89 protein-coding genes, 3 pseudogenes and 1 CRISPR repeat array (1 of these 93 running past the window's edge) are annotated in these 115,343 nt (G+C 61.6%); of the genes and pseudogenes, 35 read left to right on the top strand and 57 right to left on the bottom strand.

Features of this window, described 5'->3' with window-relative positions; translation table 11 throughout:
- Positions 1 to 25 carry the 5' portion of a hypothetical protein gene (locus V5B39_RS02900; protein WP_332341314.1) on the bottom strand. 866 nt of this gene lie to the left of the window's left edge, so only the first 25 of its 891 coding nucleotides appear in the window; the start codon lies at positions 23 to 25; the stop codon falls past the left edge of the window.
- Between the two features lie 580 nt (positions 26 to 605).
- Between V5B39_RS02900 and V5B39_RS02895 the strand changes: the two genes are divergently transcribed.
- Both V5B39_RS02895 and V5B39_RS02890 read left to right on the top strand, forming a co-directional pair.
- Positions 606 to 1,700: a PQQ-dependent sugar dehydrogenase gene (locus V5B39_RS02895; protein WP_332341312.1), complete on the top strand. Its 1,095-nt coding sequence runs from the start codon at positions 606 to 608 to the stop codon at positions 1,698 to 1,700.
- A 217-nt stretch (positions 1,701 to 1,917) separates the two neighbouring features.
- Complete coding sequence (locus tag V5B39_RS02890) at positions 1,918 to 2,880, top strand: histidine phosphatase family protein (protein ID WP_332341310.1); 963 nt, start codon at positions 1,918 to 1,920, stop codon at positions 2,878 to 2,880.
- Between the two features lie 9 nt (positions 2,881 to 2,889).
- Here V5B39_RS02890 and V5B39_RS02885 read toward each other — a convergent pair whose 3' ends face one another.
- Both V5B39_RS02885 and V5B39_RS02880 read right to left on the bottom strand, forming a co-directional pair.
- Positions 2,890 to 4,113 carry a M20 metallopeptidase family protein gene (locus V5B39_RS02885; protein WP_332341308.1) on the bottom strand — a complete coding sequence of 408 codons (1,224 nt, stop codon included), beginning with the start codon at positions 4,111 to 4,113 and terminating at the stop codon, positions 2,890 to 2,892.
- A 193-nt stretch (positions 4,114 to 4,306) separates the two neighbouring features.
- Complete coding sequence (locus V5B39_RS02880; protein ID WP_332341306.1) at positions 4,307 to 7,156, bottom strand: glycosyltransferase; 2,850 nt, start codon at positions 7,154 to 7,156, stop codon at positions 4,307 to 4,309.
- A 219-nt stretch (positions 7,157 to 7,375) separates the two neighbouring features.
- Here V5B39_RS02880 and V5B39_RS02875 point away from each other — a divergent pair, with 219 nt between their 5' ends.
- Positions 7,376 to 9,328: a methyltransferase domain-containing protein gene (locus tag V5B39_RS02875; protein ID WP_332341304.1), complete on the top strand. Its 1,953-nt coding sequence runs from the start codon at positions 7,376 to 7,378 to the stop codon at positions 9,326 to 9,328.
- On the top strand, positions 9,306 to 10,412 hold the full coding sequence (locus tag V5B39_RS02870; protein ID WP_332341302.1) for a glycosyltransferase family 2 protein: 1,107 nt from the start codon (positions 9,306 to 9,308) through the stop codon (positions 10,410 to 10,412). The genes V5B39_RS02875 and V5B39_RS02870 overlap by 23 nt, the downstream gene beginning before the upstream one ends.
- Here the strand turns inward: V5B39_RS02870 and V5B39_RS02865 are convergent.
- From V5B39_RS02865 to gltB, 9 genes are all read right to left on the bottom strand, one after another.
- Positions 10,381 to 11,475: an acyltransferase family protein gene (locus V5B39_RS02865; protein WP_332341301.1), complete on the bottom strand. Its 1,095-nt coding sequence runs from the start codon at positions 11,473 to 11,475 to the stop codon at positions 10,381 to 10,383. The genes V5B39_RS02870 and V5B39_RS02865 overlap by 32 nt on opposite strands.
- Positions 11,460 to 13,193: a PIG-L family deacetylase gene (locus V5B39_RS02860; protein WP_332341300.1), complete on the bottom strand. Its 1,734-nt coding sequence runs from the start codon at positions 13,191 to 13,193 to the stop codon at positions 11,460 to 11,462. The genes V5B39_RS02865 and V5B39_RS02860 overlap by 16 nt, the downstream gene beginning before the upstream one ends.
- A 4-nt stretch (positions 13,194 to 13,197) precedes the next feature.
- Entirely contained in the window at positions 13,198 to 14,166 is a 969-nt protein-coding gene (locus V5B39_RS02855) for a GNAT family N-acetyltransferase (RefSeq protein WP_332341299.1), read from the bottom strand.
- A gap of 20 nt (positions 14,167 to 14,186) precedes the next feature.
- Positions 14,187 to 15,401, bottom strand: a complete 1,215-nt coding sequence (locus tag V5B39_RS02850) for an ABC transporter ATP-binding protein (RefSeq protein WP_332341298.1) — start codon at positions 15,399 to 15,401, stop codon at positions 14,187 to 14,189.
- A 190-nt stretch (positions 15,402 to 15,591) separates the two neighbouring features.
- Positions 15,592 to 16,134, bottom strand: a complete 543-nt coding sequence (locus tag V5B39_RS02845) for a cyclic nucleotide-binding domain-containing protein (RefSeq protein ID WP_332341297.1) — start codon at positions 16,132 to 16,134, stop codon at positions 15,592 to 15,594.
- Positions 16,135 to 16,160: 26 nt separating this feature from the next.
- On the bottom strand, positions 16,161 to 17,990 hold the full coding sequence (glmS, locus tag V5B39_RS02840; protein ID WP_332341296.1) for a glutamine--fructose-6-phosphate transaminase (isomerizing): 1,830 nt from the start codon (positions 17,988 to 17,990) through the stop codon (positions 16,161 to 16,163).
- Between the two features lie 7 nt (positions 17,991 to 17,997).
- Complete coding sequence (gene glmU, locus V5B39_RS02835) at positions 17,998 to 19,350, bottom strand: bifunctional UDP-N-acetylglucosamine diphosphorylase/glucosamine-1-phosphate N-acetyltransferase GlmU (RefSeq protein ID WP_332341295.1); 1,353 nt, start codon at positions 19,348 to 19,350, stop codon at positions 17,998 to 18,000.
- A gap of 391 nt (positions 19,351 to 19,741) precedes the next feature.
- Complete coding sequence (locus V5B39_RS02830) at positions 19,742 to 21,184, bottom strand: glutamate synthase subunit beta (protein WP_332341294.1); 1,443 nt, start codon at positions 21,182 to 21,184, stop codon at positions 19,742 to 19,744.
- A 2-nt stretch (positions 21,185 to 21,186) separates the two neighbouring features.
- Positions 21,187 to 25,863 carry a glutamate synthase large subunit gene (gene gltB / locus V5B39_RS02825; RefSeq protein WP_332341293.1) on the bottom strand — a complete coding sequence of 1,559 codons (4,677 nt, stop codon included), beginning with the start codon at positions 25,861 to 25,863 and terminating at the stop codon, positions 21,187 to 21,189.
- A gap of 825 nt (positions 25,864 to 26,688) precedes the next feature.
- On the opposite strand from gltB, the gene V5B39_RS02820 reads away from it, so the two are divergent.
- The gene (locus V5B39_RS02820) at positions 26,689 to 26,997 is read left to right on the top strand and encodes a helix-turn-helix domain-containing protein (protein ID WP_332341292.1); all 309 of its coding nucleotides are present in this window, start codon (positions 26,689 to 26,691) and stop codon (positions 26,995 to 26,997) included.
- Between the two features lie 175 nt (positions 26,998 to 27,172).
- Here V5B39_RS02820 and recN read toward each other — a convergent pair whose 3' ends face one another.
- Positions 27,173 to 28,828, bottom strand: a complete 1,656-nt coding sequence (gene recN, locus V5B39_RS02815; protein WP_332341291.1) for a DNA repair protein RecN — start codon at positions 28,826 to 28,828, stop codon at positions 27,173 to 27,175.
- A 35-nt stretch (positions 28,829 to 28,863) separates the two neighbouring features.
- A complete protein-coding gene (locus V5B39_RS02810; protein ID WP_332341290.1) occupies positions 28,864 to 29,790 on the bottom strand; it encodes an NAD kinase in 927 nt (308 codons plus the stop codon).
- 74 nt (positions 29,791 to 29,864) lie between these two features.
- On the opposite strand from V5B39_RS02810, the gene hrcA reads away from it, so the two are divergent.
- Positions 29,865 to 30,893 (top strand): heat-inducible transcriptional repressor HrcA, encoded by a 1,029-nt coding sequence (gene hrcA, locus V5B39_RS02805; protein ID WP_332341288.1) that lies wholly within the window; start codon positions 29,865 to 29,867, stop codon positions 30,891 to 30,893.
- Positions 30,893 to 31,996: a ferrochelatase gene (gene hemH / locus V5B39_RS02800; RefSeq protein ID WP_332341287.1), complete on the top strand. Its 1,104-nt coding sequence runs from the start codon at positions 30,893 to 30,895 to the stop codon at positions 31,994 to 31,996. The genes hrcA and hemH overlap by 1 nt, the downstream gene beginning before the upstream one ends.
- Before the next feature lie 4 nt (positions 31,997 to 32,000).
- On the opposite strand, the gene aceB is transcribed toward hemH, so the two are convergent.
- Entirely contained in the window at positions 32,001 to 33,599 is a 1,599-nt protein-coding gene (aceB, locus tag V5B39_RS02795; RefSeq protein ID WP_332341286.1) for a malate synthase A, read from the bottom strand.
- A gap of 117 nt (positions 33,600 to 33,716) precedes the next feature.
- Between aceB and V5B39_RS02790 the strand changes: the two genes are divergently transcribed.
- Positions 33,717 to 34,622 carry a LysR family transcriptional regulator gene (locus tag V5B39_RS02790; RefSeq protein WP_332341285.1) on the top strand — a complete coding sequence of 302 codons (906 nt, stop codon included), beginning with the start codon at positions 33,717 to 33,719 and terminating at the stop codon, positions 34,620 to 34,622.
- A gap of 754 nt (positions 34,623 to 35,376) precedes the next feature.
- Here V5B39_RS02790 and V5B39_RS02785 read toward each other — a convergent pair.
- Positions 35,377 to 38,313, bottom strand: a complete 2,937-nt coding sequence (locus tag V5B39_RS02785; protein ID WP_332341284.1) for an HD domain-containing phosphohydrolase — start codon at positions 38,311 to 38,313, stop codon at positions 35,377 to 35,379.
- 134 nt (positions 38,314 to 38,447) lie between these two features.
- On the opposite strand from V5B39_RS02785, the gene V5B39_RS02780 reads away from it, so the two are divergent.
- On the top strand, positions 38,448 to 38,957 hold the full coding sequence (locus tag V5B39_RS02780) for an adenylyltransferase/cytidyltransferase family protein (protein ID WP_332341282.1): 510 nt from the start codon (positions 38,448 to 38,450) through the stop codon (positions 38,955 to 38,957).
- Between the two features lie 178 nt (positions 38,958 to 39,135).
- Here the strand turns inward: V5B39_RS02780 and V5B39_RS02775 are convergent, their stop codons facing one another.
- Positions 39,136 to 39,984 carry an HDOD domain-containing protein gene (locus V5B39_RS02775; RefSeq protein WP_332341280.1) on the bottom strand — a complete coding sequence of 283 codons (849 nt, stop codon included), beginning with the start codon at positions 39,982 to 39,984 and terminating at the stop codon, positions 39,136 to 39,138.
- 325 nt (positions 39,985 to 40,309) lie between these two features.
- On the opposite strand from V5B39_RS02775, the gene V5B39_RS02770 reads away from it, so the two are divergent.
- Positions 40,310 to 41,002, top strand: a complete 693-nt coding sequence (locus V5B39_RS02770) for an RluA family pseudouridine synthase (protein ID WP_332341278.1) — start codon at positions 40,310 to 40,312, stop codon at positions 41,000 to 41,002.
- Positions 41,003 to 41,042: 40 nt separating this feature from the next.
- Here the strand turns inward: V5B39_RS02770 and V5B39_RS02765 are convergent, their stop codons facing one another.
- Positions 41,043 to 43,013, bottom strand: coding sequence for a tetratricopeptide repeat protein (locus tag V5B39_RS02765; RefSeq protein ID WP_332341276.1), 1,971 nt, complete (start codon positions 43,011 to 43,013; stop codon positions 41,043 to 41,045).
- Between the two features lie 692 nt (positions 43,014 to 43,705).
- On the opposite strand from V5B39_RS02765, the gene V5B39_RS02760 reads away from it, so the two are divergent.
- From V5B39_RS02760 to V5B39_RS02750, 3 genes are read left to right on the top strand one after another with little or no spacing between them, the layout of a single operon-like run.
- Positions 43,706 to 44,353: a TMEM165/GDT1 family protein gene (locus tag V5B39_RS02760; RefSeq protein WP_332341274.1), complete on the top strand. Its 648-nt coding sequence runs from the start codon at positions 43,706 to 43,708 to the stop codon at positions 44,351 to 44,353.
- A gap of 14 nt (positions 44,354 to 44,367) precedes the next feature.
- Positions 44,368 to 46,791 carry a VIT domain-containing protein gene (locus tag V5B39_RS02755; RefSeq protein WP_332341272.1) on the top strand — a complete coding sequence of 808 codons (2,424 nt, stop codon included), beginning with the start codon at positions 44,368 to 44,370 and terminating at the stop codon, positions 46,789 to 46,791.
- The gene (locus V5B39_RS02750) at positions 46,788 to 48,131 is read left to right on the top strand and encodes an archaeosortase/exosortase family protein (protein ID WP_332341270.1); all 1,344 of its coding nucleotides are present in this window, start codon (positions 46,788 to 46,790) and stop codon (positions 48,129 to 48,131) included. Before V5B39_RS02755 ends, V5B39_RS02750 begins: the two co-directional genes overlap by 4 nt.
- Positions 48,132 to 48,218: 87 nt before the next feature.
- Here the strand turns inward: V5B39_RS02750 and V5B39_RS02745 are convergent, their stop codons facing one another.
- Positions 48,219 to 51,728, bottom strand: coding sequence for an ATP-binding protein (locus V5B39_RS02745; RefSeq protein WP_332341269.1), 3,510 nt, complete (start codon positions 51,726 to 51,728; stop codon positions 48,219 to 48,221).
- Positions 51,725 to 52,990: a metallophosphoesterase family protein gene (locus V5B39_RS02740; protein WP_332341267.1), complete on the bottom strand. Its 1,266-nt coding sequence runs from the start codon at positions 52,988 to 52,990 to the stop codon at positions 51,725 to 51,727. Before V5B39_RS02740 ends, V5B39_RS02745 begins: the two co-directional genes overlap by 4 nt.
- A gap of 966 nt (positions 52,991 to 53,956) precedes the next feature.
- Between V5B39_RS02740 and V5B39_RS02735 the strand changes: the two are divergent.
- Positions 53,957 to 54,109 (top strand): annotated as a pseudogene (locus tag V5B39_RS02735) (IS5/IS1182 family transposase); the annotation flags it as partial.
- Here V5B39_RS02735 and V5B39_RS02730 read toward each other — a convergent pair.
- On the bottom strand, positions 54,079 to 54,831 hold the full coding sequence (locus V5B39_RS02730) for a hypothetical protein (RefSeq protein ID WP_332341265.1): 753 nt from the start codon (positions 54,829 to 54,831) through the stop codon (positions 54,079 to 54,081). The pseudogene V5B39_RS02735 and the gene V5B39_RS02730 overlap by 31 nt on opposite strands.
- Before the next feature lie 65 nt (positions 54,832 to 54,896).
- Here V5B39_RS02730 and V5B39_RS02725 point away from each other — a divergent pair.
- Positions 54,897 to 55,740, top strand: a pseudogene (locus tag V5B39_RS02725) (IS3 family transposase); the annotation flags it as partial.
- A gap of 13 nt (positions 55,741 to 55,753) precedes the next feature.
- Here V5B39_RS02725 and V5B39_RS02720 read toward each other — a convergent pair.
- The 6 genes and pseudogenes from V5B39_RS02720 to V5B39_RS02695 form a co-directional block, all read right to left on the bottom strand.
- Positions 55,754 to 56,790 (bottom strand): annotated as a pseudogene (locus V5B39_RS02720) (IS630 family transposase).
- 31 nt (positions 56,791 to 56,821) lie between these two features.
- On the bottom strand, positions 56,822 to 57,220 hold the full coding sequence (locus V5B39_RS02715; RefSeq protein WP_332341403.1) for a toll/interleukin-1 receptor domain-containing protein: 399 nt from the start codon (positions 57,218 to 57,220) through the stop codon (positions 56,822 to 56,824).
- Positions 57,221 to 57,256: 36 nt separating this feature from the next.
- Positions 57,257 to 60,109, bottom strand: coding sequence for a valine--tRNA ligase (locus V5B39_RS02710; RefSeq protein WP_332341263.1), 2,853 nt, complete (start codon positions 60,107 to 60,109; stop codon positions 57,257 to 57,259).
- A gap of 69 nt (positions 60,110 to 60,178) precedes the next feature.
- Positions 60,179 to 60,661 (bottom strand): hypothetical protein, encoded by a 483-nt coding sequence (locus V5B39_RS02705; RefSeq protein ID WP_332341261.1) that lies wholly within the window; start codon positions 60,659 to 60,661, stop codon positions 60,179 to 60,181.
- Positions 60,661 to 61,086 carry a DNA polymerase III subunit chi gene (locus V5B39_RS02700; protein ID WP_332341260.1) on the bottom strand — a complete coding sequence of 142 codons (426 nt, stop codon included), beginning with the start codon at positions 61,084 to 61,086 and terminating at the stop codon, positions 60,661 to 60,663. The genes V5B39_RS02705 and V5B39_RS02700 overlap by 1 nt, the downstream gene beginning before the upstream one ends.
- Complete coding sequence (locus V5B39_RS02695; RefSeq protein WP_332341258.1) at positions 61,083 to 62,579, bottom strand: leucyl aminopeptidase; 1,497 nt, start codon at positions 62,577 to 62,579, stop codon at positions 61,083 to 61,085. Before V5B39_RS02695 ends, V5B39_RS02700 begins: the two co-directional genes overlap by 4 nt.
- A 74-nt stretch (positions 62,580 to 62,653) precedes the next feature.
- Between V5B39_RS02695 and lptF the strand changes: the two genes are divergently transcribed.
- Both lptF and lptG read left to right on the top strand, forming a co-directional pair.
- Positions 62,654 to 63,733 (top strand): LPS export ABC transporter permease LptF, encoded by a 1,080-nt coding sequence (gene lptF, locus V5B39_RS02690; protein ID WP_332341257.1) that lies wholly within the window; start codon positions 62,654 to 62,656, stop codon positions 63,731 to 63,733.
- The gene (gene lptG / locus V5B39_RS02685; protein WP_332341255.1) at positions 63,730 to 64,803 is read left to right on the top strand and encodes an LPS export ABC transporter permease LptG; all 1,074 of its coding nucleotides are present in this window, start codon (positions 63,730 to 63,732) and stop codon (positions 64,801 to 64,803) included. The genes lptF and lptG overlap by 4 nt, the downstream gene beginning before the upstream one ends.
- A gap of 278 nt (positions 64,804 to 65,081) precedes the next feature.
- Here lptG and V5B39_RS02680 read toward each other — a convergent pair whose 3' ends face one another.
- Genes V5B39_RS02680 through V5B39_RS02665 form a run of 4 tightly spaced genes read right to left on the bottom strand, consistent with a single transcriptional unit; the run spans position 65,082 to position 67,049 of the window.
- Positions 65,082 to 65,507, bottom strand: coding sequence for an RDD family protein (locus V5B39_RS02680; RefSeq protein ID WP_332341253.1), 426 nt, complete (start codon positions 65,505 to 65,507; stop codon positions 65,082 to 65,084).
- Complete coding sequence (locus V5B39_RS02675; protein ID WP_332341252.1) at positions 65,507 to 66,139, bottom strand: DUF3106 domain-containing protein; 633 nt, start codon at positions 66,137 to 66,139, stop codon at positions 65,507 to 65,509. Before V5B39_RS02675 ends, V5B39_RS02680 begins: the two co-directional genes overlap by 1 nt.
- Complete coding sequence (locus V5B39_RS02670; RefSeq protein WP_332341250.1) at positions 66,112 to 66,489, bottom strand: DUF3619 family protein; 378 nt, start codon at positions 66,487 to 66,489, stop codon at positions 66,112 to 66,114. The genes V5B39_RS02675 and V5B39_RS02670 overlap by 28 nt, the downstream gene beginning before the upstream one ends.
- The gene (locus V5B39_RS02665; protein ID WP_332341402.1) at positions 66,486 to 67,049 is read right to left on the bottom strand and encodes an RNA polymerase sigma factor; all 564 of its coding nucleotides are present in this window, start codon (positions 67,047 to 67,049) and stop codon (positions 66,486 to 66,488) included. The genes V5B39_RS02670 and V5B39_RS02665 overlap by 4 nt, the downstream gene beginning before the upstream one ends.
- Before the next feature lie 136 nt (positions 67,050 to 67,185).
- Between V5B39_RS02665 and ilvB the strand changes: the two genes are divergently transcribed.
- The 5 genes from ilvB to V5B39_RS02640 all read left to right on the top strand — a co-directional run bounded on the left by ilvB (position 67,186) and on the right by V5B39_RS02640 (position 72,949).
- Positions 67,186 to 68,898, top strand: coding sequence for a biosynthetic-type acetolactate synthase large subunit (gene ilvB, locus V5B39_RS02660; RefSeq protein ID WP_332341249.1), 1,713 nt, complete (start codon positions 67,186 to 67,188; stop codon positions 68,896 to 68,898).
- Positions 68,899 to 68,910: 12 nt separating this feature from the next.
- Positions 68,911 to 69,402 (top strand): acetolactate synthase small subunit, encoded by a 492-nt coding sequence (gene ilvN, locus V5B39_RS02655; protein ID WP_332341248.1) that lies wholly within the window; start codon positions 68,911 to 68,913, stop codon positions 69,400 to 69,402.
- A 32-nt stretch (positions 69,403 to 69,434) separates the two neighbouring features.
- Positions 69,435 to 70,451: a ketol-acid reductoisomerase gene (ilvC, locus tag V5B39_RS02650; protein ID WP_332341246.1), complete on the top strand. Its 1,017-nt coding sequence runs from the start codon at positions 69,435 to 69,437 to the stop codon at positions 70,449 to 70,451.
- Positions 70,452 to 70,534: 83 nt separating this feature from the next.
- Entirely contained in the window at positions 70,535 to 71,302 is a 768-nt protein-coding gene (pssA, locus tag V5B39_RS02645; protein ID WP_332341244.1) for a CDP-diacylglycerol--serine O-phosphatidyltransferase, read from the top strand.
- Between the two features lie 108 nt (positions 71,303 to 71,410).
- Positions 71,411 to 72,949, top strand: coding sequence for a 2-isopropylmalate synthase (locus V5B39_RS02640; RefSeq protein WP_332341242.1), 1,539 nt, complete (start codon positions 71,411 to 71,413; stop codon positions 72,947 to 72,949).
- A 30-nt stretch (positions 72,950 to 72,979) separates the two neighbouring features.
- Here V5B39_RS02640 and V5B39_RS02635 read toward each other — a convergent pair whose 3' ends face one another.
- Positions 72,980 to 73,324: a DUF2069 domain-containing protein gene (locus tag V5B39_RS02635; protein WP_332341240.1), complete on the bottom strand. Its 345-nt coding sequence runs from the start codon at positions 73,322 to 73,324 to the stop codon at positions 72,980 to 72,982.
- Positions 73,324 to 73,917 carry an NAD(P)H:quinone oxidoreductase gene (gene wrbA / locus V5B39_RS02630; protein ID WP_332341238.1) on the bottom strand — a complete coding sequence of 198 codons (594 nt, stop codon included), beginning with the start codon at positions 73,915 to 73,917 and terminating at the stop codon, positions 73,324 to 73,326. Before wrbA ends, V5B39_RS02635 begins: the two co-directional genes overlap by 1 nt.
- Before the next feature lie 22 nt (positions 73,918 to 73,939).
- On the opposite strand from wrbA, the gene V5B39_RS02625 reads away from it, so the two are divergent.
- Entirely contained in the window at positions 73,940 to 74,782 is an 843-nt protein-coding gene (locus V5B39_RS02625; protein WP_332341236.1) for a YihY family inner membrane protein, read from the top strand.
- Positions 74,783 to 74,889: 107 nt separating this feature from the next.
- Here V5B39_RS02625 and V5B39_RS02620 read toward each other — a convergent pair whose 3' ends face one another.
- Entirely contained in the window at positions 74,890 to 76,416 is a 1,527-nt protein-coding gene (locus V5B39_RS02620; RefSeq protein WP_332341234.1) for a hypothetical protein, read from the bottom strand.
- A gap of 309 nt (positions 76,417 to 76,725) precedes the next feature.
- On the opposite strand from V5B39_RS02620, the gene rpsP reads away from it, so the two are divergent.
- Genes rpsP through rplS form a run of 4 tightly spaced genes read left to right on the top strand, consistent with a single transcriptional unit; the run spans position 76,726 to position 78,728 of the window.
- Positions 76,726 to 76,980 (top strand): 30S ribosomal protein S16, encoded by a 255-nt coding sequence (gene rpsP / locus V5B39_RS02615; RefSeq protein WP_034945726.1) that lies wholly within the window; start codon positions 76,726 to 76,728, stop codon positions 76,978 to 76,980.
- 35 nt (positions 76,981 to 77,015) lie between these two features.
- On the top strand, positions 77,016 to 77,552 hold the full coding sequence (gene rimM, locus V5B39_RS02610; RefSeq protein ID WP_332341230.1) for a ribosome maturation factor RimM: 537 nt from the start codon (positions 77,016 to 77,018) through the stop codon (positions 77,550 to 77,552).
- Positions 77,553 to 77,572: 20 nt separating this feature from the next.
- Positions 77,573 to 78,385, top strand: coding sequence for a tRNA (guanosine(37)-N1)-methyltransferase TrmD (gene trmD / locus V5B39_RS02605; protein ID WP_434735645.1), 813 nt, complete (start codon positions 77,573 to 77,575; stop codon positions 78,383 to 78,385).
- Positions 78,363 to 78,728 carry a 50S ribosomal protein L19 gene (gene rplS / locus V5B39_RS02600; RefSeq protein WP_034918938.1) on the top strand — a complete coding sequence of 122 codons (366 nt, stop codon included), beginning with the start codon at positions 78,363 to 78,365 and terminating at the stop codon, positions 78,726 to 78,728. Before trmD ends, rplS begins: the two co-directional genes overlap by 23 nt.
- A gap of 192 nt (positions 78,729 to 78,920) precedes the next feature.
- Here the strand turns inward: rplS and folE2 are convergent, their stop codons facing one another.
- The 4 genes from folE2 to V5B39_RS02580 are packed head-to-tail and all read right to left on the bottom strand — an operon-like array spanning position 78,921 to position 82,906.
- On the bottom strand, positions 78,921 to 79,748 hold the full coding sequence (folE2, locus tag V5B39_RS02595; protein ID WP_332341222.1) for a GTP cyclohydrolase FolE2: 828 nt from the start codon (positions 79,746 to 79,748) through the stop codon (positions 78,921 to 78,923).
- Positions 79,745 to 81,655, bottom strand: a complete 1,911-nt coding sequence (gene dxs / locus V5B39_RS02590; protein ID WP_332341220.1) for a 1-deoxy-D-xylulose-5-phosphate synthase — start codon at positions 81,653 to 81,655, stop codon at positions 79,745 to 79,747. Before dxs ends, folE2 begins: the two co-directional genes overlap by 4 nt.
- A 43-nt stretch (positions 81,656 to 81,698) precedes the next feature.
- The gene (locus V5B39_RS02585; RefSeq protein WP_332341218.1) at positions 81,699 to 82,622 is read right to left on the bottom strand and encodes a polyprenyl synthetase family protein; all 924 of its coding nucleotides are present in this window, start codon (positions 82,620 to 82,622) and stop codon (positions 81,699 to 81,701) included.
- Positions 82,619 to 82,906 carry an exodeoxyribonuclease VII small subunit gene (locus tag V5B39_RS02580; protein WP_332341216.1) on the bottom strand — a complete coding sequence of 96 codons (288 nt, stop codon included), beginning with the start codon at positions 82,904 to 82,906 and terminating at the stop codon, positions 82,619 to 82,621. Before V5B39_RS02580 ends, V5B39_RS02585 begins: the two co-directional genes overlap by 4 nt.
- Before the next feature lie 152 nt (positions 82,907 to 83,058).
- On the opposite strand from V5B39_RS02580, the gene V5B39_RS02575 reads away from it, so the two are divergent.
- Together V5B39_RS02575 and V5B39_RS02570 are read left to right on the top strand one after the other, a co-directional pair.
- Positions 83,059 to 84,783, top strand: coding sequence for a proline--tRNA ligase (locus tag V5B39_RS02575; protein WP_332341214.1), 1,725 nt, complete (start codon positions 83,059 to 83,061; stop codon positions 84,781 to 84,783).
- A gap of 26 nt (positions 84,784 to 84,809) precedes the next feature.
- Positions 84,810 to 85,373 carry a lytic transglycosylase domain-containing protein gene (locus V5B39_RS02570; protein WP_332341401.1) on the top strand — a complete coding sequence of 188 codons (564 nt, stop codon included), beginning with the start codon at positions 84,810 to 84,812 and terminating at the stop codon, positions 85,371 to 85,373.
- 25 nt (positions 85,374 to 85,398) lie between these two features.
- Here V5B39_RS02570 and ffh read toward each other — a convergent pair whose 3' ends face one another.
- Entirely contained in the window at positions 85,399 to 86,754 is a 1,356-nt protein-coding gene (gene ffh, locus V5B39_RS02565; RefSeq protein ID WP_332341212.1) for a signal recognition particle protein, read from the bottom strand.
- A 30-nt stretch (positions 86,755 to 86,784) separates the two neighbouring features.
- Between ffh and V5B39_RS02560 the strand changes: the two genes are divergently transcribed.
- Positions 86,785 to 87,624, top strand: a complete 840-nt coding sequence (locus V5B39_RS02560; protein ID WP_332341211.1) for a cytochrome C assembly family protein — start codon at positions 86,785 to 86,787, stop codon at positions 87,622 to 87,624.
- 220 nt (positions 87,625 to 87,844) lie between these two features.
- On the opposite strand, the gene V5B39_RS02555 is transcribed toward V5B39_RS02560, so the two are convergent.
- Both V5B39_RS02555 and V5B39_RS02550 read right to left on the bottom strand, forming a co-directional pair.
- On the bottom strand, positions 87,845 to 88,291 hold the full coding sequence (locus V5B39_RS02555) for a glycine zipper 2TM domain-containing protein (RefSeq protein ID WP_332341210.1): 447 nt from the start codon (positions 88,289 to 88,291) through the stop codon (positions 87,845 to 87,847).
- Positions 88,292 to 88,445: 154 nt separating this feature from the next.
- A complete protein-coding gene (locus tag V5B39_RS02550; protein WP_332341208.1) occupies positions 88,446 to 89,888 on the bottom strand; it encodes an SPOR domain-containing protein in 1,443 nt (480 codons plus the stop codon).
- A 289-nt stretch (positions 89,889 to 90,177) separates the two neighbouring features.
- Between V5B39_RS02550 and V5B39_RS02545 the strand changes: the two genes are divergently transcribed.
- From V5B39_RS02545 to V5B39_RS02535, 3 genes are all read left to right on the top strand, one after another.
- Complete coding sequence (locus V5B39_RS02545) at positions 90,178 to 91,596, top strand: FkbM family methyltransferase (RefSeq protein WP_332341207.1); 1,419 nt, start codon at positions 90,178 to 90,180, stop codon at positions 91,594 to 91,596.
- Between the two features lie 142 nt (positions 91,597 to 91,738).
- Entirely contained in the window at positions 91,739 to 92,863 is a 1,125-nt protein-coding gene (gene gmd / locus V5B39_RS02540) for a GDP-mannose 4,6-dehydratase (protein ID WP_332341206.1), read from the top strand.
- 7 nt (positions 92,864 to 92,870) lie between these two features.
- Complete coding sequence (locus V5B39_RS02535; RefSeq protein ID WP_332341205.1) at positions 92,871 to 93,929, top strand: GDP-L-fucose synthase family protein; 1,059 nt, start codon at positions 92,871 to 92,873, stop codon at positions 93,927 to 93,929.
- A gap of 112 nt (positions 93,930 to 94,041) precedes the next feature.
- Here V5B39_RS02535 and V5B39_RS02530 read toward each other — a convergent pair whose 3' ends face one another.
- The 3 genes from V5B39_RS02530 to V5B39_RS02520 all read right to left on the bottom strand — a co-directional run bounded on the left by V5B39_RS02530 (position 94,042) and on the right by V5B39_RS02520 (position 98,578).
- Complete coding sequence (locus tag V5B39_RS02530; RefSeq protein WP_332341204.1) at positions 94,042 to 95,889, bottom strand: glutamine--tRNA ligase/YqeY domain fusion protein; 1,848 nt, start codon at positions 95,887 to 95,889, stop codon at positions 94,042 to 94,044.
- Between the two features lie 75 nt (positions 95,890 to 95,964).
- A complete protein-coding gene (locus tag V5B39_RS02525; RefSeq protein WP_332341203.1) occupies positions 95,965 to 96,471 on the bottom strand; it encodes a type II toxin-antitoxin system RatA family toxin in 507 nt (168 codons plus the stop codon).
- Positions 96,472 to 96,676: 205 nt separating this feature from the next.
- Positions 96,677 to 98,578: a sulfatase-like hydrolase/transferase gene (locus V5B39_RS02520; protein WP_434735644.1), complete on the bottom strand. Its 1,902-nt coding sequence runs from the start codon at positions 98,576 to 98,578 to the stop codon at positions 96,677 to 96,679.
- Between the two features lie 468 nt (positions 98,579 to 99,046).
- Between V5B39_RS02520 and V5B39_RS02515 the strand changes: the two genes are divergently transcribed.
- On the top strand, positions 99,047 to 100,036 hold the full coding sequence (locus tag V5B39_RS02515; RefSeq protein ID WP_332341202.1) for a cation diffusion facilitator family transporter: 990 nt from the start codon (positions 99,047 to 99,049) through the stop codon (positions 100,034 to 100,036).
- Entirely contained in the window at positions 100,033 to 100,485 is a 453-nt protein-coding gene (gene dtd, locus V5B39_RS02510; RefSeq protein WP_332341201.1) for a D-aminoacyl-tRNA deacylase, read from the top strand. Before V5B39_RS02515 ends, dtd begins: the two co-directional genes overlap by 4 nt.
- A gap of 123 nt (positions 100,486 to 100,608) precedes the next feature.
- On the opposite strand, the gene V5B39_RS02505 is transcribed toward dtd, so the two are convergent.
- The 13 genes from V5B39_RS02505 to V5B39_RS02445 all read right to left on the bottom strand — a co-directional run bounded on the left by V5B39_RS02505 (position 100,609) and on the right by V5B39_RS02445 (position 115,017).
- On the bottom strand, positions 100,609 to 100,905 hold the full coding sequence (locus tag V5B39_RS02505; protein WP_332341199.1) for a CRISPR-associated endonuclease Cas2: 297 nt from the start codon (positions 100,903 to 100,905) through the stop codon (positions 100,609 to 100,611).
- Complete coding sequence (cas1, locus tag V5B39_RS02500; protein WP_332341197.1) at positions 100,895 to 101,902, bottom strand: CRISPR-associated endonuclease Cas1; 1,008 nt, start codon at positions 101,900 to 101,902, stop codon at positions 100,895 to 100,897. Before cas1 ends, V5B39_RS02505 begins: the two co-directional genes overlap by 11 nt.
- A gap of 16 nt (positions 101,903 to 101,918) precedes the next feature.
- Entirely contained in the window at positions 101,919 to 102,206 is a 288-nt protein-coding gene (gene cas2 / locus V5B39_RS02495) for a CRISPR-associated endonuclease Cas2 (RefSeq protein WP_332341195.1), read from the bottom strand.
- Between the two features lie 150 nt (positions 102,207 to 102,356).
- A CRISPR array of direct repeats spans positions 102,357 to 102,970; the repeat unit is 36 nt; unit sequence GTCTCAATCCCTTTGATTTCAGGGCTGGTTACTGAC.
- A gap of 6 nt (positions 102,971 to 102,976) precedes the next feature.
- Positions 102,977 to 104,083: a CRISPR system precrRNA processing endoribonuclease RAMP protein Cas6 gene (gene cas6, locus V5B39_RS02490; protein WP_332341194.1), complete on the bottom strand. Its 1,107-nt coding sequence runs from the start codon at positions 104,081 to 104,083 to the stop codon at positions 102,977 to 102,979.
- 18 nt (positions 104,084 to 104,101) lie between these two features.
- Positions 104,102 to 105,274, bottom strand: a complete 1,173-nt coding sequence (csx2, locus tag V5B39_RS02485) for a TIGR02221 family CRISPR-associated protein (protein WP_332341192.1) — start codon at positions 105,272 to 105,274, stop codon at positions 104,102 to 104,104.
- Between the two features lie 76 nt (positions 105,275 to 105,350).
- Positions 105,351 to 106,514 carry a type III-B CRISPR module RAMP protein Cmr6 gene (gene cmr6, locus V5B39_RS02480; RefSeq protein WP_332341191.1) on the bottom strand — a complete coding sequence of 388 codons (1,164 nt, stop codon included), beginning with the start codon at positions 106,512 to 106,514 and terminating at the stop codon, positions 105,351 to 105,353.
- Positions 106,511 to 106,873: a type III-B CRISPR module-associated protein Cmr5 gene (cmr5, locus tag V5B39_RS02475; protein WP_332341189.1), complete on the bottom strand. Its 363-nt coding sequence runs from the start codon at positions 106,871 to 106,873 to the stop codon at positions 106,511 to 106,513. The genes cmr6 and cmr5 overlap by 4 nt, the downstream gene beginning before the upstream one ends.
- The gene (cmr4, locus tag V5B39_RS02470) at positions 106,870 to 107,787 is read right to left on the bottom strand and encodes a type III-B CRISPR module RAMP protein Cmr4 (RefSeq protein WP_332341188.1); all 918 of its coding nucleotides are present in this window, start codon (positions 107,785 to 107,787) and stop codon (positions 106,870 to 106,872) included. The genes cmr5 and cmr4 overlap by 4 nt, the downstream gene beginning before the upstream one ends.
- A gap of 69 nt (positions 107,788 to 107,856) precedes the next feature.
- Positions 107,857 to 109,023: a type III-B CRISPR module-associated Cmr3 family protein gene (locus V5B39_RS02465; RefSeq protein WP_332341187.1), complete on the bottom strand. Its 1,167-nt coding sequence runs from the start codon at positions 109,021 to 109,023 to the stop codon at positions 107,857 to 107,859.
- A complete protein-coding gene (gene cas10, locus V5B39_RS02460) occupies positions 109,020 to 111,926 on the bottom strand; it encodes a type III-B CRISPR-associated protein Cas10/Cmr2 (RefSeq protein WP_332341185.1) in 2,907 nt (968 codons plus the stop codon). The genes V5B39_RS02465 and cas10 overlap by 4 nt, the downstream gene beginning before the upstream one ends.
- Positions 111,923 to 113,035, bottom strand: a complete 1,113-nt coding sequence (locus tag V5B39_RS02455; protein ID WP_332341184.1) for an RAMP superfamily CRISPR-associated protein — start codon at positions 113,033 to 113,035, stop codon at positions 111,923 to 111,925. Before V5B39_RS02455 ends, cas10 begins: the two co-directional genes overlap by 4 nt.
- A gap of 183 nt (positions 113,036 to 113,218) precedes the next feature.
- Positions 113,219 to 114,370, bottom strand: a complete 1,152-nt coding sequence (gene csm6, locus V5B39_RS02450) for a CRISPR-associated ring nuclease Csm6 (RefSeq protein ID WP_332341181.1) — start codon at positions 114,368 to 114,370, stop codon at positions 113,219 to 113,221.
- Between the two features lie 350 nt (positions 114,371 to 114,720).
- The gene (locus tag V5B39_RS02445; protein ID WP_332341180.1) at positions 114,721 to 115,017 is read right to left on the bottom strand and encodes a PIN domain-containing protein; all 297 of its coding nucleotides are present in this window, start codon (positions 115,015 to 115,017) and stop codon (positions 114,721 to 114,723) included.
- Between the last annotated feature and the right edge of the window lie 326 nt (positions 115,018 to 115,343).

The following is a 115,343-nucleotide window of genomic DNA, read 5'->3' as shown; positions in this document are numbered from 1 at the left end:
CGGCTGCCGAAGAAGAAATTTCCATCGTGTGCCTCTCAAAGTAAGTGCTTGACTAAAGCAAATCTTGTGCCACCATGATGGTTCGAAATTCTTCATGCCACGGAAAAATGATTCTGATCGCTGTTTTCACTTCCTGACTTCGCCTTCATCGTCCGGTGCGAGTCAATCGTCAATCATGATGGGTTAATGTGCAAGTCGCGTATGCGACTCACGAACCCCCCTCCCCCTCGCGGGGGCGAAGGCGGGGTTTCGCGGAGCACTGCTCCGCGCCGCCGTAGCCGGCCCGCGATGTAGCGCGGGCCGTGGAACGAAGGCGGGGTTTCGCGGAGCGCTGCTCCGCGCCGCCGTAGCCGGCCTGCGATGCAGCGCGGGCCGTGGGAAGAGTTGGGGAAGAGGGAAACGGTCATGACTTTCATGATCGGGGGTGCCTGGAAAAGTCATGACCATTAGCCCGGAGCGTACACAAACCAATCGCCATGGCCACGGTTGCACGGTACGGCCGGTTGACCGAGAATCCCCGGAAGTCGCCTGCCGGCCTGCACGATGGATTTCCCGGCAGGCAAGGCGCCCGTGCCGACCCTTGCCCTGAAGAATTCGCTCCTGCCATGAGACCACTGTTCACCTCCATCCTGCTGGCATGGGCCAGCGTGGCCGCGGCCCTGCCGCTGGAAACCATCAGGCTGCCGCCGGGCTTTGCCATCGAACTCTGGGCGCGTGTCGACAATGCCCGCCAGATGGCGCTCGGCAGCGTCGATGCCAACGGCGGCATCCTCTATGTCGGCTCGATGCGCGCCGGCAAGGTGCATGCGGTGCGCTTCGATGCTGCCTATCGCGCTGGCATCGTGACGCGCATCGCCGAGGGCCTGCAATTGCCGACCGGCCTGGCCTGGAGGAAGGGCGCACTGTATGTCGCGGCGGTCAATCGCATCCTGCGCTACGACAATATCGACCGACGGCTCGACCAGCCGCCGGCGCCGGTGATCGTTACCGATTCCCTGCCGAAGGATACCCATCACGGCTGGAAGTTCATTGCCTTTGGGCCGGACGGAAAACTCTACGTTCCCGTCGGTGCGCCGTGCAACATTTGCGCGCCCGGCGATCCCTATGCCGTCATCCTGCGCATGAATGCCGACGGATCAAACCGTGAAGTCTTTGCCCGTGGCGTGCGCAATAGTGTCGGTTTCGACTGGAGTCCGGAGGACGGCGTCCTGTGGTTCACCGACAACGGCCGCGACTGGCTGGGCGACGACAGTCCGCCCGACGAACTCAATCGCGCCCCACGCCCGGTCATGCATTTTGGTTTTCCCTACTGTCACGGTGGCGAGCTGGCCGATCCGGAATTCGGCGCGCAACGCAGATGCAGCGAATTCGAGCCGCCAGCGCAAAAGCTCGGCCCCCACGTCGCCAGCCTCGGCATGCGCTTTTACACCGGCAGCATGTTTCCCGCCGAGTACAGCAAACAGATCTTCATTGCCGAACACGGCTCATGGAACCGTTCGAGCAAGATCGGTTATCGCATCAGTCTGGTGCGCGTACAGGCGGGCCGCGCCGTCGCCTACGAGACTTTCGCCAGTGGCTGGCTGCAGAATCAGTCGGCCTGGGGCCGCCCGGCCGACGTGCAAACCCTGCCCGACGGCTCCTTGCTGGTCGCTGACGATCATGCCGGTGCCATCTATCGCATCACCTGGCGCAAACCATGAAAGCGGCCGCCTCCGGCAAGCCCACTGCCGAGGTCAGACCGTCGATGCAACGGTCGCCTATGGATGGGATGCCAGTATGCCGGGACGCCGATTCAACACGCGCTGTTGATGGCGCGCCGGCGTGAACCATCGTTTATCATAGCGCTGTGAGGAGCGACTACGCCGGGATTCCGGGATTGTCCTCGTTGATGACCAACACTGAGGGGAGAGTTTCGCCATGAAGGGAAAGACATTGCTGGTATTGCGGCACGGTAAGTCGGACTGGAGCACCGGTCACGAGGATTTTCACCGCCCGCTGGTTGAACGAGGTCGTCTCGGCAGCCAGAAAATGGGGGCCTGGATCAAGCGCCAGAAACTGGTTCCGGACGCGGTGCTCAGTTCCACGGCCGAGCGCGCACGCGCCACGACGGCGGCGGCCTGCAAGGCGATGGGCCTACCGTTGAGCAAGGTACGCTGGGACGAGCGTCTCTATGCTGCGCCAGTTGAAGATCTGCTGGCGGCGCTGGCCGATTGCCCGAAGAGCGCCCACCGGGTGATGGTGGTCGGACACAATCCGGGGCTCGAAGAACTGATCGATTATCTGAACGAAGGCCAGATCGAGGTTCCGGACGATGGCAAGGTGCTGCCGACTTCGGCACTCGCCCAACTGGAAATGATCGAAGACTGGACCAAACTCGAGCCAGGCTGCGCCACTCTGGTCTCGGTCACTCGACCCGGACAGGTGCCGGATGATCTGGCCATCGACGACGAGCCGCAGGGTCCCGTTCCCGACTACTTCTTTACCCAGTCGGCAGTGCTTCCCTATCGTCGGATCGATGGCCAACTGGAAATCATGGTCATCGCCTCGCGCAAGGGCACGCGCTGGGTGATCCCCAAGGGCGTCAAGGAACCCGAGCTGTCCTTGCGTGATTCAGCCGGCAAGGAAGCCCTGGAGGAGGCCGGCGTGCGCGGTCGCCTTGACGAGGAGCCGATTGGTCATTACGACTACAAGAAATGGGGCGGTGTGTGCCATGTGGCGGTATTTCCGATGGAAGTCAGCGAAAGCGTTCCCGAAGACGAGTGGGAGGAGAGTCACCGCGAACGGCGCTGGCTGGAGGCCGGAAAAGCCAGGAGCATGGTCGACGAGCGGGCCTTGCGCAAGCTGATCGACAAACTGGCCAAACGGGTCGGCAAACGCTGAAACGAACGGTCATGACTTTTCCAGGCCCCTCCGATCATGAATGTCGGGATCGTCCGACCGCACTTGCGCAACCGACAAGTCTTCGGCAAGAGCGAGGCGCACGACGGCTTCGAAGTAACGCGCTCCGATCAGCAGGGCGGCTTCGTCGAAATCGAACTGCGGGCTGTGCAGCGGCACATTTGCTGCGTTCGGAGCCCGCGCTCCAAAGCGCACGAAGCAGCCGGGAACCTGGTTGAGGTAAAGCGAGAAGTCCTCTGCACCCATGCTCGGCAACTCGTAGGTCAACACCCGCTCTGCACCGACGATACGCGCTGCAGCACGACGGGCGAGTTCGGTTTCGCGCGACGAATTGATCACCGGCGGATACGGTTCCGACAGATCGAGTTCGATTCGGGTATGGTATGCCTCCCCCAAGGCGCGACACATTCGTTCCATCCCGGCAATCAATCGTAACCGGGTCCCGCTTTGCGTCGTACGGATCGTTCCTTCCAGCAGGGCTTCGTGTGCGATCACATTGCGGGCCGTGCCCGCTTGCAGCGTTCCGATGGTGACCACCGATGGATCGAGCGGGTTGGCTTCGCGCGACACGAGCGTCTGCAGCCCGCCAACCAGCGCGGCACTGGCGACCAATGCGTCGGTCGCCTCGTGCGGTCTGGCGCCGTGACCTCCGCGGCCGAACACACGGATCCGGAAGCTGTCGGCCTGGGCGCAAACCGGCCCCGGTACAGCCATGATCTGCCCAGTGGCGTAGAGATTGGTCAGGTGCCCCCCGAAGATCATGGCCACCCCGGCGAGCGCACCTGCATCGATCATCACCTGCGCGCCCAGCCCCCCTTCTTCGGCAGGCTGGAAGATCAGCACCACCTCGCCCTGCGGGGGCAAATCCTGCAACAGCGCCGCGGCGCCCAACACCATGGCCATGTGTCCGTCATGCCCACAGGCGTGCATCTTTCCCCTGTGGCGAGACGCAAACGGCAGGCCGGTCTGCTCGGCAATCGGCAACGCATCGAGTTCAGCGCGGAGCGCGACCCGTGCTCCATCTGCTCGCACTCCACGCAGTCGGGCGACGATGCCGCCACCCACCCCGCCATACTCGTACGGTATTCCCAGGCGCTGGAGTTCGGTGATCACAAAGCGGGCGGTCTTCCGTTCTTCATAGCCAATTTCCGGGCACTGGTGCAGCGAGCGACGCCAGCGCACCAACTGCCGCATGATGCGTTTGCTGTCCATCATGCGACATCGGTTGCGAGATCATTGAACCCCAACACGATTGCAGAAACCGATCTTCTGATACGGTTACGATTAGCCATGTCATCCTCCTGTCGAGATCCGTCCAAGCTTGGGCAATTCATATCCTACCCCGCTCTGTCGCGCATTGCCGCGCGAATTTGTGTTCGCTGACGCGACTTTCACATTCAGGACGGGATCAGGAGAGATCGGCAACGCGGGGCGGCCATGCCAGGCTGAAGGCATTGGCACCGAGGGTGAGATTCGGTGAATAAGCCGGGTCGGCGGCCAGTTCGTCTGCCCATCGGTGCTGCATGAATGCCACTTCCGAGGCCAGGCGTGCCTGTTGTTCGGGCGTTGTTTCCTGGCCACGGCGGGCCAACTCGTGATGGATCATTTCTGCATAAGGCGTCCAAACGTTCCGATAACCCGCCTGCCGAAGCCTCAGACAGAAGTCGACGTCATTGAACGCCAGCGCGAGCCTCTCGTCGAATCCGCCCACTTCCTCGAAAACGGATTTCCGTACGACCATACAGGCTGCGGCAACCGCACTCAGCGACTGATGCAAGGCCGCTCTGCCGAAATAACCGACATTTCCCCGCTCGAAGTTCAGAAAGGAATGGCCGGCCACGCCGCCCAGACCCAGGATGAACCCACCATCCTGCAACCGTTGATCGGCAGACCACAAGCGCGTACCGACAGCGCCAACACCATCCTGCACGGCGAAGGCAACCATCTCTTCCAGCCACTCCGGTGTGATGATTTCGATGCCGCTGTTCAGCAGGCACAGTACCTTGCCCCGCGCCTGCGCTGCCGCCCGGTTGTTGGAGCGTGAGAAGTTGAGTTCCCCGCCGTCCTGCAGCACCCGGAGGTCACTCTGGCTGAAGCGATCGAGCCATGGCAAGGGGTCCGCGTCTTCGCTGCCATGGTCAATGACAATGATTTCGTAAGGTGCGTAAGTAGTGAGCGCGCGGATCGAGTCGATGCACAGACGCAAAAGATTTGCCCGATCCTGCGTAGGGATCAGGATGCTGACCAGCGGGGCAGGTTCAGGCACCGGGAAGCGGACTCTGGTATGCAGGGGAATCTCTGGTGCGGGCATGACTTCGGCCGCAATTCCTCGTCGCTGCAAATGCTCGGTGAGCGCCCGCTGGGCCGCTGTCAGGGCATAGGGTTTCTCGCCAATGGAGCTTGCCGTGCTCCCCGCAACGATCCGCCAGTGGTAGAGCACCCGAGGAATATGGACAATCTGCTCCGGCCGCAGGCGCTCCATGACGCGCAAGGCCAGATCATAATCCTGGGAGCCTTCAAATCCCTCGCGGAAACCTCCGATCTCTTCGAGCAGAGAGCGCCGGTAACACCCCAGGTGAGAAAGCATGTTCTGCGCCAGAAACAGCTCATAATTGAAATCACTTTTGAAATACGGGCCGCAGCGTTGGCCATCGGATGAAAGCTTGTCTTCGTCCGTGTAGATCAAACCCGCTTCGGGGTGCTCGATAGAGCACTGGGCGACAAACCACAAGGCCAGCGGATGCAAGAGATCGTCGTGGTCCAGAAGGGCGACGAAATCACCACTCGCCAGGGCCAGCGCCGAGTTGCTGGCGGCGGAGATGTGGCCGTTGACCGTGCGAAAAACCACCTGGATACGAGAGTCGGTCGCAGCGTGACGTCCGAGCAGCGCCTTGACCGCCGGTGAATCCGAAGCATCGTCGGCGACGCACAGTTGCCAATGCGGATAAACCTGGCCCAGGACGCTGTTGATGGCCGCTTCGAGCAGCCCCGGATCAGAGTTGTAGGTGGGCATCACCACCGAAATGATCGGTGGCCGGTGCCAGGAATCAGCGATCTGCCGAAGCCGCGGATAGCACTCGAAAGCGGGTTCGAAGCGGCTGATCCAGGTGCTGTAGTCGCCGTCGGCCCTGATTTTTCCGTCAAGTTGTTGCTGCAGTCCCGGCCAGTCGCGTGTCTTCGCTGCTGCGCGCTTGAGGAATCGCCAGGCCCGCACCGGATTGCGCACAGCCTGGTTCAGCAACGGCAGGTAGGCGATCGCCTTGCTGACCCCGCGCAGCGGCCTGGTGACGCGCCAACTGCTGCTCCGCCAGATCGCCTCGATATGTTTTTGCCTTTCGTCGAGCACTTGGTCTTGTCTTCGGAGTTGCAGTTGCAGCGCCGAAATACGCTCTTCGAGCTGGATGATGACGCGTTGCTGCTCGGTGATGCGCACTTGTTGCCCACTCATGTGCTCTTGCTGTGCGGTGATGCGCTCTTGCTGCGCGCTAATGCGCGCTTGCAATTCAGGGTAGTTCCACACCTGGGCCATGATTCCCGCAATCTGCCCTTCGCTCCACAGGTGTCGCCACTTTTCATAGATACGGGCATAGGCGGGGCCGACAGAGGGCACCATCGCATGCACCCCTGAACTGGCATGTATGCGATAACAGGCGGAAACGCCGGGGACATGGACGAAGCGGGAGTGGCAGGCAATCTGGAGCCAGAAATCCCAGTCCTCGAACAGATCCAGGTTCTCGTCGAAACGGCAACCCAGATCGATGACTTGGCGCCTGAAAAGTACCGCATGCAATGGCATCAAGTTGCCCGCCAGCAAGCGCAGTTCGTCGAACGGCAGATCAATGGGGCCCCCCTTGGGTTGCCCATCCTCATCGATCGGCTGGACGCCGGTATAGGCTGCCAGCAAATCGGGCGCCTCCGTCAGCGCCGCCGCCAGCTTCTCCAGATGGTCGGGCAGGAGCCAGTCGTCATCGTCCAGGAAGAGCAGGTAAGCGCCGTTTGCCGCATCGAGCGCTGCGTTGGCGGCGCGACAGCGATGCCGGGGGCGGTCGCCTGGAATCAGATGCAGCGGATGTGGGCCATAGGCTGCTGGCATGTCCGGATGGTCGGGAACGGCCGCCACGACCAGAATCTCGATCCGGGAGTAACTTTGCTGGACAAGCGACGCCAACGCTTGCTGCAGCAGAGGGATCCGGTTGATGCTGCGTATCAGGATGGAAACCAGAGGGGGAAAGCATTCTGTTTCGAGCAGGGGAGTCATGTGCGACATACTGAGGTGACAGGCGCGAAGGCCCGTATCGGTGCATTTTAACCAGTCGTGCCCATTTCGAGCGGATTAATCGCAGCAAGAGGCGCGTTTCAAAGCGTGGCGCGAAGCGCATGAAGAAGCGCACGCCGCCCTCGCCATCGCTCTGGTGGAGGCAGTACAATCGGCCATTTGAAGGGATTCGGAAAGACGGCTGAAATGCAGAAGATGCCCATGATTGATCGGTCACTGGCCTTCGTGGTGTGCGCATCCGATGCGGAGCAGTTGCAGCGGCGTTTGCTGGTGTCCGAGTGCTTGCAGTCGCGGCGTTACCGGTTGGCGGTTTATTTCGACAGCCCTTCCGCTGCCAGAGCGTTCAACGAAGAGATGGACCACAGTACCGGTGAAGACTGGCTGGTCTGGGTGCATCAGGATGTCTTCCTGCCAGATGGCTGGGATCGTCAATTCCTGACAGCCCTTGCCCAGGCCGATTCGGTGATACCCAGGCTGGCCGTGGTAGGAGTCTATGGGATCGACCTGCAGGGCCGACGGGCCGGACATGTCCTCGACCGGGGCAGGCTGCTCAGGGAACCGCAACCATTGCCGTGCGAAGCATCGAGCCTGGACGAAGTCCTCGTGGCGGTACGGACGAGTAGTCGGTTAGTCCTCGATCCGGAACTGCGGTACCATTTTTATGCCACAGACTTGGTACTCGCTGCCCGGCAACGGGGCTGGGCAGCGGCTGTCGTCGATTCCTGTTGCGAACACTGGTCGGACACCCCGACCAGCGGATCGGTAGCAAGGACATTCGCCGAGGCGCTCATCGCCGACGCCCGTGTCTTCGAAACGAAGTGGCTTGAACATCTGCCGCTGGCCACCCCCTGTTTCAACATCCGCCAACCTGGCGATGTGGAGCGTTTTGTGCAGGCGCATTTTCCCGTGACAACGGATGCGACACAAGCCGCTCCCCCCCGCCCGAACGAAGCCGGAGTATTTCCTTCACAAGCGGATCGCAAGCCATTCATCAGGAGTAGGCCATTGTTCGAGGTCTTGCTGTTTGATGGCGGCACCCTGCGCCTGTCCGAGGAGTTCGCTCTGGGTCAGCGGGAACTACGGCGGCGGATTCGTGCTGATCGCTGGTGGCATGCAGGTCCCAGCCACCGACCGATCTTGCCGGCTCATTTCCTGCAGTTCTGCCAGGCCGATCGGGTTCTGGTCATTCTCGACCCGGCCGTGCTCGTTGCCGACAATCTGATCGATGAACTGCTTGACCTGACCCCTGGCGGCCAGGTCGCCTGTGCTCTGCCTGCCGATCCGAGAACCACCGGAACCGTGACTGTCGACTATGCCAGCCGCCCCGGTTTCGACCGCCATGTCGCCCGACGCGCACGGCTTCCGGCTGCAGCACCCTATGCCGGTCAGTCCCCGTGGCTGTACATGATGACCCTTGAAGCCCTGCGTCAGGTCGTCGCCGATGACTCAGTCATCAACTGGGAACGCATCCCGGAAAGCCTGGGTTCCCGTACCCTGCTGGCACAGCGCACGTTCATTCATTCCTGGTCCAACTACCAGCAGAACACGCGCGCGGAAATGCTCGACTTGCTGCCTGCCAGAACGAGTTCGCTGCTGGATGTGGGAGGGGGCGAAGGCGGATTCGCGGCGGCATTCGTCGAACGCTTCGGCGGACAGGCCACCGTGGCCGAGTTGAACCCGGCGGCAGGAGAACGGGCGAAGGCGCGAGGACTGACCGTCCATTGCGGCCCCTTCGAGCAACTACCGCACATCACTTCCTTCGACTGCATCGCATTCCTGGACGTCCTGGAACATCTCGCCGACCCCCTGGCAGCGCTTCGCAAGGCGCACAGTCTGCTCAAGCCGGGGGGACATGTCTTGCTGGCCGTTCCCAACGTCGGTCACTGGTCCGTCGTTCAGGACCTGCTGCAGGGAGAATTCGACTATCAGCCGGTAGGTATTCTGTGCGTCGGACATCTGCGTTTCTTCACGCGCAGAGGCCTCGAGAAACTGATCGAAGATGCGGGCTTTCAGGTCGCCCGGTGGCGGGATTGTCCTTCTCCGCTACCCGGAAATTTCCAGGCTTTTCTTGACCAGGCCGCCGCTTTCCAGCAAACCGTTGATTTTCAGAGCCTCGCCACTGACAGCTTCCATGCCCTCATCAAGGCACGTTGATGTCATCATCGTCAACTACCGGGCGTCGGCGGACACCCTGGTAGCCGTACAATCGCTCATGCCGTGGCGCTTCGGAACGCTCTGGCTGGTGGACAACAGCGAGGATCCGGCGGAAGCCGAGATGCTGGCGCGCCGCACCAGCCAGCTACCCTGGATCAGGCGCCTGGTGCCGGCAACCAACCTTGGATTTGGCAGGGGATGCAACCTCGCCTTCGGCGAATCGGACGCACCCTACTGCCTGCTGCTGAACCCGGATGCCCGACTCTCGGCGGCCGATCTGGAAACCCTTGTCGAAGCCCTCGAGGCCGATTCCCGGTTGGCTGCCGTTTCTCCGAGGACTTTCTGGGATCACAACCAGCGTTTTCTGCTGCCCCCAGCCTTCCCCCAATCCCCTCTCGCGGAAATATCCCTGGTGCTGGCCAGCCGGTATCCCCGACTTGGCCGCATGGCCTCCCGTCTCTACCTTGCACGCATGCAGCGGCAGATGGCCAGCCCGCGGCCGGTGGAAACCCCTTTTCTAGCCGGTGCATTGCTTCTGCTACGGCGGGAAGCAGTACTGACCGCCGGGGGCTTGTTCGACCCGGATTATTTCATGTTCTACGAGGACGCTGACCTTGCCTGGCGTCTGCGACAGGCCGGCTACCGGCTGTCGGTGGTCCCTGCCGCCACGGCGGTACACGAATATCGCCACAAGCCATTGAAGGGTTCGCTGATGGCGCAAACCCGGACGATTTATTTTGGCAAATGCTACCCTCTATTCCACCGCTGGACGCGTCAACTAAAACTGCTGGAGCGACTCCGCCAACCGCTTCGTTGGGAAGCATGGGGCGATTGCCTGAAGACCCCGATCAGCAGCGTAGCCGAACTCGATGCATCCCTCGATGGTGCGCGCATCGTCGCCTGGAGCCCCTCGCCCATGATGATGCCCGCCGCTTTCCGCCCGCTATCGGCCAGCGCCGTGTCGTTCTCGCCGGCGGACTGGCAGTTGCTTGAACCCGGCCACTATATGCTGGCCGTCGAGCATCCTGCCTTGCCGGGAAGACTGCGCTACCTCAGCTTCGAACGGATAACAGGGAGCGGCTGAGCTGCCGACCGAAATTCCTCAAGGGACGTTCCAGCCCATAGTGAGCCAGCATCGCCAGTCCGAGGGTGAAAACCAGGGCTGCCAGTGCCAACCAGGCACCCTCCAGACCTGGCCAGAGCCGGCGCAACAGGGCCGGCATCATGTTGTGAAAGAGATAGATGCCGTAGCTCAGGGAGCCGGCCACGAGCAGGAGAGGCGTGGCCGGCCCCCAGGCTTGCGCCAGCAACTTCGACAGGGCCACCAGCACCATCGCATAGCCCAGCGCAGCGGCCAGCCCGATATTGCCGCCGATCCACGCCGGTACCACCCCGCCCACCCCGACATCGACCACGAAAGCCTTGAAAACCTCGGCCACCAGCCAGAGATGGCCGATCCCGGCAAGCAGCAGCCACCACTGCACACTGACCGACAGGCGGCGCCGGACAACGGCGTAGGCCACCCCACCCAGCAGAAATTCCGGCAGCAGGCCAGGTAGGTGAACGCTGGCGAGCTGGGGCCAGGAGGTAAAGTCAGCGCTGCCCGGAAAAAGAGCCAGTGCCATGTGGATCAAGAGCGACCCCCCCAGCATTGCGGCAAACCATCCATTTCTGCTCAAGGTGGCCAGCAATGGCAAAAACAGATAGAACTCCACCTCCGGTGGCAAGCTCCAGAACGCCGGGTTGTAGTAGAAGGCTGTCTCCTTCGAAACGAGTGTGTGGAGCATCAACAGGTGCTCGGGGAAGTGCTTCCAGGCCTGGGCTGGTGGTTCATGCAGCAGGACGTATCCGATCAGGGCGGCCACATAAAGGGGATACAGCCGGAAGAATCGACGCACCAAGTGAGGCAGGACCGGCAAGGGTTTGCCCAGCAGGTAAGGGCCGAAGACAAAACCGCTGAGGACGAAGAACAGATCCACGCCCGTGGTGGCGAAGCGAAACAACCATGTTTGTGCTGCGAACAGGTGTGCGTAGTGGGCGGCCAGGACCATCAGGGCCGCCAGCCCGCGAGCGCCTTCGATGATCGCGTCCTCGCGCGCATTGACCAAGCCGGTCGGTGCGCCGTCCCTGCCTATTTCCGGCGCCATTCCTGCCAACCGGCGGACAGGCAGCGCAGCAGACGAGTCATCCTCCAGCTATGGCTGGCGAGCATTTCTGCCCGCTGTCGTTGCTGCTCCTGGACCTGCCATCGCATTTCCGCGATCTGCGCGTCCCGGTCGTGGAGATCAGCGCTCAGCCTCTCGACGGCACGCCGACACTCGGCCAACTCGTGCTCCCGCGCGATGCTGCTCTGGCGTTGCTCTGCCATGGCCTCGTGCAATTCGGCCTCATGGCGGCGTAATACCGCCAGTTGCGGAGGGTCGCATGCTCGTTGCAGTAGCGCCGCGAGTTGTACCGGCGACCAGCGCGTCCGCCAGCGTTCGTACATCGCTTGCAGGGACGTTGGTTCCGGGGCTTCCTGCGCATTATCCGGAACTTCCGGACAGGGAGCGGCGCACGCCACCCGAAGAAAGTCAGTGACAAGACTCAACTGCAACAGAAAATCCCAATCGTGTTGGCCGTCAAGTGACTCGTCGAAACGACAGCCATCGTTCTCTTTGTTTACCAAGCGAAGATCGAACAGTACGGCCCGCAGAGGGATGTCGGGACGGCACAGCAGGCGGATCAGGTCGCAGTCGACGCTCCCGCTTGCCTGGCCGTGGTCGACCTTTCGTTGTCGGTCGCCGGCATAAGCGGCGCGGCAGGACGATTGCTTGCGTAGCGCGAACACCAGACTGGCGACGTAGTCCGGCGGGATCGACTCGCCTTCGTCGAGAACCAGGCCGTATGCACCGCGAGCTTCGTCGAATCCGGCATTGGCCGCAGCGGCTACCGTCCGGTGCTGGTTCGTCGCGATCTGGCGCAGCATGTGGCGACCACAGTGGCCGGGCAGCGCCGGGAGACCCTGGACCCTATCCACGATCAGCGCCTCAATGTTCGGATAGGTCTGTAAAGCCAGGCTGTCGAGGCTCAGCCGCAGGCCCGATCCGGAGAGGTGACGGACGACTACCGAAACGAGGGGTACGTCCTGGCTGGAGCAGGGAAATCCCAGTCGCGTCTGGAAGACGTATTCCGGTTCGACCAGATCGAGTAGCGCATTCTCGCGCAGGGCAGGTGCTGAAACGAGGGTGTAGGCCTCGGCCGACGCCACCTCTACCGGCAAGGTATAGGTACGGAAGCGATTCAGCCCCAGGATGTGCTCATCGTAGCGCTGCTGTCGCAGTTGAGAGACGAAACACGCCATTGCCTGCCGCTTGCGATCCAGGAATGGGGTGATGTCGAGCAACAGATTGGGACGCAGGGGGACACCCACTTCATACTGGGCGAGACGAAGCCTTCCACCCACCCGGCGTACGGCCTCGACAGCGGCCATGGCCAGTTGCCGATGATCCGGGTGGATTTCCCGAAGCGAGGGTGCATAGACCAGATCAGCTGCACTGGCGGTGATGGCCGCAACCAGACGCGTGACGAGAGGCTCGCCATACTCGAGGCCGCGATCCGGGAAATTCCAGCATTCCGGCTCACCGTAGCCCAACAGTTGGCCAGCCATGCAACTTTCGCCCAAGCGCGTGTCCGGGTCACCGAACAGCGCGCCGTCGGTGAGAATGATGACGTGCACGGGAACTCCCGCAGCGGCATGGGCGGCAAGCGCCCCTCCACAGCCGAATACCTCGTCGTCCGGGTGAGGTGCGAGCACCAGCACCCCGGCCGCAGTGATCAATGGCTGCGCCTGGTAAGGGAGTATGTCGCTTTCGGTTACCCTCACGTCTTCACAGAAAATCGGTGTCTCCCCCCATCCACCACCATTTCCGCCGGCCGGCATCCTCTTCAAGCAGCGTTGAAACACCAGGAATCCCCACCCAGGCGACCGTCGATTCCTCCGAGGGGGAGACTTTCAGGAATTCGCAGATCTCTGAGGAAGCCCATAACGTCATCACTCGGGCGCCGGCGGCTGCCGCCTGGATTTGTGCGATGCGTGCAGCCAGGCCGATTTCTTCCGGAGGTCCGATCCAGTCCAGCCAGTGGGCCGTTTCGCCCTGGAGACGCAGGACGAGAATACCGGATGTTCGCCGCGACCAGCTGCGGCGAATCCTGAACAGGCGGTAGGCATATCCGGGCCGCGCCAGGAAACGGTGCTGCAGGTAGGGGACATCCCGGCAACCGGCGCTCAGACCAGTCAGCCCTTCCTGCATGGCCTGCCAGGCCTCGGTCGCTGCCCGCTCGAATGACGCCGGTTCGAGTGGCTCGCAGCGCCATCCCCAAGGGGAATTGCCCGCCAGATCCGACCACTGAATGGACTGCAAAGTCCCCTCATTCCAGGCCAGACGCAGGGCGATGGCCAGCCGCACATGGCGCTTGCTGGCAAAACCGAAGCCGACCTGGAAAGGCCGACCGGCTCCGATACGCGACTCGTAAAAATGCCTGGAAACCTGGAAGAAGGGTCCACGGCGGGTCAGCAGGCCGCGGACTTCGGGCGCAACCATGACGTCGCCAAGCTGTATCGCGGCCACTGCCTGCCCTGCATGCAGCAGGGTACGCGGTGTTCCTCCGCAGAGTGCCAGCAAGCGGCCACGCTCGTCCCAGAGGCCGGTCGCCTGCGCCCCACCATCGCCGTATTTCCACCGGAACCAGGCGGCAGTGGCGTTTGCACCGAACACCCGGTTATGCAGGGCCAATACCTCGGATTGATCTTCGGGAACGATATCCCGGCGATTGAACGACCATTCGCCAATGCGCATGCTATCGCCGCCTGCCCGGGTCATGCCGAAAGCCATTCGTGCTTCAAGGTGACGACGCCCTGCTCAACACCGTGCTGCGTCATTTCGAGACGGATACTCTGATCTGCCAGATCATAGATGTGTAATCCCCTTTCACAGAGCAAATAGGAAGTAATTGAATAACGTCCTTTGAGCAGCGGCAAGGCCGGAAAAATCACCACGCAGCGACCATGTCCCTGCGCATCCATCGACAGCGTCACCCCGTCGTTGTGTGAACTGGCACTGGCGACGACCCGGTGCGCCGAATCACCAAAAACGACCGCCACGCTGGGAGGAGAGAGGCCTGGGTCAATGGCAAACTCGATGGTCACGGAGAGGTCGCTGAGACCGGATACGGCGCTGATCCGGGAACCGCATACGTCGCCCACACCGGCGGTCGCCCGGATAATGCGCCCACCACTGGTCAGCGTCGGGAGCCGGATGCGTCCTGGCTCTTCGCCAATGGTGGCGCTTTCGAGGCTGGCTGCGTAGGCCGAGGTCACTGCTGCCGCAGGGCCTGCCATGCGCAACTGGCCGTGCTCGACCCACAGAGCCCGGTTGCACAGTACCTCTACCGAGTAGATGGAGTGGGAGCAGAACAGAATGGTCTTGCCCGCCTCCTTCATGCCCATGATGCGGTCGAAGGATTTGCGTGCGAAAGCGCCATCCCCCACGGAGAGCGCCTCATCTATCACCAGGATGTCCGGGTCCACGCTGGTCGCCACCGCGAAAGCCAGTCGAACGAACATCCCGCTGGAATAGGTCCTGACCGGTTGGTCTATGAAATCACCGATGTCCGCAAAGGACAGGATGTCGTCCATGCGTGCATCGATTTCGCCGCGGCCCAGTCCGAGGATGGCAGCGTTCAAGTAGACGTTCTCCCTGCCCGAGAAATCGGGATTGAAACCGGAACCCAGTTCCAACAGCGCTGCGATCCGCCCTCGCACCATCAACTGACCCTCTGTCGGCTCCAGGGTGCCACAGATCAATTGTAACAACGTGGATTTCCCGGCACCGTTGCGCCCTACCAGACCAACCACCTCTCCCGTTCGGATCTCGAGATCGACCCCCCGTAAGGCCCAGAATTCCCGCTGGTAGGAACGAAAACGTCCGAACAGCAATTGCTTCAGACGGTCAGCAGGGTGCTCGAACATGGCGTAGCACTTGCCAAGACCTTGTGCCTGGATGATGAATTCAGAGGACGACAGCAAACTCATGTTGCGCCGCCCGGAAAAACGGTGCCTCCAGCAGTGCCACTGCCAAGCATTCGCTGATCACTGCGCCAGTTCAGACAAGATTAATGTGAAAGCCGCTTCAGCGACCCAAGAATCTCCCCCACCCCCTCGCAAGGGGGAGATAAACGGTCATGACTTTCATGATCAGGAATATCTGGAAAAGTCATGACCGTTAAACGAAGCCACCGTCCTGGTCAACCAGTTCGTCGTACGGCCGACCCATCTGGTCGAGGCTGGCAAGCAGTTGCGCGCTGGTCGTGCGCAACCTCTGCGAGAGCATCACCACCAGTGCCATCAGGATCTTGGCGCCCAGAATGGGTTGTTCGAGAATGATGCGCGCAAGGTTCTCGCGCGTCAGGACGCCGACCACCGTGCCTGCATCGGCAATACAGGTCGCAGAACGCGGATGACCGTCGATCAACGACATCTCACCGAGCGTCTTGCCGTTGGCAACGATGGCGATCAGGCGTGGCAGATTGCTGCCAGCCTGTTTGAGGACCTCGATGCGCCCCTCGATCACGAACAGCATGAAGTCCCCCTCGTCACCCTCACGCAGCACCTCCTGGCCGGTCTGTGCCCGGTACACCTGCATGAATGGGCTGATCAGGCCGACCTCTGCAAGACTCAGGTCCTCAAACAGGGGGGAATAGGGAAGCAAGGCGTGCACCTGCGTGGCGAACGGCGTCGCATCGCCCAGATATTCAAGTTGTGACAAGCATCGGTCAGCCATGGGTTGCAGGATCACTCGACGGTGACCGACTTTGCCAGATTGCGTGGCTTGTCTACGTCGGTTCCACGCACCAGCGCGACATGGTAAGCGAGCAGTTGCAGCGGCACCACGTGCAACAAGGCCGAGAGGGCGCCGTAGTGCTCGGGCAGCTGCAAGACTTGAATTCCGTTCGATTCCTTCATTTCACTGTCCGCATCGGCAAACACATAGAGCTCCCCGCCACGGGCGCGTACTTCCTGCAGATTGGACTTGAGTTTTTCCAGCAGGGCATCGTTGGGCGCGACGGCAATGACCGGCATGTCGCGATCGACTAGCGCCAAGGGGCCATGCTTGAGTTCGCCGGCCGGGTAAGCCTCGGCATGAATATAGGAGATTTCCTTGAGCTTGAGCGCACCTTCCATGGCAATCGGGTAATGCCGGCCACGCCCCAGGAACAGGGCATGCTGCTTCATCGAGAAGCGCTCCGCCCATTCACGAATCTGTGGTTCGAGTTCGAGGATCTTGGCCACCGCCATCGGCAGATGCCGTACCGCATGCAATTCGGCGGCCTCTTCCGGCCTGTCAAGACGCTGGCGAACCTTGGCCAGCACCAGCGTCAGCAGGTAGAGCGCGGCGAGTTGCGTGGTAAACGCCTTGGTCGAGGCCACACCGATTTCCGGACCCGCACGGGTAATGAAACGCAGGCTGTTCTCGCGCACCAGCGAAGACTCGGGGACGTTGCAGATACAGAGCGTGTACTGCATGCCCAAGGCCTTGGCATGTTGCAGCGCAGCCAGCGTGTCGGCGGTTTCGCCTGATTGAGAGATGGTCACGACCAGAGTCTGCGGGTCGGGCACCGAGTCACGATAGCGATACTCGCTGGCCACTTCCACTGAACACGGGATGCCGGCGATCGACTCGAGCCAGTAACGGGCAACCAGCCCGGCGTGATAGCTGGTTCCGCAGGCGATGATCAAAACCTGCCGGACCTCGCCAAGGATCGTTTCGCTTTCGGCACCGAAGATCCCGGGCTGGATGCTGCGCGCCGCACCGAGCATCTCGAGCGTGTTGGCCAGCGCGACCGGCTGCTCGAAGATCTCCTTCTGCATGTAGTGCCGGTAATTGCCCAACTCGATCGCCTCTGCCGAGAGTTGAGATTCGCTCTCGGGACGCTCCACCGGCGTCCCATTGACCCGCGTGATGCGGTAACTGCCGCGCATCAACTCGGCGCAGTCCCCGTTATCCAGATAGACCATCCGGCGCGTGACCTGCACCAGTGCCGAGGCATCGGACGCTGCGTAGCAGGCGTCATCGCTGAGGCCGAGCAGCAAGGGTGCGCCTTCGCGCGCGACCACCACTCGGCTCGGGTCCGATTCCCGCAGCACGGCAATCGCGTAGGCCCCCTGCAGTTGCGCGATCGCCTGACGAACAGCGCTCAGAAAGTCCGGGGTGGTCTTCAGTTCATGAGCAATCAGGTGCGCCACCACTTCAGTATCGGTATCCGAGGTGAATTGGTAACCCAGCGCCTTGAGGCGTCCACGCAGAGGTTCGTGGTTTTCGATGATCCCGTTGTGCACCACGGCCAGACCGGCGGAGATATGCGGGTGGGCATTGCGTTCACAGGGAACGCCATGCGTGGCCCAGCGCGTGTGTGCGATGCCGGTATCGCCGGCAACATGCGACTCATCGACCTGCGCGGTCAGTTCGGCAACACGGCCGACCGAGCGCAACCGGCGTAGACCTCGGGCGTCGATCAGGGCGAGACCTGCCGAATCGTAGCCACGATATTCGAGCTTGCGCAAGCCTTCGAGAAGAACAGGAACGATATTGCGGTCAGCGACCGCAGCAACGATGCCACACATGGTCAGATCATTTCTTCTGTGGCCGTTTCCAGCCGGGGATGGAAATCTGCCGGGCACGCGAGATGGTCAGCGTGTCTGGCGGAGCGTCCTTGGTCAGCGTCGTCCCGGCACCCAGCGTGGCGCCACGACCCACCGTGACCGGTGCGACCAACTGCGTATCGGAGCCGATAAAGGCATCGTCCTCGATGATGGTCTTGAACTTGTTGGCGCCATCATAGTTGCAGGTAATCGTGCCGGCACCAATGTTGACCCGGCTGCCGACGACCGCATCGCCGACATAGGCCAGGTGATTGGCCTTCGAAAGCGCTGCAAACTGGCTGTTCTTGAGTTCGACAAAGTTGCCGACATGGACACCGGCGGCGAGTTCAGTCCCCGGACGCAAACGGGCGAAAGGTCCGATCACGCCATCCGGTCCGACAGTCGCGCCTTCAATGTGACTAAAGGCGGCCAGACGGGAACCGGCACCGATACGGGCATTCTTCAGCACACAGGCAGGTCCGACCTCGACAGCTTCTTCGAGAACCACCCGGCCCTCGAAAACGCAGTTCACGTCGATGAATACATCGCGCCCACAGAGCAGTTCGCCACGCACATCGATGCGTGCCGGGTCAGCAAGGCGAACGCCCTGCTCCATCAGACGTTCGGCGATTCGACGTTGGGCAACCCGCTCGAGTTGGGCAAGTTGCCCCTTGCTATTGACTCCCAGTACCTCCGCTTCGCTCTGTGCTGGTGTCGTACGGATCGGCACGCCTGCGGCAACCGCCATCCCGACGATGTCGGTCAGGTAGTACTCCTGCTGCGCGTTGTCGTTCGAAAGCTGGCCAAGCCAATCGGACAGGTAGACCGTCGGTAGTGCGACGATGCCGGTATTCACTTCACGAATCGCTCGCTCCGCGGCCCTGGCGTCCTTCTGCTCGACGATGCGCACCACCTCGCCGGCTGCGTTGCGGACGATTCGACCGTAGCCGTCGGGGTCGGCGAGTTCGACGGTCAGAATGGCCAGGGCGTCGCGCGCCGCATGCACTAATTGCTTGAGCGTTTCCGTTTGAATCAGGGGCACGTCACCGTAGAGTACCAGTGTTGTCCCGGCGGAGCCCAGATGCGGCAGGGCCTGCATGACGGCGTGACCAGTCCCGAGTTGCGGCTCCTGCAGGACCCAGACCAGGTCCGGAGCATCGATCGTCGTCCGCACGGCATCAGCGCCGTGCCCATAGACAACACAGAGGCGTTGCGGCACGAGGCTGCGGGCGGTGTCCAGCACGTGCGCGAGAAGCGCCTTGCCGGCCAGTGGATGCAGTACCTTGGGCAAATTGGAATGCATGCGCTTGCCCTGCCCGGCAGCGAGAATGACGATATTCATGAACAGGAACCCGGTAGAACGCGATGGTTGGAGTTTCTCCTGCTGCCTGCCCTCGCACGGCAACAGTACGCCGGTGGACGAGCCAGATCCGGAGCCGATCGGCACCACGACAGTTGCTAATCGGCTTGCCGTATATTATTTCAGTTTCAGACGTGAACAACTCACAATAATGTCACGCTTCGGTGCCGTTCTTGACCTAACGGTCATGACTTTCATGATCGGGGTGCCTGGAAAAATCATGACCGTTTCCCCCTCTCTCACGCGAGTGGAGAGGGAAAATTCTTGAGTTGCTGACGCGACTTGCACATTAAAAAAACCGTCATTGCCGCGGCCAGCAGCAACGACGGCGCGAATTGCATTCGTCACAGAATGCAATTCATGATGAGACGTGTCACCGCGGCAGATCGGAACGACCCATCAGGAAAGCATCCACTTCACGCGCGCATTGCCGACCTTCGCGAATTGCCCAGACGACGAGCGACTGGCCGCGCCGCATGTCGCCGGCGGCAAACACTTTCGCGACACTGGTGGCGTAACAGCCTTGCCCATCGGTCGTCGCCTTGACGTTGCCGCGTGCGTCGAGCTCAACCGCCAGTTGCTCCAGCAGGCCTTGCCTGACCGGCGAGACAAAGCCCATGGCCAGCAATACCAGGTCGGCCGCAATCTCGGTTTCGCTGCCGGGAACTTCCTGCATGCGGCCTTCGCTCCAGTCGACGCGAACCACCTTGAGGGCTTTCACCTTGCCATTCTCACCAACGAACTCCTTGGTCGAAACAGCAAAGTCGCGCGCGCAACCTTCTTCGTGCGAAGAGGAGGTCCGCAGCTTGAGCGGCCAATACGGCCAGGTCAGGCTCTTGTTCTCCTGCTCCGGTGGTTGCGGCATCACCTCGAACTGGGTAACCGACAGCGCGCCATGCCGGTTGCTGGTGCCGACGCAGTCGGAACCCGTATCGCCACCACCGATCACGACCACCCGCTTGCCAGTGGCGAGAATTTGCGCGGGCACTGGGTCACCGGCGTTGACCCGGTTCTGTTGCGGCAGGAACTCCATCGCGAAATGCACGCCGTCGAGGTCGCGGCCGGGCACGCTGAGGTCACGCGGCAACTCGGCGCCACCGGCGACGATGAGCGCGTCAAAGTCGGCCAACAACTGCGCTACCGGCACTGCCTTGGCACCGCTGCCGCCAATCTCCTGGTTGACACGAAACTCGACGCCCTCAGCCTGCATCTGCTCGATGCGGCGATCGATATGCGATTTCTCGAACTTGAAGTCGGGAATTCCGTAGCGCATCAGGCCACCTACACGGTCGTTCTTTTCAAAGACGACCACCGCATGCCCGACGCGCGCCAGCTGCTGGGCAGCCGCCAGGCCGGCCGGGCCGGAACCGACGATGGCCACTTTCCTGCCGGTCCTGACTTTCGGCGGCTGCGGAACGATCCAGTTCTTTTCCCAACCCTTGTCGACGATCGCATGCTCGATCGATTTGATGCCCACCGGGTCGGTGTTGATATTGAGCGTACACGCCGCTTCGCAGGGTGCCGGGCAGATCCGGCCGGTGAAATCCGGAAAATTGTTGGTGGAATGCAGTACCGCCAGCGCCTGTTCCCAATGGCCACGGTAAACCAGGTCATTCCAGTCAGGAATGATGTTATTGACCGGGCAGCCGGTGTTGCAGAACGGAATCCCGCAATCCATACAGCGAGCCCCTTGCTGCTTCGCCTGCTCGTCGGTGAGGGTCCTGACAAATTCGCGGTAGTGCTTCAGGCGCAATGCGGCGGGCTCACTGGCCTCCGCCAGACGCTGATATTCGATGAATCCAGTCGGCTTACCCATGCTTATGCTGCCTCCAATTGCTTTTGCGCTGCCAGTTCGCTGAGCACCCGACGGTACTCATGTGGCATGATCTTCACGAAGCGTCTGCGACACCGCTCCCAGTCATTGAGCAATCGCAGCGCCTGCCGGCTGCCGGTATACCGATAGTGTTTGTCGATCAGTCCCTTGAGCAGCACTTCGTCGATTACCCCGAGATGGCGTACATCCACTTTGCCGTGACCCTCGAGATCATCGCCGGCGTCGCTGACCTGGCGGGCCACCAGTTCCTCCTCGACCGGCTCCAGCGACACCTGCGCCATATTGCAGCGCGACTCGAAGCTCCCTTCTTCATCAAGCACGTAAGCCACGCCACCGGACATGCCCGCCGCAAAGTTGCGGCCGGTCATGCCGAGCACGACGACGGTACCACCGGTCATGTACTCGCAGCCATGGTCACCAACTCCCTCGACGACGGCGGTGGCCCCCGAGTTGCGAACAGCAAAGCGCTCGCCGGCGACACCGGCAAAGAACGCCTCGCCCTCGATCGCGCCATAAAGGACGGTATTGCCCACGATGATGTTGTGCATCGTCTCACCACGGAAACCGGCACTCGGACGGACAATGATCCGTCCACCCGACAAACCTTTGCCGACGTAGTCATTGGCTTCACCAATCAGGTCCAGGGTCACTCCGCGCGCCAAGAAGGCACCGAAGGTCTGCCCGGCGGTACCGGTGAAATGAATCTCGATGGTGCCGTCGGGCAATCCGGCGTGCCCGTAGATCTCCGCCACTCGACCGGACAACATCGCCCCGACGGTTCGATTGATGTTGCGCAACGGCAGGTCGATCCTAACTTTCTCGCGATGATCCAGAGCCGGTTGGGCGAGTGTAATCAGCTGATTATCGAGCGCCTTTGCCAGACCGTGATCCTGTTGTTCGCACTGAAATACTGGTGCGCCGGTTGGGTTTTCCGGGCGGTGAAAAATACGGCTGTAGTCAAGCCCCTGTGCCTTCCAGTGACTGATCCCCTTTTGCATGTCGAGCAGATCACTGCGGCCGATCAACTCGTTGAAACTGCGAATGCCGAGCTGTGCCATCAGTTCGCGCACTTCCTCGGCGACAAAGAAGAAGTAATTGACGACATGTTCGGGCTGACCGGAAAACCGGCGGCGCAGCACCGGATCCTGCGTGGCCACACCCACTGGACAGGTGTTGAGGTGACATTTGCGCATCATGATGCAACCTTCGACGACGAGCGGCGCCGTCGCGAAACCAAACTCGTCGGCGCCGAGCAGCGCACCGATCAGGACATCACGCCCGGTTTTCATCTGCCCGTCAACCTGTACCCGAACACGCCCACGCAGGCAGTTGAGCACCAGCGTCTGCTGGGTCTCGGCAAGACCCAGCTCCCATGGCGAACCCGCGTGCTTGATCGACGATTGCGGGCTGGCGCCTGTGCCGCCGTCATGGCCGGCGATCACCAGATGGTCGGCCTTGGCCTTGGTCACGCCGGCCGCAACCGTACCGACACCGATTTCGGAGACCAGTTTGACGCTGATCGAGGCCCTGGAGTTGGTGTTCTTCAGATCGTGAATGAGCTGCGCCAAGTCTTCGATCGAGTAGATGTCGTGATGCGGTGGTGGCGAAATGAGTCCGACACCGGGCACCGAGTGGCGGAGGTAGCCGATGTATTCGGACACCTTGTGACCTGGCAACTGCCCTCCTTCACCCGGCTTGGCACCCTGCGCCATCTTGATCTGGATTTGGTCGGCGTTGACCAGATACTCGGTCGTCACCCCGAAACGCCCGGAAGCAACCTGCTTGATCGCCGAGCGCAGGCTGTCGCCAGGCTGCAACTGATAGTCGCGTTCGATGCGCGTCCTGCCGACCACATCGGAAACCTTTTCATTGCCTTTGAGCATTTTGAAGCGTGCCGGATCCTCGCCACCCTCGCCGGTATTCGACTTGCCGCCGAGGCGGTTCATGGCAATCGCCAGGGTGCTGTGGGCTTCGGTTGAAATCGACCCGAGCGACATCGCTCCGGTGGCAAAACGCTTGACGATTTCCTTGGCCGGCTCGACTTCATCAAGCGGCACCGGCGCACCGGCGGGCTTCAACTCGAACAGTCCACGTAGCGTCATGTGGCGCCGCGTCTGGTCATTGATCAGTTGCGCGTATTCCCTGTAGGTCTCGTACTTGCCTGTACGCGTGGCATGTTGCAGCTTGGCGATCGCATCCGGTGTCCACATGTGCTCTTCGCCGCGCACGCGATAAGCGTATTCACCACCGGCATCGAGCATGGTCGCCAACACCGGGTCGTCACCAAAAGCTTGTTTGTGCAGGCGAATCGCCTCCTCCATGACTTCGAAGACACCGATTCCTTCCACCTGCGTCGACGTGCCGGTGAAATACTTGTCGACCATCTTCTTCTGCAGACCAATGGCTTCGAAGATCTGTGCCCCAGTATAGGACATATAGGTCGAGATGCCCATCTTGGACATGACCTTGAGCAGACCCTTGCCGACGCCCTTGATGAAATGCCTGATGGCCTTATCACCTTTCTCGGCATCGCCACCGGCGATCTGCTGCAGGGTTTCAAGAGCCAGATAGGGGTGCACCGCTTCCGCCCCGTAACCGGCCAGCAAGGCAAAATGATGCGTCTCGCGCGCAGCGCCGGTTTCGACTACCAGGCCGACCCTGGTACGCAACCCCTTGGTCACCAGATGGTGATGCACCGCCGAAGTCGCCAGCAGCGCCGGGATTGCAACATGCGTCGCGTCGACCCGGCGATCCGAGACGATGAGGATGCTCGATCCCTTGTGCACATGATCCTCGGCTTCGGCGCACAGCGACGCCAGCCGGGCCTCGACGCCTTCGTGACCCCAGGCCAGCGGATAGCAGATGTCGAGCTCGGCGGAGTGGAACTTGTTGCCAGTGTAGGTCGCAATACGGCGTAACTTTGCCATGTTGTCGAAATCGAGAACCGGCTGCGCGACTTCAAGACGATACGGCGGATTGATTTCGTTGATCCCGAGCAGGTTCGGCTTGGGGCCGATGAAGGACACCAGCGACATCACCAGTTGCTCGCGGATCGGGTCGATTGGTGGATTGGTAACCTGTGCGAACAACTGTCGAAAATAGTTGAACAGTGGCTTGCTGCGATTCGACAGAACGGCCAGCGGCGAATCATTGCCCATCGAGCCGGTGGCCTCTTCACCCGAGGTGGCCATCGGCTCGAGAATGAATTTGAGGTCTTCCTGACTATAACCGAAGGCCTGCTGACGGTCGAGCAAAGGGACCGAACAGGCACTCGGCGCAACGTTCTTCGGCACGGGCAGGTCGTCGAGCTTGATGTTGATGCGGCTCAGCCAATCCTGATAAGGCTTGGTCAGCGCCAGCGTATCCTTCAGTTCCGCATCGTTGATGATGCGTCCCTGGTCGAGATCGATGAGAAACATCTTGCCTGGTTGCAGGCGCCACTTCTTGACAATCCGCTCCTCGGGAATCGGCAGCACACCGGCCTCCGACGCCATCACGACCAGATCGTCGTCGGTGACCAGGTAACGGGCCGGACGCAGGCCGTTACGGTCAAGGGTGGCGCCGATCTGGCGCCCATCGGTGAAGGCCACGGCTGCCGGGCCATCCCAGGGCTCGATCATGGCCGCATGGTACTTGTAGAATGCTCCCCGCCTCTCGTCCATCAGCGTGTGCGATTCCCAGGCTTCGGGAATCAGCATCATCATCGCGTGCGCGAGCGAATAACCGCCCATCACCAATAGCTCGAGCGCATTGTCGAAGGAGGCAGAATCGGACTGCCCCGGATAAATCAGTGGCCAGATCTTTTCCAGATCGGCGCCAAGCAGCGGCGATGAAGTCCCCTTCTCACGCGCGCGCATCCAATTGTAATTGCCGCGCAGGGTATTGATCTCGCCGTTGTGCGCAATCATCCGGAACGGATGGGCGAGTTGCCAGGTCGGAAAGGTATTCGTCGAGAAACGCTGGTGAGCCAGCGCCATCGCCGAAATGCAACGCGGGTCCTTGAGGTCGGTGTAGTACTCGCCGACCTGGTGGGCGAGCAGCAAACCCTTGTAAACGATCGTCCGCGCCGACATCGACGGCTGGTAGAACTCCTTGCTGTGCTTCAGCCCGAGCGCCTGAATGGCGTTGGCCGCGCTGCGGCGGATCACGTAAAGCTTGCGCTCGAGTGCGTCGGTGACCATGATGTCCGATCCACGACCAACGAAGATCTGGCGAATCACCGGTTCCCTGGCACGCACCGTCGGTGACATCGGCAGGGCGTGGTCGACCGGCACATCGCGCCAACCCAGAACGATCTGGTGCTCCGAACGGACGGCACGCTCGATTGCTTCCTGACAGGCCAGGCGCGAAGCAGACTCCTTGGGCAGAAACACCATCCCTACGCCATAGTCGCCGGGTTGCGGAAGCAAGATACCCTGCCTGGCCATCTCCTCACGAAACAAGCCGTCCGGAATCTGGATCAGGATCCCGGCGCCGTCTCCCATCAGCGGGTCGGCGCCCACCGCGCCGCGGTGATCGAGATTCTTCAGAATCAGCAGGCCCTGCTCGATGATCGAGTGACTCTTCTTGCCCCGGATGTGCGCTACAAAACCGACGCCGCAGGCATCGTGCTCGTTGGCCGGGTCGTAAAGCCCCTGCCCTTCAGGTATGGCCGCATTCATCACACTCGAATCCTCAAAAAACAAAGACATTACCCGGTCAAGCCCTGACTGGAACGTCACGGCGTCCGGCGCTAAGCCGATCGTCCGGGTCACTCACGGGGACTGGCGACTATACCCTGAATAGCCCAACCATTCAAGATGCTGCGCCGCACCAAGGAAGTGCACGAACTCGTCTCTCTGGCACCGAAAAGAGGCGCCCGATGCTCTTGCAAGGCTGTCCAAGCGATCAGCGTCGCAAGCTAAAAAATAAGCAAAATTCATGCCTAATAACAGAATCGTTCGCGCTTCAGTTTCAATACCCCCTGCGGCAAGCCATCACCGCAGGAAAGACGATCGTCAGCACAGCGCCGGGAGCTTGGCTGGAAACGCAGAAAGCGGCTGAAACAGAACCGTCTCCAGGACAAACATCAACAGGCGGCCTGATCCACCGCCGCACCTCCGATGGCATCCTTTGGTTATGCGCTTCTGACAAGCCGATCATCATTAATGTGAAAGTCGCGTCAGCGACTCACGAATCTCCCTCCCCCTCGCGGGGGCGAAGGCGGGGTTTCGCGGAGCACTGCTCCGCGCCGCCGTAGCCAGCCCGCGATGCAGCGCGGGCCGTGGGAGGGTTGGGGGAGAGGGAAACGGTCATGACTTTCATGATCGGGGGTGCCCGGAAAAGTCATGACCGTTAGCCTGATGTTCTATGGCAATGCCACTTGCAAAATTCCGGGCGAATCGCTTATAGTGCGTCGTGCATTACCAAAGTCATATTGTATGAAGGTATGGCAGGAAGTCGACTTTCTGCTGGTCTACTTGGGGTGAATGTCAGAAAGGATAGTCATGAGCACCGTCACCAAAGTCGTTGAGAAGGTTGATCCTCGCGAAATTCGTCGCAGGCTTGGTTTGAATCAGCAGCAGTTCTGGTCCAAGATCGGCGTGACGCAGAGTGGCGGTTCGCGATATGAAAGCGGCCGCAATATGCCCAAGCCGGTACGTGAGTTGCTCAGGCTCGTCCATGTCGAGCAGATCGACATCCAGCGCCTCAAACGTGAAGACATTGAAGTTCTCGAATACGTGAAGGCGGAAGATCCGGAACTCTTCAAGACCCTCAAGAAGGCGGCCAAGAACAAGCTCAAGAAGCCTGCCTGAGAGTTCGTTCTATGCGTTCTGCAGATTCCCCGGCCTGTTCCACGGAGACAGAGCCTGACAGCACGACGGAATATCCGTGGCCAATCCGGGGAACGTGGCAGGTTTCTGAAAGTGTCCGGGCAATTGGCGGGTCGCCACTGCGCTGACCAGCGTGTGGGCCTCGTCTTGAGGCCATTCACGACAGACTCAGCATTTCCCTGGCATGCTGGCGGGTAATCGATGTAATGTCGATGCCGCCGAGCATGCGCGCAATTTCCTCGACCCGTGCCTCTCCTTCGAGTGTGGCAACGTGGCTGCGAACCGATCCTGCCCGAGTCGTCTTGCTGACCTGCCATTGCCAGTTGGCGCGTGCGGCAACCTGAGGCAGGTGCGTCACACAAAGAACCTGTCTTTCCTCTCCCAACTCGCGCAGCAAACGACCGACGACTTCGGCAACCCCCCCACCGATTCCGACATCGACCTCGTCGAAGATCAGCGTCGGTACGCTTGCCGCCTGACTGGTGACCACCTGAATGGCGAGACTGATCCGTGAGAGTTCGCCACCGGAAGCGACCTTGGCCAGCGATCGCGGTTCACTACCGGCCAGGCCGGCGATACGAAACTCGACCTGTTCAAATCCGGCAGCATTCCCGCCTGTGACCGGCAACAAGCCAAGCTCGAAGCGGCCTCCAGAAAGCGCCAACTGTTGCATGACCTGGCTGACCTCTCGGCCGAGATCCTCGGCTGCCTGGGCGCGTTTGCCGGATAGACGCTGCCCGAGCTGTTCATACTGCGCACGGGCGGCCGTGGCACGCGCCGCCAGGGCCGCGAGGTCGGCAGTCTCACCCAGGACACTCAGTCGCTCCTGCCCGCGCGCCAGTAGCCCTGGCAGGTCATCGGGAGTACAGCGGAATTTGCGTGTGCAACCCAGGACCGCTTCGATGCGTTGTTCGACTTCCACCAGACGCCGTGGGTCAAGTTCGATACGATGGGTGTAACGATGCAGGGCAGAGGCCGCTTCGCTGAGTTCGGCCTGCACAGATTGCAACAGATCGGTGATTTCGGATAGCGCCGGATCGTACTCGCAAAGCCCATCCAGGCGATTGACCGCGGCGGCGACCTGGGCCGCACAAGCGGCATCGCCCTCGGCCAATACCTGCAAGGAGAACTGCGCCCCTTCGAGAAGACTGGCTGCATGGCCCAAACGTTTGTGCTCCTCGTTCAGAAGCTGCCATTCTTCGGTCGAGAAGTTAAGTGTTTGCAGTTCACGAACCTGCCATTCCAGTTGCTCGCGCTCGGCTGCCAGGGCCTCACTGCCACTGCTGGCGGTATCAAACAGCGTCTTGGCCGCGCGCCAGTTGCGCCATGCGGTGGCCACTTCGGCGAGCAGGGGTTCGAGCCGGGCATGCGAATCGAGCAGAGCGCGCTGCGCTTCGCTGCGCAGCAGCGACTGATGCGCATGCTGCCCGTGGATGTCGACCAACGATTCGGCCACCTCCCGCAACTGCTGGACGGTCACTGGCGAACCATTCAGATAAGCACGCGAACGGCCGCTGGCATCCAGTACGCGACGCAGCAGCAAGACGCCCTGCGTATCCAGATCATGCGCCTGTAGCCAGGCAGCAGCCGCCGGCGAAGCCGTAAGGTCGAACTCGGCACTCACCTCCGCACGCTCGCTGCCGGCGCGAATGAGGCCTGCGTCGGCGCGCTCACCCAGGGCGAATGCCAGGGCGTCGACGAGAATCGACTTGCCGGCCCCGGTCTCGCCGGTCAGCGCGCCAAATCCTTGCTGAAACTCGAGTTCCAGCTGGTCGACCAGCACGAAGTCGCGAATCGTCAAACGACAGAGCATAAGGGGATCGTCAGTCTCGTCGTCACGGCAGTGGGTCAATGTTCCTTGGGTCGCTCGCTCCAGTGCAGCTTTTGTCGGAGCATGGCGAAATAGCTGTAACCCGGTGGATGCAACAGACAGATCGAATATTCGGAGCGACGAATACGTATGGAATCCTCGTTGCGGAGGTCGACCGTCACCTGGCCATCGAAGTGGGCACGCGAATCGGTGGCGTGCACGATCCTGATCTCGATTTCGTTGCGGTCACTGACCAGAATTGGCCGGTTGGTCAGGGCGTGCGGGCAGAGCGGAACCAGGGCGATGGCAGAAACCTGCGGATGCAGGATCGGGCCATTGGCCGAGAGCGCGTAGGCCGTCGAGCCGGTGGAGGTGGCGACGATCAGGCCGTCCGAGCGCAGGTGGTAAATGAACTCGCCGTCGATGAACAATTCGAGTTCGATCATCCGCCCGATCGCGCCCTTGTCTACCACCACATCGTTCAACGCCAGGTTGGAAACGAGACTACGCTCGCCACGCACGACATCGGCATCGAGCAGCATGCGCGTTTCCGGAACGAACCTGCCGTCCAGAAGGTCGTCCATGCAAGTCAGCATGTCGCTACGTGCGATGTCGGTCATGAAGCCGAGACGCCCCTGGTTTACACCGACCAGAGGCACCCGATAACGGGCCAGTTGGCGGGCAGCATTGAGCATGGTACCGTCGCCACCGACGACGATGGCGATGTCGGCATGGGCACCGAGCCACGCGAAACTGCCGCTCGCCCAGCTCCCGAGTTCCAGATGCGAGATGACGTTCCTGGCGGTCTCTTCCTCGATCAATACGGTGATGCCGCGTTCGTGCAGGTAATGGGCCAGCAGGCGAGTCGACTCGGCAATCTCCGGACTGTGGTACTTTCCGACCAGCGCAATCGTCCGGGGTAGCGGCGCGCAATCGGTCGAATCTTCTGGAAAGGCGTTGTTCATGCGCGAATTAAACCACAATTCCGCCTGCTTCCGCGGCACCCCGTGATCAATGGAATTTTTGTAGAATCGGACCCATGCTAGACGACCGCGCCAAAACGCTCCTCAAGACCCTGATCGAACGCTATATTGCCGAAGGGCAACCGGTCGGCTCGCGCGCCCTGTCCCGGTACTCGCGCCTCGATCTGTCGGCAGCAACCGTTCGTAATGTCATGGCCGATCTCGAAGAAATTGGTCTGATCGCCAGCCCGCATACTTCTGCCGGGCGGGTGCCCACGTCACGCGGCTACCGTTTTTTTGTCGATACTCTGCTGACTGTCCAGCCGCTCGAAAAGGACAAGCTCGACGCCATCGAGGAACAGTTGCTTCCCTCGCAGCCTTCGCAATTGATCAGCAAGGCTTCGCACTTGTTGTCCGGGCTGACCCATTTTGCCGGCATCGTCCTGGCGCCACGCCGTCTGACGCCGAAGATCCGTCAGATGGAGTTCGTCAGCTTGTCAGAGAAGCGGATTCTGCTGATCCTGGTCACTTCTGACGGCGATGTGCAGAATCGCCTGCTCTTCCCTGGACGCGCCTATACACCATCCGAACTGGTCGCCGCGACCAACTATCTGAATCAACATTTTGTCGGCCAGGATTTCGAGTCGATCAGTCGCCGCCTCCAGGAAGACCTGCAGAAACTGCGCGGCGATCTGCAGACGCTGATGGCCGCGGCACTGACGGCCGGTGACGAAGCCATGCGTGGATCGGACAACCGCTATGTGATTTCAGGCGAACGCAACCTGCTTGAAGTCGAGGAATTCTCGTCGAACATGCGACGGTTGCGCGAATTGTTCAACCTCTTCGAGCAGCAAACCTCGCTGATGCAACTGCTTGATCTCTCGAAGCGTGCCGAAGGGGTACAAATCTTCATCGGTGGCGAATCGGGACTGGCTCCTCTTGACGAGTGCAGCGTGGTCACTGCACCTTATGCCGTGGACGGTGAAGTGGTCGGCTCGGTGGGCGTCATCGGTCCAACCCGCATGGCCTACGAGCGGGTCATTCCGATCGTCGAAATTACCGCCCGATTGCTCTCTTCAGCGCTGACCTATCAGGCCAGATACTGATGCCAGGTTATTTCCCGGAACCGGCCTACCGCCACGATTCATCCGCGAACAGCGCCGTCCTGCTGATCAACCTGGGGACACCGGCAGCGCCGACGGCCACCGCGGTGCGACGCTACCTCAAGGAGTTCCTCTCCGATCCGCGCGTCGTCGAGATTCCGCGCGCTGTCTGGTGGCTGATTCTCAACGGTATCGTCCTCAATATTCGACCGCGCCGGTCGGCGGAAAAGTACGCGGCGGTGTGGACTGCCGAAGGCTCGCCACTGCGCGTGCATGTCGAACGTCAGGCCAAGTTGCTGCGTGGCTTGCTTGGGCAGGCCGGACATCGGGTCCTCGTCGATTTCGCCATGCGTTATGGTGAGCCATCGATTCCGGAACAGCTCTCCCGGCTCAAGGCCGAGGGCTGCACGCGCATTCTGTTGCTGCCACTCTATCCACAGTACTCGGCGAGCACCACGGCCAGTGCATTCGATGCGGCTGGCACCTGGCTGCAACGCGTGCGCAATCAGCCGGAAATACGTACGGTCAGGAATTTTGCCGATCACCCCGGCTACATCGCGGCACTGGCAGCGAGTGCGCGCGAGCACTGGTTCAGCCACGCCCGGCCCGATCGATCGTATCGTCTGGTCATGAGCTTTCATGGACTGCCGCGCTACACGCTGGACAAGGGCGACCCCTACCACTGCGAGTGCCACAAGACCGGCCGCCTGCTTGCCGAGGCATTGGGTCTGGGTCAGGAACAATACCAGGTCTGCTTTCAGTCGCGTTTCGGCCGTGCCGAATGGCTGCAGCCATATACCGCACCAACCCTCAAGGCGCTGGCAACACAGGGCGTGCAGCGGGTCGACGTGATCTGCCCGGGCTTTCCGGCAGATTGCCTTGAGACGCTCGAAGAAATCGCCATCGAAGGCCGGAGTGCGTTCATGCAGGCCGGCGGCAGGGAATTCCACTACCTCCCCTGCCTCAACGAGCGTGATGACTGGATTCGCGCACTCGCCGACCTGGCCGCCAGCCACCTGCAGGGCTGGCCGACCCGCAGTGCTCCGGACCCGGCCAGCCGTGAACTCGGCGCCTTGCGCGCGCGCGCCCTGGGCGCCTCGTCCTGAGGATCTATTCCATGGCTTCGTACAGGGGCAGGGTCAGGAACTCCGGGTATTCCGGTGTCAGCGACATCTTGTCGAAAATGACCGCTGCCTGATCGTAGGTGGCGGTATCTTCTCCCTGAGCACTGACCGTGGCTTTCACCTTGAGCAATTCTTCGGCGATCATGCCGCGCACCATCTCGACGGTCACCTTGCGGCCGTCATCGAGAACGCCTTTGGGCGAAACCACCCATTGCCAGACCTGCGAACGCGAGATCTCGGCTGTGGCGGCGTCTTCCATCAGGTTGTGGATCGGCACGCAGCCGTTGCCGGCGAGCCAGCTACCGAGGTAGTGAATGCCCACGTTGATGTTGTTGCGCACCCCGGCTTCGGTGATCGGTTGCGATGGCTGGAAGTTGAGGAAATCCGTTGCCGTGAAGGTCTCGTCGCGCTGCTTTTCCCACTGGTTCGGGCGATCGCCGAGCACCTTCTGAAACTCCTCGGCGGCGATCGCCACCAACCCTGGGTGGGCCACCCAACCGCCGTCGAAGCCGTCATTGGCGTCGCGCGTCTTGTCGTGACGGATGCCTGCCAGCGCCTTTTCGTTGGCCACCGGATCGTTCTTGATCGGAATCAGCGCGCTCATGCCGCCCATCGCCGGCGCGCCGCGCTTGTGGCAAATCTTGACCAGTTGCAGCGCGTAGCTGCGCATGAAGGGAACCTCCATGGTGATTGCGCCACGATTGGCCAGGCAGAAGTCCGGGTTCTTCTTGAACTTCTTGATGCACGAGAAGATGTAGTCCCACCGTCCGGCGTTGAGTCCGGCCGAGTGTTCGCGCAGTTCGTAGAGGATTTCCTCCATCTCGAAGGTGGCGAGGATGGTCTCGACCAGCACGGTAGCCTTGATGGTGCCGCGCGGCAGGCCGATGTGCTCCTGCGCCATGATGAAAATATCGTTCCACAGGCGCGCTTCGAGATGCGATTCCATCTTCGGCAGATAGTAGAAGGGGCCAGCACCGCGCGCGATCTGCTCTCTGGCGTTGTGGAAAAAGATGAGTCCGAAGTCGAAGATGCCGCCGGAAACGCGCTGACCATCGACGGTCACGTGTTTTTCGTCGAGGTGCCAGCCGCGTGGACGAATCTGCAGCGTGGCGATGGTCTCGTTGAGTGCATATTTCTTGCCGGCTTCGTTGGTGAACGACAACTGGCGCCGAATGGCTTCGTAGAGGTTGACCTGGCCCTGGATCTGGTTGTCCCACTTCGGACTGTTCGAGTCCTCGAAGTCGCTCATGTACGAATCGGCACCCGAGTTGTAGGCGTTGATGATCATCTTGGCTTCGACCGGGCCGGTGATTTCGGTACGGCGACGCTCAAGCGCTTTCGGCAGCGGTGCAATTTTCCAGTCGCCGTCGCGGATGGACCGGGTTTCCGGCAGAAAGTCGGGCATCTCGCCAGCGTCGATCCGTTCCTGGCGAGCAACACGCGCCTGCAGCAGTTCCTGGCGGCGACCCTCGAAAGCGCGGTGCAGTTTGGCGACCAGAGCCAGCGCCTCGGGGGTGAGAATGGTTTCGTAACCGGGTTGGATCGGTGCGTTGATTTGCATGCCGGCGGGTAGATTGAGGCTCATGTGATGACTCCTGTCGATGGGTGATGATGCAATGCAGCGATTCTATTGAAGGCTGTAATCAAAGATAATAGCGATCGGAATCAAATTATCTTTTACTTCTGGTATCGAATCGGCGAGATGGACCATCTCAAGCAAATCGAGGCCTTCGTTAACGCAGCGACGCGTGGCAGTCTCTCGGCAGCGGCACAGCTTGAAGGGATCACGCCGGCAGTGATCGGCCGCCGGCTCGATGCCCTGGAGGCACGCCTTGGCGTCAAGTTGCTGCTGCGCACCACGCGCAAGCTGTCGCTGACCTTCGAAGGGCAGGCTTTCCTTGAGGACTGTCAGCGCATCCTCAACGATCTGGCAAATGCCGAAGCAGCGGTTTCACTGGGTGGCATTCGTGCCAGCGGTCACCTCAAGGTGTCGGCACCGGCTGGCTTTGGGCGTCGGCATGTCGCGCCGCAAGTGGCTACCTTCATGCAGGCCAATCCACAAGTCACCGTGCGGCTTGACCTGACCGATCGGCTCGTCGATCTGCTCAATGAGGGCGTTGACTGTGCGGTACGGATCGGCGAAATGGCCGATTCGAGCCTGGCGAGCAGCAAACTCGGTGAAATGCGTCGTGTCATCGTTGCCAGCCCGGCCTACCTGGCTGAATACGGGGCGCCTCGTACGCCGGACGAACTGGCTGCGCACAACTGCCTGTCGCTTGGCCAACAACGTGGGTGGGCCCTGCGCCAGGGCCCGGGAGGTGAGGTGAGAAACCACAAGGTGTCGGGCACCTTCGAGTGCAATGACGGTGCGGTGTTACATACCTGGGCGCTGGCCGGCAAGGGCCTGGCCTGGCGATCGATGTGGGAGGTGGGTGACGATTTGCAGAGTGGCCGGCTCGTTTCCCTGCTCGACGAGCATGCGGCACCCAGTGTCGGCATCTACGCCGTATTTCCGCAACGCCGGCATTTGCCTTTGCGTGTTCGGCTGTTTATCGATCAGCTCAAGACGACTTTCGGTAACCCGCAATACTGGGGGCTTGGCCACTGAACATCCGTCTGCCGCGTGACGAAAAGCGCGTCAGACCGGCCACCGGATCACCCCGCATTATTGGCAGCCCGCTTGGCGGCTCGCAGCAACGCTTTCCTGGTTTTTTCTGCCCGGATGTGCGCGAGTGCCTGCGCCTTGTTGCACTCCTTGCAATAGGAATGCAGGCCATCCGCACTTCGTGAATTCTTGTGAAATTCCAGCACCGATTTTTCTTGCTTGCACTTGACGCAGATTTTCGTAGTCATGGGAGAACGTAAAGGTTAGGAAAGATAGAAGGATCAGAGGCCATATAGCAAAATCATAAATTGAATTAATTGAATTCTCTGTGATCAATGGCACACTTTATCTCAATGCACCGTCGTCATTTCCTGGAACCTTTCGCCGGGACCCTCCCTGCCGCGTCATTGAATACTCGGCCTCATCAAAAAATCATGCATATCAGTATGGTATGTTGGAATACAGGGACGCTTCGGGAGGCGCAGCCGGATCGTGCAACGCGATCGGCGAGAGCAGAGGGAAAAAATGGAAGGATCAGCCGGTTTGAAATGAATAAGCAGGCGCTATGCCTTTGTATAAATTTTTTTTATTTAAAGGCGGGTCAGGCGGCAGTTCCCTGGTGCTACTGGCGAGAGATCACCGGTAGGGGTAAAGAATTCTGACAGTCTGTGGCGAACGCCGCGCTCGACGATGTCACACCCGGCCGCGTACGCTGCTCCGGGAGGACGGCACCCGCCTCCGTACCGATCAGGCCGCGTCAAACGGCGCGTGGACCGCGGAGCGTCGCGCTGAGCAAAGCTTCGACGTCGACCGCGTCGACCTGCTCCGGCTGCATGAATTGTCGCGCGTAGTCGAGATATACCCCGGCGCGCAGGAAGAGTGCGAACAACTCCGGATCGATGTGCTGCTCCTGTTGCATCCGGGACATGATGGCCAGCGCTTCCGACAGCGTCTTGCCTTTCTTGTAGGGTCGGTCAACTGCTGTCAAGGCTTCGAAAATGTCGGCGATGGCCATCATTCTCGCCAGCGGACTCATTTGCTCACGCCTGAGTTGCCGCGGATAGCCGCTGCCATCCATCTTCTCGTGGTGCCCACCGGCGATTTCCGGCACTTGCCGGAGATGTTTCGGGAAAGGCAGTTGCGAAAGCATGATCAGCGTCTGCACGATATGCTCGTTGATCTTGTAGCGTTCCTCTGTCGATAAGGTGCCACGGGCGACAGAAAGGTTGTAAAGCTCGCCCCGGTTGTATAGCAGGTGCGGAACCTGCATGCGAAATCCCCAGCGGTTGTTTTCCGGCATGCGATCCTGCGCTGGCCTGGCGATGAGGTGCTCCGGCTTGTCGGCGAGTAGCGCTTCGGCAACGGGCAGTGCTGCGCAAGGTGCGTGCGCCTTGCGCAGTTTCTCTTCCTGCGAGATGCCGATGCGGTCATCGAGTGTACGCAGCCAGGTCCGCGCGGCGATCGTCTGCAGGCGATCGACACTTTCCGGCGCCATGAATTCACCGCCTTCGTTGCATCGGGCAACGAAGGCGAAGTCGTCGTCGAGCTGCTGCAGTTCGGCGGCAAGCTGGCGGCGCACCGTCTCGGCGTCCTTGCCGGCGGCAATGGCCCGCAGGCTGCCGATTTCTGCATCACGTTTGAGCACTTCAAAGCGCATCCGTATTTCGTGAATACGGTCATGGATGGTTTCCAGCTTGGTGGCCTTGTCCACCACGTATTCGGGTGTCGTCACCTTGCCGCAGTCATGTAGCCAGGCGGCCACGTGCAATACTTCCCAATCATCCCCGGACAACTGAAAGTCCTGGTAGGGACCACTACGGGCAGCGCACGCTGCGCGTGCCAGCATCTTGGTCAGTTCCGGAACGCGTGCGCAGTGCCCGCCCGTATAGGGACTCTTGGCATCAATTGCCGCCGCGATCAGTTGGATGAACGCTTCGAACAGATCCTTCTGAGCCTTGATCAATGCCTTGCTTTCGAGTGATACGGCCGCCGACCCGGAAAGCGCCTTGACGAAGCTCAGGCGGCTGCTGTCCGTTTCCGTCTCGCTGAGCAGGATCATGGCCCCGACCAATTCGCTCTTGCGGTTACACAGCGGAACGGCAATGGCGTGGTTCGTCCCGGCCCAGTCCGCGGTCGCCAACCCCAGGCGATCCAGGTCTTCGGGTTGTAGCCGGCCGGCACGGGCGATGCCGTCGGCCAATGCAGCGCCGAGCAACGGGCCGGCGTGCGCGACATCGAGCGCGGGCAATTCGCCGGTCAACGCCGAACCGTTGTCGTCGAGCGCCACGGCCGGGTTGAGCTGACTGGCTTCGGCCAGGTAAAGCACGCCGGCCCGTGCCTCGGAGGCCGAGAGCGTATCGGCGAGCAAGCGCGGCAACAAGCGGTCGAAATTCTGCTCGGCGGCGACGGTCTGGCTGATGTCCAGAAAGCGATGGATGGTTCTCTTCATCCCGTCCATGGTCAAAGCAAGCTCGGTGACTTCCTGGATCGAAGATTCCAGGACAATCGGCCGAGAAAATTCGAAATGGCGGATCGCTTCGGCTTCGCTGGCCAGGCGGCGCAGCGACCGGGAAATACTCTGTGCCAGCAGCCAGGTCAGCGGAATCGACAACAGCAGAACGAGCAGCGTGGCCGTTGCCGATTGACGTACCACTTGCAGCGCACCGGCCATCAGCTCGTTTTCAGGGATGGCGGTGACCAGGTAGAGTGGCGGCACGCCTTCGAGCATGAGGCGGTTAACCGATACTCGCCACTCGTTGCCAGCCATCTTGACGCCGAGCGCATACGCCGCCTCCTGACCCTGCATCTGCCTGACGACGGCCAGGAGCGGTACCAGTACCGGCACAGCCAGCTCGTCGATTCTCGCCAGCGACGGTTTGCCATCACTTGCCGGTGAGGCCAGTACCATCCGCGAGATATCCTCGTAGGCCAGTACATAGCCTTGGGCGTTAACGAGCACCATCTCGCTTCCCAGGGTCACCTTTTGTCCGGCCAGTGACTTGCCGAGCGTATCGAGCAGGATGTCCGCACCGACCACCGATCGTCCGCCGCCGGCACGACTGGCCAGGGTCGTGCCGACCCGCCGGCTCGAGAAAAAGAGGTACGGCGGCGTCTTGACCTGCGTCGGCGAGGCCTGTCCTTCGGCATACCAGATCCGGTCACGCGGATCATAGGCCGCAGCGTAGTCCGGACGGTCGTCGTCGCGCAGGGTCTGCAGAGCCGCGTCAAGATAAATAAAACGACCGCGTGGTGCGGCCCCAAGCCGCTCGATGCTCTGCACGACGTAGCTCGCGCCGGCCGGCGCTCGCGCGGCTTCGCTCGCGCTGCCATGGCCAACACGTCCAACCAGGAAGAAGTCGCCATTGTCGTAACCGATGTAGAGCGAAGACAGTGCCGGCGAACTGTCGAGCGCCTGGCGCATGAACTCCAGACTGTCGAGACGCTCCTTGAGCGAGGTCGCGCTGGTCACACGCTGCAGGCTCAACAGATGGGTGGCCACCTCCGCCGGTTCGATGATGCGCCGCATTTCAAGCAGTGCCGAACGGCTGATGCGCGCCGTCAGGTCGGCAGCGGATTCTTCCAGCAGCTTGCTGCTGAGTTGATAGCCAATGCCGCCAAGAACACCGCAAACGAGAAGTATCAGCGCCAGAAACAGCGTCGAAATGTGGATGTGCAATGGGTAGCGATGGTGCATGACCGGCCCCTGTGGCGAATCCCGAATAACGCACGATACCGAAAAAGCATGACTTCGTGCGCTGCATAATCGGGCCAACCGGTGCCGCCCGATTTCGAAAGGCGGTACGATGTGCGCTTTTGCGGAAGTGACGGATGTCCGATCCCAGGCTTCAACCATCGACCCACCTGCCGGCCTTCGAAAGCAAGATCGTTTCCCCCGGCGAACTTGCCGAGCGCCTTGACCGCATGCCGCGTCCGCTGGTATTCACCAACGGCTGCTTCGATCTGCTGCACCGCGGCCATGTCAGCCTCCTCGCCGAAGCCCGCGCACTCGGTGCGGCGCTGGTCGTTGCGCTGAATTCGGATGCATCGGTCAAACGTCTTGGCAAAGGCGACGACCGTCCGGTCAATCCCTTGCGCGATCGTCTGGCGGTCGTCGCCGCTCTCGAATCGGTCACTCTGGTGACCTGGTTTGAGGAAGATACGCCATTGCAGCGCATTCTCGATTGCCGACCCAATATCCTTGTCAAGGGTGGCGACTGGCCACTCGAGAGAATCGTCGGCAATGAGGAAGTCAGCGGTTGGGGCGGTTGCGTGCGCTCCTTGCCGTTCATTCACCAGACATCGACAACCGGCTTGCTCGCCAAGATCCAGCGGCTGTAGTACGGTACGTTGCGCGGGCGGTCATCGATTTTGCCGCGACCCGTTAATGTGAAAGTCGCGTCAGCGACTCACGAACCTCCCCTCTCCCCTCGCGGGAGAGGGAGAGAGGGAAACGGTCATGACTTTCATGATCGGGGTGCCTGGAAAAGTCATGACCGTTAGGTGCCGGTCGGCGAATTCAGGAGCAGAGCGCGCTTTTCAGCGAAGCCAGGTCTTCTGCAGATTCGGCAAGCAGGGCGCCGAGCGCCTGGGTATCAAACAGCTGCGACAGCCTGGCAGGGTCAAGCGGAGCGCAAAACAGGCTGTCCCGCCATCCATGCTGCAGATTGGCCAGCTTGTTGGCGACGAACAGCACGTCCCCCAGCGTTTTCAGGGTAACGATCGTTCGATCCTGTTCGTGTTCCTGTACCACCACCAGCAGTTCTTCCGGCATCCCCATTGCGGCCAGCAGGGCGTGTCCGATACTGTCATGCCATTCCACCAGCAACGCATGCAGTTCAGCCGGATCGCCGACCAGAGCAGGAAAATTCACGGCCCGCGAGAGCAGGTAGAACACGCCAAGGTCATGCACCAGACCAGCGAACATCGCCTCGTCGGGGCTGACCTGGGTCAAACGACGTGCCAGGACGCGTGCCAGCGCGGCGACCTGCATGGTGTGTTCCCACAGGCGCCGCGACAGCGCTTCGAATGGTGCCATCTTCTTTGAATTGAGCAGTTGTTCCATCGCCACGGCAAAGGAAACGCTGCGCACTGCCTCCATGCCGATTCGCGAGATCGCTCTATTGATATCGACGATGGCCTTTCCAGAGGGGTTCATCGCCACCGAATTGGCCAAACGGATGATCTTGGTGCTCATCAGGGGCTCGGCGCTGACCAGCTTACCCAGATGGGTGATGGTCAAATCGGGTTTTCTGAGCGCGGTCCGTACCTGAAAGGTGATATCGAGGAAAGTCGGAAAAGAAACGACTTCGCCGGAAAGATCGCGGGCGATGTCCTCTAGGATACGGAAGCAGTCTTGATTACTCACTTGTCTTGCTCTCACATACGCTGTGCACGATGAGGTGGCCGGGCGGTCTGGCAGGATGGCCAGGCGTCACGGGGCCAGCCAGCAATCGAATTTTGCCTGAAAACGGCGATCAGGGGGATGATTCAGAGTGCGGCGCCAGCCAGGCGGTACAGTGTGGACCGGCCGAGGAATGCCGGCACCGACATCCGGAGGCGAGCCGGGCGAGAATCCCGGCCAGCGCATCCCGTCGCCGGCAGTTCACGCGCTGCTGCCGGTCCGGGTCCGTCGCCGTCTTCCGGCGTCGGCGCGACAAGCCCCTTGCCAGGTCTGACCACTGCCCGCCGACATGAGCCTCACCCATCCCCCCGCCCTTGCCGCCCTCACCTGCCCCGCGCCAGGCGACGACGGACTCGCCATCGTCTACTTCGACGCGTCATTGCTGGTGGTCAACAAGCCCGCGGGCCTGCTCTCGGTTCCCGGCCGTGGCGAGGACAAACAGGACTGCCTCGCCGGACGCGTGCAGGCAGCCTACCCGGAAGCGCTGGTCGTCCATCGCCTGGACATGGCCACCTCCGGCCTGCTGGTCCTGGCACGCGGCAAGACGATGCAGCGACGGTTGAGCACCCAGTTCGCCAACCGTCAGGTCGACAAGCGGTATGTGGCGGTCGTCCGTGGCCTGCCGGCGCTTCTCAGCGGCGAAATCGACCTGCCGCTTGCTGCCGACTGGCCCAACCGCCCCCGCCAGAAGGTCGACCCGCTGGCCGGCAAGCCCTCCCGGACGCGTTACCAGGTGCTGAGCCATGACCCGCTCGCCCACACCACGCGCGTGGCGCTGTGGCCGGAGACGGGTCGGACGCACCAGTTGCGCGTGCACCTGCTGGCGATCGGTCATCCCATCGTCGGTGACGGACTCTACGCCCAGGCGGCCGGCGCCGCGAGCGGCGCCGGCCAACGCCTGCTGCTGCACGCCGAGTCCCTGGCCTTCGCGCACCCCGAGACAGCCCGGCCGCTGGCGTTCTGCTGCCCGCCACCATTCTAGCGAATGCCGCGTCGCGCGGGTGCCGGTACGCGCGGTTCGCTCACCACAGGGTGCGCGTATCGAGCCAGGTCACCCGTCCGGTGCGGCGCTTCACTTCGTTGTACATGTGCGCGGTGCCGCCCGGCCCGTCGCCGCCGCCACCATTCCACAGGCAGACAAAACGCACCTTGTGAACTCCCCAGGTCAGCGCGGTGTACAGCAGCCAGAGATTGCAGCGTTCGAAGGCGTTCGCCGGCTCGCCGCGCCGGCTTTTCGGCAAGGGACCCAGTTCGTCCGGCATGAGGCGTCGCGTCACATCGGGGGCGGCGGTCACGACGAAGTAGCGTTGGCGCCACTGCTCGCCATTGCTGGCGGCAAGGATCGAACGTTCGATGAACTCCGGTTCATCGAAGGGCAGCAGCAGTTGCAGGCGGACGCCGCGCGCCTGGCAGGCTTCGAGGAACAGCAGGTCGCCACCGCTGGCGGCCTGCGCCAGCGCCAGGTCGCCGGGCCCGGCGCCGAGCTGGTCGAGCGCCTGCCCGATCCGCTCGGCTGCCAGCCCCTCCCGTGCCGCCGGAAAGCGCGGCGGTACGCGGTTCGGGCCGTCGATCATGTGGCCGCTGAACAGCAGCACCTGCCGCGGCTCGAACGGCGGGGTGATGCGGGCGATCTCGCGGTCGACAATGGCCAGCGCGACGGCGGTCTGGTCCGGACGAAAGCCGAGGTCGTGCAGCAGGGTCAAGGTCTGCCGGCTGGAATCGAGGGCAAACCAGTCGCGGTTGGCGGCCGCGACCATGTTGCCGTACTCCTTGCGGACACTGTCGAGCGGATTGACCAGCAGGCACAGTTCTGCGTAGCTGGCGCGCGCCCAGTAATCCTTGTGGTCTCGCTCCTGGGCGGTCAGGCTGGCCCACAGCACGCCGCCGACCAGATTGTCGATCACCCGCTGATGGTCATCGCCACCACAGTGCCGGCGAAGCAGTTGCAGGGTCAGCGCATTGATCCCCGAGTAGTGATGCGTCGGGTCGCTGACGAAAGCGCGGTAATAGGGATCGATTGCCTCGCCCAGGGCAGCATTCTCTTCTCTCGCCAGGGTTTGCATCTCTGCCGGCGTCAGCCCCGGCCGGCGCCAGCGGGCCATCCAGCATTCCTTCTCGACGCGACCGGCAAGCGCCCAGGACTCGGCGTCCCGCGGATGATCGTCGGTGAGCTGCCTGACGCATTCCCGCGCCTCTTCGAAGCGTCCGAGGCGACCCAGACAGAGCGATCTCTTCTCCCGACTGGCCTTGTCGTCCGCATCGATGTCGAGCGCCAGTTCGAACTGCTCGAGCGCCAGTGCATATTGCTGGAGCTTGAGCAGAGCGTTGCCGGCGCCGCGCCTGGCTTCAATGTGCAGCGCGCGCATCGGCGTCTCGTCGGCGAGGACCAGGATGTCGCCGGGCCGGTTTTTCTGGCGCGCGACTTCCATGCGGCTCGACCAGCGGTCGTAGGCATCGGAAAACTCGTTGCGCTCGGCCAGCAGCAGCCGGCGCCATTCCGGCTGTTCCAGGTTGGGAATCAACTGAAACACCGGGCTCACCTTCCGCCGTGTCGAGGTCGCCATGCTGGCGCGCGCCATCGCGGTCAGCGCATCACGCTCGGCCGGCAGCTTCACCGGGTCGGGAGCACCGTCGACCAGCGAGTAGCTGAGCTTGCGATCGGTGTAAATGTCGAACGGCTGGTTCGGCCGCGGCCCCTGCACCAGGACGACGCCGCGCGCGCGCAAGGCGTGCCGCACCCCCAGTTCATACCAGACGTTGGCGTTGTCGAGCGTCAGATCGGCCACCACCAGATCAGCGACCAGCAGCTCCTGGAACATGTCGGTCCGGATATCGCCGGCGCGGGTCTCCTCGTCAGCCCGGAAGACCTCGAGACCCGCCGCCTCCAGCGCCGGCCGGATGTACTCGGCATAGACGCGATTGAAGTCGATCGGCCGGCCATCGTGACCGGGTTTGCTGCCGAAGGGCATGGCGATGAAAGCGTGTGGTTTCATGTCTGGTTCCTGTCAGGTTCAGCGTTGGCTGATGAGGCGTTTCGGACGGCTAACGGTCATGACTTCTCCAGGCCCCCCCGATCATGCAAGTCATGACATGACCGTTTCCCCTTGTATGCTTCGTTTCATGGTTTTTGGTTCATTTGGGAGAGCATGGGAAGTGATGGCTGAAAGGGGGTCAAGAGGACCGTGGAATAAATGCGAGAGAGGTATTTTCTCTCGCGTTTATGCCGCGAAAGCCTCTTGACGCCCTGTAAGCCAAATACGCTGGAGGCAGGGGCCGGGGAGGGGTGTAGTATCCCCGGCCCCTGCCTCACGGCGAGTGCGGGGTTTGGGGCAGAGCCCCAAGGTGTGGGTCGCAGAGAGCCGCATGGATGTTGTGAAAAAGAGTTCGGAAGGCGAGGCATAGCCCGACACCCCTCTGGGATCTTAAGCCCGTGGGAGAGCCCTTGGCATGCCTGGTCAGCCGTTTGTCTGAATACCGAACAGTGGCTCCCCCGCGAGGGGGGAGGGGCGATTACCGATGCCAACGTCTCTCCATCGGACCAAGTACTTCAACCAACACTTTCATTCGCACCCTCCGATCCTTGCCGGATCGTTCCCAGCCGAACATGCAGGCTATAATCGTGGGCTTTTCGCCGCATTGCTCAGTCACGTCGGCGCCTCTCACCGACACTTTTCCGGAGAACAGAATGGATACTCCACAGGGTCTGCTGCCGCACATCTCATCCCTGGTGGGCGCTGGCGGCATCGTCGAGCTGTCGGCGGCGGCTGCCACCAGCTTTGCCTTAATCGCCGCCGCCGAAATCGGCGACAAGAGTCAACTGGTATGCATGACCCTGGCCTCGCGGCATCGGCCGATGCCGGTGATGCTCGGTGCGCTGGCGGCATTTTCGCTGCTGAATACCCTGGCCGTCGTTTTCGGCGCCGCCATTGCCAGTTGGTTGCCGGAATACGTGGTCAGCGCGACAGTGGCCATTCTCTTCGCCCTCTTCGGCCTGCACGCGCTGCGCGCCGAAGAGGACGACGAGGATGAGGAAATCGAGGAAAAGAGTGGTCATGGGATTTTCTTCACCACCTTCGTCTTGCTGACGGTGGCTGAATTTGGCGACAAGACGCAGCTCGCGGTCGTGGCCTTGAGCAGCGTTCACGCGCCGGCCGCGATCTGGCTCGGCGCCACCCTGGCGCTGGCAACCACCTCGGCACTGGGAATCCTGGCGGGCCGCACCATCCTGCAAAAAATTCCGCTGACTCTGCTGCATCGGATCAGCGGCGCCTTCTTTCTGGTCCTGGCGGTGTTTGCCGCTTACCAGGCCTACACCGCCTACCAGGGCGGCTAGAACGGGAAAAACCGATGAGCGACGAAGCGGATCGGGCGTCGAATGGCGATCGGGAGACCCTTGTCCGGCCACCCGCGCGCGATCCTTACCTCGCGTCCAGAGGGTTCATCCTGCTGGCGGGCGTCATCTTGCCGGCCTTCACCCTCGCTTTTGAGGCCTATACCCAGGCCAGCGCCCAGTCGTTCTTCGACCCCATTCCGGGCCTTCTGCACGGCTTGCTGATTGCTCTGGTGCCACTGGCCAATGCCTGGGTGCTGGTCGAGCTGGCACAACCGTGCGTGCGCGCCAGCGCAGCGCTGGCCTGGCTGCAGTCGGTCGCGATGGGCATCGCCGCTTTCTACGCGCTGCTCTATCTGCCGCTGACGCCCTTCGCCCCGTTCATGGCCCTCTACTTCGGCATCGGCCTGCTGCCGCTGGCGCCGCTGTTGTCGCTGTTGGCGGCCTGGCGGGGACGCGTGCTGCTCAACCGTCGCCTGAACGATCAGGGCCGCGCCCGGCTGCCGGCGGCGTGGCGCGGATGGGTCCTGGCCCTGCTGGCCCTGATCGTCATCGACCTGCCGTCCACCCTGACGCGCATCGGTGTGCAGATGGCGACCAGTGCCCAGCCGGAAACCCGACAGGCTGGCCTGCGCTGGCTGCGCGCGGTCGGAAACGAAGAAATGCTGCGGCATCTGTGCTATGCGCGCTCCGGCTTGTCCGCCGACCTGATCGGCCTGTTGCTGATCCTCAGCGATCCGGTGAGCCCGAACGAGGCGAGAAAGATCTATTACCAGGTCACCGGCCAGGCCTTCAACGACCTGCCGGAACCGGCCAGCCGGGGCTTGCGCGATTGGCAGCGGGGTTTCGACCGCGACATCGGCGGCCGCGTGGTGGGTAGCCGCCTGACCGGCGTCAGCCTGACGGCTTCGCGCATCAACGGATCGGTCGATGCCAAGGCCAGCCTGGCCTATCTGGAATGGACCCTGGTCCTGCGGAACGATACGGCGCGGCAGCAGGAAGGCCGGGCGCAGATCGCGCTGCCACCGGGCGCCGTGGTATCGCGCCTGACGCTGTGGATCGATGGCGAGGAGCGCGAGGCGGCCTTCGGTACCCGTGCCCAGACCCGGCAGGCCTACGAAAAAGTGGTCCGCCGCCGTCAGGACCCGGTGCTGGTCACCACCGCTGGCCAGGACCGGGTGATGATCCAGTTGTTCCCCATTCCGCCCAACGCGGGCGAGATGAAGGTCCGCCTGGGCATCACCGTGCCGCTGCTGATCCGCGATGACCCGCTTACCAGACTGCAACTGCCGGCCTTTCGCGAGCGCAATTTCGACATCGGGCCGAAGTTTTTCCATTCCGTCTGGCTCGAAGCGGACTCGCCGCTGACCGGCACCGGGCCCTTGCGCCCGGAAAGGGTCGCCGATACCGGCTACGCCCTGCGCGGCGAGATCGACAACGAAAAACTCGGCGGCCGGACGACCTGGATCGACGTTCCCCGGAATCCGCTGCTGCACACCGTCTGGAGCGACGATACCGGCGCTGGCCCCGGCCAGGTGATCGTCCAGCGCTACCGGGAACAGCTCGTGCAGCCACCGCAGCGGCTGGCGCTGGTGGTCGATGCGTCTGCCTCGCTGGCGCCCGCCGTCAGGGAAATCGCCGCTGCGCTGGCGCGTCTGCCTGGCGCGCTGGAGCTGGGCTTCTTTCCGGCCACCGACCTCGCCAGTACGGCCAGCGGCGCGATGACTGCCGAACAGGCGGCCAAGGCCCTGCAGGGGCTCGAATTGGCCGGTGGCCAGAACAACCTGGAGGCCCTGGCCAGGGCCTGGGACTGGGCGGCTGCCGGATCTCCCGCGGCCGTCCTCTGGCTGCACGGCCCGCAGCCGGTGCTGCTGGGAAGCGTCGAACCGCTGCTGCAGCACGCCGAGCGACGTCCCGGCCGGGTGCGCCTGTACCCGCTCGAAGTCATTCCGGGCCCCAACAAGATCCTCGAAGCCCTGGATCTGTTGCCGGCGGTGCGGCCAGTATACCGCCATGACGGCCTGCAGGCCGACCTCGAACGGCTGTTCGCCTCCTGGACGCCGGGCACCACCAAAACGCTCGTCGATCGCGAGCAACGGGCGTCTGCCGCCGTCGTCCACGACCCGGCCACGAAAACCTCCGGGCACCTGGCGCGCCTGTGGGCCGCCGATCAGCTCGGGCGACTGCTCGAACAAGGCGGGTCCGGGCGGCAGGCCGCCACCGACCTCGCCCTGCGCTACCATCTGGTGACCCCGGTCAGCGGCGCCGTCGTTCTCGAAACCAGCCAGCAATACGATGAGGCCGGCTTGCGGCCGGTCGAGAAGGGCAGCGTCCCGACCATTCCCGAACCCGAGGAATGGATGCTGATCGCCACGGTGCTGGGGCTCCTGGCCTGGCTGCTGCTGCGCCGCCGGCAAACCAGGCCCCCCCGCCCGGCGTGAGGGCACCAAGGCACGCCGGCGTCGCGCTCTTCGCTTCGCTGGCGATTGCCTGCTGGCCGGTTCTCGTCTGGTATGTCCAGGGCAGCTTCGACGGTTCCAACGATCCCTGGGGACTGCTTGCCCTGGCGACGGCGATCGGCGCCTGGTGGCGAGCTGCTCCCGAATCGCCACCCGACCGTCCGCTGGCCCTGCCGACAGGATTGCTGGTGCTGTATATCGCAGCCACCCTGGCCGCCCTGCCGCTCTCCCTGCGCGCGCTTCTGGCCGCCCTGGCCCTGGCCGCACTGGGCAGTGCCTGGCGGCTCGGCCGGCGCCTCGATTTTCCGGTCGCGGCGCTGGCCCTGCTGGCATTGCCGCTGACGGCTTCGCTACAGTTCTATGGCGGCTACCCGCTGCGGGTACTGGCCGGATCGCTGGCCGTCGTGCTTTTGCAACTCAACGGCCTCGCCGTTGAGCTGGCAGGCGCGGTGTTGCTCTGGGATGGCCGGCAGATCGCCATCGACGCCCCGTGCAGCGGCATCCGCATGCTTTGGGCAGGTGCGTATCTGATGGCCACTGCCGCCGCGCTGTTCCGCTTCACGCCCCGGCAAACGCTGGCCGCCGCCGCGCTGACCGGAAGCCTCGTCATCGCCGCCAATGCTGTCCGTGCCGCCGCCCTGTTCTATCTGGAGACCGGTCTGCTGGTGCTGCCGGTCTGGGCACACACGGCCGCCGGCATGTCCGTGTTCGTCGCGGCCGGACTGCTGATCATCCACGGGCTGTACCGCATCGACCGGACGCACTCCGCAGGGCCGGCATGCCTTCCCGTCAGGGTGCCGGGTGACGCTGTGCCAACCCGACCCACGCAACTGGTCTGCCTGCTCGCCGCTCTGGCCCCTTTGGCCCACGGGGTCGGCCGTGCCGAACCGGCGGCCGTGCCCTTCCCCGGCTGGCCGACCCGCTTCGAGGGTCGGCCGCTGACCGTCCTGCCGCTGACGCCCCTCGAAAACCGCCTGCAGCAGGATTTTCCCGGCCGCGTCGGACGCTTCACCGACGGCCAGCGGGAGATCATTCTGCGCTGGGTGACGCACGCCAGCCGCCAGCTCCACCCCAGCAGCGACTGTTTCAAGGCCAGCGGCTACCGCATCGAAACCCTGGCCATCAAGCGCGTTGGCGACCAATACTGGTCGAGATTCCTCGCCACCCGTGGCGCCACCCGGCTCGACGTGGCGGAGCGAATCGATGCCCCGGACGGCCAACAATGGAGCGACGTTTCCGCCTGGTACTGGGCCGCACAGTTGGGCCGCACGCATGGCCCCTGGTGGGCCGTGACGGTGGCCGCGCCCGCCCCACTGCAGTGAAGCGACGCCACTTCACAGTAGCGCCGGTGCGACGCTGTCGGCGCCGTTCCAGACCGGCCCGGATCTCGTTTCACCGAACCCTCGCGCTCACCAAGACAGCGCATGCGACTGATACGCCCCACCGCCGATGGCGGCTTCGGCCACTTCGAGCAGATGCTCGTGGTGCGTCAGGAACAGCACCTGGGTGCGCCGAGCAAGTTCAGCCAGTACCTGAAAGGTCGCGGCCGAGGCGGCATCGTCGAACTGGATCAGGATGTCGTCGATGATCACCGGCAGGGGTTCGCCGTTCTCGAGATGGCCTTCGATGGCGGCCAGGCGCAGGGCCAGAAAGAGCTGATCGCGACGCCCGGTACTCAACTGTTCCATCGTCAGCCGTTCGCCATCGGCCCGAACGGCCTTGAGAATCTGCCGCTCTTCTTCGTAATCGATCACGACGCCGGCAAAGCGGCCGGTGGTGATTGCGCCAAAGTGTCTGGACGCCTGTGCGATGAGCGGCCCCTGGTTGCGCTTCTGGTAGGTCTCGATGACCTGAGCGAGGATTGCCGAAGCGATGCGTGATGCTGCATAGTCGGCGCCAAGTTCGGCCATTCGTGCGGCGTGCTGGGCTGTTCTCTGCTGTGCATCGGCCGCTGTCGAGGCGCCATCCATGGCATCGAATGCCTGCCGGGCGGCGAGGTATTCCTCGTGGCGTTTCTGGACCTCGGCGGCGATCTCTTCAGTCTGTTGCGAGTTCTGGTCGATCGCTTCTGCGATGGCATCCGGGTCCTGACCGTTGGCTTGTTGCAGCGTTTCGGACAAAGGCCGGCCGGCCGATTTCACCAGCCGCGTTTCGATGTCGCGGATTTCGGTGCCCAGCGCTGATCGCTCCGCGCTTTTCCCCTCAACCAGTTCGAGACTTTCCAGCGTGCAGCAACCCGCCTGAAGGAGGAGCCGATCGATGACTGCTTTGGCGTCGGCAGCGCTCTGCCGAGCTTCGCTGACCGCATGCTGGTCATCCGTCACCTGCTGCATGAGTGTGGCCTTGGTTTCCTGCAACGAACGGGCCGAGCTCAGTTCGCGGTACAACGAGCCCGCCAGAAGATCATGAGCCCGGCCATCGGCAGGAACCGGTTCGCCGTAAACCGATCGCCAGGTCCCGGTCAGCCGGTTTTCATAGTCGTCGAGGTGGATTCTGGCCTCGCGCTGCTGCCGCTGGGCCAGATCCAACGCATCCTGCGCTTCTTGAAGTGCAGAAAACTGTTCGAGTCTGGCGGTCGCCTCCTCTGCGCTCGCATCGGGTTCCAGACGAATCGCCAGCATGGCTTCGCGCCACTGCATGCGCCACTCATCCGCCTTCTCCCGGCTCCTGGATTCGGCTCTCCCGGCATGTTTTGTGGCGACTTCGGCCATGGCCAGAGCCGTTTTCTTCAAATCACGCTGCGTGATTTGATCGGCTTGCTGTTTGGCAATGGCACGGGCCCGCGCCAGGATTTCCGACAGCCGCTCTGTGGCTGCTGGTGAAGCGCATTTCAGCGCCTTGAAGAGGGCCGTGATCCGGTTGCGGATCTCCTGTGCCAACTGGCTGCGCTGCTGCACCTCCTGCCGTTTGAGCTGGATCGCATCGAACTTCTGCAGCAAGGCGTCGCGCTTGGCGATCCATTGTGCCGCCTCGGCGATCGAGACGGTCGGCATCCCGTGAGCAGCGAGCAGGTCGGCCCAACGCTGCCGGAGCGCCGCATGGTCTTGCGCAATTTCTTCCGCGCGGCCCTGCTCCAGGCCAAGAGCATTGTCCATCTGTGATTCCCGAACACGAAACTCGGCGTAACGGGTCGCTCGCTCGGCATCGGCAAACAACCCGTCGGCGGCATCGTCAGCGCTGCTGACCGCGTGTTCATAGCGTTCTGCGGGCGGCGGCGGCTCCATCGGCACCGATTCGCCTGCGGCCGGCATGAAGTGTCGGCGAATGGCCAGCCAGAGTTCGTTTCGCCGTAGGCGTTCGACCGAAACCGCTGCCTTGGTCGGTACCTCCCCGCGAATCTCCATGCCCTTGATCTGGCCCCGCAGGGCGGCGAGATCGTCTTCGATCTTCTCGATGGCTTCGCGAATGGAACGTGCCTGACGACGCAATTCATCATCGTCGGTCTTGAAGCGCTGAACTTCGGCTTCCAGCGGAACGGTCAATTTCACGATGGCATCGACCGAAGGCATCTTCAAGGCGCCAGCTTCGGCATTCAGCTTGACGGTTGCCGCCGCCGCATCACGTTCGAGCTGTTGCGCCTGTGCTTGTGGATCACCGTAATCGGCAATCGAATCGAGATAGGGGCCAAGGCCGGCCTCGGCACCGTCTTCACCCAGACCGAGCAACTCGGCGTGCAGTTGCGCGATCGCGAGCTGTTTTTCGTTGAGGGTCTGAAGGTCGGAAGCATGCCTTGCCCTGACCGTCGCGCCGATCGTGATCAAGCTGCGAATTCTTGCCGCCTGGATGGGATTCGGGATCCCTTGCAGTGCTTCTTCGGGCGTGGCATCCCCCGCGATCTGCCGCAATACGGAAGCCAAGGCAGCTTGCGCTCTTGCCATGGCGGCTGTGGCCGTGGCCGACTTGACGCCCGCTTCGCGGTAGGCGGTCGTGGCGTGATGAATGGCCTCGATCGACTCGGCATCGGCGAGAACGGCATCGTTGAATCGAATTGCGGCCAACTCGCCTTGCCGCTGTTCGAGTCGCAGGTGGGCCGTCCGTTCGGCGGTGACGGCTGCATTTCTCCTGATGACGGCGGCGATTCGCTCAGCGGAGGCGGATGGCGGAAGCGGCGGGAGGCTGGCCAGCACGACAAGGCGCTGCTGTGCCAAGGCAAGGGCGGCGACATCCGGAAGAATGGCCGCCAGACGCTCCAGTCGACGCGCGTCCTTTTGCAGTCGAAGCTGATCCGCCCTGGCTGCTTCGTATGCCTTTCTGGCGAGTTCCATCATCGTTCTCGCAGCCGTCCATTCGCCTGGACGCACAGCGGCGTCTTTTGCCTGTTTCCGGGCCTCTTCGTAATCGGCGAGCGTTCGGTAGAAGACCGAAGTGGAGGCGCGTGGCTTGAACAGGGTTTCGGCTTCGCGATCGAGCCTGGCACGCAAGCTGCGGATCGATGAAAGTCCTGCGCCGGCTTCAAAGAGACTTTCGCCGGCATCGCCCTTGCCCTGCGCCAGCGCTACGCCACCCCGCAACAAGGCGGCGTGGTCGAGGCTGAACATGGCCAGAAAAAGCCCTTCGCTCAGGCCGCCGAGCCAGTCGCGCAGGCGCTCGTCCGGAACCGTATCCGCGCTTTCGTTGCCCGTTGCCGGATCGTACTCGAGCAGGGTATTGATCCGGCCTTTCCGGCGCATGACCGCCAGACGTTCACCGGAGCGGGCGCTCAGAATGAGCCCGATCCGAATCTTTCTCGCTTCGTGGAGGAAGGTATCCGGTGAGACATTGGGAATTCCGAACAAGGCGCCGTTGATGGCCCGCCAAAGGGTGGTTTTCCCGGCTTCGTTCGGCCCGCAAACGATATGGAAATCGGAGGGGCCGCTCAGTCGCAACTGCTGATTGGTGAAATGGCCGTAGGCCTTGAGGTCGATCTGCTCGATCTTCATTCGTCGTCCTCGGCGGCGATTGCGGCGAGCAGGCGTTCCTTGGCACTGGCCAGGGCTTCAGCCAGGGCAGTGGCGGAATCGAGCGCCCAGGCGCTGTCGGTTCCGCGTAGCTCCGGCGGGATTTTTTGCCCGAGATCCCCGAGTACGGATGCAGCAAGCGCGTTCAGCGCCGCCGGGTCTTGCTCCAGTGCGGCGAGACTGCGAATCAGAAGCCCGATCGGATCGTCACGTTCTGCGAGTCGCGGCAGATCGAGCGGCGCCGTGACCCTGATCCGGACTTTTTCGAGCCAGGCATGGCCTGATGAAGCCTCGCCAATCGATCCCGCGAGCTGCGCCCGGATGGCTTCACGCTGCGACACGATGACCTGATGCAGTGGCCCACGGCCTGCGAGTGTCAGGCGCAGCGCAAGAATCCGGTCGTTCGCTGCCGCCTGCGCATGGCGCACTTCGGATTGCACGGCGGCGTGCAGATCGTCCTCGCTGGCCAGTCCGGAAATGTCGATGAGCAGGTGTTGCCAGCGGGCAAGGTCGGTGGCAACGAATTCGACGCGCTGGATGCCGATGCCGGCTTCTGCATCGACGACCATGCAGCCCTTGGCACCCGTTTCGCGCGCATGCCGACCCTGGGTATTGCCCGGAAAGACGATCCAGGGGGATTCCCGGACGATTTCGCGGTGATGGACGTGACCGAGTGCCCAATAGTCGTAGCCTTTGTCGGTCAGGCGATCCGCGGTGGTCGGTGCGTAGGGCTGATGGCCTTCGCGGCCGGACAGGGCGGTGTGCAGCACACCGATGTTCAACAGTCCGGTAGGCGGTACGGGATACGTTGCGGCAAGGTCGGCGCTCACCGCCTCCGTCGCGAAGCTTTGCCCATGGATTGCGACGCCCAGCGATTCGATGATCTGTGTCGCCGGGGTCCTGGCCGGGAAACTGTAGACGCCTTTGGGCAGCGGTACCGACTTGGTGAGCTTGCTGAGCGCATCGTGATTGCCATAGATGAGAAACACGCGAATATCGGCATCGGCGAGACGACGCAACTGGGACGCGAAGTACAAGCCGGTGTTGAAGTCCGGCCAGTCACCATCGAAGAGGTCGCCAGCCATCAGGACGAAGTCCGCAGAGCGTTCGAGGGCCAGGTCGACGACCTTGGCGAACGCTCTGCGGGTGGCCTGGCGCATTTCGTTTACCGGCGCTCCGTCGTACACCTCCAGGCCACGCAACGGGCTGTCGAGGTGAATGTCAGCACAATGAATGAAGCGCATCTGCCCTCCCACGTTCAGCGACGGAAACTTTTGGCGCCCCTCATCGAGCCATCTTACACGACCTCCGCGCCAGGGTGCCGGACCATCCCTGTGTCGCCGCCGACCTGAAAGTGGCCTGAACCTGACGATGTGAACCTGGAGATGAACCGCCTGGTTGCCGTCTATCTTCTTCCTGCTTTTCTCATCGTCGCCGTCTCTTCTTCCGCTCCCTGCGTCTTCTTCGGTTTTCTTCGTTGTGGCTTGGCCACACCGCATCATAGCCGGGATGAACTCCTGTCGCGAGGGGCGGAATGGGTCGAGAAGCGGAGCGCCAGTGCCTGAATTGCGGTCAGTCGTTCAAACCGGACGCGCGGAGCGTGCGGCACCACCAGCAGTCTTGCTCGGACCCCTTCCAGGGGGCGAGCAAGCGGGCCAGCCAGGCGCGTTGGCTGGCCAAACCCGAGAATCGGGGCTCTTTCATGGGTGCGCAAGCCGTCGCCCGGGTACAGGCGTGACGTGCGGCACACCCGGGCTACAGCCGGCGAGGGCCGACTGGGGAGCCACCGCCCGAGCCCTGAAGCGTTACAAGCAGTCTTGCCGGCTCAAGTCTCTGAATCCTCGATGATTTCTGGTCACGCCCCGGAACCCGTGACAGCACCGTTACAAGATGTCTTGAGCCGGCAACCGACTGTAATCATTGGGCTTATGGCCCATTGGCGGGATAACCCGTTGCAAGAGGACATCGCGGCGGTCGGCTACCACTAGGTGAGGATATCGAAGGAGGACGCCATGAACATCCGCAAACGCTGGCGGGTTCCCGAACGCCGCCGGAAGTGGCCGGCACCTTTCAGCTGGCTCGACCACCGGCTGGTGCAGGAGCCTCATATCGAGCGGGCTGAGAGGCTGTGAAAATATTCCCCCAAGTCTGCCCGCCAGCGTGGCGCGTCCCGTACAATGACGAGGTCATTTCCTACACTGCCCCTGCTCATGACCAAGACCCCACCGCTGTTCCCGGATGAACCGACGCTGCCGGCCAACCCAAGCGACGAAGACCCTGCGAGAACCGTACGGCCCAAGGCCGCGGCCCGTGTTCTGATGCCCAACCGCAATCAACTGGAACTGCGGGCGAGAGATCTGGAATTGCCTTGAAGGGGAGCCTTGGCCAAGGCGTCGATCAGGCGCGAGTGGGCACCCTGAGCGACTTCGGCATCGCGCCAGAAATTCGAGACCCCTTTGCGCATGGGACACCACCGGCAGACGACCTTTCCCTCAGCGTTCTCGAAGGAGGTGAGGATTTTGAACTCTGCCGGATGATTCATGGTGGTCTCGATTCTCAGGACGTTGAGATGATCGTAGAGTTTGACGGAGTTGCATCGGATGCGAAATTTGATGCGGCAGCCTTCGGGCCGCTTCTTGCTGTCGATCACGACCTCGCCGGTGAAGGCGTGATGGGGCTTTTGACCGAGAAAGCGCATCACGTCAGTTGCCCCGAAGCCGGTGATGGCGGCGTTGACGAGATCCGGGTGGATACGTTCGAGATCGGCTCGGGACTTGAACAGAATATCGGTGGCCACTTCCGCCTGGTCCATGCCGAACCAGTAGCCGTCGAACCCGGCCGCGGCGATGGCCGGGAGGAGCGGATTGACCGCCGCCACGTGGCGAATCAGAAAGGTGAGCCACTCCGTGTGCCTGAACTGCTCGGCGAGTTTGGCGGTAGCGTCGAAATCGGAAACCCAGAGAATCTTGTTGTCGCTGCGCTCGAAGGCGATATCGTCGTGCTGCAGTTGCCGACACAGCCACTCCCGGCCATTGACATCAATCTGGGTCGAGTACGGCGCCCAGGTCTGGATACGCACGTGCATCTATAGTGGTCCCCGGAATTCAGACAGTAGTTTAAGCTGTGCGCCAAGGTAGGGAGCCAGGAACGATGAGTGAAACGAAGACGCGGAAGGTACATACACCGGAGTTCAAGGCGAAGGTGGGTCTGGAGGCCGTGCGAGGGGTGAAGACGATCAACGAGATTGGCCAGGAGTATGGCGTCCATCCGGTTCAGGTTGGGCAGTGGAAGAAGGCTATCCAGGAACAGGCGAAGACGCTGTTTGAAGGGAAGCGAGGTCCCAAGCCGCTGGCCGCCCACCGGGAGCCGGAGCGGCTGTACAGCGAGATCGGCAAGTTGAAGAGGGAATTGGACTGGCTCAAAAAAAGTCCGGGATCAGCCCGTCATGATCCGGCCAGGGTGGATCGACCCAGGGGAGGCGGCCGCCATGGTGCAGCAGTGCGTCCTGGCCGGGGTCTGCCGGTCGACGATCGATGCGCAGCAAAAACCGGCGGTGGTCGATGCCAGCGATCTTCTGTACAGTCACCTGATCGACGAGGAGTACACTCGGCACCCGTTCTACGGCAGCCGCCGGATGGTGATCTTCCTTGGGAAGGCGGGTCACACGGTCAACCGCAAACGGGTGCAACGCCTGATGCGGTTGCTGGGGTTAGCCGGCATGGCGCTGGGCCCGAACACCAACCGTCCGCACCCAGAGCAGCCGGTCTATCCCTACCTGCTGCGCGGAGTGCCTGTGGTCAGGCCCAACCCGGTCTGGAGCACCGACATCACCTACATCCGGCTGGCGCGTGGCTTCGCCTACCTGGTCGCGGTGATTGACGGGTATAGCCGCAAGGTCCTCAGCTGGCGGATCAGCAACCGCATGGAAGCGGCCTTCTGTGTCGATTGCCTGGAAGATGCCTTGCGCACTCACGGCAAGCCGGAGATCTTCAATATACCGTGCGCGGTCACAACTGCGCTTTCTGTAGGGTTTGAAAGTTGAGGCTCAAGAGGGAGTTCAGAGCCGTTTGGTGAATAGTGTGGGTATCGTCCAGGCAACCTTGGATGGCGTTCATGAAGGAACTGAAGTTGGGGGAGTACTTGGCATACAGGCACTGCTTTTTGATGAACTTCCACAATCGCTCGATGAGATTGAGATTGAGGGAGTACGTGGGGAGGAACAGCCACTCGATGTGAAGTTTCTCGGCGTGCGTTTTGACAAGTTCGCAGCATGGATAACGGGCATTGTCCAGGACGACCGTGATGGGCAGGTTCAGCGGCAAGGCCGCCAACTTGTCGAGCCACTCGCAGACGCTCAGGGAATTGATATAAGTGGCATGGGTCACCGTAATGACCTGTTTGGTCACGGCATTGAGTGCGCCCAGGACGTTGAAGCGTTGGCGACCGGAGGGCGCCCTGACCCAGACCCGAGAAAAGCACCAAAGCACCGACACGAAGGCACTGAGGACAAAGTGCGCGGCGTCTACAAAGAAGACGGCGCGCTGGCCGGCCTGGGCTTGCGCCAAACGTGGTTCGAGGTCGTTTTTTTAAAAGTCTCCTGGGCCTCTGGGTCCGCCTTGGCCGGCAAGGTGCCGGTCTTCCGGCGCTTCAGGCCGCACTTCTCTTTCAGGAAAACCCGCACTTGGGTGGGCGAACGGGTCAAGCCCGTCAAGCGGGTGATGGCCGCCCCTGCCTCCTGGATGGACGCCGGCGGATGATCCCGAAAATACGCCACGATCGCTTCCCGGTGCGACACCAACTCGCTTTGCGGCCGACGAAAATGCCATTCCTTCAACCCCTCGGGGCCGCCCTCAACGTACTCCTGAAAATACCTGCGCAGGGTCTTGCCCGTGACACCCGCCAGCCGGGCAATGTCCTGGTGCGCCAGCCCCTGGCTCTTCAGCCATAGGACTTCCCTCTTCCGTCATACCCGCGGGTGCTGATGGTGAAATCGCGCCGAATCCAAAGCCCGCATTTGCGCTTCCGTAAAATCCAGTCTGAGCATGGCCTCACCCCATCTGCAAAAAACAATCGCTTCATCTTACCAGCAGCTGGCGCATGAAGTTAAGTATTCTGTGACCGTGCTCGGTATAACGATAGCGACCGGGATCGCGAAAATCCACTACCTGCAGATTGGCAAGAAAGTGCAGATTGGGGAGGTCGCCGAAAACAATCGGAATGAACCGGAATTTCGGCTCCGATTGTCGGCGACGCAGCAGGGTGTCGAATTCCTCCCTGACCCAGCCGGAATTCACCACTTCCGGTGTGGCAACGAGGACGGCTGCGCGGCAGCCGTTGAGTCCCCGGTGCAGCCCCTCCACCCAACTATCGCCGGGAACCAGATTCCAGATGTCCAGAAACACTGTTCGGCCGGAGGAGATGAGCGCGCGTGCGAGCCATTCCACCCAGGGCTTGTGCTCGCTCTTATGGCTGATGAAAACGTCGTAGGAGGCTGTCGTGCCCCCCGTTTTTCATCGCTTCGACGCGGCCTGTGAGTTTGCCGGCCGTGACCGCCCGAGGCGTTCGCGTTGCGGTTCGAGTTTTTCGAGCGTGGCGACGAAATCCTTGAGGCGCTTCCTTTCCTGTTCAACCACTGCGGCCGGAGCACGCGCGACGAAGCTCTCGTTGGCGAGTTTGGCTTTTGCCTTGCCGATCTCGGTGCCGAGTCGCGCGATTTCCTTGTCAAGGCGTTCGCATTCAACCGCCAGGTCGATCTGAACCTGCAGCATCAGTCGGGTTTCGCCCACGATGGCGATCGGCGCGCTGGCGTCGGCCGGTATTTCGTCGACGATCTGCAGGTCGGAGAGCTTGCAGAGCGCTTTGAGATAGGGCGCGAAGCCGGCGAGCGACGCGGCTTGGCCGTTGGCGAGCAGTGGAACCCGCTGCGCCGGCGAGAGGTTCATTTCGCCACGCAGGTTGCGGCAGGCGTAGGCCAGATTCTTCAGCTCCTGGACGCTGGCTTCGCTGGCCAGGTCGATGCTTGCGGCCTGCGCCTGCGGATAGGCCGCGAGCATCACCGAGGCATGGGTCTTGCGGCCGGCGATTGGCGCCACCGCCTGCCAGAGTTCTTCGGTAATGAAGGGCAGCAGCGGGTGGGCCAGGCGCAGCACCGTCTCCAGTACGCGCGCCAGCGTCCGCCGCGTCGCGCGGACTTCTTCGACGGAACCCTGCTGCAGTTGCACCTTCGACAACTCGACATACCAGTCGCAGAACTCGTCCCAGACGAACTCGTAGACCGCGCGCGCCAGCAGGTCGAAGCGGTAGTCGGCGTAATGCTGTTCGACCTCGGCTTCGGTACGCTGCAGCTTGCTGACGATCCAGCGGTCGGCGAACGAGAAGCGCAGCGCCAGCCCACCGTCGTCGGTGCCGCCGCCTGCCAGGCCGAGGTCCTGGTCTGCCGTGTGCATCAGCACGAAGCGGGTGGCGTTCCACAGCTTGTTGCAGAAGTTGCGGTAGCCTTCGCAGCGGTTAAGGTCGAACTTGATGTCGCGACCGGGGCTGGCCAGTGACAGAAAGGTGAAGCGCAGTGCGTCGGTGCCGAATGCCTGAATGCCTGCCGGGAATTCCTTGAGCGTGCGCTGTTCGATTTCTGCGGCCTGTTTGGGGTTCATCAGTCCGCTGGTACGCTTCTCGATCAGCGCATCGAGGTCGATGCCGTCGATGAGGTCGATCGGGTCGAGGACATTGCCCTTCGACTTGCTCATTTTCTGGCCTTCGGCGTCGCGGATCAGGCCGTGCACATAGACGTGTTTGAAGGGGATTTTGCCGGTGAGATGTCTGGTCATCATCACCATGCGCGCCACCCAGAAGAAGATGATGTCGAAACCGGTCACCAGGACTGTCGAAGGCAGGTAGAGGTCGAGCGCCGGGTTGCTTTCGGCAGGCCACTGCGGCGTCCAGTCGAGCGTTGAGAATGGCCACAGCGCTGACGAATACCAAGTGTCGAGGACGTCCGGGTCACGTGTCAGCGGGCCGTGGTAGCCTTGTGCCGCGGCCTCGTTCCTGGCTTCAGCTTCGTCATGCGCGACAAAAATCTGTCCACTCTCGGCGTACCAGGCGGGAATCTGATGGCCCCACCAAAGCTGCCGCGAGATGCACCAGTCCTGGATGTTGTTCAGCCACTGGTTATAGGTGTTGACCCAGTTCTCGGGGAAGAACCTGATCTCGCCCGAAGCGACGCAGGCGAGTGCTTTGGCGGCGATGCTCGTGCCGTCGGCACCGGCCTTGCTCATGGCGACAAACCATTGGTCGGTCAGCATCGGCTCGATCACCACGCCGGTCCGGTCGCCGCGCGGCACTTTCAGCAGATGCGCATCGACCTTGTCGAGCAGGCCTTCTGCTTCGAGGTCGGCGACGATCTGCTGGCGCGCTGCAAAGCGATCCATGCCCTGGTAGCGAACCGGGGCGTTGTCGTTGATCTTCGCGTCCAGGGTGAGGATCGGGATCATCGGCAGCTTGTGGCGCTGGCCAACCGCGTAGTCGTTGAAGTCGTGTGCGGGCGTAACCTTGACGCAGCCGGTACCAAACGCGAGGTCCACATAGGCATCGGCGATGATCGGAAGCGTGCGCTCGCAGAGCGGCAGCCTGACCCTTTCTCCGATCAGGTGCCGATAACGCTCGTCGTCGGGATGGACCATCACCGCGGTGTCGCCGAGCATGGTTTCGGGGCGTGTCGTGGCAACGGTCAGCGAGCCGCTGCCGTCGGCCAGCGGGTAACGGATGTGCCAGAGATGTCCCGGTTCCTCTTCCTGTACCACCTCGAGGTCGGAGACCGCGGTCTGCAGTACCGGGTCCCAGTTGACCAGCCGCTTGCCGCGGTAGATCAGGCCCTCGCGATAGAGTCGGACGAAGGTTTCGGTGACTGTCTGCGAAAGGCCGTCGTCCATCGTGAAACGCTCGCGGCTCCAGTCAGGCGAGGTGCCGAGGCGGCGCATCTGCCGGGTGATGGTGCTGCCGGAGAACGCCTTCCATTCCCAGACTTTGTCGAGAAATTTCTCGCGCCCGAGTTCGTGCCTTGAGATTCCCTGGGCGTCGAGTTGCCGTTCGACGACGATCTGCGTGGCAATGCCCGCATGGTCGGTACCGGGCTGCCACAGCGTGTTGTCACCGCGCATGCGATGGTAGCGGGTGAGCGCGTCCATGATCGCCTGGTTGAAGCCGTGCCCCATGTGCAGGGTGCCGGTGACGTTGGGTGGTGGCAGCAGGATGCAGAAAGCGTTCGGTTTTTCGGCATCGAGGCCGGCGCCGAAATAGCCTCTGGCTTCCCATTCGGGGTACCAGCGACGTTCGATGTCGGCCGGTTCAAAGCTCTTGGCGAGTTCCATGGGGGAGGGCGGAGGGATGGCAGGAGCGCGCATTATACCCGCATCACGCGCTTGCCCCAGCAGTGGTGCCTAGGCCTGATCAGGCAGTTCTTGCGGGCCGCGAGCGGGTTCCTCGGGGGGCGGTCGAGGCGGCCCGTTTTGCTCGATGAAGTCACGCAAGACTGCTTCAATGGTTGCGGCGATACCATTCTGCAAGTAATCGGTGGCAGTCAGCAGTGCCGCTTCGACGAGCGTCAGCATTTCGCTCTGCAGTTGCCGATCAAGGCGTTCGGCGAGATCTGCGGCGAGCGTCTCGCGTAGCCTGGCGCTGTTTTCTTCCGGGATGTCTGGCGTCGGCAAAACCACTTCGGTGAGGACCGGCAGGTCGTCCTCATCTTCGCCCGACGAGGGGGCAGGCGCGATGCCTGCTGACGAGTCGGCCGGTGTGGTCGAGGCCAGGAAGCTGCGCCGTCGCCGTAACCGACGTGAGTCGTGGCGACGATCGCCGCCGGCTGCTGCTTCGGCGTTGATCAGGGAGTCCACCCGGCGGATCAGGTCGCTGTCGTCGGCCATCAACCTTTCCCTGTCAGATCGACGTACTGGATGTCGTAGCCACGATCCTTGTAGAACCGGACGCGCTGACGGCCGGCGAGGCGCTCTTCGCTTCCCTGGCCGACCACTTCGATGAGGCTGGCAAAACGAGAAAAGCCCGGCGGTACCTCGGTCGCGAGGTTGAACAGTCGTTCGTCCTGCGGTAACACGTCAAGCTGACTGGCAATCAGTACCGGGGTTTCGGCAGCCAGCGGCGAGTTGATTTGCACGTGCGGGATGAAGCCGGTTGGCGGGTACATCCACAGCCTGCGGTCGAGGGCCGCGGCGACCTCGGCATCGGGTGCATAGACCAGCGAGGCCTTCTTCTGTGCCAGGGCCTTGCCGATCAAGGCAGCGGTCGCGGCAATCCGGTCAGAGGCGTTGTGGTAGAAGAAAATGCGGGTCAATTCAGCTTCCCGGCGCGTTTCAACAGATAGTGCATGAGTAGCGGCACCGGTCGCCCGGTCGCACCCTTGTCGGTGCCTGACTTCCAGGCAGTGCCGGCAATGTCGAGGTGAGCCCAGACGTATTTCCGGGTAAAACGGGCGAGAAAACACGCGGCGGTGATGCTGCCTCCCCAGCGGCCACCAATATTGGCCATGTCGGCGAACGGACTTTTGAGCAGTTCCTGGTAGTCGTCCCACAAGGGCATTTGCCAGGCGCGGTCGTGTGCATCATCGCCGGCGTGCACGAGTTCCCGCGCCAGGGTCTCGTTGTTGGCAAAGAGGCCGGTTGCGACATGGCCAAGAGCGATCACGCAGGCGCCAGTGAGCGTGGCGACGTCAATGACTGTTTCCGGTTGAAAGCGAGCAGCATAAGTCAGCGCATCGCAGAGAATGAGGCGGCCTTCGGCATCGGTGTTGAGAATTTCGATGGTCTGACCAGACATCGAAGTGACGATGTCGCCGGGTCGGGTGGCGGCTCCGCCGGGCATGTTTTCGGAGGAGGGAACGATCACCGTCAGATTGATCGGCAGTTTCATCAACGCTGCGGCCTTGATCGTACCCAGCACGCCGGCGGCACCGCACATGTCGTACTTCATCTCGTCCATTTCCGGTGCCGGTTTGAGCGAAATGCCGCCGCTGTCGAAAGTGATGCCCTTGCCGACAAGGACCACCGGCTTGTCATCGTTCTTGCCGCCCTTGTGCTGCAGGACAATCAGTTTGGGTGGCTGCCGCGAGCCTTTGGCAACGGACAGCAGGGAATGCATGCCCAGGGCGGCCATCTCGTCACGTTCGAGAATCTGGCACTCCAGCTTGTGTTCGGAAGCCATCTTTTGTGCTGTTTCGGCAAGAAAAGCCGGAGTGCATACATTGCCCGGCAGATTGGCGAGATTCTTTGCCAGGGCCATGCCTTCGGCAATGGCTTGCCCCTGGTGCAGCGCTTCCTCGGCACCGGCCAGTTCGTTGCGACGATCAATGACAAAGGTAAGCTTGCGCAGGGGGCGACGCACCTTGTCCTTTTTGCTCTTGAACTGATCAAAACGATAGACGGTTTCCTGCGCCACCATGGTCGCCTGACGAACGCGCCAGGCAGAGCTGCGCTTCCTGACACTCGTTTCGGTCAGAAAGACGGTACCGTCGAAGGAACCGGTTTCATTGAGCGTCCGCACGGCGCTGCGAATCGCATCGCAATACGCCTTGTCGCCAAACTCCTTTTCCTTGCCGAGACCGACCAGCAGGACCCGGTCGCAAAGCGTGCCCGGCACATTGTGCAGCAGCAGTGTCGAACCCGCTTTTCCCTCCATGTCGCCGCGGCGAATGATGTCCGAAAGATGGTTGTGCGCCGCATTGTCGAGAAGTTCGGCGGCCAGCGTCAGCTTGCGCGGTTCGAAAATGCCGACCACCACACAGGCACTGCGTTGCTTCTCCGGGCTACCACTTTTTATGCTAAATTCCACTCACCCCTCCTCAGACAATCCGCCCTGTTTGCGAAAAGCCGATTATCACTGCAGTTTTTCACCAAAGTCAAAAAATGATCTTTCAGCGTGCTGTCCGGCGCGAGTTCACGCACCTGGCGGCCGGCGTCTTCACTGCGCTTTTCGCCATCATGATGACGACCCAATTGATTCGGCTGCTCGGTGACGCGGCACAAGGTCGTGTCGAACCGGACGCCGTGGTGGCACTGCTCGGTTTTTCGTCGCTTAACTACCTGCCGGTGTTGTTGTCGCTATCGTCGTTTGTCGCCATTCTGCTGGCGCTTTCACGCAGCTATAGGGATTCCGAGATGGTGGTCTGGTTCTCTTCCGGATTGTCGCTGATGGCGTGGATTCGGCCGGTCCTGGTGTTTGTCATGCCGCTGGTGCTGACCATCTCGGTGCTGTCCCTTTTCCTTTCGCCCTGGGCCTTGTCGCAGAGCGCCGAGTTTCGCGACAAACTGAGTTCCCGGCACGATGCGGGACAAATCTCTTCCGGCATCTTTCAGGAATCGTCAGCCGGCGAACGCGTCGTTTTTGTGGAGGGGATCGCTGATGACACCAGCAACGTCTTCAACGTATTCGTCAACGAGCTGCGGCCGGAGCGTTTGGGCGTGACGATGGCCGCCTCCGGGTATCAGGAGGTGGCCGCAAATGGTGATCGCTTCATCATCCTGGAGAATGGCCGTCGCTACGAGTTCCCTCCGGGCAGCGCAGAATTCCGCATCATGGAGTATGCACGCTATGCGGTTCGTGTCGAGACCAAGGAGGCGCGCGGCATTGCCCCGACACCGAGGACGATGCCGACCATGGCTTTGTTGCCCATCGATTTGCCGGTCTATCGGGCTGAGCTGCTGTACCGTTTCAGCGTGCCGTTCTCGGCGGTCGTGCTGGCGTTACTGGCGATTCCCCTGTCGTTCGTCAATCCGCGTGCCGGTCGTTCGGCGAACATGCTGCTGGCCATTTTCGTTTATCTGATCTACAACAACCTGGTGACCATCAGCCAGGGCTGGGTGGCAAGCGGCAAGGTTTCGTTTGCTGTCGGCATGCTGGCTGTGCATCTGTTCATGCTCTGTCTCCTCCCGCTGATGTTTTACCGGCGCATTGCCGTCAGCTCATTTGCCCGTCTGTCGCGATGAAGATTTATCGTCGCTACCTGGCGCGCGAGCTCGCCGGCGCCATCCTGCTGGTGCTGCTGGCGTTTCTGGCCTTGTTTGCCTTTTTCGACCTGCTCGGCGAGATCAAGAGCGTCGGGCAGGGTGGATACCAGTTACACCATGCGCTTGGTTTTGCCTTGCTGCGCGCGCCGGGGCGTGCCTACGAATTGATGCCGATTGCTGTCCTGATCGGTACGCTCTACGCGCTCTCGGTGCTCGCCCGTCACTCCGAACTCACCGTCTTGCGCGCCTCGGGTTTGTCCACCGCAGCCCTGCTTGGCGGTTTGTTTCAGGTGGCCGGTCTGTTTTCCCTGGCGACCTACCTGATCGGCGAGTTTGTGGCGCCGCCGGCCGAACGCGCGGCGTATCAGATGCGCTTGAAGGAAAAGGGCCGAATGGTCGGACAGGATCTGCGGTCGGGATTGTGGGTCAAGGACGAACGGAATTTCATCAATGTGCGCGTAGTCCTGCCGGATGCACGTTTACGCGGCATCCGCATTTACGAATTTGACGAGAAGGCACGCTTACGTGCCGTCATTGAAGCCGCGGAGGGGAGGCACGTCCTGCCCGATAGTTGGCGGCTGACCGAAGTGGTACAGACCGTCCTGCTCGCCGAGCGGGTTGAGGTCCGGAAGATGCCGGAGATGTTGTGGCGATCGGCCCTGAATCCGGACATTCTCGCGGTCCTGATGGTTTCGCCCGATCGGATGTCGTTGCGACACCTGTCGGCCTATACCAAACATTTGGCGGACAATCATCAGAAGACCAACCGCTACGACATCGCTTTCTGGAAAAAGGTGGTCTATCCTTTGGCAGCCTTGGTCATGGTTGCGCTCGCCTTGCCGTTCGGCGGCGCACATTACCGGGCCGACCGGGTAAGCATCAAAATTTTTGCCGGGGTGATGACCGGAATCCTGTTCTACATGCTCAACGGCTTGTTTTCCAATCTGGGTGCGATCAACAGTTGGTCACCGTTACTCAGCGCAGTCACGCCGTCAGTGCTGTTCCTGCTGACGGCGGTGGTCATCATCTGGTGGGTTGAAAAGCGCTAACGGTCATGACTTTTCCAGGCACCCCCGATCATGAAAGTCATGACCGTTTCCCTCCCTTGCAGGGCGCATTCCGGCTTGCACGCCGGAATCGCTCGATGGGCGCGGAGCAGTCTCTGCGAATTCCCCATCTCACCCCCCGACTACTCCCACGGCCCGCGCGGCATCGCGGGCCGGCTACGGCGGCGCGGAGCAGTGCTCCGCGAAACCCCGCCTGCGCCCCCCGCAAGGGGGAGGGGAGATTCGTGAGTCGCTGACGCGACTTTCACATTAATGAGGGGTCAGTTGATGATCAGCCGCGTGCCGGCGAGACGATCGTGCAGAAATTGTCGGTCGCGGTCGAACAATGCCCAGAGGATGCCGGCACCGCCGAGAATGATGCTCGGCCAGCACAGTAGATAGCGCAGGAGCACCCGTGTCGGGCGGACGGGCAAGCCATCACGGGTTACCAGCCGGATGCGCCAGGTTTTCATGGCCAGGGTCTGCCGCCCGTTACTCCAGAACCAGAGAAAATAGATCAGCATCACGAGAAAGCAATGTGCCCAGCCAATGACCGGGGAAACCAGGCGATGTGCGAAAGCGCCCAGGAGAACATGCGGCAGAAGCACCAGCACGGCCAGTACGGCAAACAGCAGCAGGGACTCGTACGCCATACTCAGCAGACGACGCAGGATGCCCGGTCGCCCGACGGCCTGCACAGCCGGCATCAGCGGCGGACTTCCGCTTCGCTGGCGGGCGGCGGCGCAGCCGTTGCAGGCGCTGGTGCGGCAGTGACCGGCGGCTGCAGGGGGCTGGCTTCGACGACTGTCGGGGGGAGGGTGCCGACGGTCGGGGCCGCTGGTGTCGGCGCTGTGGTGCCGGAGGGCGTGGCGCTACCGGGTAGGCTCCCCGGTTTGGGGACCGACTTGCTTGGAGCTTGCTGCTTGAGCCTTTCCTTCTCTTCTTCCGGCAGGCTGGAGTACTCCTCCCATTTCTGCCGGAGTTCCTGTTTCTTTTCGACCGGAAGCTTGTTGGCGGTCATGAAGCGCGCGCGAGCGAGGCTGCGCTGCTCGGGGGTCAGTTTCGCCCAATCCTGCATCTGAACCTGGATTCGGCGTTGCTCCTCCGGCGTCATGGCGGCAAAGCGGCGCGTGATGCCCAGCCATTTCTTCTGTTGGCTGTATTCCATCGCGTCCCAGTTGTCGCTGAGTGGCGCGAGAATGACCTTTTGCTCGACCGGCAACTCGGTCCACTGTGGCTGGGGTGGGGTGACTATGGCCGTCGGGCTGGGCATATCTGCCCAGGCCGTAAGCGCTACAAAGCCAGCGAGAATTACTGCGACGCGGAGCTTTTCAGCCATGCATCAAAGCCCTTGTCGGTAAATGCAGCGATTGGCAGATCGTCCGAAAGCAGTGCGCTGTCGATGATCTCGAGTTCGGTGATGCTTTGGTCTGCATACCAGTAGGTATAGCTGGTGATACCGAAAACGACGATCAGGGCCAGCAACACCTGCTTGATGTGCAGGTTGTCGACCTGATGCTGTACGAAATTACCCACCCCAGCCAGTACCGATTGGGGAACCGAGACCTTTTGCTGGGCCAGTGCCCGTTCCCTCGCACTCTCGAGTCGCTTGAGAGTTTCCTCGGGCAGTTCCTTGAGTCCGCGATTCAGGTGTTGCCTGATCTTGTAGGCAAAATGTAGTTCATTCATAAGGTGATTCCTCTTACTTTCAGTGCAGCCGCCAGCGAGTGATTGGCACGCGAGCAGTGCGTCTTGACGCTGCCCTCCGAGCAGCCCATGGCTGAGGCCGTCTCGGCCACATCCATATCTTCCCAGTAACGCAGGAGGAAGGCTTCCCGTTGACGTGCGGGCAGCGATTCTATCTCTTTTTCAATTATCGCAAGGAGTTGCGTTTGCTGGAGTTGGTCATCCGGTGTTTGCGGACTATATGATCCCGATTCACCACTAATGGTTTCGAGTGGATCGTAATCCTCGTCATCGCTGTGTGAAAACGACGAGAACAAGGAAGTCCACAGCGAGCGAACCTTGCTGCGCCGGTAGAAGTCGCGAATCGTGTTCTGCAGGATGCGTTGAAAAAGCATCGGGAGTTCGGTCGGCGGGTGATCGCCATATTTTTCGGCGAGCTTCATCATCGCATCCTGAACGATGTCGAGCGCTGATTCTTCATTACGCACCGCGAACATGGCCTGTTTGAAAGCACGACGTTCGATTGCAGTGAGGAAGTCCGACAGTTCGCGTTGGCTGGCCAGAGCGAGAATCCTTGCTGTTGTTGGGTTGGAAACTGTTTCCGCAGGCGTCGGTTGTGGTGAATACCTTGACCAATTGCGGCCAAAGCTTTAACGTGGCAGACTTTTTTCGAGCAATTTGCTTGCTGGGGCGACGGCAATGACAATGATGACCGGTGCGGAGATTGTAATCAGGTGCCTGCAGGAAGAAAAGGTCGAATATGTATTCGGCTATCCGGGTGGGTCGGTACTTCACATTTATGATGCCCTGTTCAAACAGGATCAGATCAAACATGTTCTGGTCCGCCACGAACAGGCAGCAGTCCATGCGGCCGATGGCCTGGCGCGGTCGTCACACAAGGTCGGTGTGGCGCTGGTGACCTCGGGTCCGGGCGCGACCAACGCCGTGACCGGCATTGCCACGGCCTATATGGATTCGGTGCCGCTGGTGGTGATTTCAGGACAGGTGCCGAATGCCTACATCGGTCAGGACGCCTTCCAGGAGTGCGATACCGTTGGTATCACCCGACCTTGCGTGAAACACAACTTTTTGGTCAATGACGTACACCAGTTGGCGGTGACGATCAAGAAGGCCTTTTATATTGCCAACAGTGGCCGTCCGGGTCCGGTAGTGGTGGATATTCCGAAGGACGTTACCGCAGCCAAGTGTAAGTTCGAGTATCCGGAGACGATTCAGATGCGGGCGTACAACCCGGTCATCAAGGGGCATCTGGGGCAGATCAAGAAAGCGGTTCACCTGTTACTCGAGGCCAAGCGGCCGATGATTTACTCCGGTGGGGGCGTCATTCTCTCGAATGGTGCCGATCAATTGACCAAGCTGACCCGCCGCCTTGGCTTTCCGATCACCAATACCCTGATGGGTCTCGGCGCTTATCCGGGAACCGACCGGCAATTCCTGGGCATGCCCGGCATGCATGGTACCGTCGAAGCCAATCTGGCAATGCAGCACTGTGACGTGCTGCTGGCCATCGGCGCTCGTTTCGACGATCGGGTGATCGGCAATCCGGAGAATTTCTCTTCCTTGCCGCGCAAGATCATCCACGTCGACATTGATCCCTCGTCGATCTCCAAACGCGTCAAGGTCGATGTACCGATCGTCGGCAATGTCCCGGATGTTCTGGACGAAATGCTGCGGTTGCTGGATGCCGGAAATGCCAGTCCGGATTCCGGTGTGCTGGCGGCATGGTGGCAGGAGATCGAAGCATGGCGCGCCAAGCAGTGCATGAAATACCGGATGAAGAAGAGCATCATCATGCCGCAGTACGTCATGGAGAAGCTGTATGAGGTGACCGGGGGGAAGGCGATCGTGACTTCCGATGTCGGTCAACATCAGATGTGGGCAGCACAATACTACAAGTTTGAGGAGCCGCGGCGTTGGCTCAACTCGGGTGGTCTGGGCACCATGGGTGTCGGTCTGCCCTACGCCATGGGGGCGGCTCTGCAGCATCCGGAGATGCCAATTGCCTGCGTCACCGGCGAAGGCTCGATCCAGATGTGTATCCAGGAGTTGTCAACTGCCAAGCAATTTCGTTTACCGATCAAGATCATCAATCTCAACAACCGCTACCTGGGCATGGTTCGGCAGTGGCAGGAGATGTTCTACGGGAGTCGTTATGCGGAGTCGTACATGGATTCCTTGCCCGACTTCGTCAAGCTGGCTGAAGCTTATGGGCACGTCGGCATGCGCATCGAAAAGCCCGAGGATGTCGAGCCGGCGCTGCGCAAGGCATTTATCGATCATAAGGACGATCTCGTATTCATGGATTTCATCACCGATCAGAAAGCGAATGTCTTTCCGATGGTGGCCGCCGGCAAAGGTCTTGCCGACATGATCCTGACTGAAGACCTGTAAGGGAAAGGCAAGATGCGACACATTATTTCAATCCTGCTGGAGAATGAGGCTGGTGCGCTGTCGCGGGTGGCCGGTCTGTTCTCGGCGCGCGCCTACAATATCGAGACCTTGACCGTCGCGCCAACCGAAGACCCCTCGCTTTCACGGCTGACCATCGTCACTTCGGGTACCGACGCAGTGATCGAGCAGATCACCAAGCAACTCAACAAACTGATCGACGTCATCAAGGTTGTCGATCTCTCCGAGGCTGCCCATATCGAGCGGGAACTGATGCTCATCAAGGTGCGTGCCACGGGCAAGGACCGCGAGGAACTGAAGCGTCTGGCCGACATCTTCCGTGGTCACATCATCGACGTTACCGAATCGACCTACGTGGTCGAGCTGACAGCCAGTGGCGCGAAACTCGACTCGTTCATCCAGGCGATCGATGCTGGATTGATTCTCGAGACGGTACGTACCGGCGTGTGCGGTATCGGCCGTGGTGAACGCATTCTCAAAGTCTAATCAGATCGAACTGCAGGATAGAAGGAAATTTCATGAAAGTTTATTACGACAAGGACGCCGACCTCTCCCTGATCAAGGGCAAGAAAGTCACCATCGTTGGCTACGGATCCCAGGGCCATGCGCACGCGCAGAATCTGAGCGATTCCGGTGTCAAGGTAACGGTTGGTTTGCGCAAGGAAGGTTCTTCCTGGAGCAAGGCCGAGAATGCCGGCTTGAAGGTGGAGGAGGTGGCCCGGGCCGTCAAAGGCGCCGATGTGGTGATGATGCTACTCCCGGATGAGACCATTCCGCAGGTGTATCATGCGGAGGTGGCGCCGAACATGAAGAAGGGTGCTGCCTTGGCCTTTGCCCATGGCTTCAATGTGCATTACAACCAGGTGGTGCCACGTGATGATGTGGATGTCATCATGGTTGCGCCAAAAGGGCCGGGGCATACGGTACGCTCGGAGTATCTCAAGGGTGGCGGCGTGCCGTCGCTGATCGCTGTATACCAGGACCGTAGCGGGAAGGCCAAAGATATTGCGCTTTCCTATGCAGCAGCGAATGGCGGAACCAAGGGCGGGGTGATCGAGACCAACTTCCGTGAAGAGACTGAAACCGACCTCTTCGGAGAGCAGACCGTGCTCTGCGGAGGTGTCGTCGAACTGGCCAAGATGGGCTTCGAGACACTGGTCGAGGCGGGTTACGCACCCGAAATGGCGTACTTCGAGTGCCTGCATGAGCTCAAGCTGATCGTTGACCTGATGTATGAAGGCGGCATCGCCAACATGAACTACTCGATTTCGAACAATGCCGAATATGGCGAGTACGTGACCGGGCCGGAAGTGATCAACGAAAGCTCGCGTGCTGCCATGCGTGCGGCGCTCAAACGGATTCAGAGCGGCGATTACGCGAAAATGTTCATCCTCGAAGGGCGGACCAACTATCCGGCGATGACCGCACGTCGCCGTCTGATGGCACAGCATGAGATCGAGACCGTTGGTGCCAAGCTGCGCGACATGATGCCCTGGATCAAGAAGAACCGGCTGGTGGATCAGAGCAAGAACTGATCCATTGAATGGCTTGCCGAGCGGAAGGCAGTCGCACTGTCTTCCGCCTTCTTGGTTCCTGCCCGTTTTCACTTCATAGCGCAATGCCTGAAATCAAGCCTCGCAAGACCTTGTTCAACCCCGAGTTGCGGCGTCGAGGCATCTATGTTCTGCCGAACCTGTTTACCACGGCGGCGCTGTTCGGTGGTTTCTTCGCCATCGTGCAGGCGATGAAGGGCAGCTTCGAACTGGCTGCGGTGGGTATTTTCGTAGCGATGGTACTTGATGGTCTCGATGGGCGGGTAGCGCGTATGACGCGTACGCAAAGCGCGTTCGGGGCGGAGTACGATTCGCTGTCCGACATGGTCTCGTTCGGTGTCGCTCCAGCGCTGGTGACCTACGCGTGGGCGCTCAAGGATATGGGGCGACTCGGCTGGATTGCCGCCTTCATCTACTGCGTCGGCGCAGCGCTCAGACTGGCGCGCTTCAATACAACGCTGGAAGTGATCGATCGGCGTTATTTCCAGGGTTTGCCAAGTCCGGCCGCAGCGGCGCTGGTGACCGGCTTCTTCTGGGTGATGATCGACAAGCAGATTGCCGCTGCGGATGTGCGCTGGCTGGCTTGTGGGCTGGTGATCTTTGCCGGCATCTCGATGGTGTCCAACGTCCGCTTTTACAGTTTCAAGGACGTCAACCTGCGGCGCAGCGTACCGTTCATCTTTGTTGTTGCCATTGCGCTTGGCTTCGCCGTGCTCTCCTACGATACGCCGGTTGCCTTATTTGGGCTTTTCGTTGCGTATGGTCTTTCGGGGTATGTCCTGGCGCTGATGCAGCTGCTCCGGCGCAAGCCGTCGCCGCCGCCAGTGGCCTAGCTCGGCATCGCTCGTCTTGCGACACGAAGTATCTCGCCGTTTCGGTCGGTGACCCCGCCAGGGTAGCCGCTGTGCAGGGTAGTCCATCTTTATCTCCGGAGTCAGCACATGAAAGAGCACTTGGTAATTTTTGATACCACACTGCGCGACGGCGAACAGAGCCCGGGCGCTTCGATGACCAGGGAAGAGAAGCTGCGCGTCGCGCGCCAGCTTGAGCGCATGCAGGTTGACGTGATCGAGGCGGGTTTTGCGGCCGCTTCACCCGGAGACTTCGAGGCCATCCAGTCGATTGCCAAAGTCATCAAGGGGTCGACGATTTGCTCCCTTGCTCGTTCCAACGAGAATGACATTCGTCGTGCCGGCGAGGCGATTGCACCGGCAGCGCGGGGGCGTATTCATACGTTCATCGCCACCAGCCCGATCCACATGGAGAAAAAATTGCGTATGACGCCAGACCAGGTGGTCGAGGCGGCCGTGCGAGCCGTGCGCTGGGCACGCGAATATACGGACGATGTCGAGTTCTCGGCCGAGGACGCGGTGCGTTCCGAGGTCGATTTTCTCTGTCGAGTTTTCGCGGCGGCCATCGATGCGGGAGCCACGACCATCAATGTTCCTGACACTGTTGGCTACAGCGTTCCCTCCGTGTGGGGCGACCTGATGCGCACCCTGATCGGGCGCGTAGCAGGGGCAGACCGGGTGGTGTGGTCCACCCATTGCCACAACGATCTGGGCATGGCGGTTGCCAATTCGCTGTCGGCGGTGTTGGCCGGTGCCCGTCAGGTCGAGTGTACGATCAATGGCCTGGGAGAGCGAGCAGGCAACGCCTCGCTCGAAGAAGTGGTGATGGCGGTACGTACTCGCAGTGACCTGTTTCCGGTACAAACGCGTATCGATACGACGCAAATCGTTCCCGCGTCAAAGTTGGTCTCCCAGATTACCGGCTATCCGGTGCAGCCCAACAAGGCCGTCGTTGGCGCCAATGCGTTTGCACACGAATCCGGAATCCACCAGGATGGCGTTCTCAAACATCGCGAGACCTATGAGATCATGCGTGCCGAGGACGTAGGCTGGGCTCAGAACAAGCTGGTGCTCGGCAAACACTCGGGACGCAATGCCTTCAAGTCACGCCTGTTGGCGCTGGGTATCGTTCTTGACGGGGAGGAGGCGCTGAATGTCGCGTTTGCCAGGTTCAAGGAACTGGCCGACAAAAAGCACGAAATCTTTGACGAAGACCTGCAGGCACTGGTTTCGGATGAAGACCAGGCACCAGATGGCGAGTACTACAAACTGGTCTATTCACGGGTTTGTTCGGAAACTGGCGAAACGCCCGCAGCGGATGTCACACTGACGGTCGGTGGTGTCGAGAAGAAGGCATCGGGGAGGGGCAGCGGTCCGGTCGACGCCGCATTCAAGGCGATCGAATCGATCGCTAGCAGCGGCGCAGAATTGCTGCTTTATTCGGTCAATGCGATTACCACGGGTACCGATGCACAGGGCGAAGTCACCGTTCGTTTGGCAAAGGCAGGCCGCATCGTCAATGGCAATGGTGCCGACACCGACATCGTCATTGCTTCGGCGAAGGCCTATCTCAATGCCTTGAACAAACTGCAGTTTCCCGACCGGTTGGACCCGCAGGGCGACGTCTGACAACCAGTGTAGGGCAGGCGTGGGCGTGACTCAGTGTGCCGAGGAGCGGGTCAGCCTGGCGAAGGCGACGCTGGCGCCAAAAAAGATCAGCGCCAGGATGGTTTCGGCGATCGCCAGCCACTGCCCAATACCCTGTTCGGTGGTGGCGCGCACGATGCCTTCAGTGAAATAGAGCAGGATCAGCATCGATGCCCACTGATACGTGTAGCGGCGACCGTGCAGTATCCCGAACAGCGGCGCCAGCAACGGCAAGCACTTCAGGGCTAGCCAGGAACCGCCGGGCTGGACCGGCGCGAGGCGCAACTCCCATGCGAGACACAAAAAAATCAGCGCAATCAGGCTGCTGGACGCCATCAGGTAGAAACCGCGGCGCATCAGGTGTTGAGCTTCAGGGCAATGGTCGCGAGTCTTCGCCCCTGCGCGAAAGCGAGACGCCGTTCTTCATCACTAAGCGTTGGGTTGCCTTCGCCACCGGCGACATGGCTGGCGCCATAGGGAGTCCCACCACTGCGGGTGGCGGAAAGTGCCGTCTCCGTATAAGGCAGGCCAACCAGCAGCATGCCGTGATGCAGGAGCGGCAACATCATCGACAGCAGCGTACTCTCCTGTCCGCCATGCTGACTGGCGGTAGAGGTGAACACGCAGGCTGGTTTTCCGACCAGTGTTCCAGCAGACCATTCGGCTGCAGTACCGTCCCAGAAGTACTTCATTGGCGCAGCCATGTTGCCAAAGCGGGTGGGGCTGCCGAGTGCCAGTCCAATGCATTCCGCAAGGTCGGCGGCCTCGACATAGGGCGCGCCGTCAGTAGGCACTGCCGGCGCGCTGGCGCTGCACTCCGACGAAACCTTGGGAACGGTGCGCAGACGCGCCGTTGCACGCCGGGTTGACTCGATGCCGCGGGCAATCTGCTGAGCAATGGCACGCACTGAACCGCGATGACTGTAGTAAAGAACGAGAATCTCGGACATCACTCCATTTTATAACCATCTCATGTTTCCTTCGGATTTTCCTTGGTGTCGTTTCGCGGCACGCGTCTGGCGTCGCTTTGTCGAGGAGAATTTCGATCAGATCAGCGCCAGCCTCGCTTTTACCACATTGCTTTCATTGGTGCCGCTGGTCGCTGTTGTTCTGAGCATTGTCGCGCTGGTTCCCTTTTTTCCGAGCATGGTCGAGCAATTGGAGCTTTCGCTAGCCCGTAGCCTGCTGCCGGAGCGTGGTGCCGGGATGATCATCGCCTACATTCTCGAGTTTTCCCAGAGGGCGGCCGAGGTCACTGCGATTGGTTCGCTGGTTTTGGTGGCGACGGTCCTGATGCTGTTGCTGACCATCGAGCGCGCCTTCAATCACGTCTGGTCGGTGCGGGAGACGCGCCCCTGGTGGCGGCGCCTGCGTTTGTTTGCCGCCTTGGTTGCCTTGTGGCCGGTGGTGATTGGTGGCGTGCTGCTGGCCACCTCCTATGCCGTCACCACTTCGCTGGGCATGCTGGACGAGCTGCCATGGGTCAGGCCAATTCTGCTCAAGGCACTCGGGTTGGTGATTGCGAGCTTGTTTCTTGGCGGGCTTTACCATGCACTTCCCAATACCCGGGTGGCGACGCGCGACGCGGCATGGGCCGGCCTGCTTGCTGCGCTGGGCTTCCTGCTGCTGCAAAAGGGATTCGAGCTGTACCTGTCAAATTTTCCAACCTACACCGCCGTCTACGGTACCTTCGCAACGCTACCGATATTTCTCTTGTGGCTCTATTTATCGTGGGCGGTGGTGCTACTGGGTGCGCTGGTTGCGGCGACCCTGCCCGAGTTCAGGGAGACTGGAAATCGTCATGTACCCCCCTAAAGATCACAAATTTTCCAGGCACTCCCGATCATGAAAGTCATGACCGTTTCCTTTGCTCCCGCCAAGTGGGGAGGGGAGATTCGTGAGTCGCTGACGCGACTTCCATATTAAAACGGGTTCTGTACAGGTTCGATCGACATGATTTCAACACTGCCGGTTTGTTCTTCAATGCCGGTCCTGCTGACTTCACGCACACTGACGTTGTCGCCCTCGATCAGCAGAAGCAGTTTTTCGCGTTCTTTCGGCAAGGCTCCGGTGGCGACCACCAGTGACTGACCGGAACGAAGCTTCGGGATTTCCGGCAGAATCAGTACTCGCAGATACTCGGTGCCCGTGTCTCCCGTGTCATGGGAGGGCTGGGCGAGAATGGCCGGGACCGCCTTGGGCGCAAGAATTTGCAAACCGAGTTCAAGATGCTCGGGGTTTTCCGATAAAGCCCAGCGGACCAGGCAAATCTGCCAGTTCTGGTCAGCGTCTGTGCGAACCGCGACCACATTTCCCACAGACAGGACCCCGGTGTTGCCGGTGACATGCATGACGGCATAGCCATCGGGACTTTCATTGGTCACCATCCAGTGCGATACGTTGACACTTGCCGGCTCTCCCTTCCTGCCGAGATGCCACAGTCCGTTGATGCCTGCACCGAGGAGTGCGCGGTGGTTCTGTCTGCGGCGAATAAAGCGGCGTTTTCCCAAGTCGCCCCAGCGAGTCGCGAGACGGCCAAGAACGCCGCGTCCGGCCGACGTGCCTGCGAAGTCCGGCAGGTTCAGTTCTGGTGCGGAGGTGCCTGCATCGAGTTGGGCGATCTGGGCCCTGAGCAGCAAGCACAGGTGCACGCACGAGAAAGAATCGAGCAGGGCTGTTGTTGGTCGAGAATGCTTGCGTAAGACAGAGAAGGCGGCTACGTCGCGCGCGGGATCGATCCAGAAAGTTGCCGGAGCGACGGGCGAAGCCACGGAGGTCGGTTCAATCTGGTCGGCAAAGCGTTCAAAGTAGTCGGCAAGGAACAGGACTTCCTGTGGAGTCAGTGACGCGGGCTGGGCACAGCCGAGCAGAACTGCCGAATAGTAAACGTTCTGCAGCCTGCGCGAGGAGCCCCTCTGGACCGCTGTATTATCCACCTGCAGATGTCGTGCCCTTGCATAGGTCTGATGCAGCTGTTGCCAGGCGCCGGCGGGAGCTGGACAGGCGATCAAGTGACTGATCAATAGCTGTTGCGCAAGGGCCTGCAGGCTTCGCCAAAGTGCCAGCTCGGGTGGCCGGGCAGGGGAGGGCTCCTCCAGAAGTGCCAGCATATCGTCAGCGAGCATTTGCAGCAGGTCCAAAATGCCATTGACGATGCGGTGCGTCTTACGTGGTACAGGGAGCACCAGGTCGCTGGTCAGCGACGGGAGCAGGCAGGTGATGACTCTCATGCCGCGCTTGTACAGGCGGTCGAGCGCATGAGCCCGTTGCACTGATGTGACCTTGACCTGGCGCAAAGCCTGCAGATGGAATCGCAACATCGGCAGTTCGTCGACAGGCTGCGGTGCCGCCGGCGACGTGAGCCACTGGAGAATGTTTCGTATGTCCATCTGATGCACAGCGTTGCGAACTGTGCCAGCAGTGTGAAAAGCGGTTTCGGTCATCAGCAACCTGCCAAAGGAGTTGGAGTTTGCATCATGATGCTGTCGGACTTGTCGTTGCCTGGCCTGTGGTGGCGCAGGGCAGCTACCACGGAGCCTAAAAGCATTTCTTAAAATCAGAGCCTTGTGTCACCACTGTGGTTACGCGGATTATACCTGTGAGTGCAAACGGGTGGGCAAGCGAAGTTTCTGTTGCGGTGGTTTCCGGCAACTGGCGGACCTCTGTCCTGGTGATCGCCGCGATGCCGCGAACCTGCGCATCTTTTCTTGCTTTCTTGCTATAATTCCATCTTTTTCCTGGATTTGGAAGAGATTGACATGGTCGTTATTCGCCTAGCCCGTGGTGGTGCCAAGAAGCGCCCCTTTTACAATATGGTGGTCGCTGATTCGCGCGCTCGCCGCGATGGCCGCTTCATCGAGCGCATCGGTTTCTATAACCCGCAGGCTGCAGGCAATGAACAGGGGCTGCACATTGCGACTGATCGTCTCAGCTACTGGCAGCAGCAGGGTGCCCAGGCTTCGCCGACGGTTGCTCGCCTGCTCAAGCAATCCATCAAGGTGGCTGCAGCCTGAGCCTTGGCTGTTCCTGCGTGTCTGACACGAGTGGAGTGCCTGCTCAGGAATCCCCGCCGGCCGACATCATTGTCCTTGGCAAGATTGTCGCTGCCTGTGGGCTACAGGGTAGGATGCGTGTATATCCGTTTGCCGACGATCCGCTGAGCTGGTCGCGACTGACTCACTGGTGGGTTGGTCAGGAGGGCGAGGCCCCTAATCTGTGGCGTCAGACAAAACTGCTCAGTTGTCAGTTTCGCAACGGTTTGCTGCTTGCCCAACTCGCATGCGTAGCCGATCGTACTGCCGCTGAGGCGATGAGCGGTGCTCTGGTTGGCGTGCCGCGTGCAGCCTTGCCGCCGACGGCCACTGACGAATACTATTGGGCCGACCTCATTGGTCTGGAAGTACGCAATACTCGCGGTCAATCACTGGGTCGGATTCTCGGTTTGATCGAAACGCCGGCCAATACCGTTCTGCGGGTTGGCGATGGCGAGCGTGGCGAAAGACTGTTGCCTTTCGTGGCTGCCATCGTGCTGGATGTGGACCTCGCCGGGCGATCGGTTCGCGTTGACTGGGAAACGGATTGGTGATTGCATCAGAAGCGAGGTCGTTGATTGTTGATGTCGTGACCTTGTTTCCCGAAATGTTTGCCGCGCTCACGCAGTCGGGAGTGACGCGCAGGGCGCTGGAGACCGGGCGCTGGAGCCTGAACTTGTGGAATCCGCGTGATTTCACTTGTGACCGGCATCGTAGCGTTGATGATCGTCCGTATGGCGGTGGACCGGGGATGGTGATGATGCCGGCGCCCATGGAAGCAGCCATCGAAGCGGCACGAGCGCGGCAACAGGCGCTGGGTGTGCCCGCCAGCCGCGTCATCTGCCTGTCGCCGCAGGGCACGCTCTTGACACATGCGCGGGTGCTGCGTCTGGCCCAGGCCGGTGAAGCACTGCTGCTGGTTTGTGGACGCTATGAAGGAATTGACGAACGGGTCATCGCGCGCTGTGTGAATGAGGAAATTTCCATCGGGGATTTCGTCCTCTCGGGGGGGGAAATTCCAGCGATGGTGCTGCTGGACGCAGTCGTCAGGCAGTTGCCAGGGGTGCTGAACGACGCCGATTCGGCACAACAGGATTCGTTTGTGGCGGGCTTGCTGGATTGCCCGCACTATACGCGGCCCGAGGAATACGCCGGGCTGCGGGTGCCGGAGGTGCTGCTCTCTGGTCACCACGAGGAAATACGACGATGGCGCCTGCAACAGGCGCTGGGTCGGACGTGGCAGCGACGTCCCGAGTTGTTGGCGGGGCGCGCGTTGTCAAAATCGGAAACGCAACTCCTGGTGAAGTTTCAGGAGCAATGCGGTCAGGACAATAAAGCGTCATTCGCTTGCATGGAGTTTAACAATGAATCTGATCGAGCAACTTGAGCAGGAAGAAATCGCCCGTCTGGGCAAGGTCATACCGCCGTTTGCACCGGGCGACACCGTCGTCGTCCAGGTCAAGGTGAAGGAAGGAGCCCGCGAGCGCCTGCAGGCTTACGAGGGGGTGGTGATCGCCAAGCGCAACCGCGGCCTCAATTCCAGTTTCATCGTCCGCAAGGTTTCGTCCGGCGAGGGGGTCGAACGTACCTTTCAGACCTACTCGCCGCTGGTCGCGGCGATTGAAGTGAAGCGTCGCGGTGACGTACGGCGTGCCAAGCTCTACTACCTGCGTGAGCGTTCAGGGAAGTCGGCGCGGATCAAGGAAAAATTGGTCCGTCGGCAGCGCTGAACCCTCGGCGATCCTGCTAACGGTCATGACTTTTCCAGGCACCCCGATCACATGAAAGTCATGACCGCTTCCCTCTCCCCCGGCCCCTCCACCGCAAATGGGGAGGGGAGATTCGTGAGTTGCTGACGCGACTTCCCCCGAAAAACGCGACGAAGTCGGAAGGCTTCGTCGCGTTTTTCGGGGGAAGCCTCCTCAAGCGGGAGCCGGAAAAGTCCGTTTGTCGTTTTCGATCAGCGCATAAGCCGAGTGATTGTGGATCGATTCGAAGTTTTCGGACTCGATCACATAGGCATTGATGCGTCGCTCGGCGTTGAGACGTGCCGCCACGTCGCGCACCATATCCTCGACGAACTTCGGGTTGTCGTAAGCCCGCTCGGTGACGTATTTTTCGTCAGGGCGTTTGAGCAGGCCATACAGATCACAGGAGGCCTCGGCTTCGACGAAGCGAACCAGTTCTTCGATCCACAGGTGATCGTTGATCTGGACGGTGACGGTGACATGGGAACGCTGGTTGTGAGCACCACGCTCGGAAATCTGTTTGGAACACGGGCAGAGACTGGCGACCGGAACAATGACCTTGATCGTAGACTCGATGCGGCCGTGGCAGATCTCGCCAATCAGTGTCACGTCGTAATCCATCAGGCTCTGTACTCCCGATACCGGTGCCGTCTTGTTGATGAAATACGGAAAGCTCATTTCGATATGGCCGGTTTCGGCTTCCAGCCGGTCGACCATTTCACGCAGCATGGCCGGGAAATTCTCGACCGAAATTTCGCGTTCGTGGCTGTTGAGAATTTCCACGAAACGTGACATGTGGGTGCCCTTGAAGTTGTGCGGCAGACCGACATACATGTTGAAAATGGCAATCGTATGCTGGATGCCGCCGGACTTGTCGAGCACCTTCACCGGGTGCCGGATGGCCTTGATCCCCACCTTGTTGATGGCGATCTGTCGGGTATCGGTCGAGCCCTGGACGTCGACCATGACGGCGGGGCTGCGTGAGGTTTCGGGTGCGTTCATGGCTGCTCCAGGGGGTTATTTTTGTGACGGTGGATCGGCTTGCCCGAATCCGCCGCGCTGTTTTGACGTGCGCGTATTGCCCGGACAATTCCTTCGCGGTCCAGGCCAATTTCGGCCAGCAGCAGTGCCTGATCTCCGTGTTCGATGAAGTGGTCGGGAATTCCCAGCCGCAACAGGCGAGCCGGACTGGCGATGTCTTCGAGGACCCGTTCGACCTCGGAGCCTGCCCCACCAATCACGGCATTCTCTTCGACGCTGACCAGCAGAGAATGTTCCGCCGCCAGCGCAATGATCAGGTCGCGGTCGATCGGTTTGACAAAGCGCATGTTGGCGACGCTGGCATCGAGCTCCTCGGCGGCAGCCAGAGCCGGCGTCAGCATGCTGCCAAAGGCGAGCAGCGCAACGCCGCTACCACGACGGCGGATTTCGCCCTTGCCCACCGGTAGTCCGACGAGTGCCTTGTCGATGGCCACACCGGCACCGCTGCCGCGCGGGTAGCGAACCGCACTGGGACCGTCGAGGCGGTAGGCGGTGGTCAGCATCTTGCGACACTCGTCCTCGTCGGACGGGGTCATCACCACCATATTGGGGATGCAGCTCAGGAATGAGAGGTCGAATGCGCCATGGTGGGTGGGACCATCGGCGCCGACCAGGCCGCCACGGTCCAGTGCGAAGACCACCGGCAGGTTCTGCAGCGCCACATCATGCACCAGTTGATCGTAGCCACGCTGCAGGAAGGTCGAGTAGATCGCCAGTACCGGTCGCAAACCCTCGCAAGCCAGGCCGGCAGCAAAGGTGACGGCATGCTGCTCGGCAATACCGACATCGTAATAGCGATCCGGGTAGCGTTGGCTGAAGCGCAGCAGGCCGGATCCTTCGCGCATGGCCGGGGTGATGCCGACGAGTTTCGGGTCGGTCGCTGCCATGTCGCAGAGCCAGTCGCCAAAAACCTGCGTGTAACTGGGCTTGGCTCCGATCAAACTACCGGCGATGCCGATCTCGGGCTGAAACTTCGAAACTCCGTGGTAGAGAATCGGATCAACCTCCGCCAGCTTGTAACCCTGCCCCTTCTTGGTGATCACATGCAGGAACTGCGGCCCCTTCAGATTTTTCAGGTTCTGCAGGGTGGGGACCAGAGATTCGAGGTCGTGGCCGTCGATCGGGCCAATATAGTTGAATCCCATTTCCTCGAACAGGGTGCCAGGCGTCAGCATGCCTTTGACATGCTCCTCGGCGCGTTTGGCGAATTCCCGTAGCGAGGGCGAAAAGTCGAGAATTTTCTCGCCTGCCTTGCGCGCGGCATTGAAGCTTCCCCCGGAGAAGAGGCGCGCCAGGTAGCGGTTGAGGGCACCCACCGCAGGTGAGATCGACATGTCGTTATCGTTGAGCACGACGAGCATGTCGGCGTCCGCCACGCCGGCATTGTTCAATGCTTCAAAAGCCTGGCCGGCGGACATGGCGCCATCGCCGATGATCGCCACGACCTTGCGCGGCTCGCCCTTGATTTTGGCGGCCAGCGCCATGCCGAGCGCGGCCGAGATCGAGGTGGATGAATGACCGACACCGAAAGTGTCGTACCTGCTTTCGCTGCGCTTCGGAAAACCCGAAATACCGCCATGCATCCGCAGCCTGGCCATACCGGTGCGCCGACCGGTGAGCACCTTGTGCGGGTAAGTCTGGTGGCCGACATCCCATACCAGGCGATCGTGCGGGGTATCGAATACGTGGTGCAGGGCGACCGTGAGTTCGACCGTGCCGAGGTTCGAAGAAAGATGCCCGCCGGTCCTGGCGACCGACTCCACCAGGAAACTGCGCAACTCGTCGGCGAGTTGCGGCAGTTGCTTGCGCTCAAGTTTGCGCACCTGCGCCGGATCGCAGATGGTGTCGAGTAGAGGGTAACGAGTCATGGGTCGTCCTGCTGAAGTGCGCGGTGGCAGCCAGAAGTGAGTCTTAGAACTTGCGCTGAGTGATGAAATCGGTCAGTTCGACCAGCCGCCGAGCGCGCACATCGAAAATGGCGAGGGTTTCGATTGCCTGTGCCCTGAGATCGGCAGCAAATTCACGTGCGCGGTCGAGTCCCATCAGGGTGACATAGGTTGGTTTTTCGGCGGCGGCATCCTTGCCTGCCGTTTTCCCCAGCGTTGCCGTGCTGACCGTGCAGTCGAGGATGTCATCGACGACCTGGAACAGCAAGCCGACACGCTTGGCAAAGCGATCCAGCGATGCACGTTCCGCAACTATCAGTGCCGTGCCGCACAGCCCACCGAGCAGTACGGCGGCACGGATCAGTGCACCTGTCTTGAGCGCATGCATCAATTCGAGTTCGGGTTGATTGAGCCGCTTGCCAACTGCCTCGAGGTCGATCGATTGCCCGCCAGCCATGCCACAGGAACCGCTGGCGCGCGCCAGGAGGTGCAACATTTCCAGCTGCCGGCAGGGGTCACCAAAATCCTCGCGCGCCAGCAGTTCGAAAGCCAGTGACTGCAGGCTGTCGCCAACCAGCAGAGCAGTTGCCTGGTCGTATTCGACATGGCAGGTCGGTCGGCCGCGGCGCAGCACGTCATCGTCCATACACGGCAGGTCATCATGCACCAGCGAGTAGCTATGGATCAGCTCGACGGCGGTGGCGGCGACTTCCAGTCGCGCTGCGGCCGCGTCGGTCAATTCACCGGCAGCAAACACCAGCAATGGGCGCACCCGCTTGCCACCATTCAGGGTCGCGTAGCGCATGGCCTGGTGCAGACGGCCCGGAATGGCCTCGCCGGGTGGTAGGCAGTGGGCAAGCGTTGCTTCCAGTCGTTCCTGGACACTGAACATCCAGTCCGGAAAGGACGGCCGGAGAAAGGGGGCAGGCTGCAAGGAAGGCGTGTTCATCGCGCTTCTCCGACTTCCGACTCGAAATCGCGCAGCGTGCCATTCTCGAGAATCTGGATCTGGCGTTCGGCGTCGATGAGTTGCTGCTGGCAGTGCTGGAGCAGCTCACTACCGCGTCGATACGCAGCCAGCGATTCCTCAAGCGGCAGGCGGCCTCCCTCCATACTCTGAACGATCTGTTCGAGTTCGGCGAGTGCTGCTTCGAATTTGAGATCACCAATAGCTGTTCCTGCCTTGCCGGAGATGGCATGGTCTGCAGGGTGCCCGGAGTTTGGTTGTGGCATCGGAAAGGTTCGGCTCAAACTGGCGAAAATAGCCTATTAGTGGGCTTCCGGTCAAATGAAAACATGCCCCCGACCCCTGTGCATGATTGGCATCGCCGATTTGCTCATCTGTCGAGTAAAATCGCGGCTTCATTCCTGCCCAACCAATTCCAATGCGTACTACACGGTTTTTTCTGTCCACGCTCAAAGAAGCCCCCTCTGATGCCGAAGTCATCAGTCACCAACTGATGCTGCGCGCCGGGATGATCAAACGGCTGGCGGGTGGGATCTATACCTGGATGCCGATCGGGCTGCGCGTGCTGCGCAAAGTCGAGAAGATCATCCGCGAGGAGATGAATGACGCGGGGGCAATCGAGCTGTCGATGCCGGCAGTGCAGCCAGCAGAACTGTGGCAGGAGTCCGGACGCTGGGAGAAGTATGGCCCTGAACTGCTGCGCTGCAAGGATCGGCACCAGCGCGATTTCGTCATTGGTCCAACACACGAAGAGGTGATCACCGATGTCGTACGCAGAGAGGTGAAGAGCTATCGCCAGTTGCCCGTACACTTCTACCAGATACAGATCAAGTTTCGTGACGAAATCCGGCCGCGTTTCGGTATCATGCGCGGTCGGGAATTTCTGATGAAGGACGGTTACTCGTTCCATGGCAGCTTCGATGACCTGCAGCGCGAATACCGGAACATGTTCGACACCTATACGCGAATATTCACTCGTCTCGGACTGAAGTTCCGTGCCGTCGCTGCCGATACGGGTTCGATCGGTGGCACCGGGTCGCATGAGTTTCACGTTCTGGCGGATTCCGGCGAGGACGCACTGGCCTATTGTCCGGATTCCGATTTTGCTGCCAATGTCGATCTGGCCGAGGCCCTGGCTCCGCCGGATGGACGCTCCACGGCCACTGTCGATCTGCAGAAGGTTGCCACACCAGATCGTACCCGCTGCGAGGATGTCGCCGCATTCCTCGGCATTCCGGTGACCAGGGCGGTCAAGGCCATCGCCATCGTGTTGAAGGACGCGGCAGAAGATTCAGGTCGACTGGCGCTGATCCTGCTGCGCGGTGATCACCAACTCAACGAACTCAAAACCCAGAAGACCATCGGCGAGTTCCGTTTCGCGCGCGACGACGAGATTGTCACCGCCCTCGGTTGTCCGCCAGGCTACATTGGTCCTGTCGGGATTGCCAACATACCGGTCTTTGCCGATCGCAGCGTGGCGGTGATGAGCGACTTCGTTTGCGGCGCCAATGCGAAGGGGTTCCATCTCGTCGGGGTCAACTTCGCTCGCGATCTGGTCGATCCGACTTTGGTCGGCGATTTCCGGAATGTCGTTGCCGGCGACCAGTCGCCGGATGGCCTGGGTACGCTCGAACTGTGCCGTGGCATTGAAGTGGGGCACATCTTCCAGTTGCGCAGCAAGTACGCCGAGGCACTCAAATGCAGCTTTCTCGACGAAAGTGGTCAGAGCCGGATCATGGAGATGGGTTGTTACGGCATTGGTGTGACCCGCGTCGTTGGAGCAGCCATCGAACAGGGGCATGATCAACGCGGCATCATCTTCCCGGCGGCGATCGCACCGTTCCAGGTGTGCATCGTTCCCATGGCTTACGCCAAGAGCGATGCGGTGCGGGCGGCAGCCGACGCCTTGTACGCTGAACTGACGAACGCCGGCATCGACGTCCTGCTGGACGACCGCAACGAGCGTCCGGGGGTGATGTTCGCCGAAATGGAGCTGATCGGCATCCCGCACCGCGTGGTGGTCGGTGAACGCGGACTGGCGGCAGGAAAATTCGAATACAAGGGCCGGGTCGACGCCGAATCGCAGATGCTGCCAATAACCGAGATCGGCCAGTTCCTGAAGGACCGTCTGTGCGCTGCGTAGCGGTCCTGTTCGTGCTCCTGTTGCCCATGGTGGTACACGCCGGGGCGCAGAAGTATGAACCCCTCTCGGCGAGTGTGCAGTCAGCTTTGTCGAGAACGGTCTCGGATCGGGCGCCACCCAGGAGCTCGTTTCAGGATTCGATGGAGGCGATCGACTGGCTGACCGAGATGTCACGCCGGCTGGAGAAGCGCATCCCTGACCGTGAAGCCCGTTTCGAATTCCTGCGCTCGGTGCACTACGAAGCGACGCGCGCAGGTCTCGATCCTCAACTGGTACTCGGCCTGATCCAGGTTGAGAGCGGCTTCAAGAAATATGCAGTCTCAAGCGCCGGCGCGCGGGGCTTCATGCAGGTGATGCCATTCTGGATCAAGCTCGTCGGAACCAGCGACGACAACCTTTTTCATTTGCGCACCAATCTTCGTTACGGGTGCACCATCCTTCGCCACTACCTCGACATCGAGCGCGGCGACCTCTACCGCGCACTGGGCCGTTACAATGGCAGCCTTGGCCAGCCCGCATACCCGAACATGGTACGCATGGCCTGGGAGAGTCAGTGGTCCTATACGAAGAGCAAGCTGGCGCTGCGTTGACCGGGCTGAACCGGGACTGCCGGCATCATCGCATTCCCGGCAGCATCCCCTTGATGCCACGCATCAACTGCGCCATGCCTCCTCTGGAGAACTGCCTCATCATTTTCTGTGCCTGTTCGAATTGTTTGAGCAGGCGGTTGACCTCCTGCACCTGAACTCCGGCACCCATGGCGATGCGGCGCTTGCGCGCGGCCTTGAGCAACTCGGGCCGGCTGCGCTCGGTGGGGGTCATCGAATTGATGATGCCTTCAATCCTCGCGACCGCCTTTTCCTCGCTGCCAGCCGGTAGCTGACCGGCTCCCTGCGAGAATTGCGCCGGCAGCTTCTCGATCATCGAAGACAGTCCGCCCATCTTGCGCATCTGGCCGATCTGGTCCTTGAAGTCATTGAGGTCGAAGGTCTTGCCCGATTTCAGCTTCTTCGCGAACTCGAGCGCCTTTTCTTCGTCGATGCCCTTCCGCGCATCCTCGATCAGCGACAGCACGTCGCCCATGCCGAGGATTCGTGACGCCATCCGCTCCGGGTGAAAGGCTTCGAGACCGGTCAGTTTCTCGCCGACCCCGGCAAACTTGATCGGTTGGCCGGTGACGTGCCGAACCGAGAGGGCGGCACCCCCACGCGCGTCGCCATCAAGCTTGGTGAGGATGATGCCAGTCAGCGGCAGTGCCTCGCTGAATGCCCGCGCGGTATGGATGGCATCCTGGCCGAGCATCGCATCGACGACGAAAAGGGTCTCGATGGGCCGGATGGCGGCGTGAATATCGGCAATTTCCTTCATCATCGCCTCGTCAATGGCCAGTCGGCCGGCGGTGTCGACGAGCAGGACATCGTGGTAGTGCCGCTTTGCCCAGTCGACCGCCTGGCGTGCGATATCGACCGGCTGGTCGGTCGTCGCCGAGGGAAAGAAATCGGCACCTGCCTGTGCTGCCACCGTTTTCAACTGCTCGATCGCCGCCGGGCGGTAAACGTCGCAGGAAACCACGAGCACCTTTTTTCTTTGCGTCTCGCGCAACATCCTGGCGAGCTTGCCGACCGTGGTGGTCTTGCCGGAACCCTGCAGGCCGGCCATCAGAACGATTGCCGGTGGTTGCGTGGCCAGATTCAGCCCTTTATGGGCCTCGCCCATGAGCTGGGTCAGTTCGCGATGAACGACCCCCACCAGGGCCTGTCCAGGGCTCAGCGAACCGATCACTTCCTCGCCAACCGCCTTTTCCCGAACGGCGGCGATCAGCGCCTTGACTGCGGGCAAAGCGACATCCGCCTCAAGCAAGGCGAGGCGAACCTCACGCAAGGCATCGGCAATGTTGGATTCGGTCAGGCGTGCTTCGCCACGCAGTGTTTTCATGACGCGGGCAAGGCGTTGGGTGAGGTTGTCGAGCATTTGGATTCCGGCTTGGTGTAGACTTCGAGAATGTCAGACATTCTACTTCAGCTTCTGCCGCACGTCCTTGCATCGCTGCTCTACATTGCTCTTGGCATCCATTTCTGGCAGACGCGCTGGCGTGAAAGCAAGCAGCCGCTGCTGACCCTGCCGATGCAACCCTGGGAGCGTGCAGCCATCTTTGGCGCCCTGGTGGTGCAGGGCGTTGGCCTTTACTCAGGCCTGTTCAGCGCCGGTGGGATGCGCTTCTCATTCAGTTTTGCGCTCTCCCTGATGCTCTGGCTGGCGGTCCTGATTTACTGGCTGGAGAGTTTTCGCGCACGCATGGACGGACTGCAGCCGATGGTCCTGCCGCTCGCGGCACTCGCGGCTCTGGCACCAGCGCTGTTTCCGCAATTGCGTGAGGTGGCCAATGCCAATGCCTGGGGCTTCCAGCTTCATTTTCTGACAGCGATGCTCGCCTACAGTCTATTCACGCTGTCTGCACTGCACGCCGTGTTCATGGGTTTTGCCGAACGTAAGCTGCACCAGCGGGCGGTTACCAGAAGCCTGACCAGTCTGCCACCGATCCTGACTATGGAAGCGCTGTTGTTTCGTATGATTCTCGTCGCCTTCTGTCTGCTCACGGCCGCGCTGGTCAGCGGGGTCATGTTTTCCGAAGCGATTTTTGGCAAGGCCATGGTTCTCGATCACAAGACCCTGTTTGCCTTCGCCTCGTGGGGAATCTTTGCCGCCTTGCTGGTCGGGCGTCGCGTTTATGGCTGGCGCGGCCGTGTCGCACTGCGCTGGACTCTGGCAGGATTCATGGTGCTGTTCCTAGCGTATATCGGCAGCCGCTTTGTCGCCGAGGTTCTGCTCGGTCGACTATGAACCTTGCCAGGCAGGAGAGCGATGGCGGGGTTGCGAGAGCCGGCGCTCATTCGCCGGTGAAGGCCAGGCAATAAAGCGATTTCGCACAACTCGAGCGCGGCCAAAGACTGCGCTCGAGTTGTGGATATTTTCATCTAACCGTCGCCGTGTTGGCGACGACCGTGCAGACTGGCGTAGAAGCCAGTTCAAGCGCCGCCACTGCGAAGGGTGAGAAACAGGTTCAGCGTGGAACGACGCGAGCGTTCTCGCCGCTGCCTTCAACATACACCCGCTGACCCTGGCGAAGACCCGGATGGCTCGGTTGTGTCACAGAAATCAGCACGCCGTTGGCCATCCGGACAATGATCTGCTGGCCCTGGACAGGCTGCTCGTACTTTTTCTGAACTGCGTTGCCGACCAGAGCGCCGCCGACGGTGCCGAGCACCATGGCCACATCGCGACCGCTGCCGGCACCGATCAGGCTGCCGATCCCGAGGCCGGCCATGCCGCCGACAATGGCGCCAACCCCCATATGGTGATTGCTCGGCAACTCCACCAGGGTGATCTGTTCGATCACACCGTTACGGATTTCGATTGGCTGCTCGGCCTGTATCCCAGGGCCAACGCAGGCGGTCAGGAACAAGGCGAGGGCGAATGCTGACAGGCACGACGAGATTCTCTGAAACATGCTGGACCTCCTTGGCAGGTTGGCGAGTGGAGAAGAAACCAGGATGCCGATCGAACCGACCCATGGCATACCGCAGAAGTATGCCAAAGAACGGGTTTGGGCGATAGCAAATTGAATCGCAGCGACCCAGGGTTCAGCAGAATCTCGATCCTGGTCAGCGCAAGGAAGCCTGTACCGACTGGAACTGACGCACCCACGGTCCGTTGACATGCAGTTCAGGCGGCAGTGCGGCGATGGCGGTGCGTGCCTGGGTGACCGTACTGAACACGCCGAAGAACAGTTGGTAGTCCGTGCGCTGCTCGCGCGCGCTCACGGAAAAGGCCAGGGAATCCAGCGCCAGCCGTTTGACGTTGCGGTCGATAAAGCGTGCCATGTCGGCCTGGCTGGGGGAGGTCACCAGTTGCACGGTATACGCCTTGGGGTTTTGTTCGAGTAACCACTGGCTGTCATGCAGTACCCCGGCTCCGATGCCTTGCACTTGCAGCTTCTGTACCGCGGCACGCAAATCGCCGAGGCTTTTCTCCAGATCGGAAACCTGGTTCGAGACCTGGTCAATGCTTGCCTGCTGCCGTGACTCGTGCTCCTGGCGGGCCGTTTCTCGCGCGGAGAGTGCGGCTACCTGGCTGCTGACTTCGCTAATCCGGGCCTGGTTTTGCGCCATTGCCGATTCGCTGCCGGCGGGGGCGAAAGCCGGTAGCCACTTGACCAGAGCGAAGCCCACCACAGTCAGCAAAAGCAGGCCGGCAATCGCCCGATGGGTCCACTTGAACTGCTCGCGAGTGTCACCCTGATGGTCCGCCAGCGCGGTCGCGACCCTGCCGATTTTTTCATCCAGGCGCTCCGTTTCCGATTGCAGGACGCCGACCAGGCTTTGCAAGGTCTGCAACTCGGCATGGTGTTCGCGTTGCAAGGCGCTCAGACCATCGATCCGCGCTTCGACGATCGCGTGTTGCTTTTCGGCTTGCTCGCGTACCACTTCGATACGGTGCTTGTTGCCGCGTGTCGCGGTATCAAGCAATTGATAGGTGATATCAAACTGATCCAGACGCGCGCGTTGCTCGGCGATGATTTGTTCCTGTGCCTTGAACAGACCGTGCAGTGAACCGAGACCTGCGTCGAGCTGCGCGAGATCCGAACTGATACGCGCATTTTGGTTCGCAAGCTGCGTGTTCCAGCGCTGCTCCGAGTCGGCCAGCCAGGTGCGAGCTTCACCGCGCACCGCATCGATGCGTTTTTCCGTGGCGGCGGCATGTCCGTCCAGGGACCGGCCCTGTTGCTGCAAATCGGCCCCGAGCTGATGCACCTGGCTGGAGAGCGCGCCGCCGGACTGGCGGATTTCAGCCAACTCTTGGTCGATGCGACGGTTGTTTTCGGCATAGAGCGCGGTCAGCTCGTCGTAGTCACGCAGCAGACGGTCAAGCTGTGCGTTGATCTCCTTCGGCATCAGGCTGGAACCGTTGGCCTGCGTGAGTTCAAGCAACTGGGCCATCCTCGGTTCGATGGCTGGGGTTTGGGTCGCCAGTTCGTCCAGCGGCTCGGTGGGCACGGTTTCAGGCTGCACATCGTTTGGAAGCACCAATTCTGCGGTTTGGGTCATGGTCGGGCCTCTTTCTAGTGGATTTGCGAGTTTGCGTCTGGGTCGATAACAGCGTGCTCAGGCACCTTGTGTCGAATGTGGATGGGTTTTCTCATCCTTTCCTGAATGCTCGGAAGCATGAAAAATCCGACACCATGGGGGAGTATATGTTCCTCCATCAACCATGGTCAATTGTGAAGTCAGAAGGCGAATGGCGCCCACTCGATTGCTGGGCGGTTCCGACAGGGTTTTTGCGTCTATCGGCACAAAACGGTATGGTGATGATCTTTTCTTGGAGGGGCGATGATCGATGACTTACACCACCACTCACACTTTGCTTGACGGGGTCAGGATCGTCACTCCTGACTCGTTGGAACTGATTACCCCGTATGTCTTGCGTGAGCAGCAGGACTGGTTCGAGGATGAAATCAAGTTCCTGCGCCACTTGCTGCAGCCGGGCCAGAAAGTCATCGACATCGGTGCCAACTACGGTGTTTACGCCCTGAGCATGGCCAAGGCAGTGGGGCCGACAGGCCAGGTCTGGGCCTTTGAACCAGGCTCCAGTACGGCAGGTCTCCTTGCGGAAGGGATTGCCGCCAACGGTTTCGCGCAGGTCACTCTGGTACAAAGCGCTCTCTCGTCTGCGAGTGGTACGGCCCAACTATCGCTGAACCCACACTCCGAACTGAACGCACTGGTGCATGACCTCGCCGAAACGACCGAGGAGACCGAGACGGTCTCCCTGGTGACGCTGGACGAATGCCTGGAGACTTATTGCTGGCAGGACATCGAGGTCGTCAAGATCGACGCCGAGGGCGAGGAGGCCAATATCCTGAAGGGCGGCGAACGCTTCTTCGCGTGGCTGTCACCACTGGTCCAATACGAGATCAAGGCGGGTGCCGACCTGCATACGCATCTGATAGAGTCCTTTGCTGCACTTGGCTACACTTCCTATCGGCTGGTGCCCGGACTCGACCTGCTGGTGCCCTTCAACCCTGAAACGCAAATGGATGGGTTCCTGCTCAATTTGTTCTGCTGCAAGCCCGACCGCGCTGCACGACTCGCCGCACGCGGTGTTCTGCTGGATGCTGCCGAACTTGAAACTGCAAAAGAGCAGATCAAGGAGCTTCTGGAAACGGATGGCAGTCTAGATATTCATCGCTGGCGGCATGCCCTCAGCGGATTACCTTACGGCCGACAACTCGCGAATGAGTGGGCAGTGACCATGAATTCGGGGGGCAGTGAAGAGGTCGCGCAGGCCTTGTCCCTCTATACGCTCAGCCGGGATTCCTCCTTGCCGGCAAGGGCGCGTTTTCTTGCGCTGGAAGCCGGTTTCCGCTGCCTCGAGACGCTTTGCGGACAGCAGGCTTCGCACCTGCGGCTGGCCAGCCTGGCACGGGTAGCAAGAGATTATGGCGCCAGATCCCTGGCTGTAAACGCGCTGGCGCAACTGTGCACAACGATCCTTCAGCAGCAGCAGGTGGACACCAGCGAACCGTTTCTTGCACCGGGTGAACGCTTCGATTCCATCGTACCTGGTGAGGCCATCGGCAACTGGGTTTTGGCAGCAGTCCTCGAGGAACTGGAGAGGCTCGACTCGTTCTCTTCGTTCTACACGGGTGCTTCGGCGCTGCAGCGCCTGCAAATCATTCGCGAGTTGGGGTTTGGCAGCAGCGAGATGGCACGCCGTTTGAGCCTGTTGCAGGCGCGTATGGGGTTGCCCGCATAAAATTCCCAATCAGACGACGTCCTGGCGCAAAATCGATCACGACTAACGGGCATGACTTTTCCAGGCACACGGGGTCATGAAAGTCATTAACTGTCGACTAGCCTTTGCCGAGCATCATCGCCCCACTGACGGATGAACCCCCATGACCACTCCCCAAAAGGTTGCCCTGATTACCGGCGTGACTGGCCAGGACGGCGCTTACCTGGCTGAATCCCTACTCGACAAGGGCTACCAAGTGCACGGTATCAAGCGCCGTTCCTCGTTGTTCAACACCGACCGCATCGACCATCTTTATCAGGACCCGCACGAGCCTGGGCGGCGCTTCATTCTTCACCACGGCGACCTCACTGACTCCACCAGTCTGATCCGGATCATCCAGGAGGTGCAACCCGACGAGATCTACAATCTGGCCGCACAAAGCCACGTTGCCGTGAGCTTTGAAGAACCCGAGTATACCGCCAACGCCGACGGCATCGGCGCCCTGCGCATGCTCGAAGCGATTCGCATCCTCGGTCTGGAAAAGAAAAGCCGTTTCTACCAGGCCAGCACTTCGGAGCTCTACGGTCTGGTCCAGGAAACCCCGCAAAAGGAAACCACTCCCTTCTACCCGCGCAGCCCCTACGCCGTCGCCAAACTCTACGCCTACTGGATCACCGTCAATTACCGCGAGGCCTACGGCATTTATGCCTGCAACGGCATCCTCTTCAACCACGAAAGCCCGGTTCGCGGTGAAACCTTCGTCACCCGCAAGATCACTCGCGCCATCGCCCGGATCGCCCTCGGCCTGCAGGATTGCCTCTATCTGGGTAACCTCAGTGCCCTGCGCGACTGGGGCCACGCTCGCGACTATGTCGAAATGCAGTGGCTGATGCTGCAGCAGGATCACCCTGAAGACTTCGTCATCGCCACGGGTGTGCAATACAGTGTCCGCCAGTTTGTCGAATTCGCCGCAGCCGAGTTGGGCATGGGCGTGCTTTTCGAAGGCGAGGGCGTCAATGAGATCGGCATCGTCACCCGGGTCGAGGGCGACAAGGCCAAAGTCAAGCCGGGTACGGTCATCGTCCGGGTGGACCCGCGCTACTTTCGCCCGACGGAAGTCGAGACCCTGCTGGGCGATCCCCGCAAAGCCCGCGAAAAACTCGGCTGGACACCGACCACCAGCCTGCACGAACTGGTCAAGGAAATGGCCCTGGCCGACTACAATTCCGCCAGACGCGATGCCCTGGTCAAGCTGGCCGGCTTCAAGGCCTTCGACCACAACGAATGAACAGACCATGACGCCCGCCCGAATCTACGTTGCCGGCCACCGCGGCATGGTCGGCGCCGCCATTGTTCGTGCCCTGCAGCAACGCGGTACAGCGACGCTGATCACCCGCACACACGCTGAACTCGATCTCACCCAGCAGACCGCCGTGCGCGCCTTCTTCGAAGTGGAAAAACCCGAACAGGTGTACCTTGCCGCCGCCAAGGTCGGCGGCATTCACGCCAACCAGACCTACCCGGCCGAATTCATTTACCAGAATCTGATGATCGAGACCCACATCATTCATGAAGCCTGGCGAGTCGGCGTGCAGAAACTCCTCTTTCTCGGCAGCAGTTGCATCTACCCCAGACTCGCCGCGCAGCCGATTCCGGAAGAAGCACTGCTCACCGGTACACTGGAAGCGACCAACGAACCCTACGCCATCGCCAAGATTGCTGGCATCAAGCTCTGCGAGAGCTACAACCGCCAATACGGCACGGATTACCGCAGCGTCATGCCCACCAACCTCTACGGACCCGGCGATCATTACGACTTGCAGAACAGCCACGTCATTCCGGCGATGATTCGCAAGCTGCATCTTGCCAAGCTCGCTGCCGATCACAACTGGCTTGCGATCGAACAGGACGAAACCAGAAACGGTCCCATCCCGCAGGATCTCAAGCGCCAGTTGCAAGGCATCTGCACTGGGGCCCTGGAGCCTTGCCTATCCCTCTGGGGTACCGGCACTCCCAGGCGCGAATTCCTCTACGTCGATGACCTGGCCAAGGCCAGCGTGCACCTCATGAACCTGGACCAAACCACCTACCAGGCCCACACCCAGCCGATGCGCTCACACATCAACGTCGGTACTGGCGAGGAAATCACCATCCGCGAACTGGCCGAAACTGTCGCCCAGGTCGTCGGCTATACCGGCCGTATCAAATTCGACCCGAGTCAACCGGACGGCACGCCAAGAAAGCGGATGGATGTCTCGCGTATGCACACCCTGGGTTGCCAAGCCACGGTGGGTCTGGAAGAAGGACTGGGTAAGGCCTATGCAGACTTTCTCGCCAGAGAGGCCCGTGCCTGAACGCCCGTGAACAGGTTTTCCAGTTTTCGCCTGCGAGACTCACGCCAGGGGACCCTCTGCCGCTGAAACCACTCCCGTTCGTGTGCTATGCGCAGTTTGCCTGCGCAAGTCGCTAGCTGCGTTGGCCGGGTTTGCTCGACCATGAGTCCCTGAGCGTCATGGTGCGGTTGAAAACCGGCGCGCCTTCCCGCGAGTCGACGCGATCGGCAACGAAATAACCGTGGCGTTCGAACTGGAAACTCTCTTCCGGCCGGGCATGCTGCAGCGCGGGTTCGAGCCAGGCCCGGATGACCCGGATGCTGTCCGGATTGAGGTCGTCGCGAAAGTCTCGTTCGACGTCGTCAGGATCGCCCGCGCGTCTGGCACCCGGAGAGGGAACCGCGAACAGCCGATCATAGAGCCGCACTTCAGCAAGAAAGGCCCCGTCGACTGCAACCCAGTGCAGATTGCCCTTGACCTTGTAGTTGTCGGCACCCGGAGTGCCGCTTTTCGAATCCGGCAGGTATTCGCAATGCACGGCGATCAGCGTGCCGTTCTCGTCACGGTCGCCGCCGATGCATCTGAGCACGTAGCCGTAGCGCAGCCGGGCGAGATTGCCTGGGTACAGGCGATGGTAGCCCTTGCTCGGCTGTTCCATGAAGTCCTCACGCTCGATCCACAGCTCCCGGCCGAAGGGCATCGCGCGCTTGCCCAGTTCCGGTTTGAGCGGATGATTGGGCGCAAAACAGTCTTCACTCTGGCCGGCCGGATAATTGTCGATGATCAGCTTGAGCGGATCGAGCACGGCGACGCGGCGCTCGACCGACTCGTTCAACACTTCGCGCATGGTGTCTTCGAGTTGCGAGTACTCGATCAGCGAGTCAGAGCGCGATGCGCCGAGACGCTCGGCAAACAGACGAAAACCTGCTGCCGGATAGCCGCGGCGGCGCGCGCCGACCAGGGTTGGCAAACGCGGATCGTCCCAGCCGGCGACATGCTGCTCCTCGACGAGCTGGATCAGCTTGCGCTTCGAGAGCACGATGTAAGTCAGATTAAGGCGTGAGAATTCGATCTGCTGCGGCAGCGGCCGCTGCAGCAGCCCGCCTTCCGCCAGACGCTCGAGCAGCCAGTCGTAGAACGGGCGCTGGTCGGCGAATTCGAGCGTGCATATCGAGTGGGTGATGTTCTCCAGCGCGTCCTCGATGGGGTGAGCGTAGGTGTACATCGGATAGACGCACCAGCGATCGCCGGTGTTGTGATGGCTGGCGTGGCGAATGCGGTAGATTGCCGGGTCGCGCAGGTTGATGTTCGCTGCCGCCATGTCAATCTTCGCGCGCAGGACATGTGCGCCGTCCGGAAACTCGCCATTCTGCATGCGCCTGAAGAGGTCCAGGTTCTCCTCGACACTGCGCTCGCGAAAAGGCGAGTTGGTCCCCGCTTCAGTGAGCGTGCCGCGATGGCTGCGCATCTCTTCGGCGCTCTGGCTCTCGACATAGGCGTGGCCGCTACGAATCAGGTATTCGGCGAACTCGATCATCCAGTCGAAGTAGTTGGAGGCAAAATAAAGGTTGCACTCCGCGTCCGACGGGCCCTCGCAGACCGGGTCTTCCCAGGAATAGCCGAGCCAGCGTACCGAATCGATGATCGAATCCACGTATTCCTGCTCTTCCTTTTCCGGATTGGTATCGTCAAAGCGAAGGTGACAGCGACCGCCGAAATCCTGCGCCAGGCCGAAGTTCAGGCAGATCGACTTGGCATGGCCGAAGTGCAGATAGCCATTGGGTTCGGGCGGAAAGCGCGTGCGGATTGGCGCCCTGTCAAGCGGGCCGGCAAGTTGCTGTTCGGCAGGGCCGGGATGACCCGACCATCGGCGCGCCGCGTATTTGCCGGCAGCGAGATCGGCTTCGATGATGTTGCGGATGAAATGGGTGCTGGCGAGTGCTGTCGGACTCGCCGCCTGACTATGGGGCTCCTGGCTCACGATGCAATCCTTGATTCGAGAAGGCTCGCATTTTAACCGGCCAGGGGTTCAAAGCAGCGAGAATTCACACCCTGTTCAGGGAATCGACCGGCCATCGACGCCTGATACCGGTTGACTGGCAGCCCTTGTCGCCGCTGGTACTGGTCCAGCCTTTGCCGCCAGCGCATGGGCTCGGGCCTCGAAAGCAGTGACCATGCTGGCAGCCATCGGCAGGATCAGCATTTCGACGACCGGCCTGAGGAACAACGAGCGGGTCGCGCAGTCGAGCGCGAAGTCGACGTGGCAGTGATCGTCAGCAAGCGGTGAAAATGCCCAGCGAACGTCGAAGCGGCAGAACGAGCGATCGTTGGAAACGATCGTGATGTTGCTCGGCCGGGCAAGTTCGGTGCGTGTTTGGAAGCGATGCAGCAACAGCCCCAGGGCCAGGGTCTGCTCGGTTTCGTAAGCCTCGGGATAACGTCGGATGATCCTCGCTGCGCGCATCAGCGGCAGGAACTCGGGATACCGCTCGACATCGGCAACGATATCGAACAACCACTCCGGCGGTAGCGCAATGGCGCGGCTCTCACGATGGGTTGCCATGCTCCTCCCGTTTGCTATGGTGGCTGACCGGACCCTTGGGTTTGCCAGCACGATCACCAGAACCGCCGTAAGGCTCGGTGCTTTAATGTGAAAGTCGTGTCAGCGACTCACGAATCTCCCCTCCCCCCCTCGTGGGGGAGGGGTTGGGGGAGAGGGAAGCGGTCATGACTTTCATGATCGGGGGTGCCTGGAAAAGTCATGACCGTTAGCTCGACCCTTTCGGACGGCTGAAGCGGGTCAGATTGTTGATCATCTCGACCATCGCCGGTTGGATCTCGTTTTTTGCGCGTTCACGATCGCTGACCGGGCGGTCGTCTTCATCGAGCACTTCGTCGCGAACGGCACCCGCTGCATTGACCGGGAACGAGATCTTGAATTTTTCGCCGAGGTAGGCGATACGGTTCCAGCCGGCCGCAACAGCGTAATCACGATGGAAGTCCGGCGCCAGCAGATTCTGTCCGAGCGAGTAATCTGCCGGCGGATTTTTGACACCCAGCAAGGGCATCAGCGTTGCCGGGATATCGAGATGGCTGCTGATGCCGCTGAGGGTGCGTGCCTGCTGACCCGGAATCCACAGGACACCCGGTGTGCTGGTCTGAAAACGATTGAAGTCGGCAGCGTGCCCCCAGCGCTTGCGTTCCATGAATTCCTCGCCGTGATCGCCAAGAACGACAATGATCGTGTCGTCGAGCAGTTTCCTTGCACGCAGATGCGCGATGACACGCCCGATCAACTGGTCGACATGGTGAGCGGCGTTGATATAGCGGTTCTTGATCGGCACCATCTGCTGTGCGAAGTCGGTCGACAGATAGTTGAAGTCCTCAAGATACGGGCGGGCAATGACGCTCTCGGGCGGGAAAGTGTAATTGGCATGCGTACCCTCGAAGAACATGTAGGTCATGAATGGCCGCGTCTTGTCTCGGTTGTCGATAAACCGGAGGATGTCGTCGATGTTTTGCCGGTCGCGTTGCCACGGCTGTGGACCGTCGGACAGCGCATGCATGTCGGCCGGGTCCATTTTCGCGAAAACCGTCTCCTGAAACGGCGGATAGGTAAAACTCTGGCTGGTATGCAGGCTGAACTGATAGTTCTGCTGCTGCAGCACATCCATCAGCAGAGGCGATCGGCGCGCCGCCTGCATCGGAAACCAGTAGTTGCCGTACAGGCCATAGAACATCGAGAAGATGCCCATCTGGGTGGTATTGCCGCCACTGTAGTGGTTCCCGAGGCGCAGCGAATGCTCGGACAAATCCCAGAGTTGCGGCATGATTGTGCGGTCCAGCATGTCGTAGCGCAGCGATTCGACGGCCAGCCAGACGATGTTGAGCGGGCGCGCAGGCGGCTCGACGCGTAGCGGCAGCAGCGGATAACTCAGGACGCCGTTCTTGACATGCACCCCGCCGGTACCCTCCGGAGCGCCGCTGATGCCCAACCGGGACGCCAGCTTGCGAAAGGTGGTCGGCAGGTAAAGCGGGTAACGCTCGCTGGCAAAAAGAATCGGCTGATAGTTGGCGGCGGCGCTGAAACCATAGGCGACGCGCTCGCCGACCGCGAAGCTCAGGATGGCCAGCAGCACCCAGCCCGCACGCGGGGTCCAGCGAGACGGACGCGACCGGGCTGCGCGACGCGTCACCCAGTAGTAGGTTGCCGCCTGTAACGCCAGCAGGGCGATGACCACCAGACTGGCGGTCAGTTCGGTACTGCGACTGGCCCCGAGCGAGGCGATTCCGCCGGGGGTGAACACCAGATCGAGGACAAAACCGTTGATATGAAAACCGTACATTCCATAAATCACCCGGTCGGCGAACAGGAGTACGTGAATCATTCCGGTCAGGCCGATCAGCAGCAGCGCCAGCGTGGCCACCCCGGCGCGCGTCGCCGGGCGCCGCAGCAGCAGCCGGTGCAACAGATAGCCGGGAATCAGTGCCGGTAGCAGGTACAGAAAGGTGTAACTGACCGTGGTCGCCAGCGTCCACAATGCCACTGCGAGGGTGCTGTAGCTCTGGTCGTTGGTGAAGGCGCTGACGTGCAGCAGCACCCACAGTCCGGTCAGGAGAAAAAAGCGATTGATGCTTTCGCGAGTGGGCAATGGGGGCAGTGGGGTCATCGGCATCTTCCAGCGTAAGCGGCGATTTTAGCGGATAAACATTAAGTTGGGCTGAAGCAGACGCCCAGGGGGTGCGAATGAAAGGGTGGGTCGAAGTCCCTTGTTCGATCGAGATGGGTTGACATCGGTAATCACCCCTCCCCCCTCGCGGGGGAGGGGTTGAGGGAGAGGGGGGCCATCGTTGCACACGAATTCGTCGAATCCTTGCGACAGCACATCGCCAAAGCGGTCAGTCTGCTCTGCTGACATCTGCGAGGGCATGGGCGCCCCCTCTCCCCCAACCCCTTCCACGGCCCGCGCTGCATCGCGGGCCGGCTGCGGCGGCGCGGAGCAGTGCTCCGCGAAACCCCGCCTTCGCCCCCCACGAGGGGGGAGGGGAGTATATCGGTCCCTCCCGACACTTTCATTCACACCCATTCGTTCCCCACCTCCAAGCCAAGCAGCGATCTCGGGTACAATGCCCGGATCATGAGCGATTCACCCCTCCAGCACGCGCACCAGCACGGCCATGACCACGATCCGCACGGTGGGCATGCGCATCATCATCATGTGGACACCGGTCCGCGCCTGCTCTGGGCCTTGCTGCTGACGCTCGGCTTCGCCGGGGTCGAGGCGGCGACCGGCTTCTGGTCCGGATCGCTGGCGTTGCTGGGTGACGCCGGACATATGGTCACCGACAGCGCTTCCCTCGGGCTTGCGGCCTTTGCGGCCTGGCTTGCGCAACGCCCGCCGACGCAACGGCACACCTACGGCTATGGTCGGGTCGAGACGCTGGCGGCGCTGCTCAATGTCGTTTTCATGGTGCTGGTGGTGGTCGGCATTTCGGTCGCCGCCGTCGACCGCATTCTCGATCCTGCCGCGGTCAATGGCGCAGCGGTCACGCTGGTGGCGGCGCTCGGCCTGGCCCTCAACATCGCCGTCGCCTGGTTGCTGATGCACGGCGAGCAGACGATGAATACGCGCGGCGCCCTGCTGCACGTCCTCGGCGACCTGCTCGGTTCGGTGGCGGCGCTGGTCTCCGGCGCAGTCGTGATGTGGACCGGCTGGACCACCATCGACCCCCTGCTCTCGATCCTGATTTGCGCGCTGATGCTGGCGTCGAGCCTGCGTCTGTTGCGTGAAGTCCTGCAGGCACTGATGGAAGGCGTGCCGCCGAGCCTGTCAACCGGGCAGATCGGAGGCGTACTGGCGGGCATCGCAGGGGTTGCCTCGGTGCACGACCTGCATATCTGGACCTTGTCGTCGAAGCGCGTCGCTCTTTCGGCACATCTCGTCGTCGAGTCACTCGATCAATGGCCGGCGGTTCTCGCCGCCAGCCGGCATGCGCTGGCCGAGCAGGGCATTGCGCACGTGACGCTGCAGCCGGAACCCTTGACCAATCCCGTGCGCTGGCTGCCGATTCCCGAGAGACTCCGTCAGCAGAATGCCGGAGCCTCCAATCCCGGAGCCTCCCGATGAGAGTGGTCGTGCAGCGCGTCGCCGCAGCACGGGTCGAAGTCGGAGGACAAGTCGTTGGCTCGATCGGGTCGGGTCTGCTGATCCTGGCCGCTTTCGAGGAGGTCGATGCCGACTCTGATCTGGCCTGGATGTCCGCCAAGCTGGCCCGACTGCGCATCTTCCCCGATGCGGCCGGGGTGATGAACCGCAGCGTCATCGACGCCAGGGGGGAGCTTCTCGCAGTCAGCCAGTTCACCCTCTTCGCGTCGACCCGGAAAGGCAATCGTCCGTCGTGGAGTCGTGCGGCCCGGCCTGAACTCGCACAAACGCTGTTTCAAAGCTTTGTCGAACAGCTCGAAAGCGCCAGCGGGCAGCGCGTGCAGACCGGCGTTTTCGGTGCCGACATGCGGGTACACCTGATCAACGACGGGCCGGTGACGATCAGCATCGATTCGCGTCGGCCGGAATAGCCCACGGGAATAGCTCACGGGCACCGCTCGCGCACTGGCCAGGTTTCTCCGCCCGGATCGTCTTGCCAGGCGCCCCCGATTCCCTGGATGTTCGCGAACTCTTGACGAGCGTTGCGCCCTCATTCACACGATGGCTGCCGGCAAGCCGGTCCAGAGGATTCCCTCGGGCAGGCTGGCGCGTCCGATACGTCCCTGAAAACCACGCACCGGCAACGCATAGCAACGCACGTCGTCATCCTGCGGTTCGATCAGCGCTTCGATCTCCTCCAGGCAGCGATCCTTGGCCGCGTTGCTCCCGACCAGCAGGAAAATGCTGTATTCAAGCGGTGAGGCGTGCCTGCACATCTCGCGATGGACGCGCGGCAGGCGGCGTGGATTGCTGATGTCGTAACCGATGACGAAAGCCTGTTCAGAAGTCATCGTCGTCCACCCCGGTGTCGGTGGCCGGGGCAGCGCTGCTTGCCGGGCATGGCGCAGGCACGGCACCCGCCAGCGAAATCGCGTTCGCCACGTCGGACACGCTCTCGGCGAGCAGCTTGCGCAGGCGTGCCGCCAGTGCCTCCCATTCGGCGTAGAAGCGTGCGCGGCCGGCCTTGCCGAGCAGGCAGCCGCTCTCCGTACTGGAAAAATCCTCCGGGCGCAGCTTCTCCGAGCGAAACAGCATCAGCGCATGCTGGTCGACCTCGACGCGCAGCGGCTCGACGAGGTCGCAGGCCAGCGACTCGCGCCCGAAGTCGAGTGCGTGGTAGAAACCGACGAACGGATCGAGCCCGGCGCCGTACAGGGCCAGTACTGCCTCGGCGTGCAGCAGCGTGTAGCCGAGCGACAGCAGCGCGTTCGCCGGATCGCGCGGCGGCCGGCGGTTGCGACCATTGAAGTGCAGGCGAGCCGGCAGCAGTTCGGCGAAACCCTCGAAGTAAGCGGCTGCACCAGCGCCTTCGAGGCCGCGCAGCGAAGCCATCGACGGCTGCTGATCGACCGCCGCGATGCTGGTCGCCAAGCGCTGCAGGCTCAGCGTCAGCGGGTAGCGCGAACCGGCTTCGCTGTCACGGCGTGCGGCGAGGAAAGCCGCCTGCGAGCGCAGCTTGGCTTCGACGATGGCGCGAGAAAAGCGCAGGCAGAAATCCGCATCAAGCGACAAGCGGTACTGCGCGACGCGACGGGCGGCGTCGTTGTGCGGACGGCCGAGCAGCATCGTCGGTACCGCCTTGCGACCCGAGAGCACCACCACGCCGATGCCGCGCTCGCCGAGCTTGCCGAGCAGCGATGAAGACACCGTCACGTCGCCGCGCAGGAACACCCGCGACAGCGGCGCCAGCGGCACCGTGCCGATGCGCTCGCCATTCTCGTAGAACACCAATGCCTCGCCATCGGCCTTGAGCGTCACCCCGCGCCGGTCCACATACAAGCTGGTCATCGCCTTCTCCTGGCCATCAGACAATCAGAAAAACATCGGTCACCGGTGCCGTCGCCCGCCCCAGCAGATCGCGCGCCATGCGCGGATCGAGCTGGAAAATGTGCGCACGGTCCTGACTCAGGTCGAGCATCCCGGCCAGCGTGTCTCGTACCTCGCGCAGTTCGGCGGCGGTCAGCCAGCACTCGAAGAACGACTTCTGGCCACCGACCTTGTAGCCGATCAGATATTTGTGCACCCGTTGCAGCCGCTTCGGCTCGCAGATGTCGTAACAGACCAGGTACAGGGTTCGTGCCGCATCGCTCATGGCGCCACGATAAGACGGCTCGGCGCGGCTGTCCGGTCTGGCAAGCTTGCCGGCCGGGCAGGGCCGGCAAACCAGAAAGCCACAAAGGGGCAAGTTTGATCCGCAGATTACTGACGGTGGGCGTCCCCGTGCAGGAGATGTTCGCCGCGCGTCTCAATCCCTTTGATTTCAGGGCTGGTTACTGACGTGGAAGAAGATGATTGAGCCCACCAATAAAACCAATGTCTCAATCCCTTTGATTTCAGGGCTGGTTACTGACGCCTTTCAATGCGCCTTATCACTAGGGCGCATTGAGTCTCAATCCCTTTGATTTCAGGGCTGGTTACTGACACAAGCCCTTAAAGAGGGCGCCGCAGCCATAGTAGGTCTCAATCCCTTTGATTTCAGGGCTGGTTACTGACTTCGCGCAAATCTGAAAGGGGGGCAGAATGCTCCTAGTCTCAATCCCTTTGATTTCAGGGCTGGTTACTGACGCACTGATGATCAGCCTACTCCAACAAGAGGGTTGGGTCTCAATCCCTTTGATTTCAGGGCTGGTTACTGACCAAGACAGGCGGAAGAGGTCGCTCGACGGGAAAAAAGTCTCAATCCCTTTGATTTCAGGGCTGGTTACTGACCGAGAGATACGCGGTGGTAATATCCGAGTTTTTGAGGTGTCTCAATCCCTTTGATTTCAGGGCTGGTTACTGACCAGTCAAGGTGCTGCTCGACGACCGCACCTTCTCGGCGTCTCAATCCCTTTGATTTCAGGGCTGGTTACTGACCTGCACCTAGGTAATTGTAGCTTGTTTTTCAACGAGTTGGCAGGGGTGTTCGCAAGTTTTCAATGGATCTGTCGAGATGTCTCCCAGCAGGCCGTCGGTGAGCGTGTATCGCCCCAGTCCAAACACGGTTTCCTTGCCGACATGCAGCCATTCTCCGAGTTGCAGCAACGGGGCGAAAGGCGCGAGCGGACCTTCGAGCCGCCAGGTTCCGACTACCCCGCCGAGGCTCATCTTCTGCTGCTGTCGCGACGAGTAGCGGGTCCAGTCGAGCCAACGGAGGTTTTGGTCCTCGCGGATGTCGGCACAGGTAGCGCGGAGCGTCGCGAAGTCATCGACCAGAGCACTCGGTGAATAAAACTCGGCAAGCAGGTTGGCGCGCCGCGCCAGCGCCATCAGCAGTGTTCGTGCCTGTAATCTGTCCGGTGGCAGGGCACGGCCGTTCTGCTGTAGGCGCAGGGGGGTTTCAAACCGGAGTGTGGCCGTGCTGATCCGCGAATCGTCGGATTCGCGGACCAGCGCAATCCCCTGGTCATGCGTCGCAATCGTGCCGACTTCGGGGCGATGAATTTCCTGATCGCCGCGCTCACTGCAATGCACGACGCGGACGAGATCCGCCGTACCGTCACCCGCACCGATGCCGCGCGCGAGGGCGCGCCGCCAGGTGAGGAGGATCAGCGGTAGTTCCTGCAATGCCCGCCCGATCAGCACCTGATGAAAAATCAGTGTCTCGCCTGCCGCCAGCACTCGACATCCCCAGTCTGACGGCTCGATGACGTAAGGTGCGGGAATCTGTGAGAACTTCTGCAGGCGGTGCGCCGGGGGAGCTGGCGGGGCGAAGATCGCCGGATACGGGCAGGTGGCGAGCAGCGGACAGCCGGCACACTCCTTCTGCCGCGTCATGCAGGCAAGCTGGCGCAGGGCATGGCCGAAGGCGCCGCGCAACATCGATCCGGCGTAGTCGGGCAGGCGGATGGTCTGCCGCACCTGGAACTCGAAGCGGTAGCGGGCGACGGGGAAGGAAGTTGCGCGGCTCGGCAGGTGCGCAGCGCTGAGGCCTTGTGGATGCCAGGGTTGCTGATCGGATCGGCGGGTGGCTGACGGTTCGAGTTCCATACGGGTCTGTCTCGTCGGCTAGAAGAGCTTTTTGCGTAAGTCTTTGAGCACCTTGCGCAAACTGATTTCGTTGGCAATGGTCCTGGCGCTCTCGTCTGCCCGCTCGCCATGCGATCGGACGCCGTGCGCGAGCGCATTGCGCAGGTTTTTGAGTTTTCCGACCGCCGGTGTCTGCTTTCTGGCTCTGTCGTAGACGTCATCACGCTCCTGAGCATCGGTGTCATTGCATTTTTCGTTGTAGCAGGCACGCGTGACGAATGACTCGTACAGGAAAGTGGCAGCGCGGAGATAGTCGCTCCGTTTGAAGTAGGCGTCGGCGAGCGAGAGTTCCCGGTCGTGGGGCGTTGGCCCGCGAAACCAGCCGATGCGCTCCTTAAGCGTCTCGCGGAAAAGTCCGCCGAGCGGCCCGTCGTGGGTCTCGATCGAATCAAACACTTGGCGAAGCTTTTCACCCGCGAGTTTCGTATTGCTCGTACGTTCGGAATAGGCAGCGGTGGCCAGCCACTCTGCACGCCGCTCGGCCATGCCGTCCTTGACCAGCAGTGGCGCGAAGACGCCGTAGTCGCCGTCCTTGTCGTAGGTAGCGAGAGCATCAACCCAGTCGAGCATGGACAGCAGGCCGCGGAGCTTGAGCACTGGCGTTTCGCTGCCGGGGGCGGGAGGCGTCATCTCCAGCGCGCCGTAATAGATTTCTTCGACTTCGACGCGAACGACTCTTGCCAGGTAGCGTGCGGCCACCAGGGCGAGCATGGGCAAGTGGCGAAAACCGTGCGTGACATCGATCCACAAGTGCTCGCCGGGCTGCAGGACGGCCGCCAGGCGACGCAGGATGTCGACTTGCTCGGTCTCGTCAAGGGCATAACGGATCAGCTGGCAGTCAACGCGGATGCCGAGCCGTTTGGCGAGTTGCAGGCGTGGCAGGTGGAGCAGGTGCTCGCTGACGTTTCCTGCGGCGACGGCGTCAATCAGGGGCAGCATGGCGTCGCCCTCGACACCTTCGCGGTCAAAGAAGATTTCCCACATGCTGCTCGGGGTGCCAAGCAGGATCAGGCGATCAGGTTTCAGGAAATTGGTCAGGGCCAGTCCGAAGAAGGTCTCGGTGTACGCGACATCTGCATTGAAGCGGTAGGTGGCCGTGCGGTAGCCCTTTCGCGGGTCGCCCTTGCCGAGAAAACTGATGAGGGTGGTCATGTTCATGCTCCGGTTCGGTGGTCGTCGAGCGTGTAGTGCCGGTGGCTTTCGGGGCGACTGGCTTGTCGGCGGTGGCTCATGCTTCGAGCGTCGCCAGCCAGGTCTGGAATTGCTGCTTACGTTCCTTGTTGCCTGGCGGGCCGGTCCATCTGATGACCTCGCGCAGCAGCCCGGCGGCTTCGCGGCGCGCCGTCGGGCCTTGCCATTCAATCGCCTGCTGGAAGAGCTTCAACCGCTCCTGGTCGATGGGCGAGCCGGCCTGGTACCTTCCCTTTGCCTTGGCACTTTCGAAGGCGACGCGCAAGACCGCGATGCTGCCACGCGCGGCTTCCAGTTCCCGGTCTTCGGACGAAAGTAGCGCGCGGCGCTTGGCCTCGGCTGCTGCTGCCGCCTGCTGACGCTTTTGATCCTCCACCCGCCGGCGCTCGTCCGCTGCCACCGGGTCTTCGGCCAGCGCGCCGTAGCCGACTGTGGTCTTGGCACCGAAACCCAGCCAGGCGAAGGCGTGTTCGATGATCCGGTCGAGGGTGGTCTTCCAGTCGGGGCATTCTACCGGCAGGCGTGCGGGATCGCAGGTGAGCACGAAGCGGAAGGCGGAGCGCGCGGGGACAGCCAGAAAGGGAATCGGATTGGGTTTGCCGGCGTCGTGTGGCGTGCCCTTGTTCTGGTAGTAGTCGCCGAAGTGGGGGGTCATGATCTCGACGACGAGGCTGTCGCCGAACGGTTGCGGAAAGACATCCCAGCAGGTCAGCGCGCCACGTCGAGCGTCGGCGTTCTGCAGTTCCTGGCCGAACAGCGCGTCGATCAGCGGCGGCGTGATTTCGCCGTCGCCGTCGTCGTAAAGCTCGTTCGCCGCCTGCCGCAGCACGCCCTTGACGCTGCTGCCGGCAAGGTAGGGCAGGCCGTAGGGTGAGAGAAAAGCAAAGCCGTTGTCGACCGGGTGTTCGAGCCCGAGTCCGGTGGCGAAGGGGGCGGTCGACACCGCGTCGATGATCTGGCGCTGTTCTTCGGGCAGGGCTGCCGCGAGGGCCTTCTGGCGCGCGCGCAGCGCTCGCAATACCACCGCTGCGTCACCCAGGGCGAGACAAGCGCGCAAGGCGTCGGCCTTGCCGTTCTTGGTGATCAGCCAGTTGCCCTCCTGCCAGATCTCGAAGTAGAGGTTGAAGCGATGGCCGGGCGGGCAGTTGCGGAAGCCGGCGGCGCTATCCCGGACATATTTGGGCACGGCGGCGACGTTCATTGTGCGCCCTTCATGGCATCCGCGAACTGGCGCAGCCAGCGGAGCATGGCCAGTGTTTCGTCGGTGGCGCGCATCAGGCTCTGTGCGTCGGCCTTGAAAAACCCGTTCATCGCCAATGCGAAATCGGCAGGAACGATCTGACGCTTCGCCAGCCAGCCGAGCACGTCTTCGAGAAGGACCGATGCGGCGCGTTCGTTGCTGCCGGTGCGCGAGCGGTAGTAGGCAAGCGTGGCCATCAGCCCGTTGCCCATGATCAGTGCGGGAGCGCCCTTGACCATCTCGCGGTAGCCGTCAACCACGGTGTTGCGGTTCGCACGTTCCCAGGCGTATTGCGCACGCCGTTGGTCGAGGGTGTTCATCGACGGTCTCCCGCGGCGGCGTGGATGACGATCAGGCCGCGGCCGGTGGTCGCGTCGCCGCCGACCTGTAGCAGATGGTCGAGCAGCCCGTGACGCTCGCCCTGGTCATGGAGCACAGCGGCGAGCACGCGCTTGGCGTCGAGGAGATCTTCCCTGTCCGGACCCTTGCGGCGCTCGACGCTGGCAAGTATCAGGCCGGCGAGAAGCGTCTCGGGCGGCAGGTTCTCGGTGTAGAACAGCGCGCCATCGGCCGCCGTGCCGGTCTTGTCGTCGATTTTGACGTGCGCTTCGACAACGGTCGCATTGCGGACGAAATGCCCGAACTCGGTGTCCGAGAGCACGACGAAGTCATTTTTCAGTTTGTTGCGGAAGAATTCATGTTCGTCACCGGGTGGCAGGGCGTTCGAAGCCAGCCAGACGGCGATGTCGGTGACTTTGGCGTCAGCTTCTCCGGCGAAATCGAACACTTCGAGCAGCAGGCGCTTGTCGGTCAAGATGGCCGCATTCGCAAGTCGAGCGTTGCCTTCGTCGACGCTCGGCACGGCCCATTCCGCAGCGCTTCCGGCGAGGCGTTTGAGTCGTGCCAGGGCGCTCGGGCAGGTGGCGTGCACGAAGGTGTTCTTCAGCGAGCGCACCGGGAAGGTGACCAGCGTGGCATCACTGAAGGCGATCGCGCCGGCATGGTCGGAGGCGTTCCGCTCGGGTCCGAACAGGCGGTTGATCAGCGCGCTGTCCTGCCAGGTGCGCGTGAAGTGGTGCCGCACCGCGCCCTTGAGGCCGGAGCCGGCGATCAGCGGATGGCCGGTATGGACTTCGCGCTGAATCGGGTTGTCGATGACGCCGATCGCCTGACCGGCGCCCATGTGCACGGGGCTGACGCAGGAGTAGAAAACGAGTTGCTGGGCTTCGAACATGGAGTTGGCCTTTCGTCGGGGATCAGGTTGCAGCGGGGGCATTGCATTGGCGAGTCGGGAGCGAAACCGTCACGGTGAATTTCTCCTCCAAAGTCCTAGCCAGGCGCGGTTGAAACCTTCCGCGCGGCGTTGTCGGTCAGGATTATCGCCCCACAGCCCGCCGGCGACCCATTCGGCAAGCTTGCCGGCATCGCCGGCGAAGTCGTCGAACCAGTACACGCTGCCGGCCGGGGCCACCCGCTGGGCGGTCTTGGGTTGCTGCCGCGCGAGGTCCCAGCCGGAGATGGTGTCGAAGCGCGGGACAGCCGCGCAGGCGAGACGCGCCGAGAAGCCGTCGCCCTGCAGTCGGTAGTCCCCGGCGGTGCCGGAGTGCGTGACACCTTCGGGCAGCCAGCCACCGGCGAATACGCCGGGCGTCGCGAGGATGATCCGGAAGCGGCCGCTGGCGGCGATGTCTTGCGTGGGTACAACGGGTGCGGTGAAGGTAATGGCGTGGTGGCGTGCGCCCTTGCCGTCGCCACCGAGTCGCAGGTGACCTGATTTCGGCAACTGGCCAGCGTCTCCCTCGCAGCCGACGAGGAAGCCGACGGCCTGGTCGAGGGCGATCGCTTCGCTGGTATACAGCGCGCCGTCGATGGCCGTTCGCGAGCCATGGTCGAGAGCGATGCCCAGCCGGGTTTCGCGTTTGAAGAGATCCGCGCTGCTCAGGGTGCGCGCCGGCAGTTCGCCGCGCAGGTGCGCCGCCAGCCCGGCAGCGTCGAGCCAGCGGCCGGCCTGTGGCTTGGCCTGCCTGGCAATACGCAGGTGGGCGACAAGTGGCAACTCGCCGCTGGCCCGGCAGCCGGGCGATGGCGCAGTCGGCTGCAGGGTGAGCAGCGATGCGGCACCGGGGGGGGCATCGAAGGCGACGAGGTCGGCCGGTAGCGGCACGATCGCCTGCGGCGCGCCGGCCTCGGCGCCGAGAATGGCGAGCGACAGCCAATGGATGGCAAAGCTGCCCGGCTCATCACGGTTGCCGAGCACCGCGCCCAGCTCGCCGGCGAGTCGGTCGCCGGCCTGCGCGAAGCTTGCGAGTTGGCTGGCGTCCTTGCCAAGCAGCGCCGAGCGGAAGGCGCCGGCGAAGAGTGATGGCCAGGGTGGCATGACGGCTTCGCCGTGTTGGCCGTCACCACCAAAGGACTTGTTGCCGCGGATCATCAGCACGTCGAGCGGCTGAACGAAGTGGTAGGTGCTCATCGAGGTGCTCCTGCTTGTGCGGCAATCTGGCCGAAGGCGCGGCCGTTGCGGGCGAAGAATTCGGCGGTGACCAGCAATTCGCCGAGGACGCGCGCCGTTTCCGATGGCTTGGCACTTTCGCGACAGGCCAGGTCGACGAACTCCCGTGCGTGCTGCACCACACCGCCCTGCCTCTCGATCTGCCAGGCGAGATTGCGGGCCAGCATCTGCCGCCAGGCTTCGTCGCTGGTGCCGTCGCGGCTGCGTTCCGGCAGGCCGGACAGCCATTCGAGGGCGTTGTACACGGCACGTCGCGAAACCTGGGGCTGTGCGAGCGTTTCGGCGAAGCGCAGCAGTAGTCCCAAGGCGGTATCGGCCAGCCGCGGTGCTGAGGGCGTTGTCCCTGCGGCCTGCGCCATGTCCCAGAAGCGGCTGGTGACGCCGACTTCGCCGCCGCCGCGCTTGATGAGCTGCAGGCAGAAAGCGTTTCGGCCATGCGCCTTGGCCGCTGCTTCGGCGCGGCGCAACTTGCGCAGCACGGCCGACAGTGGCGCCTGGTGGTGGGCAACCACGGCGCCGATGCTGGCGCTGGCACGGCTGCCCATCATCGGCATCAGGCGGCCCTTGAGGCGGGCGTAGCCCTTCTTGAGTTGCAGATCCCTGACGTCGATGGCGCCCGGCAAGCCGCTCAAGTCGGCGCTGCCGCTCCAGGCGGCGCGCAGCAGGAGCATCGCCGGCAGCAGGTCGTCGACCGAGAGCATGGCCAGAACATCGTCGCCGCCGGCATAGAGCAGCTTGCCTTTGCAGACGTTTTCGACGATATGTCGGGCGACGTGCGTCGAGAAGTCGTTGAGCGCCGCGGAGATGGCGGCGTGGCGAGCCGGGGAGGCCGGCCGCGATGAGTCCAGATAGGCGGCGACCGCCGCGTCGCCACGGAATGGATCGAGCGACGCGCGGACCTGTGGGTGCCAGGTGGCCGGGAAGCGACATTGATAGTCGGGGTCATTGCCGGCCAGCCAGGCGCCCATGTGGTCGCCGTCCATCTGGATCAGCGCGTAGTAGGTTTCGGGTCTGGCGCCGAGCAGTCTGGTGATGTCATCCGCAAGACGCCCTTCGGCCGCGTCGTCGCGAGCGTCGTCGAGGGCCGATGGCAGGCGCTTGACGATGTCCATGACCGTGGCTGGCCGCAGCGACGACAGGCGCCGGTGCAGCGAATTCGGCAGTGCCACCGGCTGATGGTCGTGGATGGCGAATTTGCGCGACAGCGCGCTGAGCCTTTCGAGCGTTTCCGGTGAGAAGGCGTCCGCGAGGTGATCCAGCGACGTTGCCAGTGCCATGGTGTGCGTGCTGATCACGAAACGTGCTGGCTTGTCCGCCAGCAACTCGCCCAGCCCTTCGACGAACAGCGTTGGCCACAGGCGTTTGAGCGTGCATACGCCGCACAGATGTTCGCCCTTGCGGATGCCGAACCGGCCGGCCTCTGCCTTGCGCAGCCAGGGCGTCTCGCGACGCTCGCCGGCCGGGATATGCAGTTGCGCGGCCTTCTCGGTGAGCCATTCGCGTTCACCGCACAGCGTGCAGCGGTGGCCGTGCTGTGGCAGCGGCGCAAAGGGACGCAGGCTCTTGGCAGCGGCGAGGCTGCGTTCGGCCAGTTCGTGCACGGCGGGATAGACGATGCCGGCGTTCGGTTTGAAGAATTCGGCGCCGTCGATCCGGACTTCGCGGTTGAGCACTTTCCAGACTTCTTCTCCGAACAGGCTGCCGGTGCCGTAGCCAGCCAGCGCCTGCCGTAGCCGATCGGCATCGGGCAGGCGGTCGCCGTCGCTGCCGATCGGCCATTCGGCGATGGCCCATTGCGCTTCGGGAAAACCGGCGAGTTGGCTGTCGAGTTGCTCCTGCCAGTGTTGCCCCTGGTCACGGTCATCAAGGACGTGCTGCGCCGCTGCTGCGGCCCAGGCGCGTGCCGCGTCCCGAACCGCTTCGACGACCTGCCGCGTGAGCTGCTCGGCCTGGCGTGCGGGTACGATGGCCATGAACTTGTTGGGCAGTGTCGCGGCGAACAGCGGGTTGGCGTCGGTGGCGCGGTGCAGCCAATCGGCGCCGATGGTGGTGAAGCGCTGGCGCCACTGCGCGCCGTGGCCCGTCGCGTCGGCAACTTCGAGCAGCCAGCGGTCGACCGCGGCGACGCCGCGCAGGTTGGGGAAGGCGATGGCGTCAGGCCCGAGCGCTGCGCAGATGACCTTGAGACCTTCCCAGACCAGCGACGACAGCAGGTGCGATCCCGCCCACAGGTCGGAAGTCGAACGGGCCTGGGCGATGAAGCCCTGGACGGGGCCGAAGCTCATGCTGAGCAGGGCCGGTTCGTCGTCGGCGAGCGCACCGGTGAGCGCCGAAACGGTGTCCAGGTGCGTCCAGATCGAGTGGTCGGGGACGCGGGTGTCGGCCGGCAGGACGCGCCAGAGATCGCCGATTTCCGGCGCGACGAGGGCAGGCTCCGGGCCGAAACGCCAGAAGGCGAGATAGGTCAGCCGCAGGTCCGGTTTGCCGTCGGTGTCGCGTTCGATCAGGTCGCTGAAGTGTTCGAGGCTGACCGTGCGGATATGCTTCGCGGCGATGTCATCCAGACTGCCGAGGTCGATTTCTTCGCCGGACAGCGGGTGGATCAGCACCGGCTGATTGGCGAAGCGGACGTTGGCCCACGCGGGCCGCTTCCGGCCAGGTTCGCATGGCCATTGCGGCCGGTCGGCCGCCGCGGCGAACCGGTCGGCGCGCTTGTCGAAATTGGCGCCGTTGATGTCGAGCAGGTTGCGAAGCGTTTTTACCGAACCGTGTTCGTGGCCGACGTCGTCGCGCATCAGGACCAGCGCCTTTTCCGCCGGGTCGTGCAGCCAGGCGGCGAGTTTCTTTTTCCAGAGGTTGTTCATTTTGGGGCTCCAAGTCGATTCATCATTTTGCCGATGTTCTGATGAATAGCCGCCCAGATGTCGATCTGATAGCGATTGATCCACTGTTGATCGCTTGACGATAGTTTGTCGAACAGAATCCGGGGAACCGCGCAGGGCAGATGGACCGCGACCGGCACCAGTCCTTGCCCGGTTTCTACGACCTTCAGGCGTAGCGACCCTGCGATCCGTTCATCGTTGCCCCAGCGTCTGTTGTTCGCTTTGGTTACCGGGTAGGCAATCAACTGGTTGGCGGAAATGTCTTCATTCCGCCCAAAGTGCTTTGCAGCAGCCCGGATGTCTCGTCGTAAGGTGGCGAGGAAAAACACAGCCTCTCTCCAGTTCCTGAACGTCGCTCCGTCCTTTCTTCCCACCCAGACCAGCGGACCCAGGTCGTCCTTGCCGATTGCATGCGGCCAGTCGCGATCGGCCGTGAAGCATCCGCGGAACGGTTGGCAGTAAGCCGTCAAGTCGTTAGGAGATGGCGGCAGTCGGGGGATGGAGTTGCCTTGAAATGTGATCGACCCCCAGCCGTTGCGCGAGCGGCTACCAATGCCGCCAAACCACGAAGCCAACCGGATTGCCTGACGAACTTCGTCGATCTGGCTTCCGGTAACAGTTCGCGCAAACAGGACCGACAGTTCGTTGCGCTGGTTCGCTTGTGGGTCGATGGCTAACCGTTCGACCGTGGGTTCGGGACGCCCGAGATTTCTGCTGGCCGGTGCAATCGGCCCAAAACCAAGATAAACATCGGCCCGAACACGTCCTTGTCCGACCTGGATCTGGCCGATCTCACGTCGTGGCCAAGCGGTATTGCTCAGTTGGCCTGCGGCCCAATCTTTCAATCGTAGTTTCACTAGGGACTGGTGTGAGTTGTTGTCGGAGGCGCTGCCAAAGAGGTTGTTCTCGGCCTCCCGTAGTCCGTCGGGTCCGTCGACGCTGAAACCGACCTGGGGTGCCTTGACCACTCGCCACCACTGGCGAATCAGTGCCTTGATCGGCGGTGTGCGCCACTGCGCCTGCTGTGCGGCATCGCCGACGAAGGCGGGCGTCGCGAAGCTGAGGTTGTACGCGAGGGGAGTTCTTGTCATGACTTTTTCCTCATTGGTTCCGGATGGTGGGTCGGATGCAGACCTGAGAGACGGCCATTAGCTGGAGTCCGCGACAGCATAACGGCTATTGCGAACACGTTGAGCAACGGCAAGCTTGTCGGTTGTCGATTGCCATGAGCCGACGCATTGGATCAGGGCTCGCGGCACCGGCAGACAGTGCGCTCACCCTCGTACCGCCGTTTCGAGGATGTCGTAACGGATCGCGCTCGGTCGCAGACCGAGGCTATAGCGACGCGGCCGGCGGCCACCGTCGCTGATCAGGTAAGGCCTGGCGGCGGGGCCGAGTTCGCGCCCGAGAATTTTCCTGAGCTTGGAGAGGTGTGCGGAAAAATAGGCGCCGTCCATTCCCTTGCGCAACGCCCGCTCGGTGCCGTCGAGGTCGCCCAGTGGCCCGGCGATCGAGCGCAGCTCGACGAGGTAGCGATTCTTCCACTCGGCGTCAGGGCTTTCCTTCGCCGGTGCCGGCAACGGCGCTTCGCCGCGTAGCGCGCGCCGGGCGAAGACGCTGAGCAATGCGAGTTCGGCCGGTGGCAGCGGGAAGGTCTTGCCGGCGGCACGGATGCGCCGCGCTGCCAGGTCGATCTGCAGTTCTGCCGGCGCTAGAGCGTGGCGCGCCGCTTCGACGGTTTCGTTGTAGCTCGCGCGGCCGGTGAGCAGCGCTTCGGGAAGGCCGTGACGCAGGCTGACGAAGGGCAGCTCGGCGAGCGTGATCTGCGCTTGTGCGCTATCGACGAGGCGGCCGCCGGGCATTTCGAGAACGTGACTGGTCGGCGTCGGGTAGTAGAAGCTGAGGCTGGCTTCGAAGGGCTCGGAAACCAGGACATGCGACAACTTGTCCTGCGGGCGGCCGTAGAGCGACAGCGCATAACCGAGGAAGAAGCCCATTGTCTTGCGGCCACCGGCGATCGAGACATGGAGCGCGCAATCCGGGTCGGCGGTGAACTCGCGGATGATGCCGGTGATGCCGTCGGCAGCGCGGCGGTTGTCTTCCGGCGAGCGGATGTCTTCGAGCGGTTTGCCGTTGGCGTCCTCGAGAACGTGGATGGTGTCGACGCTGAAATGGATCGGCGGCAGCGCGTAGTCGCGGCTGAGACGATGGAACCAGCCCGGTTCTTCCGAAAGCAACGCCAGGCGGGCTTTTTCGGCGCCGCTGCGCGTGCTGATCAGGTGGATTTCGGTGGGAATGAACACACTCGCTGTTGGCGAGACGGCCAGGGCGTAAAGGGTCTCGGTGACGATCTGCGGCGACAGGCCGGTGACGGCAATCAGGATGCGGCGAGGATATTCGTGGGGGTTTTCTCGGGCGTTGGGCATCGTCTTGTCTGGGCGGGTAGGAACAATCGGTCATTGTCCATGTTTTCCTCCGGCAGGGACGGATGACAAGCTTGCGGTGGTCAGGCTGGCCGGTTGGTGGCGATCAGACTGCAAGTCGGTATGCCGAGCACGGTCTCAGAATACTTTACTTCCATGCGCCAGCCGCTGGTAAGCTTGAGCGATGGTCTTTCGCAGAGGGGCTGAGGCCATGCTCAGACTGGATTTTACGGAAGCGCAAATGCGGGCTTTGGATTCAGAGCGATTTCACCATCAGCACCCACGGGTGCGACGGAAGAGGGAAGTCCTATGGCGGACGGCACACCGACGGTGCTGCGCGACCGCCAATCCGATCAATGGAGCCAGTCCTCTACGGTTAACCCCGATACCCGCGCGAACTCCCCGACGTTGTTCGTGACCACCGTCGCATTCAACATCAGGGCATGGCCCGCGATCAGCGTATCCAGCGGGCCGATGGGTGTGCCTCTGGCCTTGAGAAAGGCGCGTACCGCGCCATGGCGCCGAGACGCGGCATCATCGAAGGGGGCCACATCGAAGATGGCCAGGAACCGTTCAAGTTTCAACCAAAAATGGGAAATCCCCCGGCTCTGCCGGGGGACTGGAAAAGTTTGACATTTCAGGGGGTCCATCAGGAAGCTTCAAGCCGTGAGCCGCCAAGCACATGACTGTAGAGAATCCCGATGGACGGCTCCGAAAGCCTATAAGGCATTAATTCTACTTTTCCACATTGCTAAAACGGTTTAAATACAGGCTGTTGAGCCACATATCTAATGCTCTACCACATAAGGAGTATGACGATGAAATCGCCAAATTTATTTATTTGGGATCGGGCGTGCGGTGGCCAGTTGCTGCGAGAATCTGACCAGCCATTTTCAGTCGTTCCGAGAGTGCTTCCGCCGTAAAACGCGCAGCACGGCCGAGCAAGCGGAACAGTACTTGCGGGGCCTTTTTCAAA

Source organism: Accumulibacter sp. (assembly GCF_036625275.1).
In the GTDB taxonomy this organism is placed as follows: Bacteria; Pseudomonadota; Gammaproteobacteria; order Burkholderiales; family Rhodocyclaceae; genus Accumulibacter.
Note: the sequence above shows the minus strand (reverse complement) of the source record. Positions and strands in the feature narration are given on the sequence as shown.

Bases quoted from the DNA above. Each gene is read 5' to 3' on its own strand.
- V5B39_RS02545 (WP_332341207.1), top strand. From the start codon at position 90,178: ATGACTTACACCACCACTCACACTTTGCTTGACGGGGTCAGGATCGTC.
- V5B39_RS02850 (WP_332341298.1), bottom strand. From the start codon at position 15,401: ATGAGTTTGCTGTCGTCCTCTGAATTCATCATCCAGGCACAAGGTCTT.
- V5B39_RS02520 (WP_434735644.1), bottom strand. From the start codon at position 98,578: ATGACCCCACTGCCCCCATTGCCCACTCGCGAAAGCATCAATCGCTTT.
- ilvB (WP_332341249.1), top strand. From the start codon at position 67,186: ATGACAATGATGACCGGTGCGGAGATTGTAATCAGGTGCCTGCAGGAA.
- csm6 (WP_332341181.1), bottom strand. From the start codon at position 114,370: ATGCCCAACGCCCGAGAAAACCCCCACGAATATCCTCGCCGCATCCTG.
- V5B39_RS02550 (WP_332341208.1), bottom strand. From the start codon at position 89,888: ATGACCCAAACCGCAGAATTGGTGCTTCCAAACGATGTGCAGCCTGAA.
- V5B39_RS02675 (WP_332341252.1), bottom strand. From the start codon at position 66,139: ATGGCTGAAAAGCTCCGCGTCGCAGTAATTCTCGCTGGCTTTGTAGCG.
- rpsP (WP_034945726.1), top strand. From the start codon at position 76,726: ATGGTCGTTATTCGCCTAGCCCGTGGTGGTGCCAAGAAGCGCCCCTTT.
- V5B39_RS02580 (WP_332341216.1), bottom strand. From the start codon at position 82,906: ATGCCACAACCAAACTCCGGGCACCCTGCAGACCATGCCATCTCCGGC.
- lptG (WP_332341255.1), top strand. From the start codon at position 63,730: ATGAAGATTTATCGTCGCTACCTGGCGCGCGAGCTCGCCGGCGCCATC.
- rplS (WP_034918938.1), top strand. From the start codon at position 78,363: ATGAATCTGATCGAGCAACTTGAGCAGGAAGAAATCGCCCGTCTGGGC.
- V5B39_RS02505 (WP_332341199.1), bottom strand. From the start codon at position 100,905: ATGACTTCTGAACAGGCTTTCGTCATCGGTTACGACATCAGCAATCCA.
- V5B39_RS02810 (WP_332341290.1), bottom strand. From the start codon at position 29,790: ATGAACAACGCCTTTCCAGAAGATTCGACCGATTGCGCGCCGCTACCC.
- V5B39_RS02885 (WP_332341308.1), bottom strand. From the start codon at position 4,113: ATGATGGACAGCAAACGCATCATGCGGCAGTTGGTGCGCTGGCGTCGC.
- folE2 (WP_332341222.1), bottom strand. From the start codon at position 79,748: ATGAACGCACCCGAAACCTCACGCAGCCCCGCCGTCATGGTCGACGTC.
- V5B39_RS02755 (WP_332341272.1), top strand. From the start codon at position 44,368: ATGAGCGACGAAGCGGATCGGGCGTCGAATGGCGATCGGGAGACCCTT.
- V5B39_RS02705 (WP_332341261.1), bottom strand. From the start codon at position 60,661: ATGGCCGACGACAGCGACCTGATCCGCCGGGTGGACTCCCTGATCAAC.
- V5B39_RS02820 (WP_332341292.1), top strand. From the start codon at position 26,689: ATGAGCACCGTCACCAAAGTCGTTGAGAAGGTTGATCCTCGCGAAATT.
- dtd (WP_332341201.1), top strand. From the start codon at position 100,033: ATGAGAGTGGTCGTGCAGCGCGTCGCCGCAGCACGGGTCGAAGTCGGA.
- cas10 (WP_332341185.1), bottom strand. From the start codon at position 111,926: ATGAACAACCTCTGGAAAAAGAAACTCGCCGCCTGGCTGCACGACCCG.
- V5B39_RS02585 (WP_332341218.1), bottom strand. From the start codon at position 82,622: ATGAACACGCCTTCCTTGCAGCCTGCCCCCTTTCTCCGGCCGTCCTTT.
- V5B39_RS02680 (WP_332341253.1), bottom strand. From the start codon at position 65,507: ATGCCGGCTGTGCAGGCCGTCGGGCGACCGGGCATCCTGCGTCGTCTG.
- recN (WP_332341291.1), bottom strand. From the start codon at position 28,828: ATGCTCTGTCGTTTGACGATTCGCGACTTCGTGCTGGTCGACCAGCTG.
- V5B39_RS02855 (WP_332341299.1), bottom strand. From the start codon at position 14,166: ATGCGCATTGGCGAATGGTCGTTCAATCGCCGGGATATCGTTCCCGAA.
- V5B39_RS02760 (WP_332341274.1), top strand. From the start codon at position 43,706: ATGGATACTCCACAGGGTCTGCTGCCGCACATCTCATCCCTGGTGGGC.
- V5B39_RS02560 (WP_332341211.1), top strand. From the start codon at position 86,785: ATGTCAGACATTCTACTTCAGCTTCTGCCGCACGTCCTTGCATCGCTG.
- hemH (WP_332341287.1), top strand. From the start codon at position 30,893: ATGCCAGGTTATTTCCCGGAACCGGCCTACCGCCACGATTCATCCGCG.
- ilvN (WP_332341248.1), top strand. From the start codon at position 68,911: ATGCGACACATTATTTCAATCCTGCTGGAGAATGAGGCTGGTGCGCTG.
- V5B39_RS02730 (WP_332341265.1), bottom strand. From the start codon at position 54,831: ATGCACGTGCGTATCCAGACCTGGGCGCCGTACTCGACCCAGATTGAT.
- V5B39_RS02890 (WP_332341310.1), top strand. From the start codon at position 1,918: ATGAAGGGAAAGACATTGCTGGTATTGCGGCACGGTAAGTCGGACTGG.
- V5B39_RS02455 (WP_332341184.1), bottom strand. From the start codon at position 113,035: ATGACAAGAACTCCCCTCGCGTACAACCTCAGCTTCGCGACGCCCGCC.
- cas1 (WP_332341197.1), bottom strand. From the start codon at position 101,902: ATGACCAGCTTGTATGTGGACCGGCGCGGGGTGACGCTCAAGGCCGAT.
- gltB (WP_332341293.1), bottom strand. From the start codon at position 25,863: ATGAATGCGGCCATACCTGAAGGGCAGGGGCTTTACGACCCGGCCAAC.
- cmr6 (WP_332341191.1), bottom strand. From the start codon at position 106,514: ATGAACGTCGCCGCCGTGCCCAAATATGTCCGGGATAGCGCCGCCGGC.
- cas6 (WP_332341194.1), bottom strand. From the start codon at position 104,083: ATGGAACTCGAACCGTCAGCCACCCGCCGATCCGATCAGCAACCCTGG.
- wrbA (WP_332341238.1), bottom strand. From the start codon at position 73,917: ATGTCCGAGATTCTCGTTCTTTACTACAGTCATCGCGGTTCAGTGCGT.
- glmU (WP_332341295.1), bottom strand. From the start codon at position 19,350: ATGAATATCGTCATTCTCGCTGCCGGGCAGGGCAAGCGCATGCATTCC.
- V5B39_RS02745 (WP_332341269.1), bottom strand. From the start codon at position 51,728: ATGAAGATCGAGCAGATCGACCTCAAGGCCTACGGCCATTTCACCAAT.
- V5B39_RS02535 (WP_332341205.1), top strand. From the start codon at position 92,871: ATGACGCCCGCCCGAATCTACGTTGCCGGCCACCGCGGCATGGTCGGC.
- cmr4 (WP_332341188.1), bottom strand. From the start codon at position 107,787: ATGTTCGAAGCCCAGCAACTCGTTTTCTACTCCTGCGTCAGCCCCGTG.
- V5B39_RS02515 (WP_332341202.1), top strand. From the start codon at position 99,047: ATGAGCGATTCACCCCTCCAGCACGCGCACCAGCACGGCCATGACCAC.
- glmS (WP_332341296.1), bottom strand. From the start codon at position 17,990: ATGTGTGGCATCGTTGCTGCGGTCGCTGACCGCAATATCGTTCCTGTT.
- csx2 (WP_332341192.1), bottom strand. From the start codon at position 105,274: ATGACCACCCTCATCAGTTTTCTCGGCAAGGGCGACCCGCGAAAGGGC.
- V5B39_RS02445 (WP_332341180.1), bottom strand. From the start codon at position 115,017: ATGGACCCCCTGAAATGTCAAACTTTTCCAGTCCCCCGGCAGAGCCGG.
- aceB (WP_332341286.1), bottom strand. From the start codon at position 33,599: ATGAGCCTCAATCTACCCGCCGGCATGCAAATCAACGCACCGATCCAA.
- V5B39_RS02525 (WP_332341203.1), bottom strand. From the start codon at position 96,471: ATGGCAACCCATCGTGAGAGCCGCGCCATTGCGCTACCGCCGGAGTGG.
- V5B39_RS02740 (WP_332341267.1), bottom strand. From the start codon at position 52,990: ATGCGCTTCATTCATTGTGCTGACATTCACCTCGACAGCCCGTTGCGT.
- V5B39_RS02785 (WP_332341284.1), bottom strand. From the start codon at position 38,313: ATGCACCATCGCTACCCATTGCACATCCACATTTCGACGCTGTTTCTG.
- V5B39_RS02895 (WP_332341312.1), top strand. From the start codon at position 606: ATGAGACCACTGTTCACCTCCATCCTGCTGGCATGGGCCAGCGTGGCC.
- V5B39_RS02670 (WP_332341250.1), bottom strand. From the start codon at position 66,489: ATGAATGAACTACATTTTGCCTACAAGATCAGGCAACACCTGAATCGC.
- V5B39_RS02770 (WP_332341278.1), top strand. From the start codon at position 40,310: ATGAGCCTCACCCATCCCCCCGCCCTTGCCGCCCTCACCTGCCCCGCG.
- V5B39_RS02830 (WP_332341294.1), bottom strand. From the start codon at position 21,184: ATGGGTAAGCCGACTGGATTCATCGAATATCAGCGTCTGGCGGAGGCC.
- V5B39_RS02570 (WP_332341401.1), top strand. From the start codon at position 84,810: ATGGTGGTACACGCCGGGGCGCAGAAGTATGAACCCCTCTCGGCGAGT.
- V5B39_RS02635 (WP_332341240.1), bottom strand. From the start codon at position 73,324: ATGCGCCGCGGTTTCTACCTGATGGCGTCCAGCAGCCTGATTGCGCTG.
- ilvC (WP_332341246.1), top strand. From the start codon at position 69,435: ATGAAAGTTTATTACGACAAGGACGCCGACCTCTCCCTGATCAAGGGC.
- V5B39_RS02625 (WP_332341236.1), top strand. From the start codon at position 73,940: ATGTTTCCTTCGGATTTTCCTTGGTGTCGTTTCGCGGCACGCGTCTGG.
- V5B39_RS02780 (WP_332341282.1), top strand. From the start codon at position 38,448: ATGTCCGATCCCAGGCTTCAACCATCGACCCACCTGCCGGCCTTCGAA.
- V5B39_RS02765 (WP_332341276.1), bottom strand. From the start codon at position 43,013: ATGAAACCACACGCTTTCATCGCCATGCCCTTCGGCAGCAAACCCGGT.
- cmr5 (WP_332341189.1), bottom strand. From the start codon at position 106,873: ATGAACACCCTCGACCAACGGCGTGCGCAATACGCCTGGGAACGTGCG.
- V5B39_RS02880 (WP_332341306.1), bottom strand. From the start codon at position 7,156: ATGACTCCCCTGCTCGAAACAGAATGCTTTCCCCCTCTGGTTTCCATC.
- pssA (WP_332341244.1), top strand. From the start codon at position 70,535: ATGCCTGAAATCAAGCCTCGCAAGACCTTGTTCAACCCCGAGTTGCGG.
- lptF (WP_332341257.1), top strand. From the start codon at position 62,654: ATGATCTTTCAGCGTGCTGTCCGGCGCGAGTTCACGCACCTGGCGGCC.
- ffh (WP_332341212.1), bottom strand. From the start codon at position 86,754: ATGCTCGACAACCTCACCCAACGCCTTGCCCGCGTCATGAAAACACTG.
- V5B39_RS02640 (WP_332341242.1), top strand. From the start codon at position 71,411: ATGAAAGAGCACTTGGTAATTTTTGATACCACACTGCGCGACGGCGAA.
- V5B39_RS02575 (WP_332341214.1), top strand. From the start codon at position 83,059: ATGCGTACTACACGGTTTTTTCTGTCCACGCTCAAAGAAGCCCCCTCT.
- gmd (WP_332341206.1), top strand. From the start codon at position 91,739: ATGACCACTCCCCAAAAGGTTGCCCTGATTACCGGCGTGACTGGCCAG.
- V5B39_RS02875 (WP_332341304.1), top strand. From the start codon at position 7,376: ATGATTGATCGGTCACTGGCCTTCGTGGTGTGCGCATCCGATGCGGAG.
- V5B39_RS02790 (WP_332341285.1), top strand. From the start codon at position 33,717: ATGGACCATCTCAAGCAAATCGAGGCCTTCGTTAACGCAGCGACGCGT.
- V5B39_RS02465 (WP_332341187.1), bottom strand. From the start codon at position 109,023: ATGAGCACCTACCACTTCGTTCAGCCGCTCGACGTGCTGATGATCCGC.
- V5B39_RS02870 (WP_332341302.1), top strand. From the start codon at position 9,306: ATGCCCTCATCAAGGCACGTTGATGTCATCATCGTCAACTACCGGGCG.
- dxs (WP_332341220.1), bottom strand. From the start codon at position 81,655: ATGACTCGTTACCCTCTACTCGACACCATCTGCGATCCGGCGCAGGTG.
- cas2 (WP_332341195.1), bottom strand. From the start codon at position 102,206: ATGAGCGATGCGGCACGAACCCTGTACCTGGTCTGTTACGACATCTGC.
- V5B39_RS02865 (WP_332341301.1), bottom strand. From the start codon at position 11,475: ATGGCGCCGGAAATAGGCAGGGACGGCGCACCGACCGGCTTGGTCAAT.
- V5B39_RS02710 (WP_332341263.1), bottom strand. From the start codon at position 60,109: ATGGAACTCGCCAAGAGCTTTGAACCGGCCGACATCGAACGTCGCTGG.
- V5B39_RS02555 (WP_332341210.1), bottom strand. From the start codon at position 88,291: ATGTTTCAGAGAATCTCGTCGTGCCTGTCAGCATTCGCCCTCGCCTTG.
- hrcA (WP_332341288.1), top strand. From the start codon at position 29,865: ATGCTAGACGACCGCGCCAAAACGCTCCTCAAGACCCTGATCGAACGC.